Annotated in this window: 93 protein-coding genes, 3 rRNA genes, 3 pseudogenes, 1 riboswitch and 2 other annotated features; of the genes and pseudogenes, 50 read left to right on the plus strand and 49 right to left on the minus strand. The window is 47.1% G+C overall.

All coding sequences use genetic code 11. From position 1 onward, the window contains the following. The first annotated feature begins 315 nt into the window (after positions 1 to 315). The 5 genes and pseudogenes from KDW_RS00010 (at position 316) to KDW_RS32495 (ending at position 2,457) form a co-directional block, all read left to right on the plus strand. Positions 316 to 791: pseudogene (locus tag KDW_RS00010) on the plus strand (ABC transporter substrate-binding protein). 12 nt (positions 792 to 803) lie between these two features. Then, complete coding sequence (locus KDW_RS34705; protein WP_162004823.1) at positions 804 to 1,238, plus strand: ATP-binding cassette domain-containing protein; 435 nt, start codon at positions 804 to 806, stop codon at positions 1,236 to 1,238. Between the two features lies 1 nt (position 1,239). Next, a complete protein-coding gene (locus KDW_RS34710; RefSeq protein ID WP_198925122.1) occupies positions 1,240 to 1,671 on the plus strand; it encodes an ATP-binding cassette domain-containing protein in 432 nt (143 codons plus the stop codon). Next, entirely contained in the window at positions 1,652 to 2,110 is a 459-nt protein-coding gene (locus tag KDW_RS32490) for an ABC transporter permease (protein WP_198925123.1), read from the plus strand. Before KDW_RS34710 ends, KDW_RS32490 begins: the two co-directional genes overlap by 20 nt. Before the next feature lie 8 nt (positions 2,111 to 2,118). Continuing rightward, a complete protein-coding gene (locus KDW_RS32495; RefSeq protein WP_233097745.1) occupies positions 2,119 to 2,457 on the plus strand; it encodes an ABC transporter permease subunit in 339 nt (112 codons plus the stop codon). 79 nt (positions 2,458 to 2,536) lie between these two features. Here the strand turns inward: KDW_RS32495 and KDW_RS00025 are convergent, their stop codons facing one another. From KDW_RS00025 to KDW_RS00085, 14 genes are all read right to left on the minus strand, one after another. Beyond that, positions 2,537 to 3,436, minus strand: a complete 900-nt coding sequence (locus KDW_RS00025; protein ID WP_151754071.1) for a LysR substrate-binding domain-containing protein — start codon at positions 3,434 to 3,436, stop codon at positions 2,537 to 2,539. Positions 3,437 to 3,531: 95 nt separating this feature from the next. After that, the gene (locus KDW_RS00030; RefSeq protein WP_151754072.1) at positions 3,532 to 4,359 is read right to left on the minus strand and encodes a M55 family metallopeptidase; all 828 of its coding nucleotides are present in this window, start codon (positions 4,357 to 4,359) and stop codon (positions 3,532 to 3,534) included. Positions 4,360 to 4,646: 287 nt separating this feature from the next. After that, positions 4,647 to 5,906 carry a class I tRNA ligase family protein gene (locus tag KDW_RS33485; protein WP_269822458.1) on the minus strand — a complete coding sequence of 420 codons (1,260 nt, stop codon included), beginning with the start codon at positions 5,904 to 5,906 and terminating at the stop codon, positions 4,647 to 4,649. Further along, complete coding sequence (locus tag KDW_RS33490; RefSeq protein WP_151754074.1) at positions 5,798 to 6,868, minus strand: class I tRNA ligase family protein; 1,071 nt, start codon at positions 6,866 to 6,868, stop codon at positions 5,798 to 5,800. The genes KDW_RS33485 and KDW_RS33490 overlap by 109 nt, the downstream gene beginning before the upstream one ends. Before the next feature lie 157 nt (positions 6,869 to 7,025). After that, a complete protein-coding gene (locus KDW_RS33495; RefSeq protein ID WP_233097560.1) occupies positions 7,026 to 8,054 on the minus strand; it encodes a transposase in 1,029 nt (342 codons plus the stop codon). Next, the gene (locus KDW_RS33500; RefSeq protein WP_233097561.1) at positions 8,051 to 9,082 is read right to left on the minus strand and encodes a hypothetical protein; all 1,032 of its coding nucleotides are present in this window, start codon (positions 9,080 to 9,082) and stop codon (positions 8,051 to 8,053) included. Before KDW_RS33500 ends, KDW_RS33495 begins: the two co-directional genes overlap by 4 nt. Positions 9,083 to 9,113: 31 nt before the next feature. Continuing rightward, the gene (locus tag KDW_RS00050) at positions 9,114 to 9,395 is read right to left on the minus strand and encodes a class I tRNA ligase family protein (RefSeq protein ID WP_151754075.1); all 282 of its coding nucleotides are present in this window, start codon (positions 9,393 to 9,395) and stop codon (positions 9,114 to 9,116) included. A gap of 42 nt (positions 9,396 to 9,437) precedes the next feature. After that, positions 9,438 to 9,695 (minus strand) — a binding site (T-box leader). A gap of 160 nt (positions 9,696 to 9,855) precedes the next feature. Next, complete coding sequence (locus KDW_RS00055) at positions 9,856 to 10,311, minus strand: GNAT family N-acetyltransferase (protein ID WP_151754076.1); 456 nt, start codon at positions 10,309 to 10,311, stop codon at positions 9,856 to 9,858. 20 nt (positions 10,312 to 10,331) lie between these two features. After that, positions 10,332 to 11,522 carry a glycosyltransferase family 4 protein gene (locus tag KDW_RS00060; protein WP_162004825.1) on the minus strand — a complete coding sequence of 397 codons (1,191 nt, stop codon included), beginning with the start codon at positions 11,520 to 11,522 and terminating at the stop codon, positions 10,332 to 10,334. Between the two features lie 106 nt (positions 11,523 to 11,628). Next, a complete protein-coding gene (locus tag KDW_RS00065) occupies positions 11,629 to 12,525 on the minus strand; it encodes a lipopolysaccharide biosynthesis protein (protein ID WP_151754078.1) in 897 nt (298 codons plus the stop codon). After that, positions 12,522 to 13,325 (minus strand): lipopolysaccharide biosynthesis protein, encoded by an 804-nt coding sequence (locus tag KDW_RS00070; protein ID WP_151754079.1) that lies wholly within the window; start codon positions 13,323 to 13,325, stop codon positions 12,522 to 12,524. The genes KDW_RS00065 and KDW_RS00070 overlap by 4 nt, the downstream gene beginning before the upstream one ends. A gap of 15 nt (positions 13,326 to 13,340) precedes the next feature. After that, positions 13,341 to 14,684: an O-antigen ligase family protein gene (locus KDW_RS00075; protein ID WP_162004826.1), complete on the minus strand. Its 1,344-nt coding sequence runs from the start codon at positions 14,682 to 14,684 to the stop codon at positions 13,341 to 13,343. A 160-nt stretch (positions 14,685 to 14,844) separates the two neighbouring features. After that, entirely contained in the window at positions 14,845 to 16,560 is a 1,716-nt protein-coding gene (locus KDW_RS00080) for a tyrosine-protein kinase domain-containing protein (protein ID WP_151754081.1), read from the minus strand. Positions 16,561 to 16,595: 35 nt separating this feature from the next. Beyond that, positions 16,596 to 18,050, minus strand: coding sequence for an exopolysaccharide biosynthesis polyprenyl glycosylphosphotransferase (locus tag KDW_RS00085; RefSeq protein WP_162004827.1), 1,455 nt, complete (start codon positions 18,048 to 18,050; stop codon positions 16,596 to 16,598). Between the two features lie 200 nt (positions 18,051 to 18,250). Between KDW_RS00085 and KDW_RS00090 the strand changes: the two genes are divergently transcribed. The 5 genes from KDW_RS00090 to KDW_RS00110 all read left to right on the plus strand — a co-directional run bounded on the left by KDW_RS00090 (position 18,251) and on the right by KDW_RS00110 (position 24,494). After that, positions 18,251 to 18,583 (plus strand): DUF2171 domain-containing protein, encoded by a 333-nt coding sequence (locus KDW_RS00090; protein ID WP_151754083.1) that lies wholly within the window; start codon positions 18,251 to 18,253, stop codon positions 18,581 to 18,583. Positions 18,584 to 19,044: 461 nt separating this feature from the next. Further along, the gene (locus KDW_RS00095) at positions 19,045 to 20,166 is read left to right on the plus strand and encodes a sigma-70 family RNA polymerase sigma factor (RefSeq protein ID WP_151754084.1); all 1,122 of its coding nucleotides are present in this window, start codon (positions 19,045 to 19,047) and stop codon (positions 20,164 to 20,166) included. 299 nt (positions 20,167 to 20,465) lie between these two features. After that, positions 20,466 to 22,109 carry a glycosyltransferase family 39 protein gene (locus KDW_RS00100; RefSeq protein ID WP_151754085.1) on the plus strand — a complete coding sequence of 548 codons (1,644 nt, stop codon included), beginning with the start codon at positions 20,466 to 20,468 and terminating at the stop codon, positions 22,107 to 22,109. After that, a complete protein-coding gene (locus KDW_RS00105; protein WP_151754086.1) occupies positions 22,110 to 23,261 on the plus strand; it encodes a mannosyltransferase family protein in 1,152 nt (383 codons plus the stop codon). A 90-nt stretch (positions 23,262 to 23,351) separates the two neighbouring features. After that, positions 23,352 to 24,494: a mannosyltransferase family protein gene (locus KDW_RS00110; protein WP_151754087.1), complete on the plus strand. Its 1,143-nt coding sequence runs from the start codon at positions 23,352 to 23,354 to the stop codon at positions 24,492 to 24,494. A 63-nt stretch (positions 24,495 to 24,557) separates the two neighbouring features. On the opposite strand, the gene KDW_RS00115 is transcribed toward KDW_RS00110, so the two are convergent. Both KDW_RS00115 and KDW_RS31470 read right to left on the minus strand, forming a co-directional pair. Beyond that, positions 24,558 to 25,427: a glycosyltransferase family protein gene (locus KDW_RS00115; RefSeq protein ID WP_233097562.1), complete on the minus strand. Its 870-nt coding sequence runs from the start codon at positions 25,425 to 25,427 to the stop codon at positions 24,558 to 24,560. Beyond that, positions 25,424 to 25,978: a hypothetical protein gene (locus tag KDW_RS31470; protein WP_162004829.1), complete on the minus strand. Its 555-nt coding sequence runs from the start codon at positions 25,976 to 25,978 to the stop codon at positions 25,424 to 25,426. The genes KDW_RS00115 and KDW_RS31470 overlap by 4 nt, the downstream gene beginning before the upstream one ends. 253 nt (positions 25,979 to 26,231) lie before the next feature. Here KDW_RS31470 and KDW_RS00120 point away from each other — a divergent pair, with 253 nt between their 5' ends. From KDW_RS00120 to KDW_RS35625, 3 genes are all read left to right on the plus strand, one after another. Beyond that, entirely contained in the window at positions 26,232 to 26,960 is a 729-nt protein-coding gene (locus tag KDW_RS00120) for a DedA family protein (protein ID WP_151754089.1), read from the plus strand. A gap of 199 nt (positions 26,961 to 27,159) precedes the next feature. Next, on the plus strand, positions 27,160 to 28,368 hold the full coding sequence (locus KDW_RS00125) for a serine/threonine protein kinase (RefSeq protein WP_151754090.1): 1,209 nt from the start codon (positions 27,160 to 27,162) through the stop codon (positions 28,366 to 28,368). A gap of 74 nt (positions 28,369 to 28,442) precedes the next feature. After that, the gene (locus tag KDW_RS35625; protein WP_371876238.1) at positions 28,443 to 28,736 is read left to right on the plus strand and encodes an FHA domain-containing protein; all 294 of its coding nucleotides are present in this window, start codon (positions 28,443 to 28,445) and stop codon (positions 28,734 to 28,736) included. A 123-nt stretch (positions 28,737 to 28,859) separates the two neighbouring features. Here the strand turns inward: KDW_RS35625 and galK are convergent, their stop codons facing one another. Genes galK through KDW_RS00145 form a run of 3 tightly spaced genes read right to left on the minus strand, consistent with a single transcriptional unit; the run spans position 28,860 to position 31,628 of the window. Continuing rightward, positions 28,860 to 30,140 (minus strand): galactokinase, encoded by a 1,281-nt coding sequence (galK, locus tag KDW_RS00135; RefSeq protein WP_151754091.1) that lies wholly within the window; start codon positions 30,138 to 30,140, stop codon positions 28,860 to 28,862. A gap of 6 nt (positions 30,141 to 30,146) precedes the next feature. Then, positions 30,147 to 31,061 carry a galactose-1-phosphate uridylyltransferase gene (gene galT, locus KDW_RS00140; RefSeq protein WP_151754092.1) on the minus strand — a complete coding sequence of 305 codons (915 nt, stop codon included), beginning with the start codon at positions 31,059 to 31,061 and terminating at the stop codon, positions 30,147 to 30,149. 15 nt (positions 31,062 to 31,076) lie between these two features. Then, positions 31,077 to 31,628 (minus strand): hypothetical protein, encoded by a 552-nt coding sequence (locus KDW_RS00145; protein ID WP_151754093.1) that lies wholly within the window; start codon positions 31,626 to 31,628, stop codon positions 31,077 to 31,079. Between the two features lie 353 nt (positions 31,629 to 31,981). Here KDW_RS00145 and KDW_RS00150 point away from each other — a divergent pair, with 353 nt between their 5' ends. From KDW_RS00150 to KDW_RS00220, 15 genes are all read left to right on the plus strand, one after another. Beyond that, on the plus strand, positions 31,982 to 32,731 hold the full coding sequence (locus KDW_RS00150; RefSeq protein ID WP_151754094.1) for a class I SAM-dependent methyltransferase: 750 nt from the start codon (positions 31,982 to 31,984) through the stop codon (positions 32,729 to 32,731). Positions 32,732 to 33,440: 709 nt separating this feature from the next. Then, on the plus strand, positions 33,441 to 34,373 hold the full coding sequence (locus KDW_RS00155; RefSeq protein ID WP_198925125.1) for an A/G-specific adenine glycosylase: 933 nt from the start codon (positions 33,441 to 33,443) through the stop codon (positions 34,371 to 34,373). A gap of 120 nt (positions 34,374 to 34,493) precedes the next feature. Continuing rightward, a complete protein-coding gene (locus KDW_RS00160; RefSeq protein WP_162004830.1) occupies positions 34,494 to 35,312 on the plus strand; it encodes a PIG-L deacetylase family protein in 819 nt (272 codons plus the stop codon). A 151-nt stretch (positions 35,313 to 35,463) separates the two neighbouring features. Continuing rightward, complete coding sequence (locus KDW_RS00165; protein WP_151754096.1) at positions 35,464 to 36,069, plus strand: serine/threonine-protein kinase; 606 nt, start codon at positions 35,464 to 35,466, stop codon at positions 36,067 to 36,069. A gap of 17 nt (positions 36,070 to 36,086) precedes the next feature. Further along, positions 36,087 to 37,301 (plus strand): hypothetical protein, encoded by a 1,215-nt coding sequence (locus KDW_RS00170; protein WP_151754097.1) that lies wholly within the window; start codon positions 36,087 to 36,089, stop codon positions 37,299 to 37,301. A gap of 169 nt (positions 37,302 to 37,470) precedes the next feature. Then, positions 37,471 to 37,965 (plus strand): 2-amino-4-hydroxy-6-hydroxymethyldihydropteridine diphosphokinase, encoded by a 495-nt coding sequence (gene folK / locus KDW_RS00175; protein WP_151754098.1) that lies wholly within the window; start codon positions 37,471 to 37,473, stop codon positions 37,963 to 37,965. Between the two features lie 191 nt (positions 37,966 to 38,156). Beyond that, positions 38,157 to 38,516 carry a ribosome silencing factor gene (gene rsfS / locus KDW_RS00180; protein ID WP_233097563.1) on the plus strand — a complete coding sequence of 120 codons (360 nt, stop codon included), beginning with the start codon at positions 38,157 to 38,159 and terminating at the stop codon, positions 38,514 to 38,516. 26 nt (positions 38,517 to 38,542) lie between these two features. Then, positions 38,543 to 38,725 carry a hypothetical protein gene (locus KDW_RS00185; RefSeq protein WP_151754100.1) on the plus strand — a complete coding sequence of 61 codons (183 nt, stop codon included), beginning with the start codon at positions 38,543 to 38,545 and terminating at the stop codon, positions 38,723 to 38,725. A 275-nt stretch (positions 38,726 to 39,000) separates the two neighbouring features. Next, on the plus strand, positions 39,001 to 39,957 hold the full coding sequence (locus KDW_RS00190; protein ID WP_151754101.1) for a hypothetical protein: 957 nt from the start codon (positions 39,001 to 39,003) through the stop codon (positions 39,955 to 39,957). Positions 39,958 to 40,063: 106 nt separating this feature from the next. Further along, a complete protein-coding gene (locus KDW_RS00195) occupies positions 40,064 to 41,434 on the plus strand; it encodes a family 4 glycosyl hydrolase (RefSeq protein WP_151754102.1) in 1,371 nt (456 codons plus the stop codon). Positions 41,435 to 41,674: 240 nt separating this feature from the next. Beyond that, positions 41,675 to 43,144 (plus strand): FAD-linked oxidase C-terminal domain-containing protein, encoded by a 1,470-nt coding sequence (locus KDW_RS00200; RefSeq protein ID WP_151754103.1) that lies wholly within the window; start codon positions 41,675 to 41,677, stop codon positions 43,142 to 43,144. A 41-nt stretch (positions 43,145 to 43,185) separates the two neighbouring features. Further along, positions 43,186 to 44,520 (plus strand): FAD-binding oxidoreductase, encoded by a 1,335-nt coding sequence (locus KDW_RS00205; protein ID WP_151754104.1) that lies wholly within the window; start codon positions 43,186 to 43,188, stop codon positions 44,518 to 44,520. Beyond that, the gene (locus KDW_RS00210) at positions 44,517 to 45,911 is read left to right on the plus strand and encodes an SAM-dependent methyltransferase (RefSeq protein WP_151754105.1); all 1,395 of its coding nucleotides are present in this window, start codon (positions 44,517 to 44,519) and stop codon (positions 45,909 to 45,911) included. Before KDW_RS00205 ends, KDW_RS00210 begins: the two co-directional genes overlap by 4 nt. Before the next feature lie 95 nt (positions 45,912 to 46,006). Beyond that, a complete protein-coding gene (locus tag KDW_RS00215) occupies positions 46,007 to 46,396 on the plus strand; it encodes a (Fe-S)-binding protein (protein ID WP_233097747.1) in 390 nt (129 codons plus the stop codon). Beyond that, positions 46,357 to 47,496 carry a (Fe-S)-binding protein gene (locus KDW_RS00220; RefSeq protein WP_151754106.1) on the plus strand — a complete coding sequence of 380 codons (1,140 nt, stop codon included), beginning with the start codon at positions 46,357 to 46,359 and terminating at the stop codon, positions 47,494 to 47,496. The genes KDW_RS00215 and KDW_RS00220 overlap by 40 nt, the downstream gene beginning before the upstream one ends. A 352-nt stretch (positions 47,497 to 47,848) precedes the next feature. On the opposite strand, the gene KDW_RS00225 is transcribed toward KDW_RS00220, so the two are convergent. The 3 genes from KDW_RS00225 to KDW_RS00235 form a co-directional block, all read right to left on the minus strand. Further along, positions 47,849 to 50,807, minus strand: a 23S ribosomal RNA gene (locus tag KDW_RS00225). A 305-nt stretch (positions 50,808 to 51,112) separates the two neighbouring features. After that, a 16S ribosomal RNA gene (locus KDW_RS00230) occupies positions 51,113 to 52,591 on the minus strand. Together the 16S and 23S rRNA genes form the textbook arrangement of a ribosomal RNA operon. A gap of 729 nt (positions 52,592 to 53,320) precedes the next feature. Then, positions 53,321 to 54,190: a prephenate dehydrogenase gene (locus KDW_RS00235; protein ID WP_151754107.1), complete on the minus strand. Its 870-nt coding sequence runs from the start codon at positions 54,188 to 54,190 to the stop codon at positions 53,321 to 53,323. Between the two features lie 367 nt (positions 54,191 to 54,557). Here KDW_RS00235 and KDW_RS32500 point away from each other — a divergent pair, with 367 nt between their 5' ends. Further along, positions 54,558 to 55,058 (plus strand): hypothetical protein, encoded by a 501-nt coding sequence (locus tag KDW_RS32500; RefSeq protein WP_162004831.1) that lies wholly within the window; start codon positions 54,558 to 54,560, stop codon positions 55,056 to 55,058. Positions 55,059 to 55,345: 287 nt separating this feature from the next. Here KDW_RS32500 and KDW_RS00240 read toward each other — a convergent pair whose 3' ends face one another. Both KDW_RS00240 and KDW_RS00245 read right to left on the minus strand, forming a co-directional pair. Continuing rightward, a complete protein-coding gene (locus KDW_RS00240; protein ID WP_162004832.1) occupies positions 55,346 to 56,134 on the minus strand; it encodes a hypothetical protein in 789 nt (262 codons plus the stop codon). Between the two features lie 3 nt (positions 56,135 to 56,137). Continuing rightward, positions 56,138 to 57,373: a GTP-binding protein gene (locus KDW_RS00245; RefSeq protein WP_151754109.1), complete on the minus strand. Its 1,236-nt coding sequence runs from the start codon at positions 57,371 to 57,373 to the stop codon at positions 56,138 to 56,140. Positions 57,374 to 57,797: 424 nt separating this feature from the next. Between KDW_RS00245 and KDW_RS00250 the strand changes: the two genes are divergently transcribed. The 3 genes from KDW_RS00250 to KDW_RS00260 all read left to right on the plus strand — a co-directional run bounded on the left by KDW_RS00250 (position 57,798) and on the right by KDW_RS00260 (position 59,476). Then, complete coding sequence (locus tag KDW_RS00250; protein ID WP_151754110.1) at positions 57,798 to 58,076, plus strand: hypothetical protein; 279 nt, start codon at positions 57,798 to 57,800, stop codon at positions 58,074 to 58,076. Positions 58,077 to 58,260: 184 nt separating this feature from the next. Next, positions 58,261 to 58,968, plus strand: coding sequence for an endonuclease III (gene nth, locus KDW_RS00255; RefSeq protein ID WP_151754111.1), 708 nt, complete (start codon positions 58,261 to 58,263; stop codon positions 58,966 to 58,968). A 43-nt stretch (positions 58,969 to 59,011) separates the two neighbouring features. Further along, positions 59,012 to 59,476 carry a GNAT family N-acetyltransferase gene (locus KDW_RS00260; protein ID WP_151754112.1) on the plus strand — a complete coding sequence of 155 codons (465 nt, stop codon included), beginning with the start codon at positions 59,012 to 59,014 and terminating at the stop codon, positions 59,474 to 59,476. Positions 59,477 to 59,482: 6 nt separating this feature from the next. On the opposite strand, the gene KDW_RS00265 is transcribed toward KDW_RS00260, so the two are convergent. The 3 genes and pseudogenes from KDW_RS00265 to KDW_RS00275 all read right to left on the minus strand — a co-directional run bounded on the left by KDW_RS00265 (position 59,483) and on the right by KDW_RS00275 (position 63,412). Continuing rightward, complete coding sequence (locus KDW_RS00265; RefSeq protein WP_151754113.1) at positions 59,483 to 60,397, minus strand: diacylglycerol/lipid kinase family protein; 915 nt, start codon at positions 60,395 to 60,397, stop codon at positions 59,483 to 59,485. Between the two features lie 163 nt (positions 60,398 to 60,560). After that, positions 60,561 to 62,089, minus strand: a pseudogene (locus KDW_RS35630) (YifB family Mg chelatase-like AAA ATPase). A 147-nt stretch (positions 62,090 to 62,236) separates the two neighbouring features. Beyond that, complete coding sequence (locus KDW_RS00275; protein ID WP_162004833.1) at positions 62,237 to 63,412, minus strand: class II histone deacetylase; 1,176 nt, start codon at positions 63,410 to 63,412, stop codon at positions 62,237 to 62,239. 562 nt (positions 63,413 to 63,974) lie between these two features. Here KDW_RS00275 and KDW_RS00280 point away from each other — a divergent pair. Next, positions 63,975 to 64,763, plus strand: a complete 789-nt coding sequence (locus KDW_RS00280) for a serine/threonine protein kinase (protein WP_151754115.1) — start codon at positions 63,975 to 63,977, stop codon at positions 64,761 to 64,763. Then, positions 64,760 to 65,587, plus strand: coding sequence for a zinc ribbon domain-containing protein (locus tag KDW_RS00285; RefSeq protein WP_151754116.1), 828 nt, complete (start codon positions 64,760 to 64,762; stop codon positions 65,585 to 65,587). Before KDW_RS00280 ends, KDW_RS00285 begins: the two co-directional genes overlap by 4 nt. Before the next feature lie 465 nt (positions 65,588 to 66,052). Here KDW_RS00285 and KDW_RS00295 read toward each other — a convergent pair whose 3' ends face one another. The 6 genes from KDW_RS00295 to KDW_RS00320 all read right to left on the minus strand — a co-directional run bounded on the left by KDW_RS00295 (position 66,053) and on the right by KDW_RS00320 (position 74,402). Next, complete coding sequence (locus KDW_RS00295; protein WP_151754118.1) at positions 66,053 to 66,820, minus strand: phosphotransferase; 768 nt, start codon at positions 66,818 to 66,820, stop codon at positions 66,053 to 66,055. Between the two features lie 30 nt (positions 66,821 to 66,850). Beyond that, entirely contained in the window at positions 66,851 to 67,810 is a 960-nt protein-coding gene (locus KDW_RS00300; RefSeq protein ID WP_198925129.1) for a sulfurtransferase, read from the minus strand. 34 nt (positions 67,811 to 67,844) lie between these two features. Further along, a complete protein-coding gene (locus KDW_RS00305) occupies positions 67,845 to 68,384 on the minus strand; it encodes a DUF6391 domain-containing protein (protein WP_151754119.1) in 540 nt (179 codons plus the stop codon). Between the two features lie 90 nt (positions 68,385 to 68,474). Then, entirely contained in the window at positions 68,475 to 69,914 is a 1,440-nt protein-coding gene (locus tag KDW_RS00310) for an FHA domain-containing serine/threonine-protein kinase (protein WP_151754120.1), read from the minus strand. 338 nt (positions 69,915 to 70,252) lie between these two features. Continuing rightward, a complete protein-coding gene (odhB, locus tag KDW_RS00315) occupies positions 70,253 to 71,548 on the minus strand; it encodes a 2-oxoglutarate dehydrogenase complex dihydrolipoyllysine-residue succinyltransferase (RefSeq protein ID WP_151754121.1) in 1,296 nt (431 codons plus the stop codon). Beyond that, positions 71,538 to 74,402: a 2-oxoglutarate dehydrogenase E1 component gene (locus KDW_RS00320; protein ID WP_151754122.1), complete on the minus strand. Its 2,865-nt coding sequence runs from the start codon at positions 74,400 to 74,402 to the stop codon at positions 71,538 to 71,540. Before KDW_RS00320 ends, odhB begins: the two co-directional genes overlap by 11 nt. Positions 74,403 to 74,690: 288 nt before the next feature. Beyond that, positions 74,691 to 75,034, plus strand: a binding site (T-box leader). A gap of 41 nt (positions 75,035 to 75,075) precedes the next feature. On the opposite strand from KDW_RS00320, the gene KDW_RS00325 reads away from it, so the two are divergent. From KDW_RS00325 to KDW_RS00335, 3 genes are all read left to right on the plus strand, one after another. After that, complete coding sequence (locus KDW_RS00325) at positions 75,076 to 75,801, plus strand: alanyl-tRNA editing protein (RefSeq protein WP_151754123.1); 726 nt, start codon at positions 75,076 to 75,078, stop codon at positions 75,799 to 75,801. A gap of 96 nt (positions 75,802 to 75,897) precedes the next feature. After that, on the plus strand, positions 75,898 to 79,212 hold the full coding sequence (gene ileS / locus KDW_RS00330) for an isoleucine--tRNA ligase (RefSeq protein WP_151754124.1): 3,315 nt from the start codon (positions 75,898 to 75,900) through the stop codon (positions 79,210 to 79,212). A gap of 292 nt (positions 79,213 to 79,504) precedes the next feature. Continuing rightward, complete coding sequence (locus KDW_RS00335; protein ID WP_151754125.1) at positions 79,505 to 81,007, plus strand: amidase; 1,503 nt, start codon at positions 79,505 to 79,507, stop codon at positions 81,005 to 81,007. Between the two features lie 66 nt (positions 81,008 to 81,073). Here KDW_RS00335 and KDW_RS00340 read toward each other — a convergent pair whose 3' ends face one another. The 8 genes from KDW_RS00340 to argC all read right to left on the minus strand — a co-directional run bounded on the left by KDW_RS00340 (position 81,074) and on the right by argC (position 89,678). Then, positions 81,074 to 81,823: an HAD family hydrolase gene (locus KDW_RS00340; protein WP_162004834.1), complete on the minus strand. Its 750-nt coding sequence runs from the start codon at positions 81,821 to 81,823 to the stop codon at positions 81,074 to 81,076. 234 nt (positions 81,824 to 82,057) lie between these two features. Continuing rightward, positions 82,058 to 82,996, minus strand: coding sequence for a phosphoribosyl-AMP cyclohydrolase (hisI, locus tag KDW_RS00345; protein ID WP_233097564.1), 939 nt, complete (start codon positions 82,994 to 82,996; stop codon positions 82,058 to 82,060). 10 nt (positions 82,997 to 83,006) lie between these two features. Then, positions 83,007 to 83,756: an imidazole glycerol phosphate synthase subunit HisF gene (gene hisF / locus KDW_RS00350; protein WP_151754128.1), complete on the minus strand. Its 750-nt coding sequence runs from the start codon at positions 83,754 to 83,756 to the stop codon at positions 83,007 to 83,009. Between the two features lie 5 nt (positions 83,757 to 83,761). After that, positions 83,762 to 84,478 (minus strand): 1-(5-phosphoribosyl)-5-[(5-phosphoribosylamino)methylideneamino]imidazole-4-carboxamide isomerase, encoded by a 717-nt coding sequence (gene hisA, locus KDW_RS00355; RefSeq protein ID WP_151754129.1) that lies wholly within the window; start codon positions 84,476 to 84,478, stop codon positions 83,762 to 83,764. Beyond that, on the minus strand, positions 84,475 to 85,083 hold the full coding sequence (hisH, locus tag KDW_RS00360) for an imidazole glycerol phosphate synthase subunit HisH (protein WP_151754130.1): 609 nt from the start codon (positions 85,081 to 85,083) through the stop codon (positions 84,475 to 84,477). The genes hisA and hisH overlap by 4 nt, the downstream gene beginning before the upstream one ends. After that, complete coding sequence (locus KDW_RS00365) at positions 85,080 to 87,425, minus strand: HAD family hydrolase (protein ID WP_151754131.1); 2,346 nt, start codon at positions 87,423 to 87,425, stop codon at positions 85,080 to 85,082. Before KDW_RS00365 ends, hisH begins: the two co-directional genes overlap by 4 nt. A 210-nt stretch (positions 87,426 to 87,635) precedes the next feature. After that, positions 87,636 to 88,415, minus strand: coding sequence for an acetylglutamate kinase (gene argB, locus KDW_RS00370; RefSeq protein WP_151754132.1), 780 nt, complete (start codon positions 88,413 to 88,415; stop codon positions 87,636 to 87,638). Positions 88,416 to 88,589: 174 nt separating this feature from the next. Further along, the gene (gene argC, locus KDW_RS00375; protein WP_151754133.1) at positions 88,590 to 89,678 is read right to left on the minus strand and encodes an N-acetyl-gamma-glutamyl-phosphate reductase; all 1,089 of its coding nucleotides are present in this window, start codon (positions 89,676 to 89,678) and stop codon (positions 88,590 to 88,592) included. Between the two features lie 699 nt (positions 89,679 to 90,377). Between argC and KDW_RS00380 the strand changes: the two genes are divergently transcribed. Together KDW_RS00380 and KDW_RS00385 are read left to right on the plus strand one after the other, a co-directional pair. Continuing rightward, entirely contained in the window at positions 90,378 to 91,862 is a 1,485-nt protein-coding gene (locus tag KDW_RS00380) for a cation-efflux pump (protein WP_151754134.1), read from the plus strand. A gap of 389 nt (positions 91,863 to 92,251) precedes the next feature. Beyond that, positions 92,252 to 94,468 (plus strand): serine/threonine protein kinase, encoded by a 2,217-nt coding sequence (locus tag KDW_RS00385; protein ID WP_151754135.1) that lies wholly within the window; start codon positions 92,252 to 92,254, stop codon positions 94,466 to 94,468. A gap of 111 nt (positions 94,469 to 94,579) precedes the next feature. Here the strand turns inward: KDW_RS00385 and KDW_RS00390 are convergent, their stop codons facing one another. From KDW_RS00390 to KDW_RS00405, 4 genes are all read right to left on the minus strand, one after another. After that, on the minus strand, positions 94,580 to 95,599 hold the full coding sequence (locus KDW_RS00390; protein ID WP_151754136.1) for an ABC transporter substrate-binding protein: 1,020 nt from the start codon (positions 95,597 to 95,599) through the stop codon (positions 94,580 to 94,582). A gap of 284 nt (positions 95,600 to 95,883) precedes the next feature. Beyond that, on the minus strand, positions 95,884 to 96,762 hold the full coding sequence (locus tag KDW_RS00395) for an ABC transporter permease (protein ID WP_151754137.1): 879 nt from the start codon (positions 96,760 to 96,762) through the stop codon (positions 95,884 to 95,886). Positions 96,763 to 96,955: 193 nt separating this feature from the next. Next, a riboswitch (FMN riboswitch) is annotated at positions 96,956 to 97,118 on the minus strand. A gap of 99 nt (positions 97,119 to 97,217) precedes the next feature. Beyond that, positions 97,218 to 97,976 (minus strand): PIG-L deacetylase family protein, encoded by a 759-nt coding sequence (locus KDW_RS00400; protein ID WP_233097565.1) that lies wholly within the window; start codon positions 97,974 to 97,976, stop codon positions 97,218 to 97,220. 107 nt (positions 97,977 to 98,083) lie between these two features. Further along, a complete protein-coding gene (locus tag KDW_RS00405) occupies positions 98,084 to 98,446 on the minus strand; it encodes a DoxX family protein (RefSeq protein WP_151754138.1) in 363 nt (120 codons plus the stop codon). Between the two features lie 211 nt (positions 98,447 to 98,657). Between KDW_RS00405 and cofE the strand changes: the two genes are divergently transcribed. The 7 genes from cofE (at position 98,658) to KDW_RS00440 (ending at position 105,617) form a co-directional block, all read left to right on the plus strand. Further along, entirely contained in the window at positions 98,658 to 99,425 is a 768-nt protein-coding gene (gene cofE, locus KDW_RS00410) for a coenzyme F420-0:L-glutamate ligase (RefSeq protein ID WP_151754139.1), read from the plus strand. A 126-nt stretch (positions 99,426 to 99,551) separates the two neighbouring features. After that, positions 99,552 to 100,136, plus strand: a complete 585-nt coding sequence (locus tag KDW_RS00415) for a nitroreductase family protein (protein WP_371876239.1) — start codon at positions 99,552 to 99,554, stop codon at positions 100,134 to 100,136. Positions 100,137 to 100,146: 10 nt separating this feature from the next. Beyond that, complete coding sequence (gene cofD, locus KDW_RS00420) at positions 100,147 to 101,079, plus strand: 2-phospho-L-lactate transferase (RefSeq protein ID WP_151754141.1); 933 nt, start codon at positions 100,147 to 100,149, stop codon at positions 101,077 to 101,079. 119 nt (positions 101,080 to 101,198) lie between these two features. Continuing rightward, positions 101,199 to 101,816: a 2-phospho-L-lactate guanylyltransferase gene (cofC, locus tag KDW_RS00425; RefSeq protein WP_151754142.1), complete on the plus strand. Its 618-nt coding sequence runs from the start codon at positions 101,199 to 101,201 to the stop codon at positions 101,814 to 101,816. A gap of 681 nt (positions 101,817 to 102,497) precedes the next feature. Further along, positions 102,498 to 103,931 carry a type I glutamate--ammonia ligase gene (gene glnA / locus KDW_RS00430; RefSeq protein WP_151754143.1) on the plus strand — a complete coding sequence of 478 codons (1,434 nt, stop codon included), beginning with the start codon at positions 102,498 to 102,500 and terminating at the stop codon, positions 103,929 to 103,931. Between the two features lie 321 nt (positions 103,932 to 104,252). Next, positions 104,253 to 105,170, plus strand: coding sequence for a GTP 3',8-cyclase MoaA (gene moaA / locus KDW_RS00435; RefSeq protein ID WP_198925130.1), 918 nt, complete (start codon positions 104,253 to 104,255; stop codon positions 105,168 to 105,170). Between the two features lie 246 nt (positions 105,171 to 105,416). Continuing rightward, the gene (locus KDW_RS00440; protein WP_151754144.1) at positions 105,417 to 105,617 is read left to right on the plus strand and encodes a helix-turn-helix domain-containing protein; all 201 of its coding nucleotides are present in this window, start codon (positions 105,417 to 105,419) and stop codon (positions 105,615 to 105,617) included. 113 nt (positions 105,618 to 105,730) lie between these two features. Here KDW_RS00440 and KDW_RS00445 read toward each other — a convergent pair whose 3' ends face one another. Next, positions 105,731 to 106,273, minus strand: coding sequence for a GNAT family N-acetyltransferase (locus tag KDW_RS00445; RefSeq protein ID WP_151754145.1), 543 nt, complete (start codon positions 106,271 to 106,273; stop codon positions 105,731 to 105,733). A gap of 270 nt (positions 106,274 to 106,543) precedes the next feature. On the opposite strand from KDW_RS00445, the pseudogene KDW_RS35635 reads away from it, so the two are divergent. The 4 genes and pseudogenes from KDW_RS35635 to KDW_RS00470 all read left to right on the plus strand — a co-directional run bounded on the left by KDW_RS35635 (position 106,544) and on the right by KDW_RS00470 (position 111,196). After that, positions 106,544 to 107,661: pseudogene (locus KDW_RS35635) on the plus strand (aminotransferase class V-fold PLP-dependent enzyme). 386 nt (positions 107,662 to 108,047) lie between these two features. Beyond that, positions 108,048 to 109,346 carry an ergothioneine biosynthesis protein EgtB gene (gene egtB / locus KDW_RS00460; protein ID WP_198925131.1) on the plus strand — a complete coding sequence of 433 codons (1,299 nt, stop codon included), beginning with the start codon at positions 108,048 to 108,050 and terminating at the stop codon, positions 109,344 to 109,346. After that, entirely contained in the window at positions 109,336 to 110,322 is a 987-nt protein-coding gene (egtD, locus tag KDW_RS00465; protein WP_233097566.1) for an L-histidine N(alpha)-methyltransferase, read from the plus strand. Before egtB ends, egtD begins: the two co-directional genes overlap by 11 nt. Before the next feature lie 337 nt (positions 110,323 to 110,659). After that, entirely contained in the window at positions 110,660 to 111,196 is a 537-nt protein-coding gene (locus KDW_RS00470; RefSeq protein ID WP_151754150.1) for a DUF2721 domain-containing protein, read from the plus strand. 101 nt (positions 111,197 to 111,297) lie between these two features. Here the strand turns inward: KDW_RS00470 and rrf are convergent. From rrf to KDW_RS00485, 3 genes are all read right to left on the minus strand, one after another. After that, positions 111,298 to 111,414: ribosomal RNA gene (gene rrf / locus KDW_RS00475) — 5S ribosomal RNA — on the minus strand. Between the two features lie 92 nt (positions 111,415 to 111,506). Next, a complete protein-coding gene (locus tag KDW_RS00480) occupies positions 111,507 to 113,252 on the minus strand; it encodes an AAA family ATPase (RefSeq protein ID WP_151754151.1) in 1,746 nt (581 codons plus the stop codon). Then, a complete protein-coding gene (locus tag KDW_RS00485; RefSeq protein WP_151754152.1) occupies positions 113,204 to 115,324 on the minus strand; it encodes a chromosome segregation SMC family protein in 2,121 nt (706 codons plus the stop codon). Before KDW_RS00485 ends, KDW_RS00480 begins: the two co-directional genes overlap by 49 nt. Between the last annotated feature and the right edge of the window lie 19 nt (positions 115,325 to 115,343).

Genomic DNA, 115,343 nt, shown 5'->3' on the forward strand with positions numbered 1-115,343 from the left:
GGTGATATCGATATTGGCTATGTAGACCAAATCTGCCATCAACACATATGTCAAAATTCATGGGATGCCTACGTATCATTGCTGGTGGCCTCTAGCGGTGGTGCCTCTTTTATAAGTGAACCGGGACCAATATTAAAGACTGCAGCGATCTGAAAGGCAAAAAACTGGCCACACGCGCAAAAAGGTAGGGACACAGAATATTGCTTTGCGCCACTATCTCCAGGCAAACAATCTAAAAACCAGCGAACAGGGTGGTGACGTGCAAATTTTGCCAACAGATAATGCAATATCTTAAATGAGTTCAAACAAGGGCAGATTGATGGAGCCTGGGTACCCGAACCCTGGGCATCTCGCCTGGTTAACGAAGCTCAGGGACAATATTCCTGGATGAACGCACGATCTGGCCCGACAACAAATTTATCACTACTGTCGTAGTAGCACGTAAAGATTTTCTGGATCAGCATCCAGATGTAGTGCAGAAATTCCTTCAAGCTCATGTTGAAACAGTGCAATATATCAATCAAAATCTGCCAGATGCAGAGAAAGTCGCCAACACACAATTAAAGAAGCTCACTGGCAAGGCACTTTCCAGCAAGGCTATTGACGGTTCATTCAAACGGCTCGACATTACCTATGATCCATTGGCTACAACGCTATTCAAATCAGCAGACAATGCCTATGCGCTTGGTTTTCTGGGTCATAGCAAACCAGATCTTTCCAACATCTTCTCGCTAGATATCTTGAATAATGTACTCAGCAGTAAGGGGCTACAAAAAGTTGCAGCCTCTTAAGGGGGAACCGAAATGATCCAATCAATAGGGAATAAGAGCCGTTCTATTGAAGTAGCGGGTGGGGACAATATATCCCCATCCGCTGGCGGTAACTCCTTGCGGATAGAAGGGATCAGCAAAACATTCGTGGGTGGCGAACGTGTCGTAGAAGCGTTGCGCCCTGTCGATCTTTCCATATCGGCAGGCGAATTTGTGTGCTTTTTAGGACCAAGCGGTTGTGGAAAATCAACGCTATTAAACATTATTGCTGGACTTGAAGCAGCCTCTAGCGGCAACATTATCGTCAATGATAAACCTGTTCGAGGAACAGGGACCGATCGCGTTTTACTTTTTCAGGAAGCAGCGCTCTTCCCATGGCTGAATATACAGAAAAATGTTGAGTTTTGGGCTACGGCAAGCTCATGTACCTGGCAAAAAACGAGCCGAGATAGCTCGACACTACCTTGATATGGTGAATCTCAGCGGTTTTGAAAACAGTTACCCACATCAACTTTCGGGAGGAATGCGCCAGCGTGCTGCAATTGCCCGCGCACTTGCTATTGATCCTGATATCCTGTTAATGGATGAGCCCTTTGGCGCTCTGGACGCCTTCACACGAGACAAACTTCAGGCGCAGGTCGAAACGATCTGGTCTGCAACCCACAAAACTATCCTTTTCGTCACCCACAACGTCAGGGAAGCGGTCGCGCTAGGAGATCGTGTTATAGTCTTTGCCCCTCGTCCTGGACGCATTATCCGTGACTTTCACATTGATCTACCACGTCCACGCAGCCTGGAAGATCATCACCTTGTGGATAAATCCGCCGAAATTTTGCAAACTCTGCGTAGTGAAATGGAACAGCAAGAACAGGAGAGAGAGATTGGCAACACCGTCCATTAGTATACCAAAAAAACACGTCAGCACCCGCTGGATAGGGAAACTCATACGCCAACTGCTCTTTTATGTTCTCTTGCTTGTCATCTGGCAGCTTTTAGCCAGCGCCCATATCTGGAAAGACTATCTTTTCGCCGGACCACTGACCGTTCTGGAAAGCACGAAAGCACTGTATCAAGATGGCTCATTAGTAACCGCCATCCTTGTCAGTGTGCGTCGGCTGGCGCTTGGTTATGGTATCTCACTTATTCTTGGCCTGATTCTGGGCCTGGCAATTGGCAGCAACCACTATATTGAAGAAACACTGGGATCTCTTGTCGTTGCTTTACAAGCTTTGCCTAGTGTTTGTTGGATTCCGCTGGCTATGCTATGGTTTGGCTTGAGTGAGCAGGCTATGCTTTTTGTTGTAGTTATGGCGCGCTCTTCTCAATTACCCTGGGTGTAGACGCAGGCATCAAAAACACGCCACCAGTCTATATTAAAGCGGCCCGCAACATGGGCTCACGTGGTCTCGCCCTTTCAACCCAGGTTATCTTACCTGCCGCATTACCATCCATCCTTACTGGACTCAAACAGGGCTGGACCTTCGCCTGGCGCTCACTGATGGCTGCAGAATTGCTCTATAATACCATCAGCCTTGGATCTTTACTTGAGGGAGGCCGGGACTTCGGTGATATCGGACAAATCTTTGCCATCATGATTGTTATCATCATCATCGGTATTGCTATTGATGGCCTCATTTTTCAGCCATTAGAAAGAATGGTTCGTAGACGTTGGGGCTTCGCAGTTTAACATTACTGTCTTTTTTCCAAATTTCTAAACAACAGGCTCACCTCCTGGCTATATAAATCGAATAGGAAGTGGGCCTGCATTATACTGGATTTTCTGCTAAAGGAAAAAGAAACGAGAAGAAGGCCTGAGCCGCACGGGATAATTGCTTGTCAGAACGTTGAATAAAACTTAATTGAGGGCGAAGACTCATATCTGCAAGGGGAATTTGTACTAAATCACCACTGGCAAGTTCTCGCTGGACCGTCAAAAATGATACCACAGCTGCTCCGACTCCACTGATTACCATCTGCTTGATAGCTTCATTGTCAGTCAACGTGAGCAATGGCTTGAGAACGACACCACGACAGGCCAGGTCACGCTCCAGTACATCCCGTACCCCACTTCCTGTCTCACGTACAATCAGCGTCTCCTCTCCAAGCTGCTCGGGATGTATTGCTTCGGCTCCACACCATGCATGAGTGGGGGAGGCAATCAAAATCAGGGCATCACGCGTGAAAAAACGTACATCTAATCCTGCTGGTAATTGGGACGCTTCGCCTTCAACAATACCAAAATCTAGCGACCAGTCCAGGATATGTTCGATAATATCTTGCGAGTTCCAAATAGAAATATTAAGGCCAACCTGTGGATACAGTCCGCGAAAACGTGCGACAATTGAAGGTAACAAATACACACCAGCCGTTGTGTTAGCTGCCAGTTTTACCTCACCACGATGGACATCACGTAAAGCCGCCAGAGCATCATCCATCTCACGCTCAAGTGAAAACATCTGGCGCGCATAGGTCTGTAATACGCGACCTGCATGGGTCAATACGATACGCCGTCCCTGTCGCTCTACTAAATCCAGCTGTACCTCTTGCTCCAGGCTTTGCATAATCTTTGTCACGGCGGGTTGGGTCAGGTGAAGCTCTTCTGATGCTCTTGTAATATGCTCAAGCTCAGCAACCTTCAGGAAAACGCGCAGGTTCTGCAGATTCATACAGCTTATTTGCCTCACTCACAACGGCATATGTTGCCATCTTTATCGTTGTTAATCTCTGCATAATAACAGAAAATAACTGCTTTCGATAGAAGCTAGCGATCAACAAGAGAACGGGTAAGGTTAACAAGAATAATAAATGTACGATAGAGGTCGAGTAAATTGTTGCCAGAAACTTTAACCGTTCGTGGCGCGCTACGTTCAACACCACGGATCCAGGTTGCCATCTCAGCCATATCGGCTACAAGAAAGGTAACTTCAAGTTCTACTGGCAGGCTGAAATCAGGGAGCTGCATGTTAGCGATTTGCTCAACTGCACGTCTGGACCCCGCTTGTAACATTTCACAGGCGACCTCAGGATGCAGATGAGAAGCAGCAAAACGACCTAGAGATTGCTTGACAATAATCTTTTCAGCCTGTGGTGCAATAGTCATCGCTTCACGTGCAGTGGCTTCATCACCGCTAATAAAAATAATAGGAACTTGATAATGGGCGGCGACCAGAGCATTAATACCAGATTCACCAACTATCTCACCATTAATGCGTACTTCCCAGATCGCTCCAGGATTATATGTATGAGAAAGAATAGCATGCTCGGCACCAATTGAGCCGTGATAACTAACAAAGCAGATACCATCAAAGCTAGCATCCAATCCTTCCATCATATAATAGGGTTTGTGTTTGCCAGTGATCAAAGTTGCCCGTCCTGATAAATCCTGTGGATGCAAGTTACGCATCGCGTGATGAGCATCATTGACAACAAAGTCTGTTACACCAGCCTCTAAGGCACCGGCAATGACAGCATTAACTTCATTGGTCAGTAAACGCCTGCCCTGTTCATACTCTGCATTGCCTTCAATAATCTGTTCCCAGGCCACAATTCCACTCGTGCCTTCAAAATCCGTCGAAAGAAAGAGCTTCATAGTAATATTTACCCCTTTTATTCATTGCCACAATGTCATGTACTATTATAACAAATCATGACTCTTGCGATGAAGGAAATCTACAGAAATTCCATGCTTCAGAAACTGTAAGCACAACAAACTGATTCTACTTTTGAATGACACATAATTTTCCCAAATTGCAGAATACTTTTACGGACAGAGTTCTATCTCATAGTTACAAGATGACTATTCTTCTGAGAGAAGTATTCTACCAACTTCGACATTTTTTCAGGAAGGAGGCAATGCTTATTCCCTGAGTATGTGAATCAAGCCTTTGCGAGTACTATTTCTATCTGCAATGGCTCCAACGATGCGGCACTCTCATCTGGCTGAACCTCTAAATCCAGGATCTGAGCCCGAGTGGCACTTTGTATGTCGCACTGTGCGGCCTGGAGCATGGATATTGTTGCTGTCGCTGTAGTCAACTTAATACATTCCAATGTAGCGCCAACTGAAAGTCCCTGTTCAGCTTTGTAACGTCGAACCTGACGTACAATCTCGAGAAGCAACTTACCTGTATTTTCACCCTGCTCATCTAGCCAGCCACTCCTGGCAACTGGCCAGTTTGAAGTGTGGATTGAGACTGCTCCATCCCACTGCTGAAAGAGTCCTAGATAGATCTCTTCTGTAACGAATGGTATATAAGGAGCAAAAATCTTTAAAACAGTTAATAGTGCGTGATAAAGCGTCCACTGAGCAGCAGCACGATCTGCCCCACCTTCTTTATAAAGCCTGGATTTCGCTAACTCCAGATAGTTATCACAAAGGTCCGTCCAGAAGAAGCGTTCAACTTCAGCACGAGCCGTCGCATAATCACTCTGTTCAAGTTGTCTGGTAGCGAATGTGATCGTTTGAGACAGACGCGAAAGAAGCCAGCGATCAGTCGGTAAAAGGTCGTCAGGCTGACAGTTTAAAGACGCAATATCCAATCCTTGCAAACGACTCTCGGCAAAACGGCAGGCATTCCATAATTTGGTAATCAGACGCCGTCCGACTGCAATTGCTTCCAGGTTGAAAACCGTGTCATTTCCTGGCTTGATCGAGGTAGCCCAATAACGTAATGCGTCAGCTGATTCCTGCTCCATCAATGCCAGCGGCCCTCCTGTACTATTACTCTTGGACTTTGAAAGTTTATTACGTTCAGTTGAGAGGGCATGACCGGAAACCATTAACTCTTTCCAGGGGATCGTATCACAGTGATAGAGAGCCTTAACAATTGTATAGAATGCCCAGGTTCGAATGATATCATGTGCCTGAGGCCGTAAACTGGCAGGAAAATGCTGCTGAAACCAATCAGGGTCATTTATCCAACGCCCAATGATCAAAGGCGAACATGATGATGTAGCCCAGGTATCCATAACATCTTGCTCAGGATCAAAATCGGTCGAGCCACAGGAACAGGGACGATTGGGACCGGTCAAACGCGGATCAACCGGCAATTCCTCTCGTGTAGCCAGCAATAATGTGCCACATGCGCGGCATGTCCAGGCGGGAAACGGAACACCAAGTAAGCGCTGACGTGAGATACACCAATCCACTGCAAATTTTCAACCCAATGCTCATAACGACTTCGCATATATTCTGGCTTCCAGCGAATCTGGCGACCAGCTTCGATAAAACGGCCTTTCTGGTCCAGAACCCGAATAAACCACTGCCGTGTCTGCAAGTATTCAACTGGTGTTCCACAGCGTTCATGGAGACCGACGGTATGCTCAATTGTCTCTTGCTGTAAAATCAAAGCTTGCTCGTCCAGTGATTGCAGAATTTGTTTACGGGCCGCCATGATTGTCAGACCTGCCAGGGGACCCGTCAGCGTTGTCATGTATCCATCACGACCAATAGCTGCTCGCAATGGCAAGTGATGAGTGCGCCACCAACGAACATCGGTTGAATCACCAAAGGTACAGCACATAACGGCGCCACTTCCCTTAAGAGGATCAACCAGTTCATCAGCGAGGATTGGAACCTGAATAGTTGCCTGCGCGGAAAAAGCTCGACTATCAATAGCAGCCTCCTGCCCAGTCAAATGTGTATAGCGTTTATCATCGGGATGAACAAAGATGGCAACACAGGCTGGTAACAATTCAGGACGCGTTGTCGCGATAGGTAACGATTTACCGTCAGGCAAACGAAAGGTAAAAGTAGTAAACAATGTTGGCAGTGCTTTATCCTCAAGTTCAGCCTGCGCAATAGCTGTCTGGCAATCCGGACACCATAGCGTAGGAGCAACTTGCGCATAGGCCCGTCCAGACCGATACAACTGAATAAATGACCACTGCGAGGTCTGCTGTGCTTCAGGGGATAGCGTCGAATAGCGATAATTCCAATCAACACTCAAACTTAAACGGCGCCAGATCGACTCGAAACGATCCTCTGCCTCCTGGGTAAGCTTGAAGCATTGGGCCAAAAAATCAGCTCGGTCCATTTCGGTCGCTTTACGTTTAATCGTTTTCTCGACAAAACGCTCGGTTGGTAAACCATTACCCACGGGATGCGCAACGAGGTAAACTCAGGCAATGGAATCAATTGAAAACCTCAACAGGAAAAGGAAAGGAAGCAAAAGCCTTGCATCGATAGACTTCGATGAAGAGGTGATGCCCAGCCAGCAGCGCATCGGAAGGGTTGCCAAAGACAGGAAAAAAGGCTTACGCGACGGCTTGAGCAGGAGGGCCAAACGTTTCGAAGAAGCGGACGGGCAGGCCATGTAAAAGAACAGAGAGCCTGGGAGCATCAGCGGAACGGGCATTGCGAGCGAGGCGCTGGGACCAGGAGAGCCGATAATGAGCACGCTGCTCGCGAGTCAGCAGCGTCTCGTCTGGCTTCAGAGGATGTGCTGGCTGTGAGGACTGAGGGCAAGCTTCCCAGGAAAAGGTGGCTGTTTCTCGCCGTAGGAGCTGGGTCCAGTGACGGCGCACAGAGCGACGAGGCCAATCGCGCCAGAGCAAGGGAGCCGACGGAGACACGACGGGAACATGCGGCAAGGATGGCACCGCAGGAGCAGAGAGCGGATCAGGAGGCAGAGGCCAGAAGACGGCACTGACGCGGCGTGGTTTTTTGGTGGAAGGATGTTCTTGACACTGCTCGCGCAAGGGGCAAGCCCGACAGAAGCCAATGCGGCCCGCATACAAGACACGCAGAGAGCCATCATGTTCGGGTCGACGCTCTTGCGCGTACAGCGGATGATCAGCGGGACAGCGCAAGGTACCGTCGGGTTGCAGCGTAAACACTGAGCCAGGAAAACCGCCGGTAAACGAGCGTTTGGCCCACTGCGCAGGACCATAGATTACCGGAGCGGCTGACCCACTGGGAACGGCTGGCTCACTGAGAGCGACTGGCAAAACTGCGTGAGCCGGAGCAAATTCGGTCGTGCGCACTGTTGCGGGAGTCAGATGCAGGCCGAGTTCCATCCGCAGGTTCCAGAGCCACTGAACCAGGATCTGGAAGCATTCCTGTCCCCAGGCCGTGTGAGAGACCCAACGGTCAGCGTCCTGTTCACCATCTTCATCCGCCAGCACGGTTTCAAAAGAACCGCGATGCAGATACACATCCAGGACATCTTTGGCGCTGAAGGCAGGGCAAGGCAGCGTTGAAACAAAGAGCTCGTAGACAGTCTCCGCTCGCTGCTCCCCAACGGAGGGAGGGTCTGAGGTGGCTGGATGGGTCGCCACGATCACGCGTACCAGAGGCCCCGTAGGGGAAAGCGGACGGCTGGACAATCAAACAGGGTCCGGGTCATCTGGCTTTCGGGGTGCGTACAGGTGGCAGCGGGAGCGGCAGCCAACACGGCCTGCATTTCCGCCACATCCAGCAGGTGGTAATCCTTGTGGCGGGCCACCACTGCCAGGCCCGAGGTGAGGACATCGCAGAGAGGAGCAGCATTGCCATACAGGCCGTCGAGGCGGATGACGATCTGCTGGGCAGGTACACCAACCTGCTTTCCATAGTCGAGCAGAACCTGGATCGCTCGCAGCAGTTCGCCCCGGTAATCGCCGTTGCCCGACCCTCCAAAGGTTCCCAGAAACTGATGGGTATGAGCTTGGAGCACCACGGTCCTGGTGCGTACGACTTCCCCGCGCTTGCGGCCCTGATACCCTTTGGCGCACACCTGGTCAAAGCGACGGCGCGCAGCAGGCAGCGACTCGGCCTGGGGCAAGGCGCGTTGGCGAGCGACCTTTCGGGTGCCATCCACATCCGCGACCAGCCAGCTCTGCCCACACCGATCGATGATCCCGCCGGGATCAGGAAACGACGTGCGGGCCTGCACGTCTTGCTGGAAGAGGGTACGCATGTTTTCGACGCTGGCCTGATCCAGCGCCGCCAAAAAGCGAGAGAGCGCGGAGCGCGAGGGCAAACGCTGGCGGCCAAAGAAGGCCATGAACTCGTCGGCAAACGGCACAAGGCGCTCGTAAAAGGCTTGCAAGGTCGGTTCACCGGAAAGCGCGTAGCCGACGAGGACCACGACAAAATCGATGAGATCGTAGGTCCCCATCCGGGCGCGCGCGAAGCGGACTCGTTGGGTGATAGCCGTGAGAATACCCGTCTGGGTGAGGCTCTGAGCAAAAGCTGCCGCTTCTCCCATCCAATTGGGAGTGGAAGGTTGCGACTCTGGAGTCGTCTGGACGGTGGTGGTCGAATGCGTCATACTAGAAAGGTGTCCTCCTTCTGAGAAAAATTTTGAGGTTTCTTCTCTTATAGGAGACACTTTTTTTTAGCGTTTCGCCAGTCTCTGCGGATCAGTTACAAATCTCGTTGCGCATCCCGTGGGCATTATCGTCGAAACCCATAGGATATAAGACGCGTTGGCCACGCATTCGTTGGAAGCGAGCAATGACATCTGTCTGTGTGTAAGAATAGCAATGTCCAAGATGTAGTTCACCCGAAACGGTCGCTGGAGGAGTATCAATTGTATAAACTGGACCTGAACCAGTAGGATCAAAAGCATAGGTCTGAGCATCTGCCCACAGGCGCGTCAGACGGGGTTCAACAGCGCGAAACTGATAGCGGTTGGGCAACATGGTAGTACTCCTTCTTTGTACTAACAAAAAACGTTGCCACATCCCAAGGACGAGGGCAACGCAACTCGTGGTACCACCTTGATTTGATAACTGACTTGCCCAACCTGGCTATGGTCAGATATCCTCATACAGCGCTAACGGGCATCCCCGGAATATCTTCATGCGAGTGTTTCCACACGCAGTTTGGATATTCAACTTCCAAGCCACGTTCAAGAGACGTAATCGAAGGAAGCTCTCACCCGATGGCTTCCACTCTCTGGCGAATCGTTTCTCTTTACTCCGCTCGTTCAGTGTCTTTATAATTTTATGTAGTATTCCTCTTGATAATAACAAGTGGTGATACTCTTTGTCAAGTTTTCTACTGCTGTTTCCAATGCATCTTTTTCAGGAATGAACAGCTTACAAAATTGCTTTAGCTGAAGAAATCATAAATATTCATGAAGTTATGTTATTTATTTATTTATTTAACATAACTTTTACGCATTCCATCTGAAAGTGTCCTGAACCCACACGCCCCATAGAACTCGCGAGCGTTCTCTTCAGCCAGCAGGTCAAGTCGTGCTGTTGGATAGAGAAAATGGCACACGTCTAACAGTGCGCGTCCGATGCCCTTACCACGTAACTGCTGATCTACGGCCAGGTCAGCAATATACGTTGTCATAGCTCCATCTGTCAGGCCACGTACAAAGCCTACAACCATCTCATCTTTCACAGCTACTAACGCAGGCCAGGACTGTTGCCAGGCCAGCAATGCGTCTGTTGAGCGCTGTATCGGTGAGGTCCAACCTTCAACGCTACTCATACGCTGTATTGCGGTAAAATCGGCCTCGTTCCAGCTACGGATCTCAATTCCCACAGGTAATGTTATTTCTCGTAGAGCGGCAGCTATTTTATCTTGTCGCGTTTGATTATCCATACAGCTAGTTTATTGATAATTTACTCTTTTTGCAACCCCTGTATAGATGTGCCAGCATGTCTGACACTAATAGCATGATACAGCTTTACCAGGCGCTGGCTTTCCACTTCCCAGGATAGTCCATCTGTTACAGCACGGAGAGCGTTATGATGCATAGCATGTAAGGCTTCCTGATTACTTAACAACATAGTAATCGCCTGCGCTACACGGAGAGGCGTAAGTTCATTCAGGACGTGGCCTATATGGTAATGCTGAATTAGAGGCACGATGGCATCTAAGTGCGCAGTTAACATCGGTACCCCAGCCATTAAATATTCAAAAAATTTGTTGGGCAAACAATAACGAATACTCAAAGAATAATCAGGAGGCAAGAGTATTAGACCCAGGTCAGCGGCTGAAGTCCAGTCTAATAATTCTGCATAGGGCTTTGCAGGCACAAACTTAACGCGATCGGTCACCTGTTTATCGTGAATAAGTGTTGTTAGCTCAACCATCGTATCTCCATAACTATTGCCCATCAACACAATTACAACATCTGGCGCCAGATGGCTGGCAGCATGGATCAGTAACTCTAAACCGCGATCGGCCTGAATATATCCCTGGTATAGAACGATTTTTATTGTTGGTTCCAGACCAAGATACTGATGCAGGCGTGTATTCTTTGTAACGGCTCTATATGGAGGGATATGCCGTAAAATAAGTACATTATTAAGATGATAAAGATCAGCCAGGATAGGCCCATAAAGTGGTGAGCCAGTGATATACCCATCACAAGACCGCGCAAGCCAACGAATGCATTGAATCGCGAGGCAACGCAGGCGCGGCCAACGCAAAATGTTTGGACCAAACATTGTCAACTCAGGTGTATCTAAAATGAGCCCTTTTCTATACAGGCGAGATACCAGATAGGTGGGTATGAATGAGTGCTCAACGTGTGCGTGATAGATGTCAGCCTGAACATGCAGTAATTGAACGGTACAACGTATCATTAGAACACACGCCTTAAGCAAAAACCAGAATTTAAAGCGTGTAGCAATAAACCAGCCGGGCGCGCAAATATGGCGGAATTGAATACCTCCCACTTCTTCCACCACTGGTTGTTTACAATCGTTTACCACATCAACAATCGTTACATGATATCCTGCCGCGACCAAAGCTATAGCATCATTCATCACTCGGTAATTAGATCGCCCCGGATCAGTCATATGCATACATACCCTGTTCCATTCTGGAATAGACTGTTTATCCGACTGACAATGGAAAAAGGATCGAATATCCATATACGCGCATACCTCACTTCTACAAATTCACACAGATTTAAGTAATAAGGTTATTCAATTTCCTGGCGGGAAACTTACTTAAAAACCATAAGCAAACTGCATAACAGCCTGTTAATCCAATCCCAATGAACCAGCGCGATAACTGATTTACATGGAGAACCAACAATTGATCAACTATAAAGAGCATAAATCCACTTATTAGTCCTACACTACATAAGCCTATTTCAAAAGGAACTGGATAAAGTCGTTGGTTAACAATGTAAGCCAACCAGACTAATAAGCCATAAGCCAGCAAAGTTGAAAATGCAGCGCCCATTACACCAAAATCTGGAATAAGTAGATAATTACAGCCAAAGTTGACTAATGCGGCGAAGGGAAGCAAGATTACATTAAAATGAAGTTTGCCACGTAGTAAAATTCCCAGGTTGAAAATTTCAAAGAAGCCATACAAAAAATTAGCAAGCGCAATTAGTGGAATAATAGCAGAAGCCATTCCATATGCAGGAGGGAATAACCATTCTAACACCTCTTTAGCCAATACCGAAACCATAAAGACTATAAGCAAAGCGATAAGCCCATAAAAACGGAAGACTTTTTGAAAGAGTTCCAGAGCATTAGCCTTTTTAGCAATACTATACAAAGCTGAATGCCAGGACAGTGAAAAGGGTGTAATCACCAGTGGCCCTAGCAAGTTGCCTAGTGTATAAGCTACGGTATAACTAGCAGTCTGAGAAAGAGAGCTAAAGGCAAGCAAAAAATAGCGATCAGAAAGTTGGAGTATCCAGATCGCCAGAAAGCCAGGAATCGTCGAGAGGCCTGTTACGAGTAACTGCATTGCCATATCCCAACGAAAAAAGTGCCGCCAGCTTCGTTGCTTAAAAATAAGCACCGAACACAGCACGACGCCAGCATACCCACCCCCAGCCGAGATCATAGCCCCTGACTTCCCCACTGCCAGCCACCAATGAATAAGATTGTCAGGAAAAGGTTAATAATGAGGTTTAGCATCGAAAGCAGCACAAAAAAAAGCGCTCGGCTTTGCGCTCGTAACCATGTATAAAGCGGGACAGTCAAATTCTGCAGCAATAATATCAATGCATTCAAGCGCAACAAGTTTGAATAAGCAGAGTTATGCAGACACAATTGAGCTATCCAGGGTGCCAGTACCAACAGAGCAAATGTGACCAAAAGAGAGATGCCCACGGTTAACCCGATAAATGTTCCAACCAAACTGTTGCGCGTCTGTTCACCAGCGTTTGTCTGAAGCTGATGATATATGCGCACAAAAGCTGATCCAAGACCAAATTGCGTCAAACCAGCGAGAAGCGCCAGGGTAGCATTAAAGATTGTCAGGATACCATAATCCGTTCCAGAGAGATGATGTGTTAAAAATGGTGTAATAAACAAAGACGCCAGCGGTGACAGGCAAGATGCGATTGCATAGATACCAGAGTTTTTTAATATGGTACGTACAATAAAAAACTGTCCATGTTTATCCGTCACGGGAACTGACATCTGCTTAAGTTGCTCCAGATCAGTAACGGCTGGAATCAACCAGGTAAGTTGTTGATCAATAGCAAAATTCTCAACTCTGTAGTTATGAGAACCATAAGAAGTATTTAACAGAGTTGGATCCTTGATAAGTCCTGGGCGAGCCATCAAATGAGTGCGTGCTTCCCGGCTTTCAACCATATTCTGCTGCTTATTATTGCCCGATTTTGGATTTGTTGACATTCCCCCACCCCCCTATCAGTTCTCAGATCTCCAACGTGCTGTACATAACGCTGGCGAAGCAATGCTACCAAGAATAGGCCATATAATCATTGACAGTGCAAAATGGGTCCAACCATTAATACTGATACTGTTAATGCTTAGCGTGATTGTAGCAGCAATACCAGCTCCAATTAACGGTCGAAGCTGAATATCCGACTGCCTCCAATTCTGCCAGGATTGATAGAGTGCGGTTCCAATCAGAGCAAGAAAGGTACAAAGCACGGGTATGCCTGCCATCGCAGCCCATTCCAGATATGAATTATGTGGATGCGAAAGTAGTACAAATTGTTCAGGCACGCGGTATATATTTGAATGAATAAGATATGCCTGATGGCCTAACCCTACACCAAACCAGGGATACGCCTGCACTACAGCTAAGGCTGTCTGCCACGCGGCTATACGTAAGGAAAGCTCGTTATTACCACTGGCATGCTGCATTTGTAGGGCTATCTGCGCAGGAAAAATGAAAATGATGAGAGCAGCCAGACCACAACCAATGAGCAAAAAAGTTATTCGATAGGTGGTCGAACCGATAAAGACCAGAAACACTGTCAAACCTATTAAAAAAGCCACCCATGCCCCTGTACTATACGTATACAACAGAGCTAATAAAATAAGCACGAGTGCGAACAAATACAGCAATTTTTGCCAGACATGAGACCCAGAGACAAACAATCCTAGTGGAAGAAAAAAGACCAGCGCAAAAAATGCCCCGTTCCAGTTTGGATCAATAAAAAATGAACCAACGCGATGGGTATCAGTACTCGCTATTTGATAATAGTCAACATCCGACCGCAATAAAAAAGTATCCACACGAGATGAAGCGAATAAAATGGTGCCTGTCACACTTTGAAAAAGCGTGTGCGCGGCCAGCAGGACTGCGAGGAGAGTCACTAATTGAAAGAACAGCTGCAACTTATCTTTATTCTGCGTTACAAGCATCCCTAACCAGTACATTAATAAAGCGCCAAGAATATCACTGGGATAGAAAGAGGCAGCGTCATAAACCATAAGCATGCCTCCACGTAGAGATGGATAAATTGTTAGCAACAAAAAGAGAAACCAGAGCCAGAGCCATCGTGGCTGAATCCAGGGATGAGACCCAGAACGCAGTACATAGAACAAGGGCACAAGCAGTAAGGCAAGCAAGGGCACAAGTATATGAAAACCTTGATACCAATCCAGATACAGATGAAGGGAGATGAGCACTACTAATAGAAGAGCATCCAGACGCAACACAACTAACATAATCAACAGCCCCAGACCAATGGCTATCACAAAAGCTATCAATCCAAATCCCGCTAAAACACCTCCAAACAATAATACTCCAGGTATTACACAACACATTGGTAGGACTAGTGTCCCACAGTATAAGGAGAATTTATTTAAATACTGTCGGCGCTCAATACCCATTATGCCCCCACTTTTACCTCGCTTCAACATAGACAACACCACATGATAAACAGGCATACTAGCAAGACTACTTGTACTTTTGACCAACCGCTGATCCACTAGCAGTCTCAGGATTAAACGCCATCGTTTGCGGTTGAATGAACAGAGACGGCTTCGCGTCATTTTTCTCAATCTGCGACCGCCAACGATAATTACGATAGAGAGAATGTGCTGATCGATGAGTTGGTGGAGGCTGTTGATTCAGGACGCATCCTACCAGGTGCGCGCCCGCTTGTACCAGTAGGGACTGAGCCTGACGTAGATCCGGCTTATGGATACAAGATAGGTCAGCAACCACAATAGTTCCATCTACTTTAGCCGACAACATCATCGCTTCCGAAAGGCCAAGCAGTGGTGAAGTATCAAAGATAATAGTTTCAACCCCATAGGTATCCAGAGCTTGAAAGAAGCGCTGCATGGCCTGAGAATCAAACAGTTCAGATGGATTTGGTGGTAGCGGTCCTGAAGGCATCACGCTCAAATTTGGTATATCAACCTGATGAATAAAAGGAGCGATTGAGATCGATCGAGGATTGATAACCCCTGTGGTACGCGGGAATGGGGTTGGAAAACGTGGCATTCCACAGGCAAGAATAGCATTGCTCAAGCCTGGTTTACCAGCCGCTATGCTAAATTTTTCGTGTAATGTCGGACAGAGCAAATCGGCATCGATCAACAGTGTACGTTTGCCTGCCAATGCCATGTAAATAGCCAGATTGGCCGCCACAGTACTTTTCCCTTCTCGTGAAAGTGCGCTGGTTACCATTAAAGAACGTAATGGCTTATCAACTCCGGCAAAGCCGATATTTGAACGTAGGATACGATAAGCCTCCACGTTGGTATCCATACCTTGAGGATGAATAATCCGTTCCCCTGTCGGAACACGTGAGATCAGTGCCAGTATAGGCCAATCCACCAGTTGTTGCAGCATTTCGCTGGTGTAAATACGTTGATCTATTTGATCCCAAATGAGAACAAAGATCAAACCCAGCACAAGTCCTGCGACCAGCCCTCCCCCAACATTCAACCAGAACTTTGGTTGTACAGGTTCAGGATTGACTTGTGCTGGCTGCACTATCAATAAAAAATTACTGCGCTGTGCCTGGGAGAGTTCTAGCTGGGCAAGGGCCAACTGCCACTGATTATAATGCTGTTGGAGTGGGGTAATCTGCTCAGTTGGACTGCTATCAGTTGCTCCTTTTGCGCTGGTATCCGGTGAGGGAGAAGGTGTAGGAAGAATTTTGAGCGCATCTATTTGATGCTGCGTTGTCGTAATTTCTTGTTGAAGTGGCTTTTGAGCTTCCTTATCTTCTTGCTGCCGCGAGCGCTCCTGGTGCTGAATAAAGGTCTGTGCCACTTCATTCGCTAAGGTTGCAGCCCGTTGGGCGTCGGTATCCTGGACGTCAATTTCAAAGAGTTGTGTATTAAGCTTTACACTCGACGAAACCATGTTAGCAAGTTGGACCGATGTCAGTCCCGGATGATGGATTGCCACTTCTTTTACAATTGGATCGCTGGTTGCTAATTGTGCTTCAGTTTGTACCAGTTGATTGCTAGCCAGTAAATCGTTAATATCACTCTGGTTGCCACTAGAATGGATTGCGACTTGTATCAATACAGCAGAACGATAGACAGGAGTAATAAACAGGCTTACCAATGTGGCACCGATACCAACCAGCACACAACACGCCAGAATCAGATACCAGCGCTGTACTACAATTGACCAATATTGTCCAAATGTCATTATATCCCTCCATGGGTAAACAGCTTTTGAACCGCCTACCGCCCGGTACACCACACCAACTTCATAACAGTTTGAAGCAAAATTGAAACATCCAATAGAAACGATCGATGTTTGATATAGTAGAGATCATAACGCAGCTTTGTGGCAGCATCCTCATACGAACTTGCGTAAGGAAATTTCACTTGAGCCCATCCTGTCAAACCTGGTTTCACGCTGAGCCGATAATGAAATGATGGGATTGCTTTCTCTAACTGGGAAACAAAAGGCTCACGCTCAGGACGAGGCCCAATCAAACTCATATCACCACGCAGGATATTTAACACCTGGGGTAATTCATCTAGATGAGTGGAGCGCAGAATACGCCCCACACGCGTCACACGCGCATCTACAGAGCTAGCCCATGTGGCACCATAAGGCTCGGCATTCATACGCATGGAACGAAATTTAAGCAGACGAAAAGGTCGACCACCATATCCCACCCGTTCCTGCCAGTAGAAAATGGGGCCAGGTGAGTCAAGGAAGATACATAATGCCAGCCATGGGAGCAATGCTAATAATACACAGGTTCCTAGCACACCAAAACAAGCATTCAGCAAATAGTGCCAGCAGCGATAAGCCAGGGGTTGGGATTGTAAATCAGAACAACTCATTAGAGTAGGCTCATTAGTAACAGATACAAGACACTTTCCAGTTGTATGCTCATATAAATCAGCGAGAGTAAAAACCTGTACTCCCCGCGTCAATGCGTCTTGCACTAAATGATACAGTGTAGAGTCCATAAAGATATCTGTGTTCACAATTAATATATCAACCAGACTTGACTGCATCAGTAAATGAAGTGCTGCACTCCCCCCAAGAACAGGACAAGTCGAGGAGTATCGATCACAGCATATAGATTCGCTAATATACCCCAGCATGACAGGCGCAGGCTTTCCGGATTGGCACAGCTCATACATTATTTCATCCGACCGCTCCCCTGTACCAATTACTATCCCCAGGGGTTGAAAAAGGAAAAATTTCTGCATAGCAGCATAGCATGCACGCCATAACCCAAAGAGAAAGAAAGCGAATAACAGAAAAGGAAACCCTATTTGTAAAGCAGACCTGGCAGCCCCATGAAAAAAAACGAATAAGAAGGCAAACAAGAATCCAATCATCATCAGCAGTGAGCAACATCCCACAAAGACACCTTGCCGATAACGCAAGATATACAGATGTGAGTGGGATTGCACGAGACGAATGCCTACTATCCAGGATAGACACGCTATAAACTCCCATTGAAGATATGCAATCCATCCTCCAGCGAATACTTCATGAGCGCTGTATAACATATCTTTTCCTCTTATCAAGATACCCAGATAATAAGAAAAGGCCAGAAGCACTACAAAGGTATCGCCCGCAGATAAAAGATATCGCCAATGTTTAGCAGTCCACAGACGTTTAGGTGGAATAAACTCATCTTCCCAACGTGTAAATTTAGAAGCAACCATCCTCAACCTCCCAACGCAACAATGTTTTATGTATCCACTTCTTACAATACCTTTAAGCATACCCAAAACGGAAAAAAAATTTTTGTGAGGTTTTTGGGAGGTTGTTGGTACTTTGCGCTCTTTATGGATAAGCTATGAAACTTTCTAGCAAAAAAAGACGTGCCAGCGAGTAGAGATCTGCTAGAGTCTAGAAAGGTATAATGATGCCAGCTTTTACACAGCAAAATATCCATAAGCATATGACTGTCTATTCTTCAGATAATAGTAAACTGGGCCATGTAGGCGATGTTTACGAAGATTCATTTTTAGTGCACAAAGGATTTATCTTTACAAAAGATAGTTACATCCCTTATAGTGCCATCGAACAAGTGGATAAAGATACAGTTCGCCTTACCTTCTCGGCGGATGAAGCAGCCGCTAAAGAATGGCATAAACGACCAGACTATGAGGACCATCTTGGAGATCCCACGCAATTATTTTATGATCGTGGGCATGGGGTACATGATCCGTTTGACGAAACAAATCCAGAATAAATCTCGCATTTGACCTGCTGAGATCACCATGTAAGTGACGCTTGATGCCCAAAGAAAAAACGGAAAAGGTTGATTTTTATCAACCTAATCAAGCGTCACATCAATTATCCTCTACAGACACTCAGAATAAAAAAACAGTGCCCAAAATATATAGCTGGAAATAAAGTTATAGTTACTAGACTTACTGTAAGAGAACCCGTTCATTCAGCCAAAAAGGTAGTCTGCCAAACAGAATATACAGTCAGCACCTTAGACTATTTAAGGTGATTACCTGATGTGACTTTATCATCAAATTCACTACAATATGGCTAAAGATAATAACAAAAAATGGACACGTACGCGCAAAACACAAAACATGCTTTAGTATACGTGTACAGCGCTGCCTGTGAGTGCTAACCACGAGGCCATACGGAGTCCGACGCTGATTATGTCGGTGAGTTTCCCGAAGGGAGCGTGGAATTATGGCGATTGTCAATCCTGTCAGAGAAGACCAGAGGACCATGCGAACGACACAAACAACACTAGACCGATTCACCCAAACACTTCCATCCAAACGCAAAGTTGAGATAGATGATGCACTACCAGCTGTATCAAATAAGCGTGTAGCTAAACCTCTCAATGAAATCGATTTGCCTTTATTGGATGAAGAAGAAAGTGCAAATACGCTACTCGAAGATGATGATACTGAGAGCGTTGAATCAATCGGGGGAAGCACACCTCGTCGTGAGGGTGGCATTACCAGCACAAAAAGCTCATCTTTTTCTGAAGATGCTTTTCAGAGCTACTTGCGAGACATTCGTCGCCATGGTCTGATCACACATGAAGAAGAAATTGACCTTGCGCGCCGCGCTGCCGCCGGCGATACACTTGCCCGTAGTACACTCATTGAATCTAACTTGCGTTTAGTTATTGCTATCGCCAGACGCTATACCAGTACGGGTGTACCTTTAATTGATCTAATTCAAGAAGGTAACATGGGTTTGATGCGCGCCGCAGAAAAATTTGATTACCAGCGTGGTTGTCACTTTGGTACTTATGCCACCTGGTGGATTCGGCAGGCCGTTAGCCGGGCCGCAGGTGAACAATCACGTATGATCCATCTTCCTGAACATGTTTCAACACGACTTCGCAAAGTACGTCGTGTTGCAGCACAACTCTCCCAGGAAAACGGTCTGGACCCACTTCCAGAAGAGATTGCTGCCGCTTGCAATATCACAGTCAATGAAGTAGTGGATCTGCTTGGGGTCGTGGAGCAACCAGTTTCGCTAGATGCCCCGGTTGATGATGAGGCTCGCTATTCACTGGCTGACACGCTAGAGGATAGTAATACGCCTGCTCCGGCTGATACTGCTTCGCAGCATCTCCTGGGCGAAGAATTACATCGAGCACTGGCATTCCTCACACCACGCGAACGTGCCGTCATCACTTTACGCTATGGTATTGGAGATGGGCGTAGCCGCACTTTACTTGAGGTAGGCAAAGAACTTGGTATCTCACGCGAACGTGTACGCCAGCTTGAAGTGGTCGCACTTATGAAGCTGCGCGGCATGAGCGCCAGCATATCTCTTCGTGAATGTGTCTGATATCAGTAACCAATGGGGGCCTGAAGCAGGCTCCCCCTTTTTTATGCATGTAAACTTTCCTCGCAGCGCTCCCAGAGCTACAGTACTAGATTGCTCGACGCTCCTCGCTTCGGTATGATATACTAGCCCGCGATTACAAGAAGCATCAGGCTCTCTTGAACATCCTTATATGTACCTGCCCACACACTTATTGGGGGAAATATGGATACCAGGCTCGATCTCACAACTGGAGATGATTTACCTCAGGACGCCAAAACCAAACCAGCATCAACTGCACCAACCCTGAGCGCCATAACTCTATGCTCAATCTAGTCATTCTTATTGGCTTAGCGATTGTGGCCTTTATACCACGTCTGCTGCTTGGTAGACAGTTAGATGTTGTTACTGACGAGGTTGTTTATATTTTAGGTGGCAAAGTGTATTTACCACTGATTACACACGCCAATTTTAGCTCAAGCCAGTGGACTCAATTTAACTACGAACATCCGCCATTAGCCAAGATGCTTATGGGTTTTTCACTGGCCTTCAATAATATACTGGGGCAACCTCTCAGCGAATTGCTTGCAGGTCGCATGCCAAGCATTATCCTGGGCACAATACTTGTCGTCGCCGTTTATTGGTTAGGACGTGCCCCATTTGGTCGCACAATCGCTCTTCTGGCGGCCCTGAGTCTGGCAGTGAGTCCCTGGCTCACTTATTTTAGTGCCCTCGCCTATCTTGATATGGCCATGACAACTTTTATTACTGTCGCATTTCTGACCCTCTGGCATGCCATTCGTCGTCCCTGGCTTTTTCCAGTGCTAGCATTACTGGTTGGTATGGGGGCAGCCAGTAAATATACAGCAGTGCTGGTCATTCCCGGTATCATTTTATTTATTGCCTACTATTACTTCCTCCTACGCCCAACTATGCCCGTGGAACAACGGCCAGCATTGCCCTGGAAGTGGTGGATTGCAACGCTACTTGTGGCCCCTGTGGCCTTCTTTATTTCCGACCCTGCTATCTGGCTTAATCCCATTGGTCGCCTCATCCGTAGCTTTGCGTTCGAGTGGAATCATTCCGCCAATGGACACCCAACCTTTATTGCTGGTCAGTATTATACTCACGTCCCTCATTGGTCTATTATCTATATTGTTTTCACTAAAATGAGTGCCTTCCTGACCATACCAGCAGCCATCTTCGTAGTAGTCGCCTTGATTCAGCTTATTCGCTTCCATCTGCATAAAAACCAACTAACAACAATACAGGCGGCGAGTTATGCTTACCTGGTCATCTGGCTCATCAGTATATTGGGTATGTTTAGCGTTCTTAATATTGTCGTTGGAACCCACTACCACTTGCCCCTTGCACCTTCAGTCGCAGTTGCGGGTGTGACTGGGCTTTCAATGATCATACATGGCGTTGCTGGACTCTTAAGAAAGAAACAAGCTACGTCTATGGAACAGAATTCAACCAGTGCATCAACCACCTTTCGCAGCCCACGTGTACTGATTCCAGTTATCATACTGGCACTACTGAGCATCGGTCCACACCTGCTAGGACTCACCACCGTCTATGCAGCCGAAGGGTATACAAACGAATTCTTCCAGAATGATGAGAACGCAACAATGCAGGTAGCCTACCCTGGTTATCGAGAAGCATTACAATGGTTGAAAGACACTCAGCATACTCATACCAATGTCGGATTAATCTCATTGAAGGGAACCTTAAACGGTTATAGCCCCGCTGCCAATTGGTTTCACTATAACACTGACATGGCTCAAGCTTTTACGCTCAAAGAAGCTCAACCTACGGATAAGAACTATACTGCTTACCAGTATTTGGTCTGGCCAAAACATCTGGTGCAACGAGGATATCCACTCCCAGCACAGGCCCATGTTATCCATACCGTTACAGGTGGCAATACAATTTATTGCTATATACTTGAATTGAGCAATAAATAGATGAAACAACGCCCAACACGAGATATACTCTGGCTCTTTATTGGTACGCGATTACTTTTAGTTGTAATCACTTACATTGCCTATATTTTACTGACCGCTGTAAAGTATTCAGATACACCAGTAAATATAGCGGCTCTGCTTGGTACATGGAATCATTGGGATGCAGCCATCTACACGCGTATTGCACAGTTTGGCTATCAAACAATCGAGGATGTGGCCTTTTTCCCTTTTTTACCGTTACTCATCGCTGGAGGGGCTCGCCTCCTGGGAGGTGGTGGGTGGAGTTATATCTTTGTTGGGATGCTGCTAAGCAATCTTGCGCTGCTTGGAACGCTGTTTATCATCTATTCTATTGCGAGGGATCTGGTGGGAGATGAGCTCTCAAAACGTACTTTGTTGTATATTTGCCTGTTTCCCACTGCTTTTTTCTTCTTTGCAGCCTATAACGAATCATTATACTTGCTCTTCGCATCAGGTACCTTTCTGGCCTTGCGTCGACAAAAATGGTGGCTGGCCGGATTGCTAGGGATGCTGGCAGCGTTGACACGCTCGATTGGTATTCTATTGGTCATACCCTATCTGTATGAGTTATGGGTGCAAAGAGCCTATGTCCTTACGCGTCGTACAACCTTGCTCGTCAGCCTGGGGACCCTTTGCTTAATCCCTTTGGGAACTCTCCTTTATGCCTGGTATTGCTGGCACGCCTTTGGCAATCCTCTGGCATTCGTCAGTGTGCAAGCGAAATGGTCTCGCCACACAACCTGGCCCTGGATGGGCCTCTTTCAAGCGTTCTGGGCCCTGTTCTTTTATCATCAACAGGGCTTCGGCTCATCCAATCAGGCGCACTTATTGCTTGATCTAACTGCGACCCTAGGATTCATCGCACTGGTTATTCGAGGCTGGCGTATTTTGCCTAAAAGTTTTAGTCTCTGGATGGTTGCCTTTTTACTTTATATACTGGTCAATCCGGCCCAAAAACCAGATATACTTCTCTCCAATCAGCGTTTTGTACTGGAACTTTTTCCAGCCTTTATCACGCTGGCTCTCCTGACCAGGCGCTCACCAGGTATGCATTATGTCCTTATGCTACTTTTCCCAACTCTACAAGCAGTTTTAAGTATCGTCTTTCTGATGAATCGCTGGCTCGTGTGAGCTTTGCTCTACTCTGTGCCTTGACTTTGCCTGGATAGCTCTTTAGAATATCGACAATATATAGAATACTCACCTGGGATAGGCTACCTTATGAAACGTGCACCAACACGAGATATACTCTGGCTCTTTCTGGCTACACGCCTGTTACTCGTACTCGTCACATATTTTGGCTACATCTTGCTCACCCAGGATAAATACTCGGGGGCTCCAGTCGCTTTCAGTACCTTTCTGAATGGTTGGAATCAATGGGATGCTAAAATCTATGTGCATATCGCACAGTTTGGCTATCAACCTCCCTATGACCTGGCCTTTTTCCCTTTATTCTCTTTACTCATCGCCATTCCAGGCCATGTACTGGGAGACTGGAGTTACCTCCCTTTAGGAATGCTTATCAGCAACGCAGCCTTATTGGCTTCGCTCTTTGTTCTCTATCATCTGGCAGCAGATAGTGGTGGCGATCAGGTTGCGCGCCGCAGTATACTTTATCTCTGTATCTTTCCTACGGCATTTTTCTTTTTCACAGCATACAATGAGTCACTCTTTCTTTTCCTTAGCAGTGGCACCCTGCTAGCACTGCGGAGACAAAAATGGTGGCTAGCTGGCGTTTTAGGACTGCTGGCAGCCCTGACACGCAGTGCTGGCATCATGTTAACCGCTCCCTATCTCTATGAGCTGTGGCTGGCACGAGAGCGCATCATGATCGATAAGAAAAAGTTGTTGCTCAGTAGCCTTCCTATACTTCTCATTCCACTAGGTATGGTACTCTATAGCATCTATTGTTGGACCTTGACGGGAAATTTTCTTACCTTTGTGAGTGTGCAAGCCCATTGGTCACGTCAGACAAGCTGGCCATGGCAGGGCTTTATACAAACAATTTTCGAGCTTTTTTGGCATCAACCTTTTGGCTCGTTCAATCAGGTCCACATTCTTATTGATGCGACAGCCACAATATCCTTTATTAGCCTGGTTATTGCCGGACGCAAAAAGCTCCGCCCTACCTATACTATCTGGATTTCTTTGCTACTGCTAAGTATCTTGATTTCTTCGAGTATCGGGCAAAGAGATCCGTTTATCTCTAATCGCCGCTTTGTGTTAGAGATGTTTCCAGCCTTTATTACGCTGGCCATGTTTACAGCTTCACGACCCCGCCTCCATCAGGCGCTTCTCTGGATCTTTCCAGCGCTGCTTGCCGCTCTCAGTCTGCTCTTTGTAATGGGCAAATGGATGGTTTAAATAAGAAAAGAGGGAGCGATGGCCTGCAAAAACCATCGCTCCCTCTTTCATTATAGCGAATCATTACCCCTCGGTAGCTACAGCGTGAGCAGGATCATCTACTGCTGTTTCCGGCTCACTCATAAACACTGGTTGCTGTGAGCGATTATAGGTAGCCACATGCAATACACCCAGGACAAAGGCTGCCAATAAGAAATTTCTCATGGTGGTAGCGGGAAAGAAAGGTGCCAGATAAGGAACCTTCTCGATATTATGGGTCATGATATAGATGTATGGATAAATCCACGTGGTCAATAACCCGATTAATCCCCAGCAGATCACCCACCAGCGTCGATCTTCACCAACATAAGCGACCAGGGGAATAACCCAGATTAAATACTGAGGACTAAAGACTTTTCCAGTTACCATCACAACAAGTAAGATCAACAGGCAGGTTGTAGCAACATCAATCTTTCCTCGCCATTGCAGCCAGAAAACATACAAGATCCCTACCAGTTCCGCTATGCTAAACAGTATAGATAGGACAGAAGCACCGGAAGCAAAAATGTTTAATGATCCAAAGGTAAAAGCATAGTGCGCGGGCTTAGAGAGCACAATGCTCATAATCCAAAGCAAGGATGCTGGCAATGATTCAGCTTGAATTGGTCGTGTTGTAAAGTAACTGAAAGGAGAAAGAGTACCCTCAACACTTAGTAGCAACGAAACACCCATAACCACAACACATACCAGGACAAATACCCCCAAAGGCACCAGACGACGCCAGGATTTCCAGGACAGTTCCGAATCCTTTTGTTGCGCAATTAAGAAGGGGATTAACAAGACAACAGGATAGAATTTGTACAGGACCGCCAAAGCCAGAAGAGCAAAAGCCCAGTTCCAGCGCTTCCTCATTGCACAAATGACGCCAAATAGGGTCAGGGCAGAAGGGATCATATCAAAGCGCCCGGCCACCGTTCCCAACCACCAACGATCAACAAGAAAGCATACACTATCGCTGCACGCCGCGAGCGCCAACGTAGCAGTACCAGATAAACCAGGGCAGCCACTACGAGCATCCAGAAAGCAAAGGCAATCTGGAAAAAATGCATTGGGACGAGCAATGAAAGTGTAAAGGGTACCAATGTCAACATTGGATACTCATAAGGTAGCGCATGATATGGTTGGCTCGGAGATTGACCATCAACAAATTGAACCAGACCAGAAGGCAATCCTACATCAGTTAGCTTCTTCACCAATTCTTTGTGAGGAATTGGTATTAACTGCTTGCTAGGATGTGTAAGGAAATTACATTGCCCTGGCGGAAATATATTTAAGGACGATGTGCCATGCCAGAAAGCACGGGTATAACATTGATATTTTGCTGCATCTGTATTGGTCGCAAAAATCTGCCAGGAAGCTCCATAATACAGCAATCCCGCCATAATAAAGATCACAACGATATCTAAGAGAGAAATACGTTTTGTGCTTGTATGAGGTGCGATCATCTTTAGACCTACTCTATAAGTTTATGCTCATGCCTGGAAGAAATTGTATAGCGTATGTTCATAGATTGGGACGTTTGGCCAGAGTAAATGTCACATGCTTACCCGGATGTCCTCTTTCCTTCAGCATTGGGCACGACATCAGTATAGATAGCAAAGTAACTCCCTGTCAATCAAACCTGACTGTGGTCATATTTATGAGGAAACGTATCTATCTCGATCACTATCACAGTACTATAAAAAGGAGGAATTTGCGATGCGAAAATTGTCCCTGTTTTTTTCCAATGCTCACCCTATCCAGGCCACAATGATGGTAGCCAATTTTAATATTCTACAGCTAATACAAAATCTTTTGCATAATTATGGCTATGCGGCAATCTTACTTTTCATTATGATTGAAAGCGCAGGAATTCCGCTACCTGGGGAAACAATGCTGCTTCTAGCTTCATTCTATGCTGCCGTTTATCATGATCTTTCGCTACCTATTGTCATCATCTGTGCAATTGCTGGTGCCATTATTGGAGATAATCTCGGTTACTTAATTGGTCACACGGGCGGCAAAGCAATTATAGATCGTTATGGACGTTATATCTTTCTCAAACCGGAACGCATGAAGAAGGCTGAACTCTTCTTTGCCAAACATGGTAATAAGACCGTTTTTTTGGGACGTTTTGTCGCTGTTCTGCGTGCCTGGGCAGCGTTTCTGGCGGGAGTAAATAAAATGCATTGGCCCACATTCCTCGTATATAATGCTGCAGGAGGAATATTGTGGTCCATTCTCTATGCCTTGCTCGGCTACTTTGCTGGCAGAATCTTTCATGATAATTTTGCACAGGTCGAACGCATGGCAGGAAATATCAGTTTGATACTTGCTGTAGTTATTATTCTAGGGGTAGTTATTGCTTTCCTCGTGCATAAAAAACATAAAAAAGATCAGCACCATAGTGGTACAGACACATCAGTTAGTGAGGGGCTAGATAAATAATAAGTGTGAATGCAAAATATCCACGCTTCGCTATTGAAGATATTCTACCAAACGAGTAAGCCAATAAATCTCAATAATGAAAGGGGATTATACTTACTATATCGAGGTATTTCCTCTTTCATAACTACACCGGAATGTGCTGATATGATACAATAGCACGCAAATGCAACGAGTTTTTGAGTCAAAATGAGGTTATAGCATGCAAGCACTGGAAGAAGGCCAAAAGTTTGAACGCTATCGTATTTTACACTCCTCAGGTAGTGGTACCGCTGGTATCAATTATTTAGCAGAGGACACACGACAACGACGTAAAGTGCTGCTCAAGCTCATTCACCCCTGGGCGCCGCTTCCTGATATAGCACGGCGCCAGTTCTATCGCGAGATCAATGCCCTGAGTCACCTTAATCAATCTCAACTTGCTCCCATATTCAATTATGGTGAGTGGCATGGACAACTCTTCATCGCCCGTATCTATGCTGAATATGGCTCACTACTTAACGAGCAAGGACGCGCCTGGTTCCGCCCTCCATTTGACGCTCCAATCGCAGTTCATTACGCAGTGCACATTACTAACGCGCTTACAACTATTCATAGCCTTGGTTACACACATGGATCAGTCACTTTTTCCAACCTGATCCTCACACAATCTCCTCAACCTAACTCAAAACAAAATCCTTTTTTACTTGCAGATAGTTCATTAGCTACATTTGTACGTAGCATGGGACAACCACGGTCAACCTTTTTCCCCAGCACAACCGCACCAGAACAATTTGAGGGACAAACTATACCGGCTAGTGATCAATATGCATTGGCGGTTCTGCTCTACTTCTGGTTGGCGGGACGCCCTCCGTTCCTGGGCAGTCCTGAAGAAATTAAATATAACAAGAATCAAGGGATAATTCCATCGCTATTGCCATTCAATACCACCGTAAGTTATGAATTAGAAAATATCATTCGAAGAGCCTTGAGTCCCAATTCCACGCATCGCTTCATTAACGTCAGTGCATTTGCGCAGGCATTGACCAAAGCTTTGAATACAAGCGTATCAGCATCAAACAATCTCAAAATTTTTTCGCTTACCCCGGATAAAAATGCTGAACAAAAACCACTCATACCAGAGACAGAACCAATACGTCGTATTGAACCTGATGCACCTCAACCTCATCCTACCCCCATCCCACAACCTCTGCCGACGCCTGAACCAGCTACAGAGCCAGTCCCCAAAGTGCCAGATCCTTTACCAGCGGGACCTTTACCATTTGAACCTGATATTGCACAACCAGTACCAGATGCTACACCATTGATTCCCCAGAAATTGATCCGATCAAACCTGCACAACCAACCACCAAACCAGAAAGGGAACAAAAAAAAGATGAGCAGCCTGATACGGAGCCACTCGCAACCATAATCAATGAGCCTCCAACCTTTGACGCCTATCTGGTCATCACTCCTCCCGTTACACTGGAACCTTTCGTCTACCCTATCACTCAACCCAAAATCTATCTAGGACGAGCAGGCTCAAGTGATATAGTCCTGGATCAGGATGATGCGGTATCAAGGCACCATGCATTGCTTTGTAAAGAGAAAATCGATTATATACTCTATGACTGTCGCAGTACTGATGGGGTAATAGTGAATGGGCGAAAGTTGGTCCCAGAACAAGGTCAACAATTGGTCACAGGAGATAAGTTTATCATTGGTGATTATATGTTGATCTTTTATAACACTCAACCAGCCTATCAATCCAATGAACAAAAAGAACATGCTCTATCCTGAGTGCTTGAATTTTTATATGTAACTACATTAATCTATAAGAAAAAAAGCAGACTATTGGCGATTATTCATTAACATCGATCGCTAATGGTCTACTTTTTTCTTATAAAAGGCTATAGGGCATGCTTAATTTTCAAAAAGGACATAACTGGGTCCGGCCGCGGCACGGCAGATGTCAATACTTGCCTGACGACCTGTACGCTCCTGGTAATGACGCTCAACCGCCTGGCTTAATGCATCAACGGCCTCATTGCGCACCAGGTTGATGGTACAGCCACCAAAACCACCACCCATCATCCGGGCTCCTAGAACGCCTGGAACATCTCTGGCAATATCAACCAGCACGTCTAATTCTTTACAACTCACTTCATATTCATCGCGTAAGCCCGCATGACCAAGCCAAAGAATTTTACCTGCCTCTTCAATTTTACCGGCTTCTAATAATTTCACGACCTGTAGCACACGCTCATTCTCAGCAATAATATATCCAGCGCGCTGCTGTAAAATCTGTGGTAATTGGCCTTTATATTGCTCGAATTGCTCTGGAGTTATATCACGTAGCGCTTTTATCGACCTGGCTTCAGTGTTATCGGGCTCATTTTCCAATATCAATGTGCGAATTCGCTGGGTAGCTTCTTCACACTGTTTTCGCCGCTCATTATAAGCAGAGGAAGCCAGTTCACGGCGTACACCAGTATCAATAACCACGACAGACACGCCAGGATCTTCAAAAGGTAGATATCGATACTCCAGAGAACGACAATCTAACAAAATAGCCTTGCGTGGTTGACCAAGGCATGAGGCGGCCTGATCCAAAATACCACTCATCAAGCCTGAGGCATTTTGTTCTGCTTTCTGGCATAAACCAGCAGTTTCAAGTGGTGTTAACGTTGCATTGTCTTCACCAATTGAGAAGGAATGATTAGAAAAGAGCGCGTAAGCCTGGGCTGATGCTACTTCCAGCGCAGCAGAAGAGCTCATACCACCACCAAGTGGCACATCACCAGTAATCACTGCGTCAAATCCTTTAAGGGTGATATTAGCTTTGATTAACTCAGTAGCAACACCGAGCACATAGCGAGCCCAACCAGGTATTTTTTCACGCTGCTCTTCAAAGGATTCAGGCAAGCCAGCAAGTGAAAACTGTGCATACGCATTAAAATGTGTGGACCAGAGACGAACTGTCTGGTCATTGCGCGTGCGACCAGCGAAAGCCGATACACGATCTACAGCCAGGGGTAGCACATAGCCACCATTATAGTCCGTGTGCTCTCCGATCAAATTTACACGTCCTGGCGCCCAGGCTGCTCCCAATGGGCTAGCATATGACGCAGCATCTTCATGAAAGTGGTGGGGGAATTGCTCTATAGCCTCTTTTACCGGAGGCAACAGCGTTGTTGAATCCATTATGTCTTACTTTCCTTTTATTTTTTCTATGGACTCTCGCAGTTCTTGAGCTTTCTGAACGGGTGCTGAGTCATTGGCCCACAATCCCCAGACGGACTCAGAAGAAGCAGCATATTTCAGCTTGCCAGGTGCGCGTCCAATCGCCAGGATTTCAACATGAAAGTGAAAGCGCTCATCTGCCAATTGGTGAAGTCCTAAAAGATAGGGCATGGGTTCCATCTCTCCATCGCTCAAGGCGTTATAGCCACGAATGACCTGTAACATCATTTCAGCCAGATCTCGCAGCTCATCGTCTTGCATAAGACCGATATTAGCAACATGGCGACGCGGATATAGATGAGTTTCATAAGGATAGCGCACATACGGCGGTAAGAAAGCCTGCCAGGTGGTATTTTCCGTAACCTGCTGCTCGCCATCGCTTAATTCTTCCCGAACACGGCAAAAAGGACAACCACTACCCGCTTCATAATCAAGAACAACAGTTTCTAACTCCCGCTCCAGAATTGAAGGAATAACTGAAACACCATAGGCCTGTCCATGAGGATGGTTCTGTGTCTGTCCTATTGAGGCACCGCTATTCTCAAAAATCATGACAGTAGGATAACGGGAGGACAGATCACGGTACAACTCACGCCAGAGCTTTGTCACTTCAAAAACCTCATCCACAGTAAGTCGTGTAAAAGTGCGGTTATGATCCCGGTTGTAAATCACAACATGTGCCTCACCAACTGGCGGCTTCAACGGCGGGAAATCATTAGGATGGAGCCAGACCTGTGTATCTGGACTAACACGACCACTCGTGATGTCAGCACAAAAAGGACACTCATTGGTACCTTCACGACGGTTCATGCGATGGGCTGCATTGACAAGATATTGTCTGAGAATAGGATTCCAGACAAGCGGTGTTGTGTAATCTTGCATAAAGTATGTTCCTACCTATAAATGATGACGATGATGAGAAACCTGATTTCCTAACAAAACACAGCGACCCTGTTGAGCAAGCGAAGACAGCAACTGGCCTTTATCGATATACTGCTGATCATCTTTGTCGGCCAGAAGCCATTCATCCCAGGTCGCCTTGTCTGTAAAAAGAGCCCATGCAACGGGAGCAATCGAGCTTTTCACAAGCTGGAGTAACTCTTGAGCATGAGCGAACCCTGGTTCTAGCTGTGCCACAGGAGGTAAGCCTGCATCCTCTAAAGCCGTAAAAGTGCGCACAGAATAAACGGCACCTTCACGCACTTCCAGGATACATCCTAACCATAAGGATTCTTGCTCCCGTGCAGCATCCTCCTGCCAGACGCCCGCAATCAACACACAATGTACAGGTAAACTCTGCAAAAAAGTATCAATAGGCTCTTTTTGCCAGCCGTGCCATGAAAAAGAGCCGTTTTGCTGTTCTATTTTCAATGCAATATCCAGTAATGGACGTGCAGTATTCCACAAAGGGGATGCAGCATCAACCACAATTAATTCTTCAGCTAACACGCATTATACTCCTCTATAGTACAGATCACATGATAGAGAAAGTTTATTTTAGATAAAAGGTGAAGTTATTTTCAAAAACTTTTCTACTAATGAAGTAGTCCTCAATAAAAAAGCTCTTACACAACGACTTTCTCTTTCTCATCTGCAATCAAAGTATACAATACAAGGCCACTTCATGCATATTACACAAAGTATGCTGTTCAATTGTGTCAGCGAAGTCTCCTGTCAGGCTGCAAAATAGTTTCAACTATGTCATCACTAGAACTTTTGTTTCTATGGACAAAAAAAAGGATGCTGAAACGTTCTATTCCAAATAGAGCTAGTCATACAGCCCTTTGGGAAGGATTCATAGTATGGGTGATACTCAGTGGTACGAATCATTTTTTGGTGAAGATTATGTGCGACTCTATATGCCTTTTCTTCCACATACAAAAACGCTTCAGGATATCGAGGCGGTCATTAAACTATTACATCTCAAACCCGGTGATAGTGTGCTCGATCTGTGTTGTGGATATGGTCGTCATGCCCTGGCGCTAGCACACTATGGTTGTCAGGTCACAGGCCTGGATTTAAGTCCGGTGTTACTGGCAAGGGCTCAATCTAATGCTCGCGAACAAAATCTGCAGCTTCGTTGGTTGGAAAGTGACATGCGTAATATTCATTTTTCTGACGAATTTACGGCTATCATTAATATGTTCACCTCGTTTGGCTATTTTAGTAGTGATGATGAAAATCAAAAAGTGCTTCAGCAAATTGCCAGAGCTCTCAAACCAGGAGGCTTATTTCTGCTGGAAACAAGCTATCAACCGCGTGTAATTCGCACAACAGCACCACATGGCATTATTCGTTATCCAGATGGGCTCATCGTACTTGAAGAACGCCATGTTGACCTTTTAACAAGTCATAATGAAGTACGTATTACTCTGATTGAGCCTGAAGGAAAACAACGCCAGCACTTCCAATCCATTCGTATGTACACCCTCACAGAACTGGCGAGAATGCTCTCAACAGCCGGACTCGAACTGCAAGCTTACTATGGCGACCTGGATGCAAGTCCTCTGACACTTGAAAGCCGTCTGGTAATCATCAGCCAGAAACCATAGAATTCTCTCAAATTTCGGGGAAAGTTTCTTCATATGGTTTATTGATATCTTCAGCAGAGATATATCGGTGGCAATTTACGGGCTCGCAATCAACCAGGACTCAGGACACTTGGTGGATATGAGCTAATTCTATAGACTCAGGGTCGTTAAATGCGCTATAATGAGCAAAGCTACCAAATTTTTTCAGTTTCTTGGTGAGATCCTGCAAGAGGGTGTAAGTACAGAGCGAATTACCGGAAACGCAGGTATCAGAAGAGTAAAAACGACCACGATACCAAAAGGAAACATCTTCTACTCTTTTTATTAAAGAAAGATGTTGGCTTTTGCCCTGACACTACTCACCAAATAAGGGTAGCCATTATACCGCAAGGCCTATTTTATCATTATAAATGCATAAGGAAGGTACATAATCGTGCCCTGGTGTAGATTTTTTATTCCAAAGATTGCTTCACCCAACGTTAAACCGGGTGATCCTGACTTAAATGAATACATTGCGTATGCAAAGTGCGTGAAAGGTCATGTCTTGCGCGATGCATCCGGGTGGGTTCAGTGCGAGAATTTGCCTGCTCCCGACGCAAAATGTTGGCAAGAAGGTGGCGAAACGCTTTTTACCTTGACTGTACGTCGACGTAACGAGGACAAGGAAGCCTCCCAAAACGTTCAAAGCCAGGAAGGGCCTAAGACACACTCAAGCAAGTCCTGAGGTTTCATGGGTAAACATATATCGTCCTCAACATCAGCTGTACAACTGGCACCTGATCGAGTTGCCAGCGTGCAAAATTCGCTTCTCTCATGGTATGAGCAGGAAAAGCGCGAATTACCTTGGCGCATAACAAGTGACCCTTACGCCATCCTTGTCTCAGAAGTTATGCTTCAACAGACGCAAGTTGATCGCGTATTGCCAAAATACCAGCAGTTCCTGGCAGCATTTCCAACCCTGGCTGACCTGGCAACAGCGTCAACTGCTGCTGTTATTGACGTGTGGGTTCCTCTGGGATACAACAGACGTGCCATTAGCTTGCAATCGATTGCGCGACAAGTGCTCGCTGAATATGATGGGCGTATCCCTGATACTATCGAGGAGCTGCTCAAACTCAAGGGGATCGGGCGCTATACAGCAGGGGCGATTGCCTGTTTCGCCTATCATAAACAAGTTGCAACTGTCGATACCAATATCCGCCGTGTCTTGCATCGTGTCTTTCTGGGCCTTGAACATCCCGAACCCAAAGTTAATGATGCACAGATGCTTGTACTTGCTGAGCAGGTGCTCCCTGCCGGGCAAGCTTACAATTGGCATCAAGCCTTAATGGATATGGGAGCAACCATTTGTAACAGTGGCAATCCCCTCTGTGGAAAATGTCCGTTACAAGCAAGTTGTGCAGCTTATGCTGAAATGAGCCAGTATAGCCTTTTTCCATCGGGAACTGTCTTACGCCAATTGCGCAAAGTAGCTGAGAAAAAAAGCAACTATCAAGCACAACCGTTTACCAGCACTAATCGCTATTTCCGAGGGCGCATCGTTGATCTGCTCCGCTCCTTGCCGCATCATCAACGTATCCCTCTAGCAACGCTAGGCCCCAGATTAAGCCAGAGTTTAGCGAACAGGATCATGACTGGTTGCAGAAAATCATTAATGGCTTGATAAAAGATGGCTTACTCGATGTTACTGAGGAAGGTGTACGTTTACCTTAATAAAAACTCGACTTGTTCAGATCGTGTATACTATGGTGGCAAAAACTATAGGTATGGAGGAAATAAAGCGTTGCGACTCACAAGCACTAACGATATAACAAAAAACTATCGCCATATTTTTCTGGCTCCCCATCTGGATGATGTAGTTTACTCATGTGGGGGTACCATTGGCGTTCAGGTCAGCTCTGGCTTACATCCATTAATCATTACTCCTTTTGCGGGGGGACCTTCTACTACCCAAAAATTAAGCCCTCTGGCACTGCAGGTCATTCGTGACTGGGGAGCAGGGGACGCTGAAGGCGCGATTCGGGTTATGGAAGAGCGTCAGAAAGAAGATGCTCAGGCACTTGATTACTTACAAGCAGATTATTTATGGTTGGATCATCCAGAGGCTATCTATCGTGGTAATCCCGGTTACTATACGAACAAAGAGCAGCTTATGGGTGGCGAGGTACATCCTTCCGACCGCAGCCTCGATAACGAGCTTGGCAATTTGTTGGTAGAACTCCATGATAGACTACCTGATACTTCCTGGTATGCTCCACTAGGTATCGGTCGGCACGTCGATCACCAGATCATTTGCTCAGCAGTTGATCGCCTGGTGCAACGTGGCGCGAAAGTCTACTTCTATGAAGACTTCCCCTATGTGCAGCGTGAACCCGGTGCTCTTGAGGCACGGCTACAAGAACTTGGTGGAGAATTTGAATACACTCTGGTCGAGATTTCTGAGATGTTGCCTTTAAAAGTGGAGGCGGCCAGTATGTATCGCTCACAGATCACTTCGAATTTTGGTAGTCAGGAAGCTATGCACAAGGCCATGGATAGCTATGCAAAAAGTATCCGACCAGTCGAGACAATTCGCCTGGAACGCTATTGGGTAGCTCGTTAGTACAAAGTGTCTCCCATAAACAGTTGAAAAAGGAAGAGGGAAGGGAGTATATCCCATTCTCTTCCTTCTAACATATACATACCCCCGTCACAATGACGGACGACAACGCAACTGACCTGGGCGGATGAGGGGAAAGTAGGAGTGAGGATCGATGAAGGGGTTAGAAGGCTCAAAGTTAGGACGATATGAACTACGGTTTCGTGTGGCCCAGGGAGGAATGTCTGAAGTCTACCTCGGTTACGATCGCCGTGTTAAACGGTATGTCGCGGTAAAAGTCCTCTATGGAAGTGACGAGCCATTCGTCCGGCGTTTTGAACGAGAGGCGCGCGCGGTAGGCGCACTCTCTCATGATCACATTTTGCCATTGTACGACTTTGGCGAACAACGTCCCTGGTATTATCTGGTCATGCCTTTTGTAGAAGGTGGTACGCTACGTGACTACCTGCATAAACGCGAACGTTTGACATTAGAAGAGGCTGGTAGTTTTTTAGAACAAATCGCCTCTGCTCTACAACATGCCCACGAGCATGGAGTAGTTCACCGTGATGTTAAGCCCTCAAATATCTTGCTGCGGCTCGATGGACATGCTTATCTGGTAGATTTTGGTCTGGCGAAAGCCAAAATTGAGGCCGAATTTCAAACTCATTCGGGTGCAATGGTGGGAACGCCTGAATACATGGCCCCGAACAATCAGATGGTCGCAATGACTTTCGCAGTGATATTTACTCTCTTGGAATTATCCTCTATCAGATGCTGACGGGAAAAGTTCCATTTATGGCTGACTCTCCTGTCGGTGTCACCTTAAAACATATTCAAACTCCTCCATTACCACCTAGCCAGTTAAACAATGATATTCCACCAGCCATTGAAGAAGTGATGCTAAAAGCGCTTGCGAAAGCTCCAGAAGAGCGTTTTCAAGAAGCTCAGTCCTTTGCATTTGCATACAAAATGGCGCTAATTCAGAAGCGGACACGCGATTTAGGAGAAGAAGCACTGGCCTGCGTTTTTAGTGGCGATAACGAAATTAGCTATAGTCAGGGTACTCAACAACAAACAGATAATACGATGGCTGCCATTGAGCAGATTACTACTCAGCTCAATATCCCATCTACTAAACCCCAACTTTTCCCATTAGAAAGGGATAATGATTCTTTTATTCCTTATACAGCAGAAATGTTCAAAAAGAAAAAGCGTTTCAATCCATTGTACAGTATTTTGCTCGCGTTAGTAGTAGCACTCTGTATTACCTTACCGCTCTTTTTCATCTGGAACATCCAACCGGCTCCCAGACCTCGGCCAAGACCGACGCCACACAATATAGTACACATCAATGCGACGGCAACAGAAATTGCTCATCTTCATGCCCAATCTACCCTGGCTGCTCAAGCACGTATTCAGACAACTACCGAGATCACAGCAGCGGTAGGAGCAGGTAAAATTCTTTACTACGATGACTTGAATCGAAGGAGCGCCGGCTGGATTAATGATGGAAGCCAATGCTATTTCACACCTCAGGGATATCATGTTCATGCCAGCCTGGCACATGCCGTTGCCTGGTGTTATTCTAACCAACAAAGTTTTACTAATGTCGTAATTTCTGCCCAGGTCCAAATGCTCTACGGAGATTTTTGTGGAGTTATCTTTCGCTTAAGTCCCTATAGCAAATCCTTCTATGCCCTGGAAATGAATAGCTTTGGTGCATATCGTCTGCAACGAGCACGTGGCAATGATCCCGCTCGATGGCTTACCTTAATAGACTGGACCTACACTGGCGCGCTACAACAAAATTATAGACAACTAAACACTTTGCTCATTGTTACTAAAGGCTCACATTTTCAAGTCTATGTGAATCAACAACTCACTGTCTCCGCATTTACAGACTCTACGTATCAAGCTGGCCTGGTTGGCTTTTTAGTAGGAGGAGATAACAACTATGGAACCGAAGCCATTTTTAAACATCTGGCTATATTCAAAAAACAAACGGATTGATTGAGAAAATCGCACATTTCAGCGCAAAAAGTAGGACCTACGTGCTAACCTACAACGCTTTAATGCTTTTATTCGTCTTTAGTACAGATAGAAAAAACGTCATTAAAAAGCGAATTTGTGGTCATGATCGCCCATATTCTGGTTCATAACAATGTAGAAAGAAACAAGCATGGCAACCCAACATACGGTCTATCTGGCGTTAGGTTCCAACCTTGGAGATCGTCAATTGCAACTCCGTAAGGCACTTCAGGAATTACAAAAGGTTGTAGATATTCAGAATATATCTTCTGTTTATGAAACCGAGCCAGTAGGATATCTAGATCAACCACGTTTTTTTAATATTGTTTGTTATGGGCATACTTCCTTTACCGCTCGGGAACTGTTAACACAAGCCAAAACAATTGAACAACAGTTAGGACGTCAACCCACTATTCGCAATGGACCACGACCAGTAGACATTGACATCCTCATTTATGAGGAACTTATACACGTGGAAGATAACTTGATCCTACCCCATCCTCGGATGCACGAGCGAGCATTTGTGCTTGTACCGCTCACTGAAATCGCTCCGGATGTGATTGATCCACGCAGTGGTAAAACAGCACGCGAACTTTTGCAAACAGTTTCCGTGGACGGCATCACCAGAAGAAATGTCCAGTTGTAAATTGTCAGTACTACTTAGATAGAGAGGAGCAACAGGCAGTAATAAATCCCGAGAGGACAAATTTCCTGGGTCATTTGCCTCTTAACAAGATATAGCCGACCATGCTATAATGCGGATACGACAATTGATACAATTTGTTATGAACAAATTTACATCACATCGTCTTAGATGTGAAATACATAGGAGCACTCGTGGAGGGAGTTCTGTTAGATATAGATCAACAAGCAAAGGCAGCCGCGGATATAGCGTCTGACAAAAAAGCATCCGACGTTCTCTTACTCGATATTAGAGATGTGAGCGTCATCGCCGACTACTTTGTTATTTGTAGTGGCAACAACAATCGTCAGATACAGGCCATCGCCGATACCATTGACGAAGATTTAGGGAAGCAGGGAGCTATGCTGCTTCACCGAGAGGGTAGCGCCGATTCAGGATGGGTGCTCCTCGACTTTGGCGGCGTTATCGTCCATATCTTCGGGCCTAAAGAGCGCGAATATTATCGATTAGAACGCCTTTGGAGTGAAGCAAAAACAGTTGTTTACCTACAATAATACTATGTGTAGAAAAGGTGGCGACGATGACATTTTTTCGTAACCGTTTGTTCCTGGAAGGAATTGCCCTGGGTGGTATTTGTGGAATTGTAATCGGCTCCGTTATTGCTTTTACACTTGGTGAGAGCAGCGTAGAAGCCGTCCGCCGCACACTTCAGGACAGATTCCCAAGCAAACGTGAAGTGCCTTTTAAATATCTTTCACAGTAAAATTTTTATTGTGAGTATATAAAATGTGCTTCCATTAAGAAGTTGGTTCGATAATCGCAGTGGTCACGTTCTAAATAATATATTAAGCAATCATACTTACTATATTGCAGCCAGCATGGTACATTGAGGGCTTCCAGAGTACAGGATAGAGGATACGCTCGATCTTTTACTCTAACTCAATACCTTGTTTCTCTGTATATCGTAATAGATGATTGCTTTTTACAACATAGTAGTAAGATATAGTGTGAGGAAGAGGTGGAGTTGTGAGGATCTTTATGATTACTTGTTGTATGAGCCTGATTTTGAGCGTGGCCTTTTTTGCTGTCATCCTACCCTCCTCCCAATCAGCCTATGCTCAGGCCTGTCAACCCGATACATTAAACATAACACCAGAAGCTACACCAGTATCTACACCTCAGGGATCCATTTATCTAAATGAGATACTCTTTCTTCCAGTTGCGGCAACACTGCACTGTGTGCCTTCTACAGGTACCATTACCACAAAAACTCCCTGGATTGAGCTCTATAATGCATCTGCTCAAGCTTTCCAGCTTGCGCATGCAAACCTTGATAGCGGTCCAAATACAAGCATCTACAATTTTTCACTTACCTCAATTCCTGCTCACAGCTTTATAGTTATATTTCCACCCACAAATCTATTTACACAGGTTGGGATAAACTCATTATTAAGATTAACAATCAATGGTGTGGTTGTCGATCAAGTAACAATTCCTCAGCTCGTCCAGGATAATGCTTATGCTCGTATACCCGATGGGAATGGCGCCTGGCATATAACTGAACATCCGACCCTTGGCGAGAGTAATACGATAACACCAACTGTTACACCAACAAAATCCACCTCTACGCCCAGCACCCATCGACGTACACCAACCGCCACTCCGAAAACACACCCATCAACAAAGAAGAAAACCGTCATGACACATTCACAAAATAAAATCAGCAGCCAGTCTTCTGATCAAAATGACGACCAGTTAACAAATAAGCCACAAAGCTCACAGGTGCAAAAAAACTATCCTCAGTCAAAATGGAAAGATGTACATATTCCATTATCTCAAAATAATAGCAAGCCCACAGAAAATCCGCTTCCTCCTGCAACAGCGGAAATTGCTCAAAATTCAGTGGATCTTCCACGTAAGATTATACTTTCTTTGCTTGCTATAGTTCTTACCTTTACCATCTGGTGGTGCCGCAGACTCTTCTTTAAACGCTGATGCGTAGTTACTATTGTAGGCAAGCCAACTTCTCTTGCCAGGAAATGTAGTAAAGTACATAATGTTGGCAATAAATCACAAGCTAAAATAGAATGAGAAAAAAGCTATGATGTCTCAAGCGAACAAGCCAAAAAACTCTGTTCATCACAGCCATAGGGCTAAAATCACCATTATTGGTGGTGGCAGCCTGCATTGCGCAGCTTTCATGCAGAGCGTTGTTCAACATCCCGAAGTATTACGTGGCTGCCAGATTACGTTAATGGATATAGATGAAGAACGCCTGAACCTTATCTATAAACTTAGCACAAATTTACTTCAACAATCGGGAATAGATGTGCAGCTTACGAAAACGACCAATCAAGAGGAAGCGATAGAAGATGCAAATTTTATTCTGACAACTTTCCGGACAGGTGGTCTACAATCCAGTATTATCGACGAAAAGCTCCCCCTACGCCATAATCTTATTGGACAGGATACGGTTGGAGCGGGTGGCTTCTTTCATTCTTTACGAATTGCTCCAGTTATTGCTGGCATCGCAGCCGAAATAGAAAAACTAGCACCCAGGGCTTTTTTGCTCAACTATACAAGTCCGAGCAATATTACAACCGAAGCAATCTCCCATTATAGTGGTATACGTGTTATTGGCCTTGGCGACAGCACATTTACGAAAACAGAAATGATTGCTCAACGCGCTGGCATTCAATTCGAGCATCCTAAACGTCCCCATCCACGTAAGGTCGGTCTAAGTACGGGTAACTGGACCACGGCGATCTGGAGTGAAGGTGAAAATATTTTAGACCAGGTCATTGAGTGGTGTGAAAAGTATATTCAAAATCAGCCAGCCATGACTGAAGAAAATTATGCCTTCATTTTATTGGCGACACTGACAGCTCGCTATAATGCTATTCCATCTTATCATATGTATTATTATTATTTTCCTGAAATTGTCCTTGAATATCAACAAAAACAAGCAAAAACACAAACAGAAGCTCTTTTAGCGCAACTTCCCAGTGTGATCCAGGCCTATAAACAGGAGGCCGATAAAAAACATCCAGATCTCACACGCTTACCCGGTGTGCCAGGTAACCTGGGATCCAGTAACTTTGCTCTTTCTATCATTCGATCTCTTCGGGAAGACACAGGTGAAGAATGGGTACTCAATGTTCCTAACAAAGGTTCGCTGAATTTTCTGGCAGATGACCGTGTGGTTGAATTACCTTGCCGCGTGGATGCCCGTGGGGCCGCTCCCCTTATGCAAGAAGATGGAGGGCTGAGCATTGACCAGAAAGGTCTGATAGCGACTCTAGCGGAATACGAGGGTGCGACAGCACGGGCTGCGCTGTGGGGAAACCGCAAAGATGCAATCAAAGCTCTGGCGGCTAATCCGCTGGTATGGTCCTATAGTAAAGCTGAAAAAGTATATGATGAGTTGGCAAATGCACACAAACAGTATCTTCCCCAACGCTTGCTAAAATAGTTGTAAAAAGAGTCAGAAATAGGCTTTTCTGATCAAGGCCAGGCGCGTGCATAAAGACTGGCCAGCCTCGCACCATTGATATTAAGGGGTATGATAAAGCAAGAAATAATTCAGCATATATAAAATCTCTGCAATTCACGAATTATGAGGTTATACTTCACATTTTCTGATATGCATGGTATCATCAGCATATTAGAAATGTTCATCATTACTAGTAGTGAAGGAAAGCAGGGTCGCAAGATGAGCATCATAGAAGAGCCTTTCACGACCACCACAGAACCACCATACACCAGATTGTCAGAGAAGACAAAAATACAGGTTATTAAAGCTCTGCAGGAAGTGTCAGGCAAAGCCTACGTTCTTCATACCCTCTATGATCTTGCTTTGTATGAATATGATGCTTCTATCGAACGTGCACGTCCGGATATTGTTGTACTACCTGCCAGTACTCAGGAAGTAGCAGCCATTGTTAAAATAGCAACTCACTATCATATCCCGGTAGTGCCTCGTGGCGCTGGTACAGGTCTCAGCGGTGGAGCAATACCAATCTATGGGGGGATCGTTGTTACCTTCACACGCATGAACCACATTCTAGCAATAGACTATGAGAATCTCCGCGCAACTGTTGAGCCTGGTGTGGTGAATATCCATCTAAATCAAGCTCTCAATCCACACGGTTATGCTTATGTGCCCGATCCAAGTAGCCAGCGTGCCTGTACCATTGGTGGCAATGTCGGAGAAAATGCGGGTGGCCCCCATACCCTGGTCTATGGAGTTACCACTAACCATGTCCTTGGATTGGAAATTGTGACATCTGAGGGAGAGATCCTGGAAATTGGTGGGGAGGCTTATGATACCCCTGGTTTTGATCTTACTGGACTGCTTGTCGGCTCAGAGGGAACACTCTGCATCGTGACAAAGATTATTGTACGTATAGTCCCGTTAGCTGAAGATGTTAAAACGATGATTGCGGTTTTTGATACCATTGAGGATGCTTCTAATACTGTCTCAGAGATTATTGCTTCTGGAATTATCCCAACTGCAATTGAAATGATGGATCAACTGATTCTCCAGGCCGTTGAAGCCGATTCCCATGCAGGTTATCCGCTGGATGCCGCCGCCGTCCTCTTGATGGAAACAGAAGGGATGAGAGAGGCGGTCAACGCTCAGATAGAAGAAATTGTCGCTATCTGCAAAAAAAATCAGGCAAGGGTTGTACGTATCGCTGCAGATGAAAACGAACGTCAACTATTGTGGGCGGGACGAAAAAATGCCTTTGGTGCCGTAGGGCGCATCAGTCCCGAGTTTTATGTGCAGGACGGCGTGGTTCCCCGCACCCAGCTCCCTTATGTACTTCGTTGCATTAGCGAGATCTGCCGGCGTTATCAACTGAAGGTTGGCAATGTCTTTCATGCTGGTGATGGCAATCTGCATCCCCTCATCCTCTTTGATGCCCAGGTCCCAGGTGAATTAGAACGTGTACGGTTGGCAGGGCATGAAATTCTTGAGATTTGTGCGGCCGTCGGTGGCACGATTACCGGAGAACATGGCGTGGGTCTGGAAAAACAAGCGGAAATGGCTTTGATCTTCACTGAAGTTGACCTGCGTATTATGAAAAAAGTCCAGACAGCCTGGAATCCAGATCAGCTTTTCAACCCGGGCAAACTTTTCCCTTTACCAGGACGCTGCGCCGACGTTAAACAGCTCTAACCATTCTATTTCCTAATCGGTACTGAATATGGAAGGATTTTATGGCAGAGATAACTCCCTTTGTACCATTGTTTCGACAACAGTTTCCACAAATACATAGCATAGACGATCCAATCCAGTTGCTCGACTATACTGTCGATGATCGCCTACCAGACATACTTATGCAGCCACAAACAATTGAAGAGGCAGCCAGGATCGTCAAATTTTTTCATGCTCAAAAACTCAGCGTACTGCCTCGTGGCAATGGTACCCATATGTCAATAGGAGATTTGCCAGCGCATATTAATGCGCTCCTTGAAACAACTGCATTTAATCATGTCCTGGAGCATGAGGCACCTGATTTAACATGTCGCACAGAAGCGGGTATAACGCTGGCGCAACTTCAGGCACAACTTAAAAACAAAGGACAGCGGTTAGCTCTCGATCCTCCTAATGCAGAAACAGCAACCATTGGTGGCATCTTAGCAACAAATGATAGTGGCCCCAAAAGACTGCGCTATGGTAGCGCACGCGACCAGGTGATTGGTCTGAGTGTCATTCAGGCCAATGGGGAAATCAGCCATAGTGGTGGTAGAGTGGTTAAAAATGTTGCGGGCTATGACCTGAATAAACTTTATATAGGATCATTTGGGACACTCGGTATTATCGTAGAAGCAAATTTTAAACTTTATCCATTAGCACCGGCTGAACGAACTCTTCTATTCACTTTTGAAAGCATTGAAGATGCTATGCAGGCTACAATTGGCCTTACCTCATCTACGCTAGCCCCGAGCGCTATTGAACTGCTCACCCTTCAAGGACCCAAAGATGCGTCCCCATTCTTTGCTTTTTCTCTTCCAGAGACAGGCTACACATTGGCAGTTAACTTTGAAAATAGTACAATAGCCATGACACGACAGATAAATGAAGCACTCAAAATTGCGCAAACCCATCATGCCTTTCTACGAGAAGACTTAGAGGGACAAGAACAAGAACGCTTCTGGCAAATGATTAGCCTGCAGATACAAAGTGCATTGAGTTGTAAAATTAATCTGCCAGTGACTCGGATAGCCGGGTTGATTGATCAGGTCGAGACTATCTGCAAGCATCAGCATTTGATTGCGAATATTGTAGCTCATGCAGGTAATGGCATTGCCTATGTAGAACTTGGGCCATATAATGCCATGAGCAGAATAATTACTGCTATTACCACATTACGTAATTTTGCTCAGGCCAATAAAGGTAATCTGGTGCTGGAACGCTGCTCAACTCAACTCAAACAGCATCTAAGTGTGTGGGGAGAACCACGGGCAGATTTTGATATGATGAAGCGACTCAAACATCAATTTGATCCAGACGGGGTGTTTGTGAGAGGGAGATATTTAGGAGGATTGTGAGTACAACAGAAAATTTATGCCTGGTAACTGCACAGCCAGAATTTACCGATGCGGCATTGAAAGAATTACATAATCTTGATAATAGTTTGGCCAGTAAAGGTGAAATAGCACCTGGCATTATCCTCTGCCATGTTCAGGATATGGCAAGGTTTATGACTATAGCGAGTAAAACACATCCAACATTTGCACGCCATATAGCCCCTGTTCACACTGTAGTTGATATTAATAATAGCGAAGAGGATTTAGGGACAATCGCACTAGCTACGGTTCAATTACCAGGTTTTACCCAGATTGAGCGTGGCACTCATTTTGCTGTCCAAAGCCGTTTGCTACAAACCGATAAGAGTCAGGGTTCTCGTGCTTATAGTGGCGGTCAGATCAATAAAGCACTTGCGGAAGCTCTTGTAGAAGAAACAGGGGCCGTAGAAGATATAAAAAAACCACAGGTTATTATCTCACTCCTTTGCACAATGCAAAAAGGATATCTTGGCATTTCAACGGCTGAAGAAAACCTTAGTGCATGGCCAGGGGGAGCACGCCATTATGCCCAGACGCAAGAGCAGATTAGCCGTGCAGAATTCAAGTTACTTGAAGCTTTAGAGGTCTTTGGTGTTATACTGCCCTCACATGGACAGGCACTCGACCTGGGTGCTGCACCAGGGGGATGGACACGACTCTTATTGGATGCTGGTCTACAGGTTATTGCAGTCGATCCAGCCAGACTCGACCCTCGCCTGGAGCAACGCAAAGGGCTTGAACACTATCGTGGCTATGCCGAAGATTATCTAGAGGATGCTGTTCAACAAGGCAGGCAATATGATCTTATTGTCAACGACATGCGCATGGATGCTCGTGAAGCAGCCAGACTGATTAGCAAGGCTGCCAGTTGTCTGCGCACCGAAGACGGATTTATCATTAGCGTCTTCAAATTGCCGCATGCTGCTTTAGGAATAGATCCATTTATTAACCTGAAAGAAGCCCTACAGATACTTAAGGGAAGCTATAATATCGTCCAGGCGCACCAACTCTTTCATAATCGCCAGGAGGTGACTGTGGTTGCAGCCCAGCCTCTTCCTCAACAGAGAAGACCACAAAAAAACAGGACTTCTCCAACAAGGAATCAGCCACCACAACGACCATTCCAATCGCGAGGATCTCAATTCCAGAGATCACCATCACCAGGGAGGCCTCAAAGTCCTGGACGACAGCAAAATCCAGGTGCACAACAACAAGCACCTTTCCGACCACGTGCACCTCAACAACCTGGCTCAACTCGTACGCAAGGTCAGCAGTCACGAGGGTCTTCATACCGAGGAAGATCACAGGCGCCCAGGCCAACGCCGCCCAGAACACGCCGCCAGAACAGCATTAATATTAATAAAGGCAGGTAAAAAATATGAATCCAGAGCATACACAGACACGAACAATGCCGTTCGTTCCGCCAAAAGAAGGGCCACTACAACGTCATACACATACCTATGATCTGATGCGTCAATGTATTCACTGTGGATTTTGTCTACCTACCTGCCCAACTTACGCGGTGTTAGGGGTTGAAATGGATTCACCGCGTGGGCGTATTTATCAAATGCAGGCCGTCGCCGATGGAAAATTGGATATCTCAGACGATTTCATTGAGCACATGTATTGTTGCGTTGGATGCCGAGCCTGTGAAACGGCTTGCCCATCAGGAGTGCAATTTGGGAAACTCATCGAGGCAGCCCGTGAGCAAATCCAACTCACCACTTCCTCGGTAGCCACCGAGGAAGGTCCAGACGCTCATGCGCGTGGGAATATAGTGAAACCATCACTCCAACAGCGACCAGAGACAAAAATAGCGTGGCAGCCACACTACTACGGCACTTCTTCTTTGATATGATGTTGCCATCGCGTACGATGCTCTCAATCGTATTTGGAGGTTTGAAAGTCTATCAGCGCAGTGGACTTCAAACTGTCGTACGCGGTACTGGTTTGCTGGATGCGGTTAATCAATTACCTACACCATTTCAAGGTAAGCTTAAACTACCCGATGAATTGATGGAAAACGCAGGAGGATCCATCATTCCGGAACAACTTCCAGAAGTAACACCAGCCATTGGCGAACAACGTTACCGTGTTGGCGTCATTAGTGGCTGTATCATGGACCAGGTTTTCCATGACATCAATGAAGCAACTATTCGCGTACTGGCTGCTAACGGTTGTGAAGTGATCACACCACGCCAGCAGAGCTGCTGTGGGGCGTTGCATGTACATGGTGGAGAGGCAGAGAAAGGGCGCGCACTGGCCAGACATAACATCGACACATTTGAGCGCTATAACTGCGATGCTATCATCATCAACTCGGCTGGCTGTGGCTCGACACTCAAAGAGTATGATCACCTGCTACGCGATGATCCTGACTACATTCAGAAAGCCCAGGAGTTTAGCGCCAAAGTCAAAGATATCAGCGAATTCCTGACCAGCATTCAGTCAATTAAACAGATGGGTGAGATCCACCACACCGTTGCTTATCACGATGCTTGCCACCTGCTACATGGACAAAAAATCAAGCAACCACCCCGGCAACTACTCAAAACTATTCCTGGCCTTAAACTAGTTGATCTAAAAGAGTCAGATTGGTGCTGCGGCAGCGCGGGCATCTACAATCTCACAAACCAGGATATGGGTCGCGAACTTCTGGAACGCAAGATGAACAATGTCGAAGCGACTGGAGCCCAGATTATCGCCACCGGCAATCCCGGCTGTATGATGCAGATCGCTATGGGCATGCGCCAGCGGGGCCTGCAAATGGAAGTGATGCATCCCGTACAACTACTAGATGCTGCCTATGAAACAGGTGGTGTATATAAGAACGCCCTAAACAAGAATACGAGCAACGACAGTGTCAGCAGACAGACCCCTAAACCAATTATAGCTATAATAACCATCCTGACCATTCTGGGAGCGATCTTTATACTCAAGCCCCGCCAGCGTAAGTAAAACCATAAAGAAACCACAAACAAGCATATAAAACTATAGGAAAAATAATCTGCACTGGAGGAATTAGTCAATCCTCCAGTGCAGATTATTTTTCCTACACCATTTCAGTTACTAAATTAACGCTTCACGGGACCACATCAAAAAATCAGAATCCTGAAGTATCATATTTCGATTTAAATTAAAGCAAAAAAATCAGGGGACAAACAAAAAAGACCTTCCCCGCAAAGGGAAAGCCTCATAATGTCTATGACTACTGCAATACCGTTTATCCTCAATTTTGCCGAGCGCCTCTGCCAGCCGATGAGCTGAAGCCGAGTGCACTCACGCGAGTGTCCACGATGAAGATACTATGTGAAACAAGCCGTACGATCATTAGGGCGACTTCGCTGCGCCTGTTACCAGGTGTCCACGTGTCGTCTATCTACCAGGTCGTCTTCCTGGGATCTTGATCACACGAAGTGATGGGAAAACTCGTCTTGGGTGCGGCTTCGCGCTTAGATGCCTTCAGCGCTTATCCTTTCTCGACATAGCTATCCAGCTCTGGCCCGGGCAGGCCAACTGGCACACCAGCGGTCGAGCCATCTCGGTCCTCTCGTACTGGAGATGACGCCCCTCAATTTTCCTACGCCCACGACGGATAGAGACCGAACTGTCTCGCGACGTTCTGAACCCAGCTCGCGTGCCGCTTTCATGGGCGAACAGCCCAACCCTTGGGACCTACTCCAGCCCCAGGATGCGACGAGCCGACATCGAGGTGCCAAACCTTGCCGTCGATATGAACTCTTGGGCAAGATAAGCCTGTTATCCCGGGGTAGCTTTTATCCGTTGAGCCACACTCCTTCCACTCGGGAATGTGGGATCACTAAGCCCGACTTTCGTCCCTGCTCGACCTGTCCGTCTTGCAGTCAAGCTCCCTTCTGCCTTTGCACTCTTACGGGTGATGTCCATCCACCCTGAGGGAACCTTTGGGCGCCTCCGTTACTCTTTGGGAGGCGACCGCCCCAGTCAAACTACCCGCCTGATCTTGTCTACGTCCCGGCTCACGGTGACGTATGAGAAACAAACCGCAACGAGAGTGGTATTTCACTGTTGTCTCCCCTACCCCCACAGGGATAGGTTCTCCGACTCCCACCTATGCTACGCACGCTTCAACTCGTTTCCAGGTCAAGGTGTAGTAAAGCTCCACGGGGTCTTTTTGTCCTGTCGTGGGTAACCCGTATCTTCACGGGTACTTCAATTTCGCCGAGTCCTCTGTCGAGACAGCGCTCAACTCGTTACTCCTTTCGTGCGGGTCGGAACTTACCCGACAAGGAATTTCGCTACCTTAGGACCGTTATAGTTACGGCCGCCGTTCACCGGGGCTTAGATTCGCAGCTACGATCACCGCTCCTCGTAACCTTCCGGCACTGGGCAGGAGTCAGCCCCTATACTTCCGCTTTCGCGTTCGCAGAGACCTGTGTTTTTGGTAAACAGTCGGTTGAGCCAATTTCTTGCAACCCCCTCACGCCACTCCGAAGAGCCTCGCTACTAGGGCACCCCTTCTTCCGAAGGTACGGGGTTAATTTGCCGAGTTCCTTAACAGAGGGTCGCTCGATCACCTGGGGAGATTTCCCCTGCCTACCAGTGTCGGTTTGCGGTACGGGCGGAGAAGCATTCTGGCGAGAGGCTTTTCTCGGCGGCGTAGGGCCAATGACTTCCGCGAACTGACGTCCGCTCGCTGCACGTGTCATGCACAGGAAACCGGGATTTTCCTCGGTTTCGCACTTCGCCGTACAGACCCATCCTGTCCAATCGATGGGCTCACCTTCCTTACCGCGTCCCCCCATTGCTCATAACAAATGTCTCCGGTGCAGGAATGTCCAACCTGCTTGCCATCGCCTACGACTATAACGTCCTCGGCTTAGGACCCGACTCACCCTGGGACGATTGACGGTGCCCAGGAACCCTCAGGCATTCGGTGTGTCTGGTTATCACAGACATGACGCTACTCATTCCGGCATTCTCACTTCTCTTCGCTCCACCAGTCCTCACGGTCTGGCTTCTCTGCTTGAGAACGCTCCCCTACCAACCTTCTCGTAATGAGAAAGTTCCATGGCTTCGGTATGATGCTTAAGCCTCGATACGTTGTCGGTGCCACTACACTCGACCAGTGAGCTATTACGCACTCTTTAAATGATGGCTGCTTCTAAGCCAACATCCTGGCTGTTTGGGCGTACTGACTCCCTTTTACACTAAGCATCAATTTTGAGACCTTAGCCGATGGTCTGGGCTGTTTCCCTTTTGACGACGAAGCTTAGCCCCCGCCGTCTCACTTGCATGCATGCTGTCCTGGCATTCGGAGTTTGGTTGAGTTTGGTAACCAGCACGTGGCCCCTAGCTCATTCAGTGCTCTACCTCCAGGATAGTGTTTCATACAGCTGTACCTCAATACATTTCGGGGAGAACCAGCTATCTCCGTGTTCGATTGGAATTTCTCCCTATCCACAAGTCATCCCCCAGTTTTGCAACACTGGTGGGTTCGAGCCTCGACGGACTGTCACATCCGCTTCACTCTGCTCATGGATAGCTCACACGGTTTCGGGTCGCATCGCCGCAACATTCGCCTTGTTCAGACTCGGTTGCCCTGGGGCTCCCCAGCTTTATCGCTGGTTAACCAGGCTACGACGATGCACTCGCCGGATCATTCTACAAAAGGCACGCCATCAGCCCTTAGTTCCTCATGGAACAGTGGCCTCTGACTGCTGGTGAGTACGTGGTTTCAGGGTCTCTTTCATCCCCCTCTCGGGGTGCTTTTCACCTTTCCCTCACGGTACTTGTTCGCTATCGGTCGCTAAAGATGTGTAGCCTTGGAGGGTGGTCCCCCAGCTTCCCACAAGGTTTCACGTGCCTCGTGGTACTCAGGATACTGGCCTATTCGAGCTTTCCGTCCTCTACGGGACTGTCACCCGCTCTGGTCACGCTTTCCAACGTGTTCAAGTAAAATGCTCTCCTGTGTTGCCAGTCCTACAACCCCGATCATCTCGAAAGATGGTCGGTTTGGGCTCCTCCCGGTTCGCTCGCCACTACTACGGGAATCTCGGTTGATTTCTTTTCGTCGAGTTACTGAGATGTTTCAGTTCACCCGCTGCCCCCCGTCACTGCCTATGTGTTCAGCAGGCGGTCTCCAGACATCACTCTGGAGGAGTTGCCTCATTCGGAATCTCGGGGTTCATCGCTTGCATGCAGCTCCCCCCGAACGTTTCGCCGGTCTCCGCGTCCTTCTTCGGTCTTTAGCGCCAAGGCATCCACCTCGTACTCTGTGTAGCTTGTTCTCTGATTCTTCATCATGTGTGTCTGTGAATGCTTGATCTCTTGATTTTTTTCGCAAAAAATTGCGATCCTCTGCTTCAACTCTGGCTGACATAAATCGCTCAGCAAAATTGAAGATAAACAGTATTCAGTTGTCAAGGTGCGATGCTGGCAGGCCACACACCGGAGCGTGTGTCTGTTGACCCCAACATCTGGAGAGTGGAAACCAGTCCAACGGCTGGCACAAATACGTTCTTGTCCTGGTCGACCTGGAAGTGTGACATCATGGTGGCCATGATGGATCATGACCGATGTCAAAGCTCCCTAGAAAGGAGGTGATCCAGCCGCACCTTCCGGTACGGCTACCTTGTTACGACTTCACCCCAATCACTGACCCCACCCTCGACGCTTGCCCCTCTTGCGAGTTAGCCCAGCGGCTTCAAGTGTTGCCAACTTTCGTGGTGTGACGGGCGGTGTGTACAAGACCCGGGAACGTATTCACCGTAGTGTGCTGACCTACGGTTACTAGCAACTCCAACTTCATGGAGGCGGGTTGCAGCCTCCAATCTGAACTGAGGCCAGGTTTGACGAGATTGGCTCCCTCTCGCGAGTTCGCGACTCTTTGTCCTGACCATTGTAGCGTGTGTGTCGCCCAAAGCGTAAGGGCCGTGCTGACTTGACGTCATCCCCGCCTTCCTCCATTTTAAAATGGCAGTTTCGCTAGAGAAATTCAACTAACGACAGGGGTTGCGCTCGTTGCGGGACTTAACCCAACATCTCACGACACGAGCTGACGACAGCCATGCAGCACCTGTGGATCCGCCCCGAAGGGACAGCCAGTTACGGCTGGTGCAAATCCATGTCAAGCCTTGGTAAGGTTCTTCGCGTTGCATCGAATTAAACCACACGCTCCGCTGCTTGTGCGGGTCCCCGTCAATTCCTTTGAGTTTTAATCTTGCGACCGTACTCCCCAGGCGGACCACTTCTTGTGTTAACTGCGACACTGAGGGGGTCGATACCCCCAACGTCTAGTGGTCATCGTTTACGGCTAGGACTACCAGGGTATCTAATCCTGTTCGCTCCCCTAGCTTTCGCACCTGAGCGTCAGATGCTTCCCAGGACACTGCCTTCGCCATCGGTGTTCCTCCGGATATCTACGCATTTCACCACTCCACCCGGAATTCCGTGTCCCTCTGAAGCCCTCAAGTCAGACAGTATCCGAAGTACTTCGTCGGTTGAGCCGACGACTGTCACTCCAGACTAATCTGACCGCCTGCGTGCGCTTTACGCCCAATAAATCCGGACAACGCTTGCCCCCTACGTATTACCGCGGCTGCTGGCACGTAGTTAGCCGGGGCTGATTCCTCTGGTACCGTCCGTTCTCGTCCCAGAGAAAAGCAGTTTACGATCCGAAAACCTTCATCCTGCACGCGGCGTTGCTCGTTCAGGGTTGCCCCCATTGACGAAAATTCCTCACTGCTGCCCCCCGTAGGAGTCTGGGCCGTTCTCAATCCCAGTGTGGCTGATCGTCCTCTCAGACCAGCTATCGATCGTCGTCTTGGTAAGCCATTACCTCACCAACTAACTAATCGAGCGCAGGCTCATCCTCAGGCGCCCTTACGAGCTTTGCTCTTGCGAGCCTATGCGGTATTGTCGGCGATTTCTCGCCGGTATTCCTCACCTGATGGTAGATTGCCCACGTGTTACTCACCCGTCCGCCACTCCCTGCTTGCGCAGAGCGTTCGACTTGCATGTGTTAGGCACGCCGCCAGCGTTTATCCTGAGCCAGGATCAAACTCGCCATCCAATTTTGTTTTTATACAAACATATACCCAAACAAGTATATGTCAATTGCATGTGAAGTTGCGACCATGGCCAAAGTTTTACAACATTGGCTGTAATTGTTCGCAGATTATTGTTGTGATCACCGAACCCCTAAGAGTCCGGGATCGAATTGACAGGAAACTAGAAACGATTCATGTTGTTCCAGTTGCTGTTCTGCTTTCCACTCTTCAGTTGTCAAGGTACCAGACGAAACGTGTGTTTCGCCATCCGACAAGCGTCTGTGTTTTTTTCGTTTGCTTGTCTCGTGTAGCTGTAGTATCGCAGATCTGTTGTGCTTTGTCAAGCGTTTTCCGGACCACTTTTTCAGGTCCGCCGAAATCTCGTGTTTCTGACTCGTCAGAGTCAGAAGACATGCACTATCCTGCGAAAAAGGGCACAGCCTTCCTTTTCTCAATACTTCATTGGGAAGACGCAGGAGATCGAAGATCTCGGGGAGAGCCACCTTAGCGTGGCACAACGGATGCGAAGGGACAGGAACACCCGGGCTCATTGAAACCAGGTGATTGTCGTCTTTCTGCAGCTCGATGATTATGCCATAGCCGCGCCATCCTGTCAAGCATTTACTATACAGCTTAATAAAGTACTAAATGCTCTCAAGAAGCAAATCATTGTCATCCAAAAAATTGGATAGATTATTACAACGTCTATAACCAAACATACACACCCTGGTAAATTTTTCCCTTTCATTGATTTATTCTTTATTCTCATATGATGTCTGCCATTGTTGACGTAAATACTGAGATTTAACAAATACTTCTTTGAGATCACTCTTATGCATAGCTATTTGATCACGTAATGTAGATAGATTAGAGACGTATGCATCTAGCCAATGTACAATAGAACTACTATTGGTCAAACAAATATCTCTATACATCTCCGGATTTCCAGCTGCTAAACGTGTAGTGTCACGAAAACCAGATGAAGCAAGCACAGAAGCATCACGCCAGGTAGAATCTTCACCAACAGTATTCATCAAAGTAGCTGCAATCAAAAATGGTAAATGGCTGACACTGGCTACCAATCCATCATGTTCTGCTGGTTCTAAAAAGCGCAGTTGCGCTCCTAAAATTTCAACGAGGGACGTAACTTTACTAATAGCGGTTGAACAAGTGCGTGCAGTTGGTGTTAAACAGTAGATACAACTCTTGAACAGTTCTGGATCAGCAACTTCAACCCCACTTACTTCTTTACCAGCCATTGGATGTCCGCCCACAAAGGAAACGGTCGTTGGTAAAAACTCTTCTGCCCAACTCACAACTTGTGTTTTCGTGCTAGACACATCAGTAACCACGGTACCCGCAGTAAGAACCGGAGCAATAGACTGCAAAATATCACGTACTACGCCGACTGGAGTAGCTAAAATAACCAGTTCAGCTCTATTCACGGCTTCAGTCATACTCGCATATTCTTGATCTATGGCACCAATTTTGCAAGCGCGCTCACTTACCCCTCTCCCTTGATCATAACCTACAACCTGTTCTGCAGCATTAGCCTTCTTTAAAGCCAGACCAATGGAACCACCAATAAGGCCCAGACCAATAATTGCTACGCGATTAAACATAAAACAACACTCCTTCGCACATGATTAATACCACTCACCACATGAATTGAGATCCATTATACTAAAACCCATTATAAAAACATAGAGTAATTTTACTTACGTATCACACAGTACGGAAAAGCCCGATTCAAATTAGAGAGATTTCATACATGATATTTAATATACTAAATATGTCGATAAATGTAACCTCTTACGTATACATATCGAACGATTATTAAAATATATACATATAGAAAATCGAGAGATTTTATGTTAATATCCACTCGAAAAGCGGCGTTCATACTAGAGAATAGTAAGAAGCGGGGGTCATTGTAACACCCCTAAGTGAATTACCATGTTGCTAACGTTAATTCAAAGGAGAAACAGGATGAATCAACAGCACTCGGTAAACATAGCGCGTTCTTCAAAGCGGTTATCAAAATTGGGCGGGATTCTAGTCATCGTAAGTATTTTCCTGTTAGGAGCAGTAGCACCGATTGTAACAGGAATCTCAACAGCCCACGCGAGCAATTCTAGTTACCATAGTGCTCTTTCCCATAGTTCTCTTTCTCTAAAGAGTGACTGCCCAAATGGGCATTGCGGTAGACATCACAGAAACAACAACAACAATAATAACAACAACAACAACGGTGGCAATGCCAACAACAACAACAACAATAACAACAACGGCCGTGGCGCTAACAACAACAACAATAACAACAACAACGGCCGTGGCGCTAACAACAACAACAATAACAATAACGATGGCAATGCCAATAACAATAACAACAACAACAATAACAACAACGGCCGTGGTACCAACAACAACAACAACAACAACAACAACGGTGGTGCCAACAACAACAACAACAACAACAATAATGGTTGATCCATTACTGGTGCAAGGTTAATGGTCGCCATAGCTCACTCATAAAAGTGAGATCAAACCAGGTAGCGTTAGAGGATCCTTTTATTTCTGCTACACTATGGGTTAGAAAGAAATAAAAGGATCCTCTTTCAGTTTGCTTTGGATATAAGAAGCATCCAAATGCTTATTTAATACAATAATAATGATACTTTTTCTCAAAAAAAGAAGGCATGGAACAGAATGTTCATGCCTTCTTTACACTTGTGTAAAATCATACACATAAAGGATGATGACTAAAAATTTAAATCTTAAAAATAGACAAGTTCTTCAAGCCATTCTTCAGATTGTGGTCCCAGAGCTTCAACTAACATTTTTGTGACTTGATCGCTTAGCAGTTCTTCACGTTCAGTACGGTACAGAGCCAGAAAACGAGTAATCAAGGAAATATCATGGTGCTCTAATAAATCAGCCGCAAATTGCTCTAGCAACAATTCATACGTTAAATATTCTTCTGGCGTCGTGTCATCATACCAATCAAATCCTCGTACGGTAACAGGCGTTTTGCCATCAGCTTCTGGCTCAAAGGCTTCTTCATGTTGTTCATGCATGTCTTTATTGACAACACCTTTGACCCCATCTAATTGCTGAGACAGCCAGAGCGAAATAAATTTAAATTGCCACTCATCGGCCCATAGAGGAGTTACTTCAGGCCACGGGCGCGGATCATCCTCTAGATATGCAACGGTTAACTCATGATAAAGCATAAATGCAAATTTCTCAGGAGTTACCTCTCCAAAGATCGCATCCAGTTCCGTCGGCACTACAAGAGTAGGAGGTGTAGTCAGATCAGTTATATATGGATGGGGAGAATCAACCTCTTCAGTCTCGCTGTGCGGAACCAGGGGCCAATCTTCCATATCCACAAGCAAGACTTCAAAATCAGGTAAATCTAGCTGAAGTAGTTGTGAAAGCAGCTTACCTGCATTCTGTATTTTCTCAGCCACGCTGCGAGCAAGGACTTCCTCACTCGCAGGATAGTAGACGGTAAATGGCTCGGTCAATATCTCGTAATGGTCATAAGGAAAGAGCATAGGCACGATTTAAGCTTTCCCTTCTTCTAAAATTTTAAGATCAGGCTCTTCTAATAATGGATCCGATTTACCTGTTTCCAACTCATTCAACGCCTGTTCACGCAATTCGTTGATTTTTGTATCTTTCCTAAAGCGATGATAGAAGTTTTTATAGAGTTGTTGCAGGCGCTTCGGGCTCAACTGTTTGTTTTCTTCGTAATATTCAAGCGCAACTTGTCCAATAGACCAGGTAGCCGCTCCAGCAATGGCACCAGCAATAAAGTCACCGCCAAATGGTACGGCTTTAGCTGCCTGTTGAGCCAGATAGCGTAGGCCCAGGCCTCCTGCAATAGTGGCAATTAGTTCTCGCGCATGTTTCTTGGCATCAGCACTATCCATCTGTTCTCCGTAAAGAGCCGCCAGACGTAACACGAGACGTATTTGCGTACCAAGAATAATAGGAATGTCAATAAACGGTATTGGTTCCAGACCAGCTGCCAGGCTAACAAGAGTCGAATTTCGAATGATGCGCTGTGCAGCAACCCGACGATAGGCAGGTAGTTCACGACCAATGGCCAGAGCAGCTTCAGGACTTGCTTCGATAATTACAGGAATTAGCTCTTCAGCAACATTTTCACCTGTTTTGGCTGAAACAGGAATAACTCCCGGCGCTTCCAGTTGAACGGCTACTTCTGTCGCTAACTGATCCCCAGTCTCACCCCCTGAGAGCTCATCGATTTTGTTGACGGCTACGACTGTTGGTTTATCGAAGCGCTTGATAACGTTATAGAGTTCACGATCGGATGCCTGCAACCCTTTGGATGCGTCAATCAGAAAAACAATAACACTCGCCTGGTCCATGCCACTTTCCATGACATCTGGAAGATGGCCAGGGGTATCGACAAGGGTAAAAGGACCAAAATCGGTACGCACAAGAGTACGCGTTGTGCCAGATTGTGAAGAGGCAGGCGATAAATTCTGCCCTTTCAAAGTATTAAACAATGTGCTTTTACCAGTATTTGGTTGGCCGACAATGACAACTGTGTTGTTTAAGCCTTCTACGACTTCTTGCTGGGCCAGCTTCCAGTTCACAGCTTTCATCAAGCCTTGCACCATGGAGATGTTAGCAGGGAGATTTCGCAACGTATGGATACCGAGATCTTTAATGCCTTTAGGCTGGTTACGTTTGCGTAAAATGCTGGCAGCCATGTCATTTCTGAGTTTTTCCCTGTCACCATTTGCATTTGTAAATTTTTTATTAGCCACACTCAACTTCCTTCCCTGACGTTGTTCAATAACATGCAATTCTATAGCAGAATATACCGAGTGTACAAATTTTTTGGTTGTGTTGTGCTTCTATATAATCACTAACGATCTTTACAACAATAGTACGCGCGTATCTACGCACACGTTTCATAAGACTCGCTGATACCTACCACAAAGTCCCCACTCTATCCCTGGCGCTCACACTCAGTGCCTTGATTCTAGCATATGTTATAAGTATTAGCCTCGATGCCTATTATTATTATAACTGTCAGACCAGCCACAAAGACGTCAAAATTGCAAAACAAGCGTGCGGATACGGCATTCTTGACATAAGAGCGAAGTTTCTGCCATAATCGTGAAAGTAGCATTGTAATTCACAATGGAAGCATTCCATCTTATTGTTTTCTGCAACAGAGGCACTATCATGCAAAATACACCTATGCGCAATGAATCAACAGATCAAGACTATAAATCTGGTTTCATGCGTGTTATGTGGCTGTCTGAACAAGCTAAACTTCATGGCTGGCGCTTGAATGAACGCCAACTTATCCATGAAATTGTACAGCGCGAGCGCGCGGCACACATTCGTGAAAAAAGCTCTCTTCCTATTATCGGCTCAGAGGTCCGTTCAGCTGCCTGGAATAGAGGGCAAGCTGATGCTTTACGTACCCTCTTACGTACCCAACGCGAAAGTTATGATTAATATCTTCTACCATCCTGTCCCTTCTACTATTGTCGTCGACAGGATAAATAGAAATATCACAACACAGATTGTGGCAGCAACGACGGCCAGATATAGAGCTGTTAAATAATCTGATTGAGCAGACTTCCAACATCCTCCAGGAATCTACATGAAGAGATCCCATAAGTAAAAGAGAAGAATACACATGAACCTCGCTGCACCTATTTATACGGGACCAACTCCCGGTTCGCCAGAGCAAGTTACTGCTATTATTGCGGAACTACGACGTCTCTATCCTCAAGCGGCATGTTCTCTCAATTTTTCAAATCCACTTGAACTTTTGATTGCGACGCAGCTCTCAGCCCAATGTACTGATGAACGGGTCAATATTGTAACTGCCAGACTTTTTAAGAAATATACTTCTGTGGCGGAGTTCGCTGAATCTTCTCTTGAAGAATTAGAGCAAGATGTCCGTTCAACCGGCTTTTATCGCAATAAAGCGAAGAATATTCGTGCTGCCTGCCAGCGACTGATTGCTGTTTATGGAGGCGATGTTCCTCAGACCATGCAAGATCTTCTCACTCTTCCTGGAGTTGCTCGCAAGACGGCAAATGTAGTGCTGGGTAACGCTTTTGGGATTGTTGTCGGCTTCGTGGTCGATACACATGTAGGCCGCCTCTCACGCCGTTTCGGCTGGACAACCAATACTGACCCCGTTAAAATTGAACAAGAGCTGATGTTGATTGTTCCTCGAGAGGATTGGCTCGACTTATCGCATTTGCTGATTTTCCATGGCCGCGCCATCTGTGATGCCCGCAAACCGCTCTGTGAACAATGTACAATTGCTCACCTCTGTCCCTCTGCCTTCGCAGCTACGCCAGTACGCAGTACGAGTGGCAAAACTATTAAATAGAGACTGCTAACCATTGTATTCATATTTGTAGGAAGTAAAAATCATGCAATTGACAGTTGATTATCGTGCGATTAATGCCAGAGAGACGTATGCACTGCGACATCAAATTTTAAGGCCCCATCAAACATTAGCAGACTGCGCTTATCCATTAGATGACGAAGCAACCAGCTATCATGTAGGAGCCTGGCTAGAACAAGATTTGATCGGGGTTGGCTCGCTTTTGCAAGAGGCTCAAGATGGGACAACAGACACGAATAGTTGGAGGATTCGTGGGATGGCAGTGTCGGACACGGCACGAGGTCTTGGTGTCGGCGGACATATCTTGCAGGCTTTAATTGATTATGCATCCAGGCAAGAAAAGCCCGGCACCATCTGGTGCAATGGACGCACAACAGTTCAGGGCTTTTATGAACACTTCGGCTTTGTACAACATGGACCGATATTCAATCTTCCGGCTATCGGCCCTCACGTCCTGCTGATTAAAACTATTCCAGGTAACGGTATTTAAATTCTACTAGATACGTATCCAGAGGGCGCCGGGAAGAATCTCTGCATCGACACTTGTAACGCGAGCTTCTTCTCCATCCGCTTGTAGAGTAACAGGCCGCTTACTTTCGATATGGATACTTCTGGCTCGATAGAAAGTTACTCCGCGCTCATAAATATGCTGGCCTTTTTTGACACCTGGAAAAAGTTGGAGCACACGCCAGAGAGGCATATAGTCGACCACACAGACATCCAGTAAACCATCAGCATAATCAGCTTTGGGATTAATATGAAAACCTGCTCCATAGGCAGGACCATTGGTAACAGCAATCAAAACATAACGTTTTTCAATCAGCTGCTCAACAACTCCATCATCAATGCGATACGTCAACCAGGGACAATTTTGAAAACCAAAGAGCAATTTACGGAGAGCCGCCACATAATATAAATTAGCACCACTCATCAATGGTATGTTCTTCATGTGATTGGTCAGAGCTCCGATTTCAGCATCCATACCAATGCTAAAGCCATTCGCAAAGTACGTATCGTTCACACGACCAGCATCTACGCTGGTTAAATGACCATTGAAAGCTCGTTCAATCGCTTGCACGGGCTGACGGGGTAGTTTGAGGGTATTGCAAGCAAAATCATTGCCTGAGCCAGCCGCCACAATACCCAGCGGCACACGCCTTCCGGCCGTAAGCAATCCATTGACTACTTCATGAATAGTACCATCGCCACCAACAACGATCACCTCTCGATTCGCCATTGCAGCCTGCTGGGCTAAATCTTTGGCATGACCAGGAAGCCTGGTTTCTCTATATTCAGCATGGTACTGTGTAATATATTGAGGTAGTAGCTTTTGATAGGCCTTCATGTTGCCACGATTCGCCATTGGATTTAAAATCACGAGGGGATTCCCTGTAGAAGCCGATGTTTCCATGGCCACAACTCCTTCTAGCCGAGCTTGTAATGCGTCAATTGTAACACCTTCAAACTGGAAATACTATTCCTTTTTTCAGGTTGCTAGCATTCGACATTGACTACCACAGGAAAACAGGCGCTTAAATGTTCGTCATATCCCACTCTTTAAGGATGTCTGATCGCTAATTCCGTACTTTGGGACGGTATTGAATAGCTTCCGCAACATGATTAGCTGCAATAATATCGCAATCAGCAAGATCGGCAATCGTGCGTGCCAGTTTGAGCACGCGATGGAAAGCTCTCGCGGAGAGATGTAATTGCTGCATGGCTGCTTTGAGCAATTTCTCCCCTCCTGTATCCACTACACAAAAATTTCGCACTTCACCCGGCCCCATCTCAGAATTGCAGTTGAGCGAGGTATTTTTTAAACGCTGCTGCTGGCGCTCACGTGCTTGCTGTACACGCTGTCGGATGATCACTGAGGACTCCACATTCCGTTTGTCTGCCAGTTTCTCATAATCGACTCGGGGTACTTCTACGTGAATATCTATGCGATCCAACAGTGGGCCACTAATCCGCTTCTGGTAGCGTGCAATTGCGGTGGCTGAACAACTACATTCGCGCACTGGATCACCATAATAACCACAAGGGCAAGGGTTCATAGCTGCCACTAACATGAAGTTGGCTGGATAAGTAATGCTGCCTTGTGCTCGTGAGATGGTAACAATTTTATCTTCAAGCGGCTGACGCATTACTTCAAGCACATTTTGTCCAAATTCAGGTAATTCATCCAGAAAAAGGACACCACGATGAGAGAGGCTGATCTCGCCTGGGCGTGGTATGCGACCACCGCCTACCAGGCCGGCATGGCTGATAGTATGGTGAGGTGCTCGAAAAGGACGCTGCCGGACCAGAGGAACATCGGTTGAGAGCATGCCACTCACACTATAAATTTTGGTGACTTCCAGGGCTTCTTCAATCAACATACGTGGAAGAATCGATGGGAGTGCCCGGGCCAACAATGTTTTACCAGATCCAGGTGGGCCGCTCATTAAGATATTATGCCCACCGCTGGCTGCTACTTCTAACGCCCGCTTGACATGTTCCTGCCCCGAATAGCAGACATATCCTGTCCTATCCATACATCGCCGTCATAGTCCAACAGGGTAGTGTCACAAATGTACTGTTGGATTAAGGAAACGCCATTGAGATGATCAATTAACTGACGTAAGGTCTCAACGGGATAAACCTCAATACCCTCTACCAGAGTAGCTTCCAGAGCATCAACGGCTGGCACAAAAACAGTTTTGACGTGACGCTCACGTGCCAGAGCTACCATTGGTAGTACTCCATTGGTATGCCGTACACTTCCATCAAGAGAGAGTTCTCCCAGGAACAAAGCGGCATTGATCAGCTCATTGTTGTTAATCTGCTCTGAAGCCAACAAAATACCAATAGCTATTGGTAAGTCGTAGACTGGTCCCTCTTTTCGCAAGTCAGCAGGAGCAAGATTAACGGTAATGCGCTTAAAAGGAAATGTACAATTGCTATTTTTAATGGCTGCCCGAACGCGATCTTTAGCTTCATTGACGGCTGCATCCGGCAAACCAACAATGGTAAAGGTACTTAAACCAGTTGCCAGATCAACCTCTACTTCAATCAGAGCTCCCTCCAGACCAACCACTGCACAGCTACGAGCCATTGACAGCATACACCACGATCCTTCCTCATTAAATATTCCTCTCTCTAGTAATGCGCATTACACACCGCCTGAGCGGAAAGGGCAATCAATCCAATACAGTATATCTATTTTCAAGGGGCGTTGTTGATAGCTGCTTATTTCGCGATATTTCAATTCTTACTCGCCCTTGATGTTCCACCAGCGCTGGTGCCATCTCCTCGCAGCTTGTAGAGCTTGCCGGGTATCCTGACTAAAAATTGTCTGGCAGCGATAGAGTTCAGGTGCTTTATCATAGAGATCAATAATGCCAACATCAATGCCCATCAATGCCTCTGCCACAGCCACCGAACAATAGGGAACATAGGGAGCGCTATAGCCACCTTCCTGCAACACTACCAGCCGCCCTTCACAAATCTCGCCAGCCAGTTCTACCATCATTGCAGCCAGACTACGGTAACCATCCATAGTCATCATCATCTGAGCTAATGGATCCAGCCAACTAGCATCCTGTCCCGCTGAGACAAGCACCAGTTGCGGACGATATTGACGTCCGATGGGCAATACAATTTGTTCGAAAGCAGCCTGATATCCACGGTCGCCCGTGCCTGGTGGTAGAGGAATATTTACAGTATATCCTTCTCCTTTTCCCATCCCTATTTGTTCGAGCTCCCCACCGGCTTCAGGAAACCAGTTCTGCTGGTGCAAAGAGAGAAACAGGACATTGGGGTCTGCATAAAATGCGTCCTGGGTACCATTGCCGTGGTGCACATCCCAGTCTACTATCATGATGCGCTCTAAACCATATCGCTTTCTGGCATAGTTAGCCGCCAAAACAACGTTGTTAAAGAGGCAGAAGCCCATCGCCTGGTTATGAGTGGCGTGGTGACCAGGAGGCCGTACCAGGGCATAGGCATTATCTACGGTGCCATCTAAGACGGCTTGTACAGCGTTTAACGTCCCACCCACCGCATAGAGGGCCGCATCAAATGAACCAGGACTTAAAACGGTTTCTTCGTCAATCTTGCCCCATTCAGCATCCAGGGGACCATGCATACTGCGCTCGGCACAGGTACGTACACCAGCAATATATTCAGGCGTATGATAGCTGGTGAGCTCCTCCTTGATTGCTGCACGCGCCATGATCGGAACCATCTGTGCACTTAAACCTGTTCCATCCAAAAATTCTTTGGTTCGGCGGATGATCATTGCTGATGACGGGTGTGGTTCAGGCGACAATTCAAATGAACCATGACGAGTAATCACAGTAGATTCTACACCAGTGTCATGGGATAAAAAGCGCTGATCATACATTAGACCTGAACGCCGTAGAGCGTGATAAGCAGTACCAGACATGCCAGGCATCCCTCCCAGAAAATATTCTTCAAGCATAAGCAGAGACGTATACTACATTCTTGTAATCTTATACTAGAGACTAAATATCAATCATCAAACCTCACTGAAAAACAAGGCCCAAACGTATTAAGAAGTGAGGCAGATTCCAAACAAAAAGAACAGTGCTACTTTACAATGATACGATAAAGTAGTCCTACCCTGAGCCTGCGGCGTGTACATGTTCCCCGAACTAGTGTATAATGCGAATGCGGGTGTGAAAGCGGCCTGGGCAACGATAAAGATGTGCAATATTTATTCATACTTTTAAAAATCGTCCTGCTTTGCATTACGATGGGTGGTCTCCTCGTCACGTGTGTTTTTAATTCACAGTTGAGCATTTTACGTCCCTGATAAATTATGAGGATTTTACGCCTGATCATACGTGCTTATCGTACCTGTTTAGCATCATCTTAATGGTGCAATTATGGTGGGAGCAGTTAGGTATTGCTGTTTGACAACTTCATCCCCCAATATTTTTAGGGTTCTCCGTTAATAAAGCAGGGCAATTTCACTGGAGGAACGAATGATAGAGACAATCCCATCTGGTACGGTACTGCATGGACGTTATCGTATCGAACGCGTTTTAGGTAGTGGTGGCTTTGGTCACGTCTACCTGGCGCATGACCAGATGACAAATCAACAAGCGGCAGTCAAAGAATATTTAGTCACGGGAGCAAGCGGACAAGAACAGTTAAGACATGAGGCCCGCGTGCTCAGTCAATTACACCACCCAAATCTGCCTGAGTTTCTCGATACCTTCATAGAACAAGGACGCTATTATGTCGTCCTGAGCTATATCGAGGGCGACGATCTAACAGATTTGATTCGTGTAACCCGTCAACGCAATGAGGTCATTCCGGTTCCACAAATGTTGAGTTGGATTTTATCGATCTGCGATGGCGTCATGTTTATGCATAGCCAGCGCCCTATTGTGATTCACCGTGATATCAAGCCTGATAATATTCGTATCACTCCCAGCGGAACGGCTGTCCTCGTCGATCTGGGCAATGCGAAAGCCGCTGCCGATGGTGCTCGTACCTTATTTTTTATTCGCCATCAAGGAACACCTGGTTATGCTCCACCCGAGCAATACCCCGGCGGAACGGGCACGGACGCTCGCTCCGATGTATATGCACTGGGTGGAACACTCTATTTTGCTCTGACTGCCTCTGAACCAGCAAGTGTCTCGAATCGCAATCAATCGATCCAACAAGGGCGTCCTGACTTGCTTTCATTACAGGAACAGCTGGCCAATAATCCACCTGAAGAAAGTCCTGAGGCGAATGCTGCCGCCAGTTCCGTCTGGGCGTGACAAAACCTTCTAAACCTGCCCCACGTCACTCTCGGCATATTGCGCAACTGGGGACGCTCCCTCCAGAGCTCCTTAATGCACTCAATCAGATCATTCAGAAGTCAATGGCTTTGCGTCCAAAGGATCGTTATCAATATGTGGCGGATTTCGCCAATGACTTGAAAAACGTGATTGCGGCATTACCACAACCACCAACCCCTAACAGACCTAAGGATCCTAATAGTACGCAGCCAGATCTACCTGATATTTATGATGCCCTCCAGGCTGGGAAGGAAAATATGCGTCAGACTGGTACGCCACCCATGACGCCTCCTTCTCAGTCAACCCATAGTGCAACCTATAACTGCCCTCGCTGCCACAATCCACTGGCTCCTAATGCAGCTTTCTGTCCACGTTGTGGTTTGTCGTTGACTAATCCAGGCAATCATCTAAATCCACCAACCCATCATGCAAATACCGCGCTTGCTCAAGCTGATCAGACGATGATTGTCTCACAGCAACAAGTGCGCCAGGCAACACTGAGCCGTTCTACAGATGAGCAGCAGAAACATCATCATGCTCAGACGCCACCATCTACTCCAGCACCAGATCAACGCTCTTATCAACAGGGAACGTCACAGCAGGCTCAGGCGATGGCAATGCCACCTCAATCGTTTCCGCAACATATGCAAACCGGAAATGGGACACCCGCCCGGCTAGCATCTCGTCCCGGAACAACGCAACAGAATAGTTCTGATCGTTCACGTTGGCTGATTATTGGCGCAATTGCCATTCTGATTATTATTGTGATCGCTGCGTTTATTTTGTTGCGCCACCATGTGTGATCTCTACGTTGCGCCGGCCATGCTGCGTACAGAGCTTTTTCTTTGTGGACAGCATAGCCAGCGTCTCTTACTCCCACATGTCGGCAAATGAGTTACGCACACGGCCTAGCCAGGCAGGCAAAGAGGTGCCCAGTTTAAGCGTTCCAGAAGGTCATCGATGACAGCACTTTCATCATCTTCTCCAGCATAAAAAAGATCTTCGAGGGGTCCATTCAGCGTAGCAATAGGCGAAACAAGCGTCAGGCATCTACCAGTAATGCTGCTTCTCCCTTAACAGGTGGACAAAGTTCTCTATATCCCTGGAGAAATCTCCCTACACGTTCTGGCTCCATGCCGCGCTTCACCAGCGGTGGAGTGACCTCACTTCCTGGCAACCAGGTCAAGGCTGAAATGTACAACTCAGCTGTCCAACTGGCAACAAAAAAAAGGTCCAAACAGATGACAGCTGAAATAAAACAGGGTCAGTCACGCAACTTCAATAAAAATAATACGCTTCTCCCAACGTGCAGCTTCGAGTCCAGTGACGGCACTCACTCCAAATGGTCCAAAACGCAAATTTAAAAGCATGATAGAGTCACCATGAATATGAAAATTGGGAAGTGCATGATTCCCACCAATCGACATCATGGCCTGTGGCAAAATCGCTTCCCATTGCTGAGCCCATTCCTCTAAACCTGATGAGATGGCTTGTAGTGAACTTTCATTGGCTCTGTTGCGAGCCAGATTAAGGTATCCCTGCACAATACTACCCATCTGAGCTTCAACTGGCCAGTGATTCTGGGGTCCCTGGTAGCGTTGCGAGGCTTGATGGATGCGACCCAGCATTGTGCCTGCCGCCTCTACCCAGTCCAGGCTGCGTAGACTGGAGGTACTAAAGAGTTCTCCGCCAATTTGTTGTTGCACTTCAAAAAAATCTTCGCCAACCTGTACGGAAGGTCCTCCTTGCGGGGTGCGCAGGAAGGAAGGAACAGGAATTCCCGCTTCTTGCAGATGCTGCTGAAAAGTATAGCGAAAATGTATATTTTCGCCCAGTGGACCTTCCGGCCGTTCTCTCAGCACATATTTTTGTCCATTAATTTCAACAGACAGGCTCAAATGATTACCATGTCCCGTGTCTAATGGGCCTAAATTTTTCCAGCTAGAAACGCCAAAAGCCTGCATGACCTCGTTGAGGTCAAGCAGGTTTTCTTCACTGGCGTTATCTTCGGTTTCGTTTTGTGTAAATTCGTCCATGGGTCTTTGGTTTTTTGGCTCCTTATATCTCTACTGGAAGCTCCTGGCGGGTGCCCATTCGTTCCAGGAACCATCATAGTTGGTTAATTGTGGATATCCTAGCATGGCCAGGCTGAACAGTACGGTTGTAGCCGCGACTCCACCATTACAATACGCAACGATACGTTGCTCTGGTACCACATTGGCATCGGCAAAGATGTGCTGCAATTCCTGGTTTGAACGGAACGTTCCATCCTCAGGATTGATCAGCTTTTCGCGTGGCAGGCTCAGAGCACCGGGAATATGGCCTCGACGACCTTCACCGCGCACGACGGTTCCAGTATATTGTCCACTGTCACGCGCATCAACCAGGGTAATTCCGTCCTGTTTGATCATTTGTAATACTTCTTCGGCAGTAGCACGTAGTTGTGGCTGCTCTTTAGCCGTAAAAGTGGCTCGTGGATAACTGGGCTTTATATGGTCAACCGGACGCTTTTCGTGTTTCCATTTGGCAAATCCACCATTTAAAATGACCACACGGGTGTGCCCATAATAGTTTAATGCCCACCATAAACGCGTTGCAAACTGCGAGGCCGGATGAGTATCGTAGGCAACCACCAGATGTTGATCACCAATACCTGCTTTCGCCATCGCTGCTGCGAACTTTTCAGCGGGCGCAATTTGCGCTTCCACCGGGTCATCATGATCTACGATGTCCTGCGTCCAATCAATGTAAATCGCGCCGGGAATGTGCTCCTGTGCGTACTCTTCTGGTGCGCCAACGTATACAGCCTCCTGCTTCCCACCCTTGTCCACTGTTCGGACATAACCACGCATATCGACTAAGCGAATAGCAGGATCAAAAAGATTTTCCTCAAGCCATGCAGTTTCAACGAGATATTGGCGCGGGACTCTTGTTCCATGATAAATTTTTCCTCTCCAGTACAGCATTCCTAAAAAAAGGATCGTGAGAGCGCGCTCATCACGGCCCTCGCGCCCTACTTCTAGCATATATACGACATCCAAAAAGCCTGGTGCTACAACATTAGGCAAACAAACCAGCGGCATCGGGATTATCGGTGCTCACAAAATGAGCCGGTGATCCCATCACGGTCATTGGTTTGACATCTAGAATGCGCATCGATGCATTAGGTGTTTGCGTGGTAACGTAACGCTGTACCACCAGTCCCAGTGGTCTCGCTAAGACAAGAGCAGCGGTTGAGGCCAGAATAACGTTATTAGGAGTGCTATAAGGACGGCGCAATTTAGCCACCGCCATTGAGGAAAGACCTGTGAGCAGGCCTGCAACGGCAAGATTCGTCCCACAACGTTCGTGGACGGCCAGTTCTGGCTCTGTGGTTCTCAATAGTTGCAGGGCCTCCTGGGCCGCTGGCAAAATGGCTTCAGTAGGCACATCCCCAAACACAAAGAATCCGGCAGCAAAGGAAATACCGGAGAAGCGCACTTCGGGAAGTTTCCGAGAGAGTAAGACGATTGTTGCATGCTCTAATGCATGATTCTGTTTGACCGCACCACCCAGTAACATTTGTTGGGCAACTTGAACAACAGGATTGATAGAACTCATACCTTTTTATCCTTCCATAGGAGCAGTCAGCATTTCAACAAGGAAATTGCTGCCTTTTTCTGCCTTCTGCTTTCTTCCGTATCAGGATCGCTAAGGACCATACGTTATATTGAATACGACTATCTCGTCTCCAAAGTTGATGGTATCGCCATCGTTGAGCATGACAGCTTGAAAAATCCGTACATTATTGACAAGTGTCCCGTTGGAACTTCCTACATCATCAAGATACCAGTGCCCATCACTAAACCATAGACGCGCATGGCGTCGCGAGACCGATCGGCCAGGTATAATCATATCATTGCCATTGGTGCGTCCAATGGTGGTCACATCCTGATGGAAGCGATAGGATCGTCCTTGTAGGCCTGCCGTTCCAGTCTGCATGGTTAAGCGCGCTAAGACCGGGCGTCCGTTGACCCGGTACGTATCTTTATTGGCACGACCATTGGCAAGTTCATCTCCACAGGTGGTACAAAAAAGTCGCGAATCTGGATTAATGGTACCACATCGGAAACAGGTAACCATCTGTGAAGGCGCTGGCTTTCCTCCAGCAAGTGAGCCACTGGGTGTGGAACTTATACCCGGGTTAGATCCCATGTTAGATCCACTGTTTCCTACCTGGGCAATTGGTGGCACGCGATACATACGCGGCATCGATAAATTAGAGGCGACCAGGGCACCAGTCAGTGCCTCAATTAACAGATCGGCTGACTGATAACGATCATTCGCTTGCTTGGCCGTCATTTTTTGGACGACTTGAATAATGGGATTGGGAACGCCCTCTGCTACCAGAAGCTCAACTGGCAATGGCTCATTCATGTGCTTGACGGTAATTGTGAGTGGACTGTCTGCGATAAATGGAACACGCCCGGTCAGACAGTGGAATAATACAATGCCAAGTGAGTAGATATCGCTCCGGCGATCTACTTTCTGTCCCATCCCTTGTTCCGGTGACATATACTGAGGTGTGCCAATCCCTGTCCCAACACGAGTTAAGCTGGTTGATTCTTCAAGGATTTTAGCAATACCAAAATCTGAAAGTAAGAGATGTCCATCACGACGCAGTAACATATTAGCTGGCTTCACATCCCGGTGCACAATGTTATTGCGATGGGCGCAATCTAATCCTTCCGCCCCCTGAATAATGAAATCAACCGCTTCGGGAACTGCCAGGGCTTGTTTCAGGCGATCTTTAAGGGTTCCGCCATCAACATATTCCATGACAATATATGTTATTGTATCCTGCTCACCAAAATCATGGATTTGCACAATGTTGGGGTGCGCGAGTTTCGCGACCGAACGAGCTTCCTGGACAAAGCGTTTGACAAAAATAGGATCACGCGCATGATAGGAAGGCAAGACTTTGATAGCCACATGACGATCAAGGTTCGGCTGATATGCTTTGAAGACTGTGGCCATACCACCAGCACCAATGCGTTCGACAATACGGAACTGACCCAGAGATTTTCCGATCAGCGAACCCATATCGCCGCTGTTTCCTGCTTGTTGAGGATAGTTATTTCCTGGTTGCATAACCCTGACGACTCCCTCTATTCCTGCCTTGCGCTCTATACGATTAAACCAGCGTATCCACTTTAAGCAATATATCTTCCATGACCTATGCCATATTTTTCACATCGCTTGCCAGATGAGGTGGTCTATGGAGTCTTTGTCCCAGGCATAGTTGCTCAGCTAGTAGCTATCACTGGTCTGCCTTATATCTTGAAAAATGAAAGATAAGCCCTGATGGCTTGCAGAAAGATTTTTTCGGTTCAGTCTGCAAGCCAGATCAACTGTATATTATATTTCTTCTCTATCACCCTGATTATACAGGTATAAACGTGACATGTCGAGAGAAATAAAAGCTAAGCTTATCCTTCGAGGAGGAGGGATTCTGGATCTTCGACCAGCTCTTTGATGGTCGCGAGAAAGCGCACGGCTTCACTACCATCTACGATGCGATGGTCGTAAGAAAGCGCAACATACATCATTGGACGAATAACGACCTGACCGTTGAGGGCGATGGGACGCTGCTCAATTTTGTGCATGCCCAGAATACCTACCTGTGGAGCATTTAAGATAGGCGTTGAGAGCAGGGAACCAAAAATACCACCATTTGTGATGGTAAATGTGCCTCCTTGCAGGTCTGTCAGCGTTAGCGCGTTGGCCCGCGCTTTTTTGGCAAGCTCAGCAATATCACGCTCAATCTGCGCAAAACCTTTGCGATCAGCATCTCTTACAACTGGTACCACAAGTCCCTCATCGGTCGAGACTGCGATACTGATGTCGTAGTAATGCTTGAGCAAAATGTCGTTCCCTTGAATTTCGGCATTCAAACGCGGGAATGCTTTAAGTGCTCCAACCGCGGCTTTCGTAAAGAAGGACATAAAACCAAGCGAGACATTGTGTTTTTCTTTAAACGCATCTTTGCGCCGACTACGAACATCTAGAATAGCGCTCATGTCAATTTCATTGAAGGTGGTTAACATGGCAGCTGTATGTTGCGCTTCAACCAGACGCTGAGCGATGGTTTGTCGACGCCGCGACATACGAACACGCTCAACCCGACTGTCGCTTTCAGCAGGAGCCTGGATAGCTGGTTGAGCCGCTGGTGCAGGCTGTTTTTGTGGCGCCACCGCAGCACTCGTCGCTCCTGAAGCAGCTGGCTGCTCGCTTTGCTCCAGATAGGTAATCACATCCTCTTTAGTAACACGGCCATGTGAGCTGCTTGCACGTACTTGCGAGATATCTACATGATGTTCTGCGGCTATACGCCGGGCCAGAGGCGAAGGCGGACGCTGAGATTCCGAAAATACAGGAGTGGATCCATTTCCATTACTCGTGCTCGTTGAACTTGTAGCACGCGCGTTAGATGGCGGTGCCTCATTTTCAACGGCTGGAGAAGCTGACCCGTTGGTTGCAGCAGCGGCTCCTTCTCCAATGGTGCAGATAACTTCATCTACAGCCACTACATCCCCAACCTGCTTCAACACCTTCTGGAGAATGCCGTCTTGATCAGCATTCACTTCAACATTAATTTTATCGGTCTCAAGTTCCGCAAGGGTGTCACCACGCTTGACGGTGTCACCCTCTTTTTTTAACCAGGATGCGATGGTTGCATCAACAATAGATTCTCCCAATACGGGGACACGTACTTCAACGGACATAGTTTCCTCCGGGCTGTTTCAGCGACAAACTGGAGGCTTCAGTGATGATTTTTTCTTGCTCTGCTATATAGAGATCCCAGAAGCCCGCCGCTGGACTTGATCGTTCGGGACGCGAGATGACGTCTACCGTCATAGACTGGTCGACGATTTCCGCTAAACGTGGGGACATATAACTCCATGCGCCCATGTTTTTCGGCTCCTCTTGTACCCAGATTATCTCACGTGCTTGTGGATAATTCACCAGGACTTGTTTTATTTCTTCGCCAGGGAAAGGATAGAGCATTTCTACCCGCACAATGGCGATATCATCATTATGCTCATGCCTGGCGCGCGCAAGCAAGTCTATAGATATTTTGCCAGTACAAAGAATGACACGACGAATGCTGTTTGGATGTTGAAGGGCCTGCTGATCATCGATCACTGGCTGGAAGGTACCCTGGACAAGATCATCAAGGCTGGATGCTGATTCTGCCTTGCGTAGCAGGGCTTTTGGCGTCATGATCACCAGCGGTCGCGGATAGGCTTTGAGATTCTGTGCTTGCATACGCAAGAGATGATAATATTGAGCTGCAGTTGAACAGTTGGCCACACGCCAGTTGTCCTGGGCTGCCAGTTGCAGATAACGCTCTAGACGCGCACTGGAGTGCTCTGGGCCCTGCCCTTCATAACCATGTGGTAAAAGCATAACCACGGATGAGTCCTGTTTCCATTTAGCGCGGCCCGAGGCAATAAATTGATCGATGATGACCTGGGCAACGTTGGAAAAATCACCAAACTGAGCTTCCCATACTACCAGTGTGTTGGGAGCATGAACGCTATAGCCATACTCGAAACCCAATGCTCCGACTTCACTTAATGGACTATTATAAATGGAAAATGATGCCTGGGAATCCATTAAATGCTGCAAAGGAATATAGGTTTCGTCACTATCCTCGCTGTGCAGGACAGCGTTGCGATGGCTGAAAGTGCCTCTCTCAACATCCTGACCGGTCAGACGAATAGCAATCCCATCCGCTAGAATCGATGCAAAGGCCAGAGCTTCTGCCTGCCCCCAGTCGATGCCACCCTCGGGCCCTAATGTGGTGCCACGACGTTGGAGGATACGTGCTAACTTGGGGTTGAGGGCAAAACTCTTTGGCCAGCTTAATAATTCTTCGTTGTAAGCCTTTAATTGCTCAGTAGAAAGATTGGCAGCTTTCTCAAGGGTTGGGCGCACACGTTTGCGTAGCGGCTTTTTCTGTTCTGGCAGGATATAATCCCCGTTATCAGCTTCGCGTTTGGCCTTTTCCAGCTCGGCAAAAGCGTCATTGACAAGTTTTTCAGCTTCACCTGGTTCAATCATCTTCCGCTGCTCTAATAACCGGGCATACAGTTCGCGCACCGTTGGATGACTACGAATACTCTCGTACATACGTGGCTGCGTAAAGGCTGGTTCGTCGCCTTCATTATGACCCCAGCGCCGATATCCAACCAGGTCGATCACAACATCTTTGTGGAATTGATCTCGATATGAATGAGCTATATGTACTGCAGTTAAACAAGCAAAAGGATCATCTGCATTAACATGAATAATTGGTATACTAAAACCCTTAGCCAGATCACTTGCGAAAGGTGTCGAGCGGCTATCTTCAGGATCTGTTGTAAAACCTAATTGATTATTGGCAATAATATGAATAGTTCCACCAACCCAGTATCCACGGAGATGCCATAAATTCATGGTTTCCGCTACCACACCCTCACCTGGAAAGGCTGCATCACCATGAATGAGGATAGGAAGCGTTTTATCAACATCTTGTAGCGGCGCTCCGGCAACGGTACGAATTTCTTGTGAAGCTCGTGACATACCACCAATAACAGGATTGACGAATTCAAGGTGACTGGGATTTGGGGATAGAATAACATTGAGGTTAACTGCCGCTCCTTCACCAAAGAGGTGCTCGGCTCCCAGGTGATATTTGACGTCACCGGTCCAGCCAAAGCCAAAACTATCGGTGAGCGGCACGCCTTCTTCGTGTTTGGCATGCGAGAATTCCGTAAAAATGGCCCCGTAAGGTTTGCCTAAGACATGCGCCAGGACGTTAAGACGTCCCCGGTGTGCCATACCAATCACAGCCTCTTTCGTCTCTGAATCGACTGCCCCTGAGATAATTTCATCTAACATTGGCACCAGCATATCGATGCCTTCAATGGAGAAACGTTTCTGACCGGTATAGCTTTGATGGAGATAGCGTTCAAAGGCTTCTACCTGGGTCAGTCTCTTTAATAATTTATATGCTTCCGGAGCTTTAGGATCATGATGATAGAGGTGCAAACCTACAGCATCTCGTAGCCAACGCCGTTCATCCGGACTCTTCACCTGATCAAACTCATAGCTAATAGTGCCGGAGTACATTTTTTTGAGAGCCTCAATCGCTTCTCTGGCGTTCTCTGCCCCTTCCGCTGCATGTCCACCTACGACACGTGGCGATAGTTGCTCTAAATCCTGGTTTGATAAACCATATGTCTCTGGTAAGAGCGCGGGATCACCCATTGGTTCACTTCCCAATGGATCCAGATGGGCTCCCAGATGTCCCTTCTCGCGAATAGCATGGGCGTACGTCGAAGCAGCCACAATCTTGATGACCTGACCACGCGAATAGGCCGGGGCATCTTCATGAGCCACAGGTGCTGTGGTGACTGCAGACCTGGTACCAGCGTTCTGCTGCTTTAGCGCTGCTTCTACCTCCTCTGGATTCCAGGAGTCAAAAGTAGCACGCGTCGCGGCATCAACAGACGCCGGGTCTTTTTGATAACGTTCATAAAGTTCTAGAACGTAGCCCGCATTTGGACCATAAAATCTCTCTAGGTTTTGCATGTATATTCCTTAGGTTAGTTTGTATAACTTACGGAACACGAAAGTGAGGAATGAGCCTCGTTGCTCGTGTCTCTGATCCAGCTATTGTATTCTACCACTTACTATGGTATCATAGCTTTACTATACTCCAAATTATTCACAGTACTATCACCTTAGAAGCTATGACGAATGAGAATAGACTTTAGTTTCTATAAAGGATAAAAGCAGTGAATACTGGAGTCAGGTTACATACAAAAACTGCGTGCGGGGCACGAAAATTATAACCATCATATCCCTTTAATCTATCGTTTAAAAGCAATGATGGAGCCAGTAGGTCGCTAATCTTGTTGTAGAGAGCCCGGGTCGGGTGAAACCGGGTACAAGCCGCAGGCCGAATATCACTCCAGAGCTACGAGCCGAAGAATGTCACCAAACAAGGTGAATATTACAGTAGGCGCAGTCGGTTCCTTCCCGTTATCATGGAGGCATGTAGTCCGCCGTTCTCTGTGGCGTTTCAGCACTTTTACAAGAGGGGCCGAACCATTGTCGTTGAGAAACTGGACGGAATACAGTGTATAGAGTGAGCCAGCGCATGGAACATGTCATGCCAGGCTAATCAGGGTGGTACCACGGGAGTTCCTCTCGTCCCTTTGTTGGGCGAGGGGTTTTTTTGTTGATGAAAAGGAACAAAAACATGAAAACGAAGCTCCTTTATCATACAAATAGCTTTACCTACGAGTGTACTGCGACTGTCGTTGCAGTAGAGGGCGATGATATAGCCCTGGATGCCACCGTGTTCTATCCAGGCGGTGGCGGTCAGATGGCTGATCGCGGCATGATCACCTGGGAAGGACAGGACTACCCTGCTAGTGTACTGGCAATGCATAAACGCAATGACATTATCTGGCACACCCTGGATTATCCACCACCACCGATTGGTACGGAAGTGGTCGGAACCATTGACTGGGATTTTCGCTATCAAATGATGCGCACTCATACCGCGTTACATATTCTCTGTGGCGTGATCTGGAAGGAGTTTGGGGTGCAGGTGACGGGAGGACAAATGTATCCGGATCGCGCACGCATGGATTTTGCCATGGAGAATCTGGATAAGGAGCGCATCCACTATATCGAAGACAAGATCAATCAGGCGGTTGAGGCGGATTATCCTCTTCGCGTCTACTCCTTACCACGCCAGAAGGCGTTGATGCTTCCAGATCTGGTTCGCACAAAAATTAATTTACTGCCACCCGAAATAGAGGAGATACGCATCGTTGAAATTGTGGGCCTGGATCTACAGGCTGATGGTGGGACGCATGTCAATCATACTCGCGAAGTGGGAGGCATTCGCATTACGAAAACTGAGAATAAGGGCAAGATTAACAAACGACTCGAAATCATGCTCGATTCTTTATCATAAATACTCATTATCTTTTGATTGCATTTATTGTCATAATTTTTAGATTACATCTGCGAGGCGCTTTCGTTTGTGGCCTTGGACGCAGAGGAGGACACCGTGTCAGTAACATCGAGTGTATTCAAGCCGGTTGTCGCGGCTGATCGCGTTGACTATCCGAAGTTAGAAGGATCAATCCAGAATTGGTGGGATGAACAGAATGTTCGCCAGCAATACTTACGTCGCAATGAACATAGCGAGAAAAAATTCTCGTTTCTAGATGGTCCTATCACTGCGAATAATCCTATGGGCGTCCATCATGCCTGGGGCCGCACCTATAAGGATCTTTATCAGCGCTTTAAAACTATGCAGGGCTATCGGCAACGCTATCAGAATGGCTTCGATTGCCAGGGCCTGTGGGTTGAGGTCAATGTTGAAAAAGATCTGAAGCTGGAAACAAAAGGTGATATCGAGAAGTATGGTATCGCAGCTTTTGTGGAAAAATGTAAAGAGCGCGTCTTTACTTTTGCGAAACGTCAAACCGAACAGTCAATCCGGCTTGGCTATTGGATGGATTGGGGTAATGACTATTACACGCTCTCAGATGAGAATAACTACACCATCTGGTCTTTCCTGAAGAAGTGTCAGGAGCGCGGCCTACTCTATAAGGGACGCGATGTCATGCCCTGGTGTCCACGCTGTGCGACTGGCCTTTCAAATATGGAGATCGAGGGTGAGGGCTATAAAGAGCTGACCCACCTGAGCCTCTATGTCCGTTTCCCGCTGGTGGATCGCCCAGATGAGTATCTACTGGCCTGGACAACCACGCCATGGACGCTGGCTGCTAATGTGGCCGCAGCGGTTAATCCTGAACTGACCTATGCGAAGGTTGAACAGGATGGCGAGTATTATTATCTGGCTGAACAACTGCTCTCAGTACTGAAGGCGCTGAAAGGCCATGATAAGGGCGACTATAAGGTCGTTGAAACCCTTAAGGGTGCCGACATGGTTGGCTGGAAGTATAACGGTCCTTTTGATGAGTTGCCAGCAGAAAAAGATGTCAAACACTCGGTGGTTCCCTGGAAAGAAGCCAATGCCAGCGAGGGTACCGGCATCGTGCATATCGCTCCTGGCTGTGGTCGCGAGGACTTTGGACTTTCGAAGGAGTTAGGCCTGGATGTGGTGGCTCCGGTTGATGAGTTTGGCATCTACAAAGAGGGCTTTGACTGGCTGACCGGCAAACATACCTCTGAGGTTGGTAAACTGGTGGCCGAGAACCTGACCCAGAAGGGTTTGCTGTATCGCCCTCAGAATTACAAACACCGCTACCCTACCTGCTGGCGCTGTAAAACTGAGTTGATCTTCCGCCTGGTAGATGAGTGGTTTATCTCAATGGAGACGCTGCGCTACGAGATCATGGACGTGGTCCGCCAGATCCAGTGGATCCCGGCTTTCGGCTTCGACCGTGAGATGGACTGGTTGCGCAATATGGATGATTGGATGATCTCCAAGAAGCGCTACTGGGGATTGGCCTTGCCGATCTTTGATTGTCAGCAATGTGGGAACTTCGAGGTTATCGGCAACCGTGAGGAGTTACAGGAACGCGCAGTGGCAGGTTGGGAAACCTTTGATGGCCATACTCCCCACCGTCCATATGTCGATGAGATCAAAATCAAATGCCAGCAGTGCGGTAGCGAAGTATCACGTATCAAAGATGTTGGCAATCCCTGGTTGGATGCTGGTATCGTGCCTTTTTCAACGCTGCATTATCGCACGAACCATGAGCATTGGCAGGAATGGTTCTCGGCTGATTTTGTCACAGAGTCGTTCCCGGGCCAGTTTAGAAACTGGTTCTATTCAATGCTGGTAATGAGCACGGTCCTGGAGAAGACTGCGCCCTTTAAGACGCTGTTTGGCTATGCCACGCTGATGGCTGAAGATGGCTCACCAATGCATAAGTCAACTGGCAATATGGTCGTCTTCGATGATGCTGCGGAACGTGTTGGTTCAGATACGATGCGCTGGCTCTATGCGAATCATGTGCCAGAACAGAATCTAAACTTCCCGGCGATCCCAAGTGATAAGGATATGCAGAAGTCGGCTGAGACTGGCATGCCGGTCCGTCTGAGTGAGAAGTGGATGCTCACCCGCCGCACACTTGATAAGATCTGGAATGTGTACTGGTTCTTTGTGACCTATGCCAACATTGATCAGTTCGATCCAACCAGACATCAATTGCCTGTCGCTCGTCGCAGTGAGTTGGATCGCTGGATCATCTCAGAATTGCAGCAGACGATCCAGGATGTGACCACTGGCCTTGAGCAGTATGATACAACCAAACCAGCTGAAGCGATACAGAGCTTCCTGGAAGATTTATCCAACTGGTATCTACGCCGCAGCCGTGAGCGGATCTGGAAATCACAGTTGGACGAAGATAAAATCGGGGCTTATCTCACACTCTATGAATGCCTGACCACTATGATCACACTGCTGGCTCCATTCCTGCCTTTCCTTTCAGAGGAGCTCTACCAGAATCTGGTACGCAGCATTGATGAACAGGCTCCGATGAGCGTCCATCTCTGCGACTGGCCTACGGTTCGTGCTGAGTTCATTGATGAACAACTGACACGCGAGACCCATCTGGTAATGCGTATCGTTGGTCTGGGTCGTGCTGCCCGTGAGAAAGCGCAGATTCGTGTTCGTCAGCCATTGAATGCCTTATATGTCCACGTACCTACCGGTACCGAGGAAGAGGCGCTCAGACGGCTAAGCGATCAAGTTCTTGAAGAGCTCAATATCAAACAATTGGAGCTGATGAGCGCTGATAGTGATATGCTGGCTTATACTGTGCGACCCCAGGTCAAAGTCCTGGGACCCAAGTATGGTCCGTTGGTACAGAAAATCCTGGCCCATCTCAAAGGCCTTTCAGCCCATGAGGCTCAGGAAGCAGCGACTCAGTTACATACAACAGGGACGCTATCTTTTACGGTGGCCGATAAAGAGGTCAGTCTTTCTCAGGATGAGGTACAAATCCTCGCAACGGCACGACCGGGCTTCGTTACGGCTGAAGAGCGCGGCTATATCGCTGCGCTGGAAACGACCATCACACCTGAATTACGTGAAGAGGGTATGGTCAGGGATCTGATCCACTTTATCCAGGATATGCGTAAGAAGGCCGGCTTTAATATCGAGGATCATATCGGGCTGGCGCTCTATACGGATATCAATCTGGCTCAAGTCTTGCAACCATATCAACAGGAAATCATGGCTGAGACACTGGCCTTGAACTTACTGCTCTCCATCAGTCAGCGTGACTTTCCTTCTTTCGAGGAGGTCTATCGCGAGCGGATCTCACCTGAATCCCCCAAAAAACTGGAGGGTTATACAATCGAAATTGTGCTCGGCAAAAACGTGAGAGATGGTAGCCAACTCTAACTACACGTGGTGTTAAAAACAAGGGAGTCCTATCAAGAATATGATAGGGCTCCCTTTTTGTTATAATAATAAAATTGCAGCGATTGAATGTCTGGCCAATTTTTCTTATTTTTTATAAGCTAGCGGCATACTTGTACCCTCATTCCATTCATCGCTACATCTATGCTAAACAAAGATTCAGCACTTTATTCAACATGTAATAATTTATTACATGTTCTTGTTGTTCCTGTTATAGGTTCTATCCACTATATAGCGGGAACGTATAACTATCTATAATGGCAAAGGTACATACATGAATTTGGAAGAAGCAACGATTAAAGAGCTCCAGGAATCTATGATCCAGGGACGAATTACCTCCCGCCAGTTAACAGAATGGTATATCGAACGCATCCAGACACTCGACCAGAGTGGCCCAATGCTCAAATCAGTCATTGAAATAAATCCTGATGCTCTTACACTTGCTGATACTCTTGATCTTGAACGTAGCTCGCAGGGGCCTCGAGGTCCTTTACATGGTATTCCAGTGCTCATTAAGGATAATATTGCGACAGCAGACAACATGCAGACAACCGCGGGATCGCTTGCGCTGGTGGGCTCACGTCCAGCACGCGATGCTTTCGTAGCCCAGAAACTTCGTGCTGCAGGTGCCCTGATTCTGGGTAAAGCCAACCTGAGTGAATGGGCAAACTTGCGAGGACGCTCATCGATCAGCGGTTGGAGTGGTCGTGGTGGTCAGACACGCAACCCTTATGTCCTGGACCGCACGGCATGTGGCTCAAGTTCAGGCTCAGCTGTAGCCGTGGCCGCCAACCTGGTTGCGGTCTCTCTTGGTTCTGAGACCGATGGTTCAATCCTCTGTCCTGCCTCTATTTGCGACGTGGTTGGTATCAAACCGACAGTAGGATTAACCAGTCGTGCGGGCGTCATTCCTATCTCTCATAGCCAGGATTCAGTTGGTCCATTCGCACGAACAGTAACAGATGCGGCGATTGTACTGGGAGCAATTACTGGCGTAGATACCCGTGACATAGCCACTATAGAAAGTGAGGGCAAAGCCTACACTGACTATACGCAATTCCTGGATTCCACATCCCTGCGGGGTGCTCGTATTGGCGTCGCTCGTAAGGTCTATTTTGGCTATAGCCCTAAAACAGATCAACTTATTGAGGCGGCGCTTAAACAGCTCACAGAGGCCGGTGCAATCCTGATTGATCCCGCTGATATCCCCACAGCCAAACAAATGGAAACTTCCTCGGCTGAAAATACGGTGCTTGTCTCTGAGCTAAAAATAGATCTTAATGCTTATTTAGCTGAGTTGCTCTCATCACCAGTTCATACTCTGGCTGAGGTCATTGCTTTCAACAAGGCACATGCTGATCAGGAATTAAGGCTGTTTGGACAGGAACTATTCATTGAGGCTGAAGCCACGTCGGGAGCCAATGATCCAGACTACCTCAAGGCTCTGGCTGAGAGTCAGCGCCTCGCGCGAGCAGAAGGTATTGATGCGGTAATGGATCAATATCAACTAGATGCTCTTGTCATGCCTACATGCAGTCCTGCCTGGCTGATCGATGGGGTCAACGGAGATCATTATACGGGTAGCAGTACGCAACCAGCGGCTATGGCTGGTTATCCCGCTATTAGTGTTCCTGCAGGACACGTCCAGGGGCTCCCGGTAGGCTTGACCTTTATGGGACGCGCTTATAGCGAACCGACGCTGATCAAGTTAGCTTATGCTTTTGAGCAGGCTACGAAAGCTCGCCAAAAGCCCGCATACTTGCCCACCATTGACTAACAAATGGAGAGAGAGGGAAACTGATTTTGCTTCCCTCTCTCCATTAACTCATACGTATAACCCTCTCTATTTTGAGACCGAATGATTCCATAGTTCCAGCAATGGTAGCAATTCAGCCAGTTGAGTAATAGTCGCAGTCGGCTGGATATCGCTTGATCTGGACCAGGGATTGGAGTTTTTTCTCCAGATGCCACGCATTCCAACGCCTAAAGCACCTGAAATATCGTCAATAAGGCGATCACCCACCATGACACACTGCGCAGGATCAACCTGGAGACGCTGACACACAGTCTGAAATACTTCTGGATGCGGCTTGGAATATGGTAGTTCTGAGGTGTAAACGACTTCATCCAGCAAACTATCCAGACCATGGGTAGCCAGGTCTGCGTTATGCCAGTCCGCGGCCCACCATGTATTGGAAAGTAAACCGAGACGATAACCCTGTTTCTTCAAACTGAGAAGAGTCGAGACAGAATCAGGAAAGATGATGGCCCAACCGCTAACCGCTCGTGCATAGCCATCCAGGGCTACCAGTAATTCCTGCGCATTCACCACAAAATCTAGCGCCTGAAAACCTTCCTGCACGACTTCTTGCGGCGTTGCACTACTATGCTGCGTATTTACACGTTGCCAGTGAGCCAGTTCAGCACCGCGCATGGCTTCAATATAACGCGAGCGCTCTGGCCATTGCCGCGTGGGAATAGTAGTGCAAACATAATCATATGACTGCCCCCAACGCTCAACTGCGCCAGTATCCCAATCGGGCCAATCAATGAGGGTTCCACCCAGATCAAAAATTACCGCCTGAATTGTCATTATTTTCGATCCTTCTATTTTAGGCATGCAAACTCATCAATAATATTCAATATTCCGCGAATGGCTAAGATTTTAGATAAGTGTGAAAGATGGCATATCTTTATATAAGATACAACACACCATCTTTCACTACCTTTCAAGGCAAAAAAAAAAGAGTACTATCCCACAAGATATCTTTGCATCCAACATACGGGTGGTAACGACAGTACTCTTCATACTACAATTGGTGCCTGTTTATGATTTAATCAATCCCTTATGCTTCATCTGTTCTAGATCATATTGAATCGGGGCCAGAGGGCTAATTTCCGCTGAGATACAGGCCCAACCGACAAGGGAAAAACCGGCAATCAAGCCACGGATCAGGTGAGCAGGATCATCACTTGAACATTGCTCGATACTCGCTTTGCGCAATTCGTTGACCTGCTCTTCAGTATAGTGAGCCGTAAAACCCTGTAGCATCGCCGTGTGCGGATTAAAGTCTTCATAGGCAATATGCTTGCTGGCTGCAAGCAAAAAGAGCCAGTAGTTTACCTGACTACCTTCAAGCGTGGTGTCTTCCTCTAAACCAGTATGCACATGCTCACCTTTTTGCACACCAGCCAGTTCGTCCAGTTCGTCTTTCAGGCGACCAACCAGAAAATCACGATTCTTTTCGTGCAGCAAGCGCGAGGTATTAGATGTCGCGGTGTGATCCTGGTCGCGTAGAGAAATGTAGACAGTATAAAGTTGACGCAAATCTTGCTCTAGCTGTTGGGGGGTCTCGATGCCACGATCGTCAGTTGTCATTGTTTCTTCACTCTGCTCAGTTCTATACACTTCTTCGGGATCAAAGATGCGCTCGGCCACAATCTCATAACTATCATCCGGTAACAGACGGCGATAATAACAGCTCTGGTAGCCTTCATGACAGGCGGCATCGCCATGCTGCTCGACACGGATCAACAGGCTGTTTTCTTCGCAATTGATAAAGATATCTCGCACCACCTGTACATTACCCGATTGCTCACCTTTATGCCAGATTTTGTTGCGTGAACGGCTGAAAAAATGTGTTTGGCCGCTTTCACGGGTCAGTTGATAGGCTTCCTGGTTCATAAAGGCTACCAGCAATACAACGCCCGTTTCATCATCCACAATCACTGCCGGTATCAGTCCCTGGCTATCAAAGTTCAACATGGTCGTACTACTACCCTTTTGCTTGTAAGTAGTCCTTGGCATCACGGATCCGAAATTCGCCAAAGTGAAAAATAGAAGCCGCCAGGACAGCGTCGGCCTTTCCCTGGGTCAATCCTTCATACATATGCTCTAGCGTGCCAACTCCTCCAGAGGCAATGACCGGTACGGAGACGGCAGCCGAAACTTTCGCATTCAAGATAAGATCATACCCTTGTTTGGTCCCATCCCTATCCATGCTCGTCAACAGGATTTCTCCTGCCCCTAATTCAACCCCTCGCTGCACCCATTCCAATACATCAAGTCCGGTCGAGGTGCGCCCACCATGGACATAGACTTCATATCCACTGGGCATACTCGAGTTTGCGCGGGAATCCACAGCCAGGACGATACATTGAGCTCCAAATTGTTCAGAACCAGCGGTGATCAGCTCGGGATTCTGCACAGCGGCGGTATTTAAGGACGTTTTGTCGGCTCCTGCCCCCAGCGTGGCTCGGATATCTTCAACAGAACGAATCCCTCCACCTACGGTTACGGGAATAAAGACCTGCTCGGCAGTTCGACGAACGACATCCAACATGGTTGCTCGGTTTTCATAGGAAGCCGTGATGTCAAGAAACGTTACTTCATCGGCTCCTTCTTGATTATACAGTTTCGCCAATTCTACCGGATCCCCTGCGTCTCGCAGATTGACAAAGCTAACCCCTTTGACAACGCGGCCGTTCATGACATCCAGGCACGGTATAATGCGCTTGGTGAGCATCCTTGTTACCTTTCAATTTCGCGAATAGCGGCAGCCAGATCTACTGCTCCAGTATAAATAGCTTTACCAACAATAGTCCCTTCAACACCACTACTGGCCAGTGCTTGTAGATCAGCCAGAGAACTAACGCCACCCGAGGCAATCAATGCGCTGCTGACAGCCTGTTGCATCTCGGTTAAGGCCCCTAGATTAGGACCTGTGAGGGCTCCATCACGAGAAATATCAGTATAGATGAAGCGTTTAACGCCCAGTTCACTGAGCTCACGTGCCAGATCTACGGCTTTCACTTGTGAAGTTTCCAACCAACCTGCAATGGCAACCAGTCCTTCACGGGCATCCAATCCTACCACAATGCGCTCTCCCCAACGCTCTAAAGCCTGCTGCAAGAGTTGGCGATTGGTAATGGCAATCGTGCCCAGGATTACGCGATCAACGCCCAGTTCCAGTAACTGTTCAATATGCTTCAGTGTACGCATCCCCCCGCCAAGCTCAATGTGGAGGGTTGTGGCCGCTCGAATTCGCTTGATCAGTTCAGCGTTGACGGGATAACCTTCTTTTGCCCCATCCAGATCAACCAGATGGATCCAGGAAGCGCCTGCTTCTTGCCAGCGCAAGGCAACCTGCACAGGATCAGTATCATACGTTGTTATTTGTGCGTAATCACCCTGGAACAGGCGCACACAGCGACCATCTTTGATATCAATGGCAGGTAATATAATCATTGCTTCATCCACTTCACAAAATTTTTCAGTAGTTGCATGCCCACATCCCCACTCTTTTCAGGATGGAATTGGGTTCCCCAGACCTGGTCGGTGGCGATCACACTACAATAAGGAGACCCGTAATCGGTAACAGCGGCAACTCCGTTCTGGTCTTGCGGCTCAACATAGTATGAATGCGCAAAGTAAAAGTATGCATCAGCCGGAATATCCACAAAAATCGGTTGATCGGGCTGCAAGGATTGTATCTGGTTCCAACCCATGTGCGGAATCTTGGGACCATGCGGAATGCGCCGTACCGTTCCTCGGAACAGACCTAAACCGGCAACTTCACCTTCCGCGTGATGATCTGCCAGCAGTTGCATACCCAGGCAAATGCCTAGAAATGGCTTGCCCTGAAAGGTGGCCTCACGAATAGCATTATCGAGCCTCTGTGTCGTCATACGCGCCATGGCGGATCCACCTGAGCCTACGCCTGGTAAAACGACGGCCTGCGCTTGTGCCACAACATGAGGATCATCTGTTACCTGCACCTGTGCCCCCACATGTTCGAGAGCTTTCTCAATACTATGAATATTCCCTGCACCATAATCAATAATGGCAATCATTTTATTTCCCCCTCCAGGATTGAGAGATTACCCATCTGCATCGCCTGTGAGAGTCCCAGCCAGCAGATGGCGGACGAGCGCTTTGTGTCATCAAGCAGGTTAACGGTCAACAGTGGGCAACACAATAAGGCCAGACGTATTATCTCTTCCCAGTTCTCAGGCAAGGCTTCTCGTTCGCGCAACAGCTCAATCACAGCGGGTATCAGACGGGTGCGTTTGGCGTCCAGAATTGCACGACGTACTGGTGTCAGGGTGTAGTTGTGCTCAATCATGATGCGTGAGCCCTGCACGTGTACAGAGATCTGCAGTTCTTTCTCCACCTCCTGCGGAAAATACATCCAGGTGGCAAAGACGTTATGAAAGAACGGCTTGACAATATCCAATAAAGGCGTATGACGTCCCGCAAAGGCTGGATCAAAGTATTGATAGTTTGTCTGCTGCTCTAAAAATACATTTCCAAAATGGGCGTCACCATGACCAATCACTGTCAGAACTTCCCGGACTGGCTGCAACACTTCCTGAGCACGCTCGATCAATACGCCCAGCGTTTGCCCATACTCACCTACTGCTTCACCATTAATAGTCCATTGAGAATGCAAGAGATCATTAAATGAAAGACCTTGTGCACCCTGGTCAGGTCCCGCCTGTCCAGGAAAAGGAAACCACTTGTCCTGATAAAAACTATCCAGACGGCCGCCTGTCAGGCGATGCCAGAATAGCTGGTGAATCGGAGCCTTTGCATGCTCTTCAGCACTGCTTGAAGTTAGCGTTTCCCGATATATTTTTAATAATCGCTCACACTCACGCTGCTCGGCTACAGCAAGCGATTCTACCGTTGCCTGTGACGTATCACCCGTCTCAACGGCTCGCATCAGATCAAACATTACGGGAGCAGTAATAACTGGATAAATGACCATCTGTTGGCCTTTTTGATGGACGGTACGTAATGGTCGGACAATAGTATAGCCTGCGTTATGCAGCAATTCAGCATGATAATATTCTTCTAGGATGCCTTGCTCTTCAACATGCGTTTTAAAAAAGTATTCTTCGTTTCCGAGACGATAAATACCATTGAACGAGTTGAGCGAGACAGCTTTGGGCGTCAAGCGTACTTCATCCACTACCAGATCCATATGGAGGGCAAACCAGCGTTGCAATAAGGCTTCGGCTTTCGCACGTTCCAGAAACTGCATGCGTTGAATAGTTGCCAGATCGTCCAGCCGTTGTAGCAGCTCTGGAACTCTGGTTACATCAGGCACCATGAAATCGGGCTGGCTTTCCTCTAACATACTGCGAGCTTCTTCAGTTAAAGCTCCGGTAAGAACGGCCACCACTAACGCCCCTGCGGCCTGACCACCACGTACATCACTGGTGGTATCACCAACCACAATAAAACTGCCACGTGCCAGGGCTGGCTGGTGCGGTTGATGCTGTGGATCGGCCGCCGCCAGAAATTGATAGGGATGCGGCTTGACCAGAGAGGTCGTATCGCCCTGCTCTAACAACTTCTCTTCAGCCTGCGCGACCTCAGTATGCGTCATAATATGGGCCGGATCAAAGTATTCCAGCAACCCATAATTCTGTAGAGGAACAATAGCTTCTTTTCCAGGACGCCCCGTTGCGATACCCAGAATATAGTCCTGTTCCCGCAAACTTTGCAAGGTAGCACGTAGAGTCTCGGCAGGCAATATTGGTTTTTCCAGGTAGATACAACCATAGCGTCCCGTCTGCTCAGGAACATGTCCGTGTTCCTGCAAATAGAGCTGATCGCCCAGGTATATTTCTTGAAATAATTCCTGACACTGTATCCAGAAAGGACTATAGCGCGCAAAAACATCTTCAACTGGCGCTCCCAGCAACTCACTGGCGTACTGGTTCAGCCGCTCGAAGAGCTCAAAGCTTACATAGTGCTGGAAACGTGGCTCCTCTAACAGACGATAGGAGGTCTGGTCAATCACTTTGGAGCCATCGTAGCGCGCCAGCGCTGCCCGAAACGTGGCCATCCAGTCTGGATTCCAGGGTTGTAAAGGAAGTAGACCAGAACGATCAGGTAACTTTGCTAGTAAATCTACCAGGCAGAGACAAACAGCAGCATAACAGGTGTCCCAGTTAGAATTGATAGCATGGGCCTTGAAACCGAGCATGATTGATTTGGGAAGCACTTCATGACCAAAAACATCACACTCTTCGGCATTGGCTGGCGGCACATAGGTGTCAGCAGCCTGCAAATTCCAGTATTTTTGACTATAGGCAATTTCGTGGAGGACCAGGCCTGCTGTAATCCAGTATGCCTCTTCACTTGTGATCACTCCATCTAGATCAAAGACAACGACGTTGCTCAAAATGTTCCTTTCAATCGCTCGTACAGAGCTGTGTGTTTAGAGCAATCAACAGTTTAGCCTGTTGATGTACAGCACATAACTGGTTGCTCTAGAGATAGTGTACCATTCAATCGCTGCTTTCAGCGATGCATCTTCTCTACAATATACAAACAAAAAGGGGGCAGTTCACATGTCATCTGTGACTGTCCCCTTTTTGTTTGTACAACAGGTTTAGCGGATGATCATGGTGCCAGCGCCTTTATCAGTGAATAGTTCGCGTAACAGCACATGGGAGTCACGCCCATCAACGATATGCACGCGAGGTACGGCAACGAGAGCGTCCAGGCAAGCCGTTACCTTTGGAATCATACCACCACTGATGACTCCATCATCAATCAGTTGCTTGGCCTCTGATTCTCGTAATTCTGAGATCAAACTGCCATCGGAACGACAGATACCGGCAACGTTACTTAAAAAGATGAGTTTTTCAGCGTTGAGGGCTCCGGCCAGATGAGCAGCCACCAGGTCTGCGTTGATATTTAAACAGGTACCGTCTGGCCCTTCACCTAATGGGGCAATCATTGGAATATAGCCTTCTTTTAGCAAGGCTTCCACTGGCGTCGGATCAATCGCGTCTACCTCACCCACAAATCCCAGGCGCTCATCAGCCATATGAGCTCGCACCATACTGCCGTCAGTACCACAAAGCCCAATAGCCTTTCCACCCATTTGCGAAGCCATCAGTACCAGACCCTGGTTGACCTGACCTAATAACACCATGCGCACGACGTCCAGAGTAGCCGCATCTGTAACACGTAAACCATCAATAAAACGCGTGGGCAAGTTTAATTTGGTCAGCCATTCATTGATGTATGGACCTCCACCATGGACCAACACAGGATAAGCGCCAAGCGCACGTAGCCAGATAATATCCTGTAAAACGGCACGCTGATGTTCCAGTGTGCTACCACCTAATTTAATTACCAGAGTCTTGCCTTTTAAAAAGTCGATATACGGTAGTGCTTCCCAAGCACCTGGGCAATGAGGTGATGATCGCTAATAACATCGCCCTCTGGCGTCCGTGAAAATGAAATTGCCATGAGTTAGACTCCTCAGAATGGATGATTACAAAGAATTCACTTAATCTTTTGTTTTTTAACAATTCTTCTGGGTGAGTAAGATCCTTTATGGATGTATACCTAAGGCGGCCAAACCTGTTGTTTCTGGCAATCCATAGAGTAGATTGGCATTTTGGATTGCCTGCCCGGAAGCTCCTTTGACGAGATTATCCAGGCAAGATACAACTATCAGGCGTTTCGCTCGCTGATCAACAATAGGATAAATAAAGCAATGATTACTTCCATACGTCCATTTGGTATGCGGCGATTGATCTACCACATGCACAAATGGTTCATTTTTATAATAGTTTTCATAGAGTGTGCGCACCTCGGCCGTGGTAGGCAGAGCACCGTTTTCGTCTGACTTGAGATCCGCATAACAGGTTGCCAGGATTCCACGCGTCATTGGTATGAGATGTGGGACAAACGTAATACGCAAATCGGTTGCGAATGGATGACCACCTTGTACGGCGACTGCCGTTAACTCTTGCGCTATTTCAGGCATATGGCGATGGCCGGATAGACCATACGCAGAGAGATCTTCGTCAGCTTCTGGAAAATGATAATTTGGGTTCGGATTGCGTCCCCCGCCACTGATACCTGTTTTAGAGTCAATAATCACATCAGGATTGACGATGCCAGCAGCAAAGGCTGGACTCAAACCCAGTATTGAGGTTGTGGTATGACAACCCGGATTGGCGATCAGATTGGTCTGGGGAATGTGTTCACGATACGTTTCACACAATCCATAGACGGCAGTCTCTAACAGGGCTGGCGCCGGATGGACATGCTTGTACCATTCTTCATAGATTGCTACGTCTCGTAAACGGAAATCGGCGGATAGATCGACAACTTTGGTGCCGCGCTGTAAGAGTTTGACGACGGCTTCGGCCGCCGCTGCATGAGGTAGACAGACAAAGGACAGATCGGTCTGGGCTGGCTCCTCAGTAATTATCAGGCTCGGGTTTATGGCTGGACGCTTTCCTTCCAGCAGCGGTATGCCTGCACGCAAAAAGGGAAATATCTCTTCCAGACGTTTGCCTACCATGCTGCGCCCGGTTACTGAGGTTACCTCAAAATAGGGATGCTGCGCCAATAAACGCAACAATTCTGAACCCGTATAGCTTGTTACATTTACAATAGAAACGGTCGTCATTTTACTGTCCACCTCTCAACTCAATAACAATAAAAAAAGCCTTCATCCACATGCTTATCTGCAAGGGACGAAAGCCATAAGTGCTCCCGTGGTACCACCCAGATTGTCTTCCACGTTTATCCAGGCGCTGGCTTTATAGCCGCGACTGGCTTCGTACCACATTGTAGCGAAGGTGGGAAGACCGCTCTTTCTAGCTATTATGCTGCCTGGGAGCCACCCATCTGTCCTACTTGTTCTGAGTTGATACATCATTTGTAGTCTTCCTTTTTCTGCTCGTTACTTATAAAAAGTAAAAGGCGAGAGAAAAGAGACACTTTTTTTTGATCTTTTGCTCAGGACTTTCTTCGGTCAGCCGCTCACAAAGGGGTTCTGAGGGGGTACACCATTCCGAACTCTCACCAAACGCCGGATCTCTGTTGGCTCCCAACCTCATACTGGGTTTGATCAACACGGGTCAGTCTTCGTTTATAGAGTTGTTACTGTCAAGGATAGCAGCAGAATGCGCCTCTGTCAATTATTATTTTTTATGGTACTGGTACAATCATATAGTTATTTTTGCTATATGATTGGAAGATCCTGCTACACTGTAATTTGTTCTTGCACTGACTCTTTCCATCGAGTAAAATAATGGCGGTATAGGCTTGAAACACCCTGGAAAAGGTGAAAAAAGAGTTCTGATAGAGGAGACAGTCCCTACACATGTCACTTCCTAAAAATGCTCAACGCGAAAAAACAATGGCCGCTCTTTCATCTGTATTAGCCGCCATCGGGTTGACTGGCTTAAAGATTCTGGTCGCGCTTCTTACAGGGAGTCTGGGTATCATGGCGGAAGCCGCCCATTCAGGCCTGGATCTGGTAGCGGCTTTGTTGACTTTTTTCGCGGTGCGTGTGGCTGATCGACCTGCTGATGCCAGTCATAATTATGGACATGCAAAGGTTGAGAATCTTTCAGCGTTTCTTGAAGCCTTGTTATTATTAGGGACAGCAGCCTGGGTAAGCTTTGAGGCGGCTCGACGCCTGCTGTATCATGAAGGTCATGTTGAGATAAACATCTGGGCTTTTGTGGTTATGCTGATCTCGATTGCAGTCGACATTACCCGTTCCCGCGTGCTATTACGGGTAGCAAAAAAACTTGGAAGTCAGGCACTGGAGGCGGACGCCCTGCATTTCAGTACTGATATCTGGAGTTCCGCAGTCGTCATTTTTGGTCTCCTGGTAGTTTATCTTACTGATCTGCTCCATTTACCAACCTGGTTGGCACAGGCTGATGCAATCGCCGCATTTGGGGTCTCGGGCATTGTGATCTGGGTCAGTTTGAAATTAGCACGTGAGACAATCGATGCGTTGCTGGACCGCTCTCCAGGTGCGCTGGTATCGCAAATTCAGCAACGCCTCGCTACTCTGGAAAATGTGATAGAAGTACGCCGCGTACGTGTACGACGAGCGGGCAATAAGTGCTTTGCTGATGTGATTATTTCAGCTCCACGTACACTCACATTTGATCAAACTCATCATCTGAGCGACCTGATTGAGCACGAAACCATTGCTGAAACTCGTACCTTTTCAGAGACAGGCGATATTGATGTTGTGGTACATGTGGAGCCAGTCGCATCTCCCAGAGAAACAGTCACAGACCAGATTCATTACCTGGCTGAACTTCATGGCGTACATGCCCACCATATTCATGTCCGTGAAGTAGCAGGCAAACTAGAGGCTGACTTTGATTTGGAAGTACAAGCTGATATGCATCTGGAACAAGCACATGCTGTTGCCACTCATCTGGAACAGGCACTTCTTCAAAGCATTAAACGCTTGCACCGCGTGACGACACACCTGGAAGCGCCGGACGAAAATATTGTACAGCATCAAGATGTGACGGAACATTATGGAGAGATGGCCGCACACATGTGCCGCATTGCTGATGGTATTGCAGGTGTGGGCAGTGCACATGATATCCATCTCTATCGTCCCAGTAAACAAATGGTAGAAGCCGGGGGTCATGGTACAAATGGGGCACATGAATTAGATCTTGTTCTACATACTATTTTTGATGCACACGCTCCTCTCAGTCAGGTCCATATTGATGCAGAGAAGATTAAGCGCTCTCTACGTCGCTTATATCCTAATCTTAATACGGTCATTATCCATACAGAACCACCTGAAAAAACCATTTTCCACCGCTAGCCAGGCTCTTTGAGCTCTGAAAAAAATTTCATACAATGTAGCTGTATCATGAATGTTTCGCCTATATGCTCCATACGATGGTTGACGTTCACTAAACGTCTATTATAATGAGTAAGAACAAGCACACATGTCGCCTTCTCTATCTTTTTGCTTTGATTACATCACGGGGACAGGTGTGATACCGTGTAAATGGCACAACAATTTTTAGGACCAGAAAAAATAGAGGAGCCGTTAAGGAAATCACTGGTAACTATCCGATCCAGATTGGGAGAGATCCACAAATGGACTTGCTAATGGATCGGGTCGGATATAAAGGAATGATCCTTAATTAGAAATATTTCTTATGCAAACTACCAACCTGATATATTTCATTGAGAGGAAACACGAGCGTGGTAACTGATAGCAATGAGTTACTAGGACAAGCGCTCGGAACATGTACACTCCAACGTCTCTTAGGACGCGGTGGTATGGGTGCAGTGTATCTGGCGCGACAATCACGTCCACGGCGGATCGTAGCCGTTAAAGTGCTTTTACCTGGCATCGTTCTTGATCCACGATCACACAACGAATTCCTGGCTCGCTTTCGTCGGGAAGCGGATGCTATTGCAGCTTTAGATCATATCAATATTATGCCAGTCTATGAATACGGTGAACAGGGAGAACTGGCTTACCTGGTGATGCCTTATGTCACGGGGGGCACCCTACGCGAAGTGCTGGAGAAACGTGGCATCCTTTCGCTGGAAGAAGTTGTCCCAATTATCGAGCAGGCTGCCGCCGCTCTGGATGGTGCGCATGCTCAAAGTATTGTGCATCGTGATCTCAAACCTGGCAATATTCTCTTTCATGCGGATGGTCGGATTCTGCTGGCGGACTTTGGCCTGGCCAAGGTGCTTAAAGATGTCACTGATCAAGAAAATACCCATGGACATCTTACCAGCGTTGGTACTATTGTGGGCACTCCTGAGTACCTTTCTCCCGAACAAGGTACTGGTGACACCATAGATTATCGTACTGATGTCTATTCTTTAGGTGTCGTACTATATCAGATGCTGGCTGGACGCGTCCCTTTCACCGGCACCTCACCAGTAGCCGTAGCTATCAAACATACTCTGGAACAAGCTCCCCCTATCACACGCTTTAATCCCCAGGTACCAAAAAATGTGGAAGCTGTCGTTATGAAGGCGATGGCAAAATCCCCCACAGATCGCTTTGACAGTGCAGGCCACTTCGCGCAAGCTTTACGCCAGGCTGTAGCTGAAGCGCTGGGTGATCGCTTTCCTGGTGTGGCACCATCGGCATTTGGTGAACATATCACGCCAGTTCTTCCTCTCACAATGGAGCAAGTTGTTGAGAATCCTCCCGAGAAGAAGACAGAAGACAAAGAGCAGCCAGTAGAGGCAGTGAAACCCGTTCCGCCAACAGAAAAGGATCGTGGTACACCAATAACCATGTCAACTATGTTGATGGAGGAAGATAAAAATTCTCGCCCCAATCAAAAAACGCGAGAAGCTACTCCTCATCTCTCTGAACATACACAAAATCGCTTACAGGCGTTTCCTACCGTCATCACCGCCATGGATGACACAGTTGCTGATCAACCGCGCCCGAAACCTCTCGCAGTTCCCTTACCCCATCCTTTAGATAAGCAAGCGCATACACCTGCCCAACAACAAACGAGCAGAGAACAACCAGTCAGGCGCCAGGAATATAGCACTGGACAACCCAATGAGTGGCCACGCAGATTAACAACACCTGAACCACAGGTGCAGGTATATCCCGAACATCACCAGCATCGATCTCAGCCTACCGGTCTGAGAATGCCACGCTACCTGATAATAGCTGGCGCTGCCCTGGCCCTGTTTGTTGTACTTGGCGGTCTTCTGATTTTTTTCAGTAATCAATCAGCACACACGCCAAACACGCAAGGAGCTCAACAAACAGGATCAATAGCAACCAGTACAGCGATTAGCAAGGGTACTCCAGGTGCCACCCAAACACCTGCGATAATCAACGCGACCAAACCAGAATATCCATTGCCAGTTCCCAAAGCTCCTGGTAATGGAACGTTGATCTATGGTACAAACTATCCTGGAAGTTGTGATCCTAAAGGTGGCAAATGGCAAAATCTTAATATTACAGCTGCATGTGGTCCTGATCAGTTACGGCTCTCTAATTCTGGTCAAGGCCTGGCGGGTACATTCCTGACACAATTGCCAAACAGCCAGACGTTACCAGACAGTTACTATATCCAGGTCGAGGTCAAACAAAATACCCCAGGCAGTCTTTTTGGCGTTTATTACCATAAAGCTGACCAGAGCAGCTACAATGTTATGTTTGATAATAATTCCTGGTACTCATACTTCAATAAAGCAGATGGGTCGCCAACACAAATAGCGTCTGTAGCCCTGCATGGCACAGAAATTAGTGGGCTTACGACAGTAGACATACTTGTCCAGAATAATAGCTTTACTTATTATATCAATGGTGAATACCAGGGTCACGCGAATAGTGGCTTTGGAGGAACTGATAACGGTGGTGAAATAGGCCTGACCGTCGCTCCCGGCTCAGATGTCTCTTTTCAGAACCTGGAAATCTATACAGCTTAAATTAAGTATCAGATAGAAAGAACTCCGTTCAACCTCTTATCAATTGAACGGAGTTCTTTTTAGCTGGCGTGTAAGCTATCTATTCAGTAACATTATTCTGCTAGAGCGATGTTAATTATTCGTATAAATTTGCGACAGATTATCCAGGGGAGCAATCATTTTCTGCGCCACAAGAAATTTCTCGGTCGCTTCCCAGGCTGCTTTATCATTATAGCCAGGCTTACCATTCCCCTGATAGATAGGCACGGTAGATTTGAGCACGGCCAGCGCCTGATCAGTATTCATGCCAGGGACATAACTCTTACTGATATCAACCGCCTTCTGTGGATCTGCAATCACATCTTTCAGGCCTTTAAGCGTTGCATTAACAAAAGCATGGACGGTTTGTGCTTGATTTTTATAGGTATCTTGAGTGGTAATGATTCCGTTAGAAACCAGCGGTAAATAGTCGGAGACAGCAAAGGTGCGTACATTCAAGCCATTGCGCTCCAGTTGCAAGGGTTCATTGTTGGAATAGCCCACAACAGCATCAACTTTATGTGAGAGCATAGCCGCAACCTGGTTAAAACCAATGGACTGTACCTTTACATCCGATAAACTCAGCTTACCGGCCTGTAGCAGAGCCAGAAGACCAGTATGGGTGGCACCAAAAGGCCCGGGTTCACCAATCGTGTGACCTTTCAGATCAGCCAGCGTCTTAATTGAAGAATCCTTTGGTACAATAATGCTTACTGGATATTTCTGGAAGATTGTTGAGACATCTACTGCCTGCAAACTTTTATTTTTATCGTGGGCCACCAGCAGTTCATCCCCACTGGCAAAAACAAAATTATTCTTTCCAGCAGCCATGGTACCAATTAAATCAGTCACAATACCATGATTAAAGGTCACATTAAGTCCTGCATCTTTATAATAGCCTTTACTCTGGGCGACATAAAATGGCGCAAACTGAATATCGGGATTATATCCCAGGCCAATCGAGATGCTCTTAAGTGCGTTATTTGAACCACCACCTGCATTGGTAGTATCAGAGGGAGTGTTCGCCTGTCCACAGGCTACCAGAAAGATCCCTGACAGTAATGCCAGGGATACGAATTTCAAAGTCACAGCTATACGACGATTTACTGACATCGAGGTGATTACTCCATTCAATTCGTGTAATGATATCTATCTCTCATCTGGCCGAAGCGCTCGACTGAGTTTCAATAGCACATACTCTTAAAAAGCAATCGTGAACGCCGCTCATGCGCGGCTCGCGAAAATCGCCACAACGTAGCACCGCCAGGTTGATCAGTATTACAAAAATGTCACAGCCTGGCAGGCGACTTCGCTCACACGATTGAATAGTACGCTATTCGTCTAAAGAAGGTAACAAAAAGGCAGGGCAATCTCATCCCTACCACGAATCACATCTATCAATATACTGCTTCAGCCAGCCTCACCAGTAGCCAGGTGGCACTATAATAGAGCGCAGCTAACACAGCAAGAATAATGACGGTAGCAAACATAAATGGCATGTTGTATTGGTGCAATGCTATCAGGATCAGAGCCCCCAATCCCTTATCAGGACTACAAAAGAATTCACCAACCAGTGCGCCAGTGATCGAAAGAGTCAAGCCGGTCCGAATAGCAGCCAGTACTGAGGGGAGCGCCAGTGGAAACTCAATATGTGTTAGCAATGAGAGGCCAGCAGCACCTTCCAGACGCGCTGCATCTAAAAGCTCTCGCTCAATAGTCTGTACGCCAAACACTGTATTAATGACCATGGGGAATAACACGACCAGCATACATACGATCATGACGGGCAACAAACCCATGTTAAACCAGAGGAACAGGAATGGAGCCAGCACGATGGCAGGAATAGCCTGTCCAGCGGAAAGATATGGCTGCAACATATTGGCCAAGAGACGCGATTTAGCGACTCCATAACCAAGCGGCAAGGCCACCACAACACCCAGTAAGAAGCCCAGCAGGCTTTCCTGCACGGTAATCAGAATATGTTCCCAATACAGGCCGGTAGTTAATCCATCAACCAGACTGGCAAATACGGCGGCTGGGGCGGGAAGAACAAAGGCATTAATCCGTCCGGTGGCGGTGGCTGCATACCACGCCAGCAGGAGCAGAGCACCCAGGGCAAAAGGAGGTAGCAATGCCCAGAGTTTATTCAAGGTTTTCCAGGCTGAACGCTTTTTCGCTGGCTGCCCTTGTCCATCAGCAACCTGCGTGGACCCACCATAACGATTTTTTCGCACATGTATCTGTGCGCTATCGGTTCCTGAAGTTGTAACACTCATAAAAAATGATCCCTTGGTTCTAGCTAATACTGGCGTGCGCTCGCGATAGGCTACAAAATAGTAGAGAGCGACGTCAATTCAACTAACCCAGGGGGACATATAAGGGAGATGTGATTAAACCAATGGAGATGTGCGCATATACAAAAACGCACCATCGCGCCGTCTGTTAAAAACAGACGCCAATGGCTCACATTATAACCTTCTCCCATCCGGACTATACCGTCGGCTTCGGCTTCTCACCGAATCTGTCGCTCGTTGATGTAGAAGCAATCAAAGAGAGACTCGCGGGCTCGGCCCAGCATTTATCGCTGTTCCATACCGCCGGTAGGGAATTACACCCTGCCCCGAAGGTCTTATTTGTCATAAGTATGCCACAATTAGAGAGAAATATGCAAGTGCTTCCGCAAAATCCTGAGGCTTTTCAATTCTCGGATTTTGCGGGTTATTTTGATCTATTAGCGATTTTCAGCACGATGGAATTCTTCGGCATACTCATAGCCGTATTTCTGACCAATCTGTGCATTGATCTGGCGCAGGAAATTTTCTAACTCACTAAAGCTTTCACCCACCTGGCTCACATGAGCTTTTAAAGCAGCGATTTTGTTCTCCATGACGGCGGAAATATCAAAGCTATAATTGGTTGTTGGAGCGCCTGTGATATAAACCTCGGAGACTTTGTGGGGCGAGAAACCTTCTTCTAACAATTCAGGAAAATCCCAGGGATTTTGAGAGGCGGGATAAATAGCATCCAGCGTAGCTTGTCCTGCTGCCAGGTGATCTGGATGGTAACGTGGGATGATGAGTTCAGGACTCCAGCTGCGCTCAGGTGTCTGGCAGATAACGCGTGCAGGTCGATAGGTGCGCAATTGACGCACGATATCCCGGCGTAATGCGATACCGGGCTGCAATTGTCCATCTGGATATCCCAAAAAGATTACGTCTTTTACACCCAGGATTTTCGCGGCATCGCGCTGTTCCGCCATCCGTGTCTGGCTCACCTTTCTGCGTGCCTCCTGACTGATATCAGTTGCAGCATCAGGGCCACCGCCACTGGCATCGGTACAAATCACATAGTACACATCCCAACCCTCACGCACCCAGAGTGCCACCGTGCCCGCCCCATCGAATTCTGCATCATCTGGATGGGCAACAACCACCATCGCGACCTTGTTTTGTTTTTCCTGCATAAACTGAGATTCTTCTCGTTGGCTCATCTGACATATCCTTTCAAAAAAAATGCTCGCTTGTCCGATTTTTCTGTAAGCTTTTTAAGCGGACAAGCGATACATCAATTGGTTTTTCTGTATTGTACCACCAGGGGTTAGTCGTTCTTACCTGCCAACACCAACAGCAGGCCACCAATCAAGGAAAGGTTTTTCAAAAATTGGATCTGCTGGTTGGCACGACTGGCTGGATTCTCTTCTTTCCAGAAAGGATGCCCAACGACGGTCGTAGCTGTCAATGAACCTAACAGAGCGGTAGCTGAAAGTTTGGGAAGTATACCTGCTGCCAGCGTAGAACCTGCTGCAGTCATTACTACACCATTAAGAATGGTCGCTTGCCGCGCCTGGGGCACACCAGCCGCTTCTACCATTTTTACTCGCCCACCGGGTTCAGCAAAAGTGCCAGCACCACCAACAATAAAAATAGAACCTAAGAGTAACTGTCCTAACGTCTTAAACATAGTATCCTCACAATTTTCATACGCCACTATGCTGGCATATCTATCAGGTACATCAACCAGAGCAAATAAATAATATTTGCTCTATTTATAGAGCGCCAAGCTAGCCATTATGGTTTCAACAATCCATCCGCATTCCAGATCAAGGCAGTGATCCTGTTCATGTTTGGCAGGATCTCTTCAGAAGGGATATAATAATTCCACGAGGAGGGCTATGAGCACAGAATTACGTATTATACCTATCACAGGTATCGGCGAGATTGATCCAGATGCTGATCTGGGAACACTTATTTATGAGGCACTACAACAACAACAGCTAACACTACAAACCGGTGATGTACTGGTAGTCACACAAAAGATTATCTCTAAAGCTGAGGGGCGCCTTGTAAATTTAGATGATGTTGAGCCATCAGAGTTCGCCAAAACATTCGCGGAACGTTATGAAAAGGATGCACGCCATGTTGAGGTTGTGCTGCGCGAAACGAAACGTATTGCACGTATGGATCGCGGCATCATCATCAGTGAAACCTATCATGGCTTCATTTGTGCCAATGCGGGCGTGGATGAATCCAATGTGGAAGGTGGCCAGTTTCTCACCCTGCTACCTGTCGATTCAGATGTATCAGCCAGCACGATTCGTTCACGTTTACAGCAGTTGAATGATGAAGAGCGACCAATCGAGATTGCAGTGATCGTCTCTGATACCTGGGGGCGGGCCTGGCGCAACGGACAGGTCAATATGGCTATTGGTGTCGCAGGTATGGAAGCCATGGTTGATTATCGTGGACAACGCGATGCCTATGGCTATGAATTACGCGCCAGTATGATCGCGGTTGCCGATGAACTATCTGCTGCGGCTGAACTGGTCATGGGTAAGGTTGATCAGGTACCGGTAGCGCTGATTCGTGGCTATCACTATAGTCCAGCTGCCGGAACTGTACACACATTAACACGTGATAGCGCTACGGATATGTTCCGCTAATCTCAATCAGGTAAGGTCCATAGTATTTTCATGAAAGAAATTAACAACACCAATGAGAGCCTGCATGGCTCTCACGTAGACCGTCCAGTTACGGAACTTCACCGTAGTGCCGATCTCGCTACCCTTATGCGTAGTCGCCGGAGTGTCCGCCAGTATCAAAACACTCCAGTTTCACGTGATCTGCTGTTGCAGATGCTTGAGGCGGCTCGCTGGGCCCCATCTCCCCATGGCCGCCAACCCTGGCGCTTCGTGGTTTTAACGCAGCCAGAACCAAAAGAACAGCTGGCAAATGCCATGGGAAGTACCTGGCAACAAAATCTGGAGATGGATGGGCAGGACAGCGAGATCGTGGCTATTCGACTAGAGAAGTCACGACAACGCATTTTACAGGCGCCCGCAATTATTCTTCCTTGCCTTTACCTGGAAGATTTGGATCACTATCCCGATGCACAACGACAGGCCGACGAGAAGACGATGGCGGTACAAAGTATTGGCGCGGCCATCCAGAATATGCTTTTGACTGCCTATGATCTGGGATTGGATACTGGCTGGATGTGTGCACCGTTGTTTTGTCCTGAAGTTGCTTGTGAGGCACTGACGTTAGATACACGTCTGATTCCACAGGCATTGATCACAGTTGGCTATGCAGCCGCTGATCCTAAAAGGCGTCCGCGCTTGCCTTTAGATACGTTAATTGTTCGCTTCGATTGAGGAAAGAGATATGATTGTTGTTCTAGCTGGTGGTGTTGGGGCTGCACGCTTTTTGCAGGGACTCGTTCAGGTGGTACCGGAAGAAGAAATTACGGTTATCACCAATACTGGCGATGACCGCATCTTTTATGGTCTGAATGTCTCGCCAGATACAGATATTGTTATGTATACCTTAGCTGGCTTGGTAGATGAAAAAAATGGGTGGGGTATCCGCAACGATACCTTTCATACCATGCAACAGCTAACCAGCTATGGTCATGAGGATTGGTTTGCGTTGGGCGACCGCGATCTGGCTACCCATATTCATCGCACGGCCCGCCTACGCGAGGGAAAAACGCTCAGCGAGATCGCTGATGAGTTACGTCAGCACTTTGGTCTGAAACTGCGCATCTTGCCAATGAGTGATCAGCCGATTGCGACCCATATCCAGACACCAGCAGGACTTTTTCACTTTGAGGAATACATGGTTCAGCGCCGATGTTCTGATGAAGTGCAGGATGTTGTTTTTGTTGGAGCCAAAGAGGCCCGCCCGGCACCAGGGGTGCTGGATGCGCTCAAACATGCTGACGCTATTTTGCTCGCCCCAAGCAATCCTATTGTGAGTATCGGGAGCATCTTATCTGTGCCGGGTATCCACGATGTCTTGCATGAGGCCAGTGGTATGATTGTAGCAGTTAGCCCGATCGTTGGTGGTGCCCCTATCAAAGGACCTGCTGACAAGTTGATGCGCGGCCTGCATATGGACGTTTCTGCCATTGGTGTGGCGCGTCATTATCGTGACTTTTTGGATGTCATGGTGATTGATCAACAAGATGCTCATTTAGCAGAGGCAATTGAGGATCTTGGTATCCCAACGTCCGTGACAAACACTATTATGAGCGATAGTCAGGCCAAGACGGAACTTGCGCGCCATGTCTTGCGCGCGGCCGGCTTACCATATTAAGCAGTGCTGCGTCACTCTTAATGCCCATCGAACATCTCATACCTTATCAGTTTGTTTGTCCTGAGAGATTGATATCATGGTGGGCCTATTTATATACATACAATATATAGGAAAAACTCGTGAAATATACAGCACTCGTTCCGGTTAAATCGCTTAAGGAGGCAAAGAGCCGCCTCGCTGCACACCTGACTCCTGAGCAGCGCGCTAACTTGATGCTTGACATGCTCTATCATGTCTTATTGACACTCCAGGAAAGTCAGATGTTTGATCATATTTCGGTTGTCAGTGCTGATCCACGGGTATTACAAAAGGCTCAATGTTGGAATGCACAACCCCTTGTTGAGGCACAGGCGGGACATAATCCCGCCTTGACTGCCGCTGCTCTACATGAGTTACAACAAGGGGCCACGGCGCTATTGACTATTTCGGCAGATCTACCGTTACTGCAAGTACATGATGTGCAGCAACTCGTTGATACGTCAAAGTTTTATGATGTCGTGATTGCTTCTTCTCAGGATGGATCAGGCACGAATGCCTTGCTCACCCGTCCCCCACTGGCACTTCCCTATCTTTTTGGCATCAATAGCCGCTATCGTCATCAGCATGAGGCTGAACGGCTTAACTTACGTTGCAGCATTCAGAGTAGCCTGGGATTAGCGTTGGATATCGATACGATCGATGACGTGACTGCTTTCCAACGCTACGAATATGCCCACCCACAACGAGCCAGGTGTTAATAGTAACCAGTAGTCTATTGCTGGTCACCTATTTTGTATGTCTTCATTCAGTATAATTAGCACAGTTTACACGTTCTCGATCGGTCTCATAGATGCTTTGCACAAAAGCAAACGATTATAAAAACGCTCTGGCGATTATGTATAGCTATTTAACCAGCTATAGCCATGGTAAAGGCATGCTTTAGACAAAAAACCACTCTCATCCGTCACTTTTTTGATCACTTCCTGACCACTGAAAAGCTTTTCTATGTTTAGTCTGCACATTGAATTGTGTTCATACAATTCCTTGAAGCAAGGTGAAAACCTCAACTCAGCAGAAAAATTGGGACAATATGCAGCACGAATTGTGCACTATGCACAATAGCAGCCCTGTAAGTTTCGGATAAACTGACTGTAGTATACTCCTCTATAATCGTCATATTATAAAGGCAGGCACAAATGATCTTGTGGGACACACGAGATTAAACTTATTGCATACTCGACTATTCAATTGTGTACGAGAAATTGCCTGCTAAGCCTCCAATCTCCAGAAGGAAATCATATGTCTGGCGTAGCTAAACAGGCTCCATGATTGATGCATAAAAAAACAGAGTATGTATAAGCTGACGACAATACGGGCAATGCATGCCATTAATTCCTGCAATGATGCCGGGATACCATGTTAAGAGGAGAATAAGACAGATGACCCCAGAGGAAGTCCTGAAGCTAGCTAAAGAAAACGGAGTCAAAATTATTGACTTCAAATTTTCTGATTTACCAGGTACCTGGCAACACTTTAGCGTGCCCGTGCATGTATTGTCAGAAGACTTATTTTCAGAAGGCTTACCATTTGATGGCTCCAGTGTCCGTGGTTTCCAGGCCATCAATGAAAGTGATATGTTGGTGATTCCAGATGCAAATACCGCCTTCCTGGATCCATTCACCGCTATCCCTACGCTGAGCCTGACATGCGACATTGCTCATCCAGGTGCCAGCGGTAGCCAGAAACCTTACAGCCGCGATCCACGCTACATTGCTAAAAAGGCAGAGGCATACCTGCGCAGCACAGGTATTGCTGATACCGCCTACTTCGGTCCCGAAGCAGAATTCTACATCTTTGACAATGTACGCTACGCATCCTCCGATAACATTCAGTATGCTGAGGTTGATTCGGATGAGGCCCACTGGAATAGCAAAGGTCGGGATGGTGCCCGCAATATGGGCCATCTGATGAATCTTAAGGGTGGTTATTTCCCGGTTGCTCCAAATGATACCTATCAGGACCTGCGTTCAGAGATGGTACTCAATCTTGAAACCCTGGGCATCCAGGTTGAGGCTCACCACCATGAGGTTGGTGCGGCTGGACAGTGTGAGATTGACTACAAATTTGGTACGTTGCTTGATACAGCTGACAAGCTTTTGCTCTTCAAATATGTAATTAAAAACACTGCTCGCAAGTATGGCAAGTCGGTTACCTTTATGCCAAAACCAATTTATGGTGATAATGGCTCCGGCATGCATACCCATCAGAGCCTCTGGAAAGGTGGCAAACCACTCTTCTTTGAAGAAGGTGGCTATGCTAACTTATCTGAAATGGCTCGTTACTATATCGGCGGCGTCTTAACACATGCCCCTTCGATCCTGGCCATTGCGGCCTCTTCAACCAATAGCTACAAACGTCTGGTTCCTGGCTTCGAGGCTCCAGTCAATCTGGTTTACTCACAGGGTAACCGTAGCGCGGCCATCCGTATCCCGAGGACCGAGAGCCCGAAAGCGACCCGCGTGGAGTTCCGTCCTCCCGATCCAACTGCTAATCCATACCTGCTCTTCTCCGCCCTGTTGATGGCGGGTCTGGATGGTATCCGTAACGAGATTGATCCTGGCCAGTATGGTTATGGGCCAGTTGATAAAGATCTGTACAGCATGTCAAAGGCAGAACTGAGCGAGATCAGTTCGGTGCCTGGATCATTGGATGAGTCGTTAAAAGCTCTTGAGAATGACCATGCCTTCCTGCTTGAAGGTGATGTGTTTACTTCCGATGTCCTGGAAAAATATGTCGATCTCAAACGCGAACAGGCTGATCAAGTTCGTCTGCGCCCTGCCCCAATCGAATTTTCAATGTATTACGACGCCTAGTTCATCCTCTTAGCAAATCTATGGGTCCCGGCTACCAATGTAGCATGGGACCCTTTTCCTTAATTATTAGTTTCAAAAGAAAATTAACCTCCACGATACTGGTAAGTACTACTACGCGCCACATGCTTAATAACTTCGCCCCCTACGACGTCATAAGATTAGACATAAAACCCACGTCGATTCAACGTGCTATAGTATAATATAACCGCACGTTTGTTAGACTTATTCATAGAGGGACATTGACATGGAATTACTTGTAGATAGTTATGGACGACGAATTAAAAGTATGCGAATCTCGATCACCGATAAGTGTAATTTTCGTTGCACTTATTGTATGCCTGCCGAGGGCTTCCCTGGCTGAAAAAAGATGAAATTCTTTCATATGAAGAGATCGTACGCATTGCTCAAGTCTCTGTTGCTATGGGCATAGAACAGATTCGCTTAACTGGTGGTGAGCCACTGGTGAGAAGAGATGTGCCTGCACTCGTAGAACAGCTGAGTCAAATAGAAGGTTTGCACAGCTTGAGTTTAACAACCAATGGCATTCTCCTCAAACAACAGGCTGCTGCTCTGGCTGCTGCAGGATTAACACGCATCAATGTCAGTCTGGATTCATTGTTACGTGAGAAATTTGCTCGCTTAACACGCCGCGATCAACTAAACCATGTGATGGAAGGCCTGGAAGAACTCGAAAAATACCCATCGATACATCCAATTAAAATTAATGCGGTAGCTATGCGCGGCTATACTGAGGAAGAGGTACTCTCCTTTGCACGTCTGGCTCGTAATAAAGCCTATGTTGTACGCTGGATCGAATTTATGCCACTGGATGCGGATCAAATCTGGCGTAAAGAGGATATCCTTACCGGAGCCGAGATTAAAGAAATCATCGAAACAGAATATGGTCCATTGCAACAAATTACTAGCGGGGATCCTTCAGAAACTGCCCGCCGCTATACATTTAGTGATGGTATAGGCGAAGTCGGTTTCATTAATCCTGTAAGTGAACCCTTCTGCTCCACTTGTGATCGTATTCGTATTACTGCGGATGGGCAGCTACGCACCTGCCTCTTTGGCACCGAAGAGACGGATCTCCGAGCTGTTGTGCGTGCTCACTCAGATAATGAACCACTCATCCAGGCTATTCGCCAGGCGGTACTCAACAAAGAATTAAAACATTATATTGGTGACAAAAGCTTCAAAAGAACGAATCGGACAATGTCCAGGATCGGTGGATAATTCAATTAAACGATTGATACTCCATGTCAGTTACATATACAAGTGATACGTTCGGTTTATCACTTACTCCATTAATACAGTGTAAATATTTGCAAAAAGAATGTTACAAAAAAAGGGTAGGATCGTCATTATAGTCAAATAGGTAAAATACATATTGTCGTCAATATTATTTTACCTTAATGTATCAACACCGTAGTAATTATTCATTCGGCCTGACTAAAATAACAGGCCAGAAAGAGGAATTTTGTGGCAAACGAGGAAGCGGATCTATTAACGGTCGGCGAGGTTGCCAAACAACTACGCGTCGATGACACGACTGTCCGTCGATGGATTAAAAGTGGTGTGCTTGAGGCGATTTCACTCCCTCACAGTGGTATACGCCAGGCATACCGTATCCGTCGCTCGACACTGGAAACTTTGCTTGCAGCCCCACCGTCATCTATCTGATGAAGAAGCACAATAGTCTGTCAGCTTCCGAACTGCTAGTACTTTTCCCCCAACTAGCAGACGGAGGCTTTATGTATAAAGCACTACAATTCTATAATCTATAATGTTTTTTTCTATTCCCACAGTACTGCCCGGTACAGTTGCATTCCATAAATATTTGATTGATTGACTGCCTGCAAATCAAATTTATTTGCTAGTTGCAAGGCACCTGCATCGGCCAAAGGTAATAAAACTTCAAAATATACAGGAATGCCTTCAGCTTCAGCTTCAAACTCAAAGTCTAATGCCAGCACCCTCGCTCGATTTAAGGCACCCACCAATAAAGCGCGTCCCGCCCCTCTATGCCGATGCTCAGGATGGACCGCACCAAGACAGCGCAGATGATACCCATCGCTATCTTGCGAGTACTGCAACAGCGTATAAGCAACTATTTCGCCTTCGATACCCTCTAAGGTTCCAGCTTGCCCCCAGGTTAAAAGTTCATCATCATCATCAGTCATCACAAACGCGTTTGCTAAAACATCGTTGGCTGGCGCTAAAAACCAGTCCATGAACTCTTCCTTTGTTTGGGTGGGTCGCTGATCAAATTCAGCTGCAACCTGCTGAATGGCAGCGATAGAGGTAATATCTCCAGCGCGAAAATGACGAATACGCATATCTGTCTTCACATCCTTCTTATAACGTCTAGCATTCGAGTAACTCTGTAATGTCTTAATTTAACACTGCCTTATAGACTCAAATGACAAGAGATATATCTATTTCCAGGCAGGTGCAAAGCTACACATCTATACTATATACTATAGACACGCCCTTTATTTAAACAAGCGGTCACTATGCGCTTTTTTATGCGTTGTTAGCCGCATCTATGCTAGAGGAGTGCTTCTATTTTGGTTACAACTATTCAACTTGAAGAGATCCGCAACACCATGCCCGCCCTGACAGCTCAAATCTATCTTAATACTGGCACATTTGGCCCTTTGCCCGCCTGCGTCCCAGAAGCTATTACAGCACGTATCCAGAAAGAATGGCAAGACGGACGTCTGGGGGCTGCTGGTTTTGAGAGTATTGCTCAGATTTCTACACAGGCTCGTCAGCATGTAGCTCGCCTGCTTCATTGCCTGCCAGAAGAAGTTACCCTTACCGACAATACAGGTGAAGGTTTAAATATTGTGTGTTATGGCCTGGACTGGCAAGCAGGCGATGAGGTCATTACGACAAATCACGAACATATCAGTGCATTGGCACCCCTCTATCAAATTCGTGATCGCTCAGGCATAGTTATCCATCAGGCTGATCTGGGCATGCATGCCGACCACTCTGCCCGCACTGCAATCGAAGCTTTGATTACGCCCCGTACCCGCTTGATTGTCCTCTCACACGTGACCTGGACTACCGGAGCCATTTTAGATATTCAGGCTGTCGGTACACTGGGACGGGAGTTGAATATCCCAGTCTTGATCGACGGGGCTCAATCTGCCGGTAATATTCCAATCGATGTTCACTCTCTTGGAGTTGATTTCTATGCGCTCCCGATGCAAAAATGGCTCTGTGGTCCGATGGAACTGGAGCGCTGTATGTACGTAAAGGATCATTACGCTATCTTCAACCAACCTATGTAGGCTATAATTCATCTAAATTTGGTGCTACTCACAATTGGGAGATCCATGATCATGCTCAACGCTTTGAAGTAGGTGGCCGTCAGACTGCGGCGATCGCTGGTCAATGCGCAGTACTCGCCTGGTTAGAGACTACTATTGGTTATGACTGGCTCTTCCAAAGAATTGCGGAACTCAATATATATGCCTATAAGCGCCTTAAAGAGATACCTGGACTTACCGTCTTGACGCCCAAAGCTGGCCAGAGTGGCATTCTGACATTCACAATCACAGGTATCGACGAAACAGAGGTTGTCAAACGGCTACTGGAACAACACATTGCTATTCGTAGTATCCCTGCTAATCATTCCTTACGTGTTTCCACTGGCTTCTACAATACCAGGGCTGAAATTGATAAACTCGCCGACACACTGTGTACAATACGCTAAAAAAGATTAGCTATCAACTCATGCCAGACCTCTATAAATGGTTTCTTGTCTGTAGCCAACCCTTATACATAGAGGTCTGGCATATAACATACAGTAGTTACCTCACAATTGCTTCACTTACAATATCTCTACTTATTCCTTCTAGTTGGGCTTGAGGAAAAAATGCTTACAGGTTACAATACAAACGTCTAGGTTAAGAAACCTGAACAATGGTATTGATAGCTATTAGCCACAAAACCAATCATTGTCCACCTGTTTCTTAATCAATATAAGAAAAGAGGAACGACAAACTCACGCAAAGTTATATCGTACCGATCAATTGTTAGCGTACATCTTGTTTCCTGGATATCCACAGAGATATTGAGATCAACTCAAGGAGAAGTAAAGTGGTAAAAACTATCCAAGATGATCCAGGCTTGTCTCCATATGCACTCCGGCAATCACTACTTGATACCTATTCTCGAGTGCGCCATTTCTCAGAACAGTTATGTACTCCTCTAGTAACTGAAGATTATGTGATTCAATCGATGCCAGATGTCAGTCCGACACGTTGGCATCTGGCTCATACATCCTGGTTTTTCGAGACGTTTTTGTTGGAACCTAATCTGCCTGATTATGTCTCTCCCCACCCACAATATGCTTTTCTGTTTAATTCGTACTACAATTCCATCGGGGAGCGTCACTGTCGTCCTAAACGGGGCTTGATTTCAAGGCCAACGGTGCAGGAGATTTATGGATATCGCCAGTATGTCGATACATCTATTAGTAGTTTTTTAACCACCTGTGACGAGGAGACATTGCAAAAGGTGGCACCAGTTCTGACGTTGGGCATTCATCATGAGCAACAACATCAGGAGTTAATGGTTACCGATATTAAGCATGTACTTTCCTGTAACCCACTTCATCCAGTCTACCAGGAACAGGCAATGCAACCAGCAAAACAACTACCCGCTCTCGGATGGATCAGTTATCCTGAAAAGTTAGCCTGGATCGGGTATAACCAGGATGGTTTCTCTTATGATAATGAGGGACCCTATCACCGCGAGTTTGTAGATGCCTATCAGTTAGGATCACGCCTGATAACAAATGGCGAATATCTACAATTTATTAAGGATGGCGGCTATCAGAATCCACTGCTCTGGTTGTCCAGCGGCTGGAGTACAGTCCAGACAGAACAGTGGCAGGCACCACTTTATTGGGAGATGCACGATGGCAATTGGATGACGATGACATTAAGTGGCCTGCGCCCTATTGAACCGGCCGAGCCTGTGTGTCATGTAAGTTATTATGAAGCCGACGCTTATGCTCGCTGGGCTGATGCACGGCTGGCTACCGAGGCTGAATGGGAACTGGCAGCGCGCCAACTTCCAGTAGAGGGTAACTTTGTCGAAAACAAGAAGTTCCATCCTGTTCCACTGACAGCATCCACTACACCCGAAAAACCAGCACAAATGTACGGTGATGTCTGGGAATGGACACAGAGCGCTTATCTGCCTTACCGGGGCTATAAGCCCGCTGCGGGGGCGTTAGGGGAATACAATGGCAAATTTATGTGCAATCAGTTTGTCCTGCGTGGTGGTTCATGCGCGACTTCCGTAACGCACATTCGACCTACCTACCGTAACTTCTTTCCACCAGATGCACGCTGGCAATTTACTGGTATTCGTTTAGCACGTGAGGTGTAACATCGCACAGAATATACAAGCGCAACTTGAGCGGTATGATTTCACGCCCAAACAAAATACGTTTCGGATGGAAATCCTGCAAGGATTACAGAAGCCCAACAAAGAGTTACCGAGCAAATACTTTTATGATGAGGTTGGCTCGCAATTATTCGATCGTATTACAGAACTTGATGATTATTATCTTACTCGTACAGAGTTAGAGATCATGCAAAATCAGATCCAGGATATCACCTCAGTGCTAGGACCTGATTGTATGCTCATCGAGTATGGTAGTGGCCGCAGCATTAAAACACGACAACTCTTGGAGCATTTAAAGGATCCTGTGGCCTATGTGCCGATTGACATCTCGCGAGAACATTTGCTGCAGGCCTCATTAGAACTGAAACAATTGTATCCACAAATAGAGATTCTACCTATTTGTGCAGATTATACCAGTACATTCAAATTACCCAGGCCAACACGAGGAAGTGATCGCAAGGTCGCTTATTATCCTGGTTCCACTATTGGCAACTTTGATCGCGAACCAGCTCGACGCTTCTTGAGTAAAATCGCACAGATGTGTGGAAAGGGCGGAGGGTTGTTGATTGGCGTCGATCTCAAAAAGGATTTCGCTCGTCTTCATCAGGCCTATAATGATCGGGAAGGCATTACGGCGCAGTTTAATCTGCACCTGCTGGAGCGACTCAATATCGAGTTAGGCACTGACTTTGTCCTGGATCAATTCGGGCACTATGCCTTCTATAATCCAGGTCCTGGACGTATCGAGATGCACCTGGTTAGCCTGGCTAAACAGCAGGTGCATTTAGCAGGGGAGCAAATCAATTTTGCCAATTATGAGAGCATTTGGACTGAGAGTTCATACAAATATACGTTAGAAGAATTTGAGCAGTTAGCAGCTAGCGCTGGCTTCAAGGTTGAACAGGTCTGGCTAGATGCGCGCAAATTTTTTAGTATCCAGTATCTCTCTGTTCTCTAACATCCTGAAACGACAGGCCAACGTACACATAGGTAACGTTGGCCTACTCTTCTATTTCTCCACTCAGACTATAAGATAATGACGGTATTTCTTTCTCACACGAAAAATGCAATTCACAGCCACCGTTACTACCTTTCCTCGCTTCCAGCCAATAAAAGTTTTCTCCTTAACTTTTTGCCAAAGATACTAGTTGAGTAACAAAAATACAAGTACAAACGTACTATATACAGAGCTTGCAAATTATAAGAAAGGAGTCTGCTGTTTCTACAGATTGTCCTTAAGAGGATATCTATTACCAAACTGGTAGATTGTCTTACAGCATGTCTTTTATATTACGATGATTAATATTCAAAGTGTAATCGGTCTTATTCTCGCTCCGGTTGTTATGATTTCAAGTTGTACGCTTTTCATGAATGGATTACTCCAACGCTATGATTCACTGAGTGCTCGCCTACGAGCAATGCATGTGGAGCATATGGAATTAATTCATTTGATTCAAAAAGAGAGCGAAGAAAATAAAAATGATCCACGAGAGATTGGTGCCTTACGTGAGCTCAATTTCAATCTTAATCTCAATAAAGAACGCTTAAAAGAACTTGAATTTGAAATGCCACACCTTTTAAAACGGCATAAATTACAGTGGAATGCTATTCTGGCGGCTGAAACCACTATTGGTATTCTGGTTCTGAGTATGTTTGAAATTGGCTTCCATGCTATTACTCATATCGACTGGATGCAAATGGTTGCCATGTTCACCTTAATGGCAGGGGCTTTAGTTTTTTTCATCTGTATTATGATTACTGCCTTTGAGTTTGCTTTTTCACCCAAATCAGTTGTTTTTGAAGTTCAACATGGATTGAAATTAAGCCAGTAGTACTGAATACTGTCAGCTGAGGAGACTTCAGATTTCATACGTGCCATCGATTGGTGGCACGTATTTTTATGCACAAAAAAAACCGCTCATGTGGGCGGGTGAGACGGCGACTTCCTATTTTCCCACGCAGTTGCCCACGTAGTATCATCGGGGATGAAGAGCTTAACTTCCGTGTTCGGGATGGGAACGGGTGTACCCTCTTCGCTACAGTCACCAGCTCACCTGCACATACAAGCGGCTTTTCTTGACGAGCTTTATAATACTACGACTATTCAATCCTGTCAAGAGCTTTTAGCCACTGGATTTTTTATCAGCCTGCGGCGGTTGGCACCTGGTCCAATCGAAGTGAAAGGAGCCGGGAGGCGCTCTCGCGCATGGTCACGCCATAAATAGCCTGTGCGGCTGTCATGGTGACACGGTTATGTGTAATTACAATAAACTGGGTGCGCTGAGCCAGTTGTTTTAAGATATCACAAAAGCGTGTGACATTTGACTCATCCAGGGCTGCATCAACCTCGTCAAGCAGACAAAATGGCGGAGGATTAATTTCCAGGAGTGAGAAGAGGAGTGCCGCCGAGACAAGGGCACGCTCTCCACCCGATAGCAAGGAGAGGTCCTGCACTTTTTTGCCTGGAGGTTGTACGATAACGTCCACACCAACTGGCATACTCGAAGGTGGCAGGTCCTCGTCTTCATTACGCCTGGCTGTAATCAATTCCAGACGCGCTGTTCCTCCATTAAAGAGGGTGGTGAAGTGCTCTTTGAAGCGTGTGTTGACTGCCTGGAAGGTCTCTTCAAATTGTTTCGCCATGGTGATATCTAGCTGACCAATAATCGCGTACAACTGCTGCGCGGCCTGATGCATATCTGCGATCTGTGATGAAAGAAACTCATGGCGCGTTCGCGTCTCTTCATAAAGTTGCGGTGCATTGACATCACAGCCGCCCATGACTTTAAGGCGAGCACGTAACGTTTCAATGCGTCGCCGGTATTTGCGTAGTTGCGTCTCTTCTTCTTCGGTTAACTGCTCAAGAATGCCCACCTGTCCGCGTGCTCCATTGTGTGCTACGGCCAGCTGTGAGCTGTGACTATGCTGCGACGTTGTGGCAACAGGAATTTCTGCTAACGTATCTCTGGATTGTTGCTCGCGTTCCAGTAATTCTTGAGGATCTATAATGCCCATTTCCTCTTGTAGCTGATTCAAGAGGGTTTCTACAGCATCTCGGGCCTTTTGACTATCCAGCAATGCACGCCGATACGTTGTTTCCAACTCTTTAGCAGTTTGTTGCATTTTACTTCGCTGCTGTTCCTGTGTCAGGATCTGCTGTTCAATTTCTGCCTGAGATCCTTCAGTAGTATGGAGATCCTGCGTTAAGCTATGAGCACGCTGTAAGGCGTGTTCCAGGCTCACGTGTTGCTGTTCGATAGTTCCTACTAACTCCTGGTGCTTCTGCTCGGTTTCTTTGATACGTGCAACCTGTTGTTGAACCTGCGCTTTTCGCTCTTGAGCCTGAACCTGAAGGTTGGCAAGTTGCTGACGAAGTGAGCGGGACTCCTGTCGTTTTACGGCCAGCGCGGTTCGTGCTCTCCCTAGTGCATCTTGCTGACGACGATAATTGATGGCTTGTTCTTCTATCTCAGCCTGCAGTTCTTCTACCAATCCAGTCATTTCACGCTGGGATTTCTCATGGCTACGCACACGCTCTTGAGCGGCGAGCACTTCTTGCTCTAAGCCAGCCACCTCGGCAGCCAGTTGCTGCTCGATTGAAGCGGCAAGCTTGATTTCAGTTTGTACACGTTCAAGCTCGCGCTGAGAGTTGGCCAGAGCTTTATTCAGATCCGTGATGCGGTGAGTAATTTTTTGTAAACCTTTATCAAGGGCGTTCAGTTCAACACGTCGCCCTTCTTGCTTACGTTGAGCCTCGCTTATCATGGTATGCAGTTGCTCAATCACACTATTGATCTCTTCAAGATGCTGAGGTAATTCGCGCAACTCCCGTTCATGGGCTAATAATCCTTGTTGCCCACTCTCTTTAGTAATTCCCCCGTCAACCAACCATCAACATGCAACGTCTCTCCAGCCAGGGTAACCAGAGATGTAAAAGGCAAATCGCTATCTGACGAAACACTCAGTTCTATTGCCCAGGTCAGTAATTCCTGTGCAGAAGCTAAATCCCGGGCGATAATTATCCCATGCAAGAGACGTTGAAATAATGACGTAAAGCGTGACTCACATTGAATATGCTTCCAGGCAAACCCGGAAATACGCTCCTGTAATGCTGGCACTGTTTCCAGATAACGACGCAGAACATTTTCTTCAACCTGGCTCTGGATCTCACGAACTTCTGTCAGGTCTTCGTCCTCATCATCTTCTTCTATACGCTGCATCCACACAATCATAGCGCGGCCTGAATGTGATTGTTTGAGGTAGGTCAGGCCACTTTGAGCATCTGCTAGATTTTGCACAACTACAGCTTGCATGTAGGGTCCCAGGGCCGCTTCTAGAGCTATCTCCATGCCATTGTCTACCACAAATAATTGCGGCACAGGACCAATAATACCAGAGATTTTGCCAGCTGGCGCTTTCAACAGGGCCCGTACGCCATCGCTATAGCCACTTAAACTCTGGCGCCAGTTTTTCAACATGTTCAGGCGATCTACAGTGGTACGTTTACGACGTTCAGCCTCAGTAAGCGTACCTCTCATCCGATCAATTTCCTGCTGCGCATCTGAAATCGATTTTGTGATACTTTGTTTTTGCTGGATATGCTGCTGCTCTTCGGCTCGGACACTATCAAGGCACTCTTGCTCTTCTGTCAAACGCAATTCTAATGTGCGTACAGATTGCTGGGACTGCGAGATAGTCGCGCGCCGAGCTGCAAGTGTGCTGTTACGTGTCCCGAGCTGCTTTTGCAGACGTCCGAGTTCTGTCTGGGTTGATCCTAAGCGCGCCTGTATCTGGATTAAATCGTTCTGAGCTGAGCGTAAACGACGCTCATCCATCTCGTATTCTTTTTGAGCCTGCGCCACTTTGCCTTCGAGGGCCGCCAGCTGGGTCGAATCGTTGTCTAATTCTTCATCAGCAAGATCACACTGTTCTTCTAAATCAATTAATTGTTTCTGTAGCGCAATCGAACGCTCTCGCAGACGTCGTTCTTCGGCCTGTGCATCCTGACGTTGTCGCTCGATCCCACCGATACGCTCTTTGTTCACTGCCAGATCGCGCTCTATCTTCTGAGCATGCTCATTAGCCTGACTGCAAGCCGCTCTGGCTTCATTGATCTGTTTCTGCAGCTGTTGTCGTTGTCCACGTAAGGCCTGTGATTGCTCGTTGAGGGTCTGCAGCGTTAGCTCTCCCTGCCGTACACGTTGTCCTTGCTCGCGCTCGGCGAGATCAGCATACTCACGCGTGATGGACAATCGACGCCACTGCAAAGCATACCAGGCCAGCAAGATCTCGTGAAGTTCGTCATTTAGCCGGGTAAATTCTACTGCTCGCTTCGCTTGCTCGGCCAGGGGTGCCATACGGGGTTCAATTTCGCTCACGATATCACGCAGGCGCTCGATATTTTGCTCGGTTTGTTTTAAACGATTTTCAGCATCTGCTCTCTGGACTTGAAAGGGGCGAATGCCTGCAGCATCCTCAAACAGGGCACGCCTTTCTTCAGCGCGCAAACTCAGAGCTGCATCGATCAGTCCCTGTCCAACCACTGTGTAAGAATCATGACCAATACGAGCTTGCGCTAACAGCAACAAAACATCCTTCAGGCGGACTTTCTGTTTGTTGATTAAATACTCGTTCTCACCTGAACGGTAACTCCGTCGCGTTACCGTGATTTCACTATATTCGGAGGGTACCCAGCCGGTGCTGTTATCGAGGGTGAGCGAAACCTCAGCCATGCCTAGCGCTGCTTTCCCCTGGCTGCCAGCAAAAATAATATCGTCGCTCTTCTTCCCTCGCAGTTGCCGCATACTCTGCTCACCCAATACCCAGCGCATAGAGTCTGCCACATTGGATTTTCCCGCTCCATTGGGCCCTACCACCGCCGTGATACCAGGACTAAATTCGAGGTGGGTTCGCGAGGCAAAACTCTTAAACCCTAGCATTTCTAATCGTTTGAGATACACCGCCTGGCTTTATCCTCTT

The sequence above is a fragment of the Dictyobacter vulcani genome, from assembly GCF_008974265.1.
Taxonomy (GTDB): domain Bacteria; phylum Chloroflexota; class Ktedonobacteria; order Ktedonobacterales; family Ktedonobacteraceae; genus Dictyobacter; species Dictyobacter vulcani.

What these genes read in the sequence shown, in the direction of transcription:
- KDW_RS34705 (WP_162004823.1), top strand. Translation starts at nt 804, where the DNA reads ATGATCCAATCAATAGGGAATAAGAGCCGTTCTATTGAAGTAGCGGGT.
- KDW_RS34710 (WP_198925122.1), top strand. Translation starts at nt 1,240, where the DNA reads ATGGTGAATCTCAGCGGTTTTGAAAACAGTTACCCACATCAACTTTCG.
- KDW_RS00025 (WP_151754071.1), bottom strand. Translation starts at nt 3,436, where the DNA reads ATGAATCTGCAGAACCTGCGCGTTTTCCTGAAGGTTGCTGAGCTTGAG.
- KDW_RS00030 (WP_151754072.1), bottom strand. Translation starts at nt 4,359, where the DNA reads ATGAAGCTCTTTCTTTCGACGGATTTTGAAGGCACGAGTGGAATTGTG.
- KDW_RS00050 (WP_151754075.1), bottom strand. Translation starts at nt 9,395, where the DNA reads ATGTTGCCCAACCGCTATCAGTTTCGCGCTGTTGAACCCCGTCTGACG.
- KDW_RS00055 (WP_151754076.1), bottom strand. Translation starts at nt 10,311, where the DNA reads ATGGATAATCAAACGCGACAAGATAAAATAGCTGCCGCTCTACGAGAA.
- KDW_RS00060 (WP_162004825.1), bottom strand. Translation starts at nt 11,522, where the DNA reads ATGCATATGACTGATCCGGGGCGATCTAATTACCGAGTGATGAATGAT.
- KDW_RS00065 (WP_151754078.1), bottom strand. Translation starts at nt 12,525, where the DNA reads ATGATCTCGGCTGGGGGTGGGTATGCTGGCGTCGTGCTGTGTTCGGTG.
- KDW_RS00070 (WP_151754079.1), bottom strand. Translation starts at nt 13,325, where the DNA reads ATGTCAACAAATCCAAAATCGGGCAATAATAAGCAGCAGAATATGGTT.
- KDW_RS00080 (WP_151754081.1), bottom strand. Translation starts at nt 16,560, where the DNA reads ATGACATTTGGACAATATTGGTCAATTGTAGTACAGCGCTGGTATCTG.
- KDW_RS00085 (WP_162004827.1), bottom strand. Translation starts at nt 18,050, where the DNA reads ATGGTTGCTTCTAAATTTACACGTTGGGAAGATGAGTTTATTCCACCT.
- KDW_RS00090 (WP_151754083.1), top strand. Translation starts at nt 18,251, where the DNA reads ATGATGCCAGCTTTTACACAGCAAAATATCCATAAGCATATGACTGTC.
- KDW_RS00095 (WP_151754084.1), top strand. Translation starts at nt 19,045, where the DNA reads ATGGCGATTGTCAATCCTGTCAGAGAAGACCAGAGGACCATGCGAACG.
- KDW_RS00100 (WP_151754085.1), top strand. Translation starts at nt 20,466, where the DNA reads ATGCTCAATCTAGTCATTCTTATTGGCTTAGCGATTGTGGCCTTTATA.
- KDW_RS00105 (WP_151754086.1), top strand. Translation starts at nt 22,110, where the DNA reads ATGAAACAACGCCCAACACGAGATATACTCTGGCTCTTTATTGGTACG.
- KDW_RS00110 (WP_151754087.1), top strand. Translation starts at nt 23,352, where the DNA reads ATGAAACGTGCACCAACACGAGATATACTCTGGCTCTTTCTGGCTACA.
- KDW_RS00115 (WP_233097562.1), bottom strand. Translation starts at nt 25,427, where the DNA reads ATGATCCCTTCTGCCCTGACCCTATTTGGCGTCATTTGTGCAATGAGG.
- KDW_RS31470 (WP_162004829.1), bottom strand. Translation starts at nt 25,978, where the DNA reads ATGATCGCACCTCATACAAGCACAAAACGTATTTCTCTCTTAGATATC.
- KDW_RS00120 (WP_151754089.1), top strand. Translation starts at nt 26,232, where the DNA reads ATGCGAAAATTGTCCCTGTTTTTTTCCAATGCTCACCCTATCCAGGCC.
- KDW_RS00125 (WP_151754090.1), top strand. Translation starts at nt 27,160, where the DNA reads ATGCAAGCACTGGAAGAAGGCCAAAAGTTTGAACGCTATCGTATTTTA.
- galK (WP_151754091.1), bottom strand. Translation starts at nt 30,140, where the DNA reads ATGGATTCAACAACGCTGTTGCCTCCGGTAAAAGAGGCTATAGAGCAA.
- galT (WP_151754092.1), bottom strand. Translation starts at nt 31,061, where the DNA reads ATGCAAGATTACACAACACCGCTTGTCTGGAATCCTATTCTCAGACAA.
- KDW_RS00150 (WP_151754094.1), top strand. Translation starts at nt 31,982, where the DNA reads ATGGGTGATACTCAGTGGTACGAATCATTTTTTGGTGAAGATTATGTG.
- KDW_RS00155 (WP_198925125.1), top strand. Translation starts at nt 33,441, where the DNA reads ATGGGTAAACATATATCGTCCTCAACATCAGCTGTACAACTGGCACCT.
- KDW_RS00165 (WP_151754096.1), top strand. Translation starts at nt 35,464, where the DNA reads ATGAAGGGGTTAGAAGGCTCAAAGTTAGGACGATATGAACTACGGTTT.
- KDW_RS00170 (WP_151754097.1), top strand. Translation starts at nt 36,087, where the DNA reads ATGGCTGACTCTCCTGTCGGTGTCACCTTAAAACATATTCAAACTCCT.
- folK (WP_151754098.1), top strand. Translation starts at nt 37,471, where the DNA reads ATGGCAACCCAACATACGGTCTATCTGGCGTTAGGTTCCAACCTTGGA.
- KDW_RS00185 (WP_151754100.1), top strand. Translation starts at nt 38,543, where the DNA reads ATGACATTTTTTCGTAACCGTTTGTTCCTGGAAGGAATTGCCCTGGGT.
- KDW_RS00190 (WP_151754101.1), top strand. Translation starts at nt 39,001, where the DNA reads ATGATTACTTGTTGTATGAGCCTGATTTTGAGCGTGGCCTTTTTTGCT.
- KDW_RS00195 (WP_151754102.1), top strand. Translation starts at nt 40,064, where the DNA reads ATGATGTCTCAAGCGAACAAGCCAAAAAACTCTGTTCATCACAGCCAT.
- KDW_RS00200 (WP_151754103.1), top strand. Translation starts at nt 41,675, where the DNA reads ATGAGCATCATAGAAGAGCCTTTCACGACCACCACAGAACCACCATAC.
- KDW_RS00205 (WP_151754104.1), top strand. Translation starts at nt 43,186, where the DNA reads ATGGCAGAGATAACTCCCTTTGTACCATTGTTTCGACAACAGTTTCCA.
- KDW_RS00215 (WP_233097747.1), top strand. Translation starts at nt 46,007, where the DNA reads ATGCGTCAATGTATTCACTGTGGATTTTGTCTACCTACCTGCCCAACT.
- KDW_RS00235 (WP_151754107.1), bottom strand. Translation starts at nt 54,190, where the DNA reads ATGTTTAATCGCGTAGCAATTATTGGTCTGGGCCTTATTGGTGGTTCC.
- KDW_RS32500 (WP_162004831.1), top strand. Translation starts at nt 54,558, where the DNA reads ATGAATCAACAGCACTCGGTAAACATAGCGCGTTCTTCAAAGCGGTTA.
- KDW_RS00250 (WP_151754110.1), top strand. Translation starts at nt 57,798, where the DNA reads ATGCAAAATACACCTATGCGCAATGAATCAACAGATCAAGACTATAAA.
- nth (WP_151754111.1), top strand. Translation starts at nt 58,261, where the DNA reads ATGAACCTCGCTGCACCTATTTATACGGGACCAACTCCCGGTTCGCCA.
- KDW_RS00260 (WP_151754112.1), top strand. Translation starts at nt 59,012, where the DNA reads ATGCAATTGACAGTTGATTATCGTGCGATTAATGCCAGAGAGACGTAT.
- KDW_RS00265 (WP_151754113.1), bottom strand. Translation starts at nt 60,397, where the DNA reads ATGGAAACATCGGCTTCTACAGGGAATCCCCTCGTGATTTTAAATCCA.
- KDW_RS00275 (WP_162004833.1), bottom strand. Translation starts at nt 63,412, where the DNA reads ATGTCTGGTACTGCTTATCACGCTCTACGGCGTTCAGGTCTAATGTAT.
- KDW_RS00280 (WP_151754115.1), top strand. Translation starts at nt 63,975, where the DNA reads ATGATAGAGACAATCCCATCTGGTACGGTACTGCATGGACGTTATCGT.
- KDW_RS00295 (WP_151754118.1), bottom strand. Translation starts at nt 66,820, where the DNA reads ATGGACGAATTTACACAAAACGAAACCGAAGATAACGCCAGTGAAGAA.
- KDW_RS00300 (WP_198925129.1), bottom strand. Translation starts at nt 67,810, where the DNA reads ATGCTAGAAGTAGGGCGCGAGGGCCGTGATGAGCGCGCTCTCACGATC.
- KDW_RS00305 (WP_151754119.1), bottom strand. Translation starts at nt 68,384, where the DNA reads ATGAGTTCTATCAATCCTGTTGTTCAAGTTGCCCAACAAATGTTACTG.
- KDW_RS00310 (WP_151754120.1), bottom strand. Translation starts at nt 69,914, where the DNA reads ATGCAACCAGGAAATAACTATCCTCAACAAGCAGGAAACAGCGGCGAT.
- odhB (WP_151754121.1), bottom strand. Translation starts at nt 71,548, where the DNA reads ATGTCCGTTGAAGTACGTGTCCCCGTATTGGGAGAATCTATTGTTGAT.
- KDW_RS00320 (WP_151754122.1), bottom strand. Translation starts at nt 74,402, where the DNA reads ATGCAAAACCTAGAGAGATTTTATGGTCCAAATGCGGGCTACGTTCTA.
- KDW_RS00325 (WP_151754123.1), top strand. Translation starts at nt 75,076, where the DNA reads ATGAAAACGAAGCTCCTTTATCATACAAATAGCTTTACCTACGAGTGT.
- KDW_RS00335 (WP_151754125.1), top strand. Translation starts at nt 79,505, where the DNA reads ATGAATTTGGAAGAAGCAACGATTAAAGAGCTCCAGGAATCTATGATC.
- KDW_RS00340 (WP_162004834.1), bottom strand. Translation starts at nt 81,823, where the DNA reads ATGACAATTCAGGCGGTAATTTTTGATCTGGGTGGAACCCTCATTGAT.
- hisI (WP_233097564.1), bottom strand. Translation starts at nt 82,996, where the DNA reads ATGTTGAACTTTGATAGCCAGGGACTGATACCGGCAGTGATTGTGGAT.
- hisF (WP_151754128.1), bottom strand. Translation starts at nt 83,756, where the DNA reads ATGCTCACCAAGCGCATTATACCGTGCCTGGATGTCATGAACGGCCGC.
- hisA (WP_151754129.1), bottom strand. Translation starts at nt 84,478, where the DNA reads ATGATTATATTACCTGCCATTGATATCAAAGATGGTCGCTGTGTGCGC.
- hisH (WP_151754130.1), bottom strand. Translation starts at nt 85,083, where the DNA reads ATGATTGCCATTATTGATTATGGTGCAGGGAATATTCATAGTATTGAG.
- argC (WP_151754133.1), bottom strand. Translation starts at nt 89,678, where the DNA reads ATGACGACCGTTTCTATTGTAAATGTAACAAGCTATACGGGTTCAGAA.
- KDW_RS00380 (WP_151754134.1), top strand. Translation starts at nt 90,378, where the DNA reads ATGTCACTTCCTAAAAATGCTCAACGCGAAAAAACAATGGCCGCTCTT.
- KDW_RS00390 (WP_151754136.1), bottom strand. Translation starts at nt 95,599, where the DNA reads ATGTCAGTAAATCGTCGTATAGCTGTGACTTTGAAATTCGTATCCCTG.
- KDW_RS00395 (WP_151754137.1), bottom strand. Translation starts at nt 96,762, where the DNA reads ATGAGTGTTACAACTTCAGGAACCGATAGCGCACAGATACATGTGCGA.
- KDW_RS00400 (WP_233097565.1), bottom strand. Translation starts at nt 97,976, where the DNA reads ATGAGCCAACGAGAAGAATCTCAGTTTATGCAGGAAAAACAAAACAAG.
- KDW_RS00405 (WP_151754138.1), bottom strand. Translation starts at nt 98,446, where the DNA reads ATGTTTAAGACGTTAGGACAGTTACTCTTAGGTTCTATTTTTATTGTT.
- cofE (WP_151754139.1), top strand. Translation starts at nt 98,658, where the DNA reads ATGAGCACAGAATTACGTATTATACCTATCACAGGTATCGGCGAGATT.
- KDW_RS00415 (WP_371876239.1), top strand. Translation starts at nt 99,552, where the DNA reads ATGCGTAGTCGCCGGAGTGTCCGCCAGTATCAAAACACTCCAGTTTCA.
- cofD (WP_151754141.1), top strand. Translation starts at nt 100,147, where the DNA reads ATGATTGTTGTTCTAGCTGGTGGTGTTGGGGCTGCACGCTTTTTGCAG.
- glnA (WP_151754143.1), top strand. Translation starts at nt 102,498, where the DNA reads ATGACCCCAGAGGAAGTCCTGAAGCTAGCTAAAGAAAACGGAGTCAAA.
- KDW_RS00445 (WP_151754145.1), bottom strand. Translation starts at nt 106,273, where the DNA reads ATGCGTATTCGTCATTTTCGCGCTGGAGATATTACCTCTATCGCTGCC.
- KDW_RS00470 (WP_151754150.1), top strand. Translation starts at nt 110,660, where the DNA reads ATGATTAATATTCAAAGTGTAATCGGTCTTATTCTCGCTCCGGTTGTT.